Source organism: Clostridium moutaii (assembly GCF_041205085.1).
GTDB lineage: Bacteria > Bacillota > Clostridia > Clostridiales > Clostridiaceae > Clostridium_B > Clostridium_B moutaii.
Map to the genome: position 1 here is coordinate 344454 of NZ_JBGEWD010000001.1, position 115343 is coordinate 459796.

A 115343-nucleotide genomic window follows, 5' to 3' on the forward strand; every position below is an offset into this window, starting at 1 on the left:
AATGAGTTTTCTTCCTCATACAACGCATTTAGGCTGTCTTCTTCCAAACTTTTTATCTCATGTTCTTTTAGCTTAATGGATTTTTCCAATGTATTTATAAATTTCAAATCATATTTTAAATTTCCATAAAGCTTAGCTTCCTCTAGGTCCATTTCCTTTTTCAAATTATTCAGTCTTTTATCCAATTGTTCAATATTTTGCCTAACTTCTTTAAGTTTAGAGTCTATAATCTTATATTTTGCCTTTTCCTGTTCAAACTCTTTTTTCATTTTTCTCATAAAATTATTATTTGATTCTTCTTTTAGGGCTTCTTTTGTCTTTTTTATGGTCTCTTTATTTTGCTGAATTTTCAAAAGTAAATTTAACATTCATTTCCTCCCTATGTGTTTATTAGCACGACATTTTTAACAGTTCTTGCTGGTACACTCAAATCCTCTATATTAAAAAAGTAGAAATGAATTCAAATTCATTTCTACTTATATTTATACGGATCCATATTAACTTTTGACAAAACTACACTATTCTCAAATCCAAGAGATTTTATTTCATTTTCTAAAAAGACTGCCACCTTTTTCATTGCAGGCCATTCAGTTCCAAAGTGTCCACCATCAATTACAGCTATACCCTGCTCCTCAAAATCACTTACATAATGATAAGTAGTGTCCCCTGTAATTATACAATCAGCTCCTTGTAATACGGCTTCATTAATATAACTTTGACCGCTTCCATTTATAACCGCTATTTTTTTTATAAGCTTAAATTCATGTCCTACATATCTTAATGAAGATATTCCCAAACATCTCTTCACTCTATTACAGAGTTCACTCAAAATAATGGGTTCTTCAAGTTCGCTGATCCTTCCTATACCGTCTTTACATTCTCTTCCATCTTCATTTTTTAACGGTTCAATGATATTATTGCAGTTTAAATCAAGCAATTCCATGATTATATCATTTATTCCTCCCTCTGCAGAATCAAGATTAGTATGGCAGGAATACACATTTATATGATTTTCTATTAATTTTATTATTTTTTCACCAATCAAGGTATCCGCGGTTATGGTATCCGGTCTTTTAAATAACAGCGGATGATGGGTAAATATGAGATTGCAGTTATTTTGTCTTGCTTCTTCTATTACTTTCAATGTACAATCCAAAGACACCAGCACAGAAGTAACCTTGCACTCCATATCACCTACCATAAGACCTACATTGTCATAATTTTCTTTAAGTATGGAGGGTGCATGCCTTTCCACTATGTTATGTATATCTCTTATTTTTAGATACATGATATCAACTCCTGCAATCTCTTTATTCTCACTTCCAAATCCTTCTTCCTTTTATTTGCCGATTCTGTATTGTCTTTTATATTTAAAATTATCTTGTTGCAATTTTTTATCTTGTTTTCTATAAATTCAAAGAGATATTTGTGCCTCTTCTCTACTAGTATTTTTCCCACTTCATAAAATATACTATCTACCTTTTTTACAACAGTATCGTATTCTATCTTTATTATCTCATAAAATCTATTTTCGTCAATACATAATTCTTCATCTGCTATTTTAAATCCTCTTTTATAAATATACTCTCTCAGCACTTCCGAATTTTGCATAGGTTGAAGTATAAAAGATCTTGACTTTTTGAACACCTCCATGTGATTTTCTATTATATCACGTATGAGATTTCCACCCATGCCTGCAATTATTACTTCCTCAGCTTCACCTGGACTTATGGTAGAAAGTCCGCTTCCAAGCCTACAATCTATTTTATCTTCCAAATTTTCAAGTTTTACATTAAGCTTTGCTCTCTCTATAGGTCCCACATTTATATCAGATGCTATAGCCTTCTTGCAAATATTGTTTTTTATCAAATAAATGGGAATATACCCATGATCTGTACCTATATCCGCTGCACAGTCACAATTATCCACCATCTGTGCCACAATTTTAAGTCTTAAACTAATATCCATAAAATTCTCCATTCTAATATAAATATATAACTTTATCTAAAAGTATAGAGTATCTTTACCTGCATAATTAGATAAAATGCTGCTACTATTAAAGAGATGTATATAAATTTGTAAGAAGACTTTTTGTCATATTTTGAATAAATATATCCTGCATAATACATACAAAACAGTACTCCCATATTTAAAAGTCCATAAACCATCTGCTTAAACGCAAATTGCCTACCTGTCCCAAATTTCACGGCAATAAAGCCTGTATTAAAACTAATAGGCATTTTATCCGGTAATTTTCCACTAAGGTATATAGCTATTGGATTTAAAGTAAGTAGAATCACTATTATAGTTGTAACTATAAATGGAACGAAAAATTTTGGTTCCCTGTTTATTGGAATATTCTTATTTAATTTATTTTCCCACTTAAAACAATTTATTTTTCTTTTTTTTAATTCTCCCTCAAATTCCTGAAAATTTTCTGGAGACAATCCATAGCTTATAGTGTCCGTCTTTAAATATATTACATTTTTATTTGAAGTAACAAACATATAAGTATTGCCTATTTTATCAATAAATGATCTTCCTATAGCAAATTTGCTTTTACCATACCCTGCTAACTTTACTCCTTTTACATGACCCTGCGATTTTTGATACATCTGAATTTGGTGAAATGGAATTTTTTCATTTTTAAGTCCCAATGCACTGGTTATATACAAGTTATCCTCATCTATTGAGTATTTAAGCGTTCCGCAGATAATAATATAATAAAGTTGGTACGTATTCAGAGATATCAATGCTAATTTTAATAAATTATATATTTCATAAGAATTTGCAAAATTTATTAAAATTATCAATAGAGTATCATATAAAGCCATCAAGCCTATAATAAAATACACTCCTACTCCCCTTGCAGCCTTATAGATAATTTTCACTCTATCATCACCTTCTTTACTAATTATTATAGCATAAATCACATGCCAGCTTACCATATTCTCAATACATAATAGTTATGGGCAGTAAAAAGCACCTTCGGTGGGTGCTTTAATCTAAATAGTCCTTTAATTTTTTGCTCCTGCTTGGATGTCTCAGCTTTCTAAGGGCCTTAGCCTCTATTTGTCTTATTCTCTCCCTGGTTACATTGAACTCTTTTCCAACTTCCTCTAAAGTTCTGGCTCTTCCATCATCTAACCCAAACCTCAGTCTTAAGACCTTTTCCTCCCTTGGTGTTAAGGTATCCAGCACATTTATAAGTTGTTCCTTAAGCATTGTAAAAGCTGCTGCTTCTGCTGGGGCTGGTGCCTCATCGTCTGGTATAAAATCTCCAAGATGACTGTCTTCTTCTTCCCCAATAGGTGTTTCAAGCGACACAGGTTCCTGTGCTATTTTCATAATCTCCCTAACCTTATCTACAGGCATTTCCATTATTTCGGCTACCTCTTCAGGATGGGGATCTCTTCCTAATTCCTGAAGTAATTGTCTTGAAACCCTGATGAGCTTATTTATGGTTTCCACCATATGAACAGGTATTCTTATGGTTCTAGCTTGATCTGCAATTGCCCTTGTAATTGCCTGCCTTATCCACCAGGTAGCATATGTGCTGAATTTATAGCCTTTTCTATAATCAAACTTTTCTACTGCCTTTATAAGGCCTAGATTTCCTTCCTGGATTAAATCCAAAAATAACATTCCTCTACCCACATATCTTTTTGCTATGCTGACAACCAACCTTAAATTAGCCTCTGCCAGTTTCTTTTTAGCAATTTGATCTCCTTCCTCTATTCTCTTTGCAAGAGATACTTCCTCTTCTGGCAAAAGCAGAGGAACTTTACCTATTTCCTTTAAGTACATTCTAACCGGATCATCTATGGCCACACCTTCTGGAACTGATAGATCCAGGGTTTTCTCACTTACTTCCGCCTCACCCATATCCCCGGTTACTTCTACTCCTATTGATTCAAGTGTTTCATATATTTTTTCTATCTGCTCAGGACTTAAGTCCACCTCTTCCAATTCATCCATTATTTCCTTATAAGTTAAAGTACCATTTTTCTTTCCTTTTTCCATAAGTTTTCTAACCAGCTGTATCTTTGAACTTTTATCCTTCATTTTCTTGCCTCCTTTAACCATTACTGCATTCCACCAATCCTTTTCTGTATTTCAATTAACTTCTGTGCCAATTCTAAAGATTCTTTTAATTTTCCTCCAGATTCATATTCTTTTATTTTACTGATGATATAATCTTTAGATTCCTCTAATCTATGTTTTTTAATCTTATTTACGAAATTATCCAGTAAACTCTTGTAATCATAATTATCATATAAAATTTCAGTATCCATAATTTCAATCCATTCTTTAGACGTATCAAGGTCGTTACATCTTATCTCAATTTGTCTTTTTCTCTTTTCTATATCATATTCTATGTTTTCCACTATATATTGATATATTTTTTTATGGCTTTTCAATATAATATCATCATCTTTTATTTTATCCAATGAATACTTAAAAGCCATATCATCTTCCATGATTAATTTTAAAAGAGCTCTCTCTGCCTTTAAATAAGCTGGCTCTAAATATAATTTTTGTCCAAAACTTGTATCTATATTCATATTTTCATCTTTTTTTACATTTTTTTGAACATTGCTTGTATTTAACATGTCATAAAGCACCTGATCTCTTATACCTGTTTCTTCTGACAATCTTTTTAAATATATTTCTCTTTCTATAGGATCTACCTTAGCTAATACTTTAAGTACTTCCTCTACATACTTTATAGTACCTTCAGAATTATTAAAATTTATATTTCTTTTTACATTTTGAATTCTATATTCTATAAGAGGAAGAGCTTTATCCACAAGCCTTAAAAAGTTTGTTCTCCCATTATTTCTGATAAATTCATCCGGATCCTTCCCATTGGGTATCTGCAAAACTTCAACTTCTAATCCAGCATCTTTAAGTATATCCATTCCCCTCATTGTAGCCATCTGACCTGCTGTATCTGCATCATAAGATATTATTACTTTATCTGCATATCTTGCCATAAGCCTGGCTTGATTTACAGTAAGAGCTGTTCCCAAAGAAGCTACGGCATTTGTTATGCCACACTGATGCAGAGCTATACAATCCATGTATCCTTCTACAATTATAAGCACTCTTGAAAAATCACTTTTCATTACAAAATTCAGTCCATAAAGATTTATCCCTTTTTTAAAAAGAGGGGTCTCCGGTGAATTTAAATACTTAGGCTTTGAATCATCCAGTACTCTTCCTCCAAATCCTATTACTCTTCCTCTACTATCAAATACAGGAAAAATTATTCTGTTTCTAAATCTGTCATAATAATTTTCTTTTTGGCTTTTAACTATAAGTCCAACAGAAATCATATCCAGTTCCGTAAATCCCCTGTTCTTTAAAAATTTTAGCATATGATTCCAGCTGTCAACAGAATACCCAAGACCGAATCTTTTTATGGTATTTTCAGTTATGCCTCGATTCGACAAATAATCCTTAGCCCTTTTGTTTCTTCTTAAACAATTAAAAAAATATCTTGCAGCTTCTACATTTAATTTATAGAGTTTTTGAAATGTATTCTTTCTAATATTGTCTTTATCTTCGTCAAAATCTATATCTATATTTGCTCTATCTGCCAGTAACTTTACTGCTTCTGGAAAATTCAAATTTTTAGATTTCATTACAAAGGTGAACACATTGCCTGCCTCACCACATCCAAAACACTTATATATTTGCTTATCTCTAGATACGCTAAAAGAAGGAGTTTTTTCGTGGTGAAAAGGACATAATCCCAAGTAATTTCTGCCTGATTTTTTAAGCTTTACACTTTCAGATATCACGTCTACTATGTCATTTTCATCTTTTACTTTTTGAATGACATCTTCCGATATCACTAAATAATCCCACCTATCTTAAATTATTATGTTCAAGAATAAATATATTCGACATAAATTACTATATTCCTTCTTTAACAATAAATATTTTTATTTTTGAAGTAGAATATATTATATATATTCTTTACAAAAATTAAATATCCTTCAATAAGACAAATATTTAATTTTCACTCTATGCTATTATCTTCCTATATTGTTAATTGTATTTTACCCATATAATGATAAAAATTATTCTTTAATATATAACAAATTTAGGCACATATATATTATGAAACATTATAAGGCAATAATCATCGCTCATTCCAGATATATAATCTGCTACCCCCCTATAGAGTCCCTCTTTTTCCACAATGCTTAAATAGAATTGCGGCATTTTATCTGGATATTTGAAAAAGTGGTTAAACACCTGCTCGAGCACAAATTTAGCTTTGTTCCTCTCGGATTTTAGTATGTCTCCCTTATAAATCTTTTCAAACATAAAATTTCTTAAAATATAAAGTGCATTAAATACTTCATCACTTAGAGCTACTTGTTTTACTCCATTTTTAATATTTTCTATAGTAGTATAAATACAGTCTTTTACCAATGTATTTATTCTGTCACTGTTACTATCTCCCAGTAACTTTACCGAGATCTCAGGTATATCTTTTGGCTCCAATAATCCTGCTCTTATGGAATCATCTATATCATGATTCACATAAGCTATCTTATCACTATATCTAACCACCTGTCCTTCCAAGGTGGAAGCTTTTGATTTACTTGAAAATCCACTGTGATATAATATCCCATTCAACACTTCTTCTGTCAAATTGAGACCTCTTCCCTGCTTTTCTATTTTAGTAAGCACCCTTATACTATTTTCATTGTGTTTAAACCCTTCCGGTAAAAGTTTATCCAGCAACTCCTCACCACTATGGGCAAAAGCTACATGCCCGATATCATGACCCATTGCTATGGCCTCTATCAAGTCCTCATTCAGCCCTATTCCCTTACCTATTGTTTTTCCTATTTGATTTACCTCCAATGTATGAGTAAGCCTGGTTCTATAATGATCTCCCGGTGTCTTTATATACACCTGAGTTTTATGCTTAAGCCTTCTAAATGATTTGCTGTGTATTATCCTATCCCTGTCCACCATATAATCAGTTCTAATATCATCTTTTTTTTCTTTAACATTCCTTCCCACTGTTTTAACGGAAAGAGCGGCTTGAGGTATTAATATCAATTCTTCCTTTTTTTCTATTTTTTCTCTTACATTCATATAATTCACCTCATGAATTTATTCTATTTTATATTTAAAAACTCCTTTTTTTATGGAAAATGTATAATATGAAGAAACTTTTAATATTATTATAGAGAAAGAACTTTTAAGGAGTTTTATATGGATTTATTATCTGAGGAAAACGTAAAAAAATACGTCCTGCCTCATTATAATATGGTCAATGCAAATATAACTAGAATTAAATTTAAAGATACAGATAAACAAAGAGCTGTATATAAAATAGACTATTTAAATAAAAGTTATTGCTTAAAAAAAGTATATTTTGATGAAGGTAATTTGCTCTTTGTATATTCTGCCATAGAATGGCTTTTTCGAAATGAAATCAGAGTGCCCAGAATATTGCCTACAGCACATAGAGAACGATTTGTAAAATACAAGGAAATGCTCTTTATAATGACTCCCTGGATAATTGGCACGAAATGTAATTATGACAACAGTACGCATCTATTTCAGGCAGTTTCTAATTTATCCCAAATGCATAGTACAAGCAAAAACTTTACTCCAATTGAGGGGAGTTTTAAAAGAGTAAATTTCGAAAAAATATATATATCCTTTGAAAAGCACTTCAGTCAAATTTTAAACTGTTCGAATCTGGCTTTTAAATATGAGGATAAATTCTCCCTGTTATTTTTACAATATTTTGAGATCAATTCTATACTGGCTAAAATATCAACTAGAATATCTTCCACTATTGATTACAAAAACTTAAGCACCTGTCTGTGCCATCTGGATTATGTAAATAAAAATATAATATTTGATGAAAGTGATAACATCTGGGTAATTGATTTTGACAAGTGCAGCATGGCCTATTGTGCTCATGATATATCTTATTTTTTAAGGAGATTTTTAAAAAGAAATACTACCAACTGGAAACTGGATGCCACTATATCCTGTCTGGAATTATATGAAAAAAATTTTCTATTAAATTTAGATGACTATAAATATATTATCTCATACCTGGCTTTTCCTCAAAAATTTTGGAAGATATCCAGAGATTACTACAATAATATATTAAAGTGTAATCATAATTCCTTTTTTTACTTATTAAAAAAATCTTCTGTAAACTGCATAAATCAGCTTGAATTTACAATAGGACTTGGAAAATACGTAGAAAAAAAGTTCAACACTACTTTTTTATAATTTTTATAAACATCTATATGATTACAAAACCGACCTTTCCATAAAAATGGAAAGGTCGGTTAATTATTTTAGAACTATTTAATGACACAGTAAAACTTTGCCTATTATCTGTCTAGCTGTAAATTTTACACTATTGTCTTGGATTTTTTACCTGGGCCTGAGCTGCAGCCAACCTTGCCACTGGTACCCTAAACGGGGAACAAGAAACATAATGGAGTCCAACATTGTGGAAAAATTCTACTGATGAAGGATCTCCCCCATGTTCACCGCATATCCCAAGATGTATATCGGGTCTTGTTTTTTTACCTAACTTCACAGCCATTTCCACAAGTTTTCCCACTCCAATCTGATCTATCTTTTGGAATGGATCGAATTCATATATTTTTTTATCATAATATGCATTTAAAAACTTACTTGAGTCATCCCTTGAAAATCCAAAAGTCATTTGAGTCAAATCATTGGTTCCAAATGAGAAAAACTCGGCTTCAGTTGCTATCTCGTCAGCAGTAAGGGTAGCTCTCGGAATTTCTATCATAGTTCCAACCTGATATTTTAATTCTATTCCGCTATTTTTTATTATTTCATCTGCCACCTTCACAACTATATCCTTAACGTATTTCAATTCCTTTATCTCTCCTATAAGAGGTATCATTATCTCCGGTACTATATCATATCCCTTTCTCTTTTTAACATCTATAGCAGCTTCTATAATAGCTCTAGTTTGCATTTCAGCTATTTCCGGATATGAAACAGTCAATCTGCATCCTCTATGACCCATCATAGGGTTGAACTCATGAAGAGATTCTATAGTATCCTTTAATTCCTGGAAACTTATTCCCATTTCCTTCGCCAAGTCCTGTATATCACCTGTATTACTTGGCAAGAACTCATGTAATGGTGGATCAAGGAACCTAATTGTCACAGGCTTTCCTTCCATGGCTTCATATATGCCGATAAAATCTTCTCTTTGCCTTGGTAAAAGTTTATCCAATGCCCTTCTTCTCTGCCTCTCTGTTTTAGAAACTATCATTTCTCTCATTTCCGGTATTCTATCTTCATCAAAGAACATATGCTCTGTTCTGCAGAGCCCTATTCCCTCGGCTCCAAATTCTACTGCCTGTTTAGCATCCCTTGGAGTATCTGCATTGGTTCTGACTCCCAATTTTCTTATATTATCAGCCCATTTCATAAATGTACCGAAATATCCCGATATTTCAGGTGATACTGTCTTTATAGGTTCTCCATATACATTCCCAGTACTACCATCTAATGATATGTAATCCCCCTCTTTATATATCTTACCTGATCCATGAAAACTTTTTGTCTCTTCATTTATAACCAAATCACCGCATCCAGCTACACAACAAGTTCCCATTCCTCTGGCTACAACAGCTGCATGTGAAGTCATTCCACCTCTTATTGTAAGTATACCCTCTGAAGCTGCCATACCTTCTATATCCTCCGGAGATGTTTCTAATCTTACAAGTATTACTTTTTCTCCCTGATCATGATGTTTTTTAGCATCCTCTGCTGTAAAATATATTTTTCCACAAGCAGCTCCCGGAGATGCTGGAAGACCTTTTGCTATTACAGCTGCCTTTTTCAATTCATTGCTGTCAAAATTTGGGTGAAGTAGTGTATCCAATTGTTTAGGCTCAACTTTAAGTATTGCCTCTTCTTTATTTATAAGACCTTCTTCTACCATATCAACTGCTACTTTAAGTGCAGATTGTGCCGTTCTCTTTCCATTTCTGGTTTGCAGAAAATACAATTTTCCCTGTTCTATGGTAAACTCCATGTCCTGCATATCTTTGTAATGGTTTTCTAACTTCTGGGCTATATCCATAAACTGAGAATAACATTCTGGAAGATCTTCTTTTAATTTTGTTATAGGCTGAGGCGTTCTTATTCCCGCAACTACATCTTCCCCCTGTGCATTTATAAGATATTCACCAAATATGGATTTTTCTCCTGTAGCAGGATTTCTCGTAAATGCAACGCCAGTTCCTGAAGTTTCTCCCATGTTACCAAATACCATGGATTGTACGTTTACAGCTGTACCCCATTTGCCCGAAATATCATTTAATCTTCTATATATTATAGCCCTCGGATTTTCCCAGGATCCAAATACAGCAGTAACAGCTTTAATTAATTGTTCTTTGGGTTCCTGTGGAAAATCACTCCCTATTTCCTTACTATAAATTTTTTTAAATTTTTTGATTATTTCTTTTAAATCAGATGCCTCCAGTTCAGTATCATATTTAACACCCTTGGCATCCTTGGCATCATCCAGTACATCTTCAAATTTTCTCTTTTCAATTCCCATAACTACATCTGAAAACATTTGAATAAATCTTCTATAAGAATCATAGGCGAATCTTTCATTTTCTGTCAATTTACTTAATCCTTTAACAGTGTCATCGTTTAATCCTAAATTAAGTATGGTATCCATCATTCCCGGCATAGAAACTCTTGCCCCTGATCTTACAGAAACCAACAACGGATTTTCTATATTTCCAAATTTCTTGCCTGTTTTCTCTTCCATTTTTTTAAGTGCAGTATAGATTTCATCTACAATACTTTTTGATATTACTTTACCATCTTCATAATATTTGGTACAAGCTTCTGTAGATATGGTAAATCCATCAGGAACAGGTATTCCAAGGTTTGTCATCTCTGCCAAATTGGCTCCTTTTCCTCCCAGTAGATTTCTCATACCGGCATTTCCTTCATTGAAAAGATATACATACTTCTTATCTTCCATATAGAACACATCCCCTCTTTTAAAAAATTTTGCATATTTTTTATATATGTCAACGGATAATTATTCCGCTCACCAACTTATTTATTTTCCCCTATTTTTACAAAAAGCCTTGTTATATTTGTTTTTGAAACTTTGCCTATAATTTTAAGCACCTCATTATTTGATTCATCCCGAGATTTTTCTACAACCGGCAGGCTATCCACTTCATGCTCCATTATCTTTTTAGCTGCCACGTAAGCAACGTCATCCTTTTCAACAAATATTATATTTGGCATTCTAGTCATTATTATTCCAACAGGTATTTTATGCATATCAGTACTACCGATAGATATCTTCAGAAAATCCTTTCTGGAAACAGCACCTATAAGAAGCCCTTTATTCTCTATAAATAAAGTGCCAACATCATTTAAAAATAAATATACTATGGCATCATAAACAGTAGTATTTTCATCCACTACTACTGGTTTTGACATTATATCACTTACTTTTATATTCATTATATAATCATATATTAAACTATAGGAAGGTTTTCTAGAATATATGTATCCTACTTTAGGTTTTGCTTCCAATATGCCAGTCATTGTAAGTATAGCCAAATCCGGCCTCAGTGCTGCTCTTGTAACACTTAGCTTGGATGCAAGCTGTTCACTTGTTATTGGTGCATGATCCCTTACTAATTTTATTATTTTCTCTTGTCTCGGTGATAATTTAATGATGTCCACCCTCTCTCTTTGTAGTAAATCAATAAATTGTGCACATATTTACTAAGAGGAATTTAATATTAGTTTTCAAGTTATAATTCATAAAATTATTATACCACATATATATCCATGAATAGTACATAAATATTATTTTATTCAATATTATGAATAAATTTCAAATTATATACTATTCATATATGTGTTTTAAATGTGATTATATTATATAACTCTAATTTTTATCCTTATCAGTGCCTTCCTCATATCCTTTTTCATTGTCATCTATATCATCAAATTTTACAGTATACTTATATGTGTTTTTATTTTGTTCATCCTCTTTATGTTTAAATTTATCCTTAACTGAAGCTGCTGCATCAAACACCTTATCCTTCATATCACTTACAGTGCTCTTCACTCCGCCTTTTATTATCTTATTCACTACTTCTACAGTTCCATCATCTTTAGTTATCTCTATAGTCACCTGTGTAATCACAGCAGTAAGTATTCCTATAGCTATCAGCGGCGGCCATATAAGTGCTGTCAATGTTGCTGCAATGCCTGCATTCACAGGAATATCCACTACTACTCTCTCACCTTTTTTTATCTTTATTCTATTTACATTTCCCTTATTAACCAAATCCTTTAACCACTCTAAAAATTCATCCTTTGTAGTATACAAATTATCCTTAGTTGATTTTTTATTTTGCTCTATATATATGAGAGCATCAACTACATTTCCTTCACAAGCTTCCAATGCTTCCTTTGCCTCAGAATAATTTACTCCTGTTCTCTCTCTTATAATGTCGATTTTTTCCAATGTTATCTCACTCATATTTTTTTCTCCTTTTTAGATTTTATTTTTTTCAAAATTTATAAGATATTCCAGAGTATCAAGACTTTTAGGTCTTCTAAAATAATTTTGAGAAATAATCAATTTCAAAACCTTATACAACTCTTTCTTTACCTTATCGGACAATACAACTTTATACACATTTTCAAGGGAAGTTTTTGATAAATATTTCAATGCACTGCTTGTAGCATAATCTATATGTATGCCATTCACTTTTTTACATTTATCACAGACCCCTCCTAAATACTGAAGACTCAAATAATTAAATGAGGTTATCTTTTTTCTGCACATAATACAATAGTCAAAATTAAGCCCATACCCAGTAGCTTGTAAAATTTTTAATTCAAATGCCCTAGCTAAAGTTTCAATGTCAACTGCATGACTCCTCATAAGATAAAACGAAGTAACCAGACATCTAAACATCTCTTCACTATTTTCTCCATCATTCATGGCTATATCCACCAATTCACAAAAATAGGAGGCATAAGTTAAATCATTCAAATCATTCAGTAAATCTTGAAAGGAATCTATTAAGCTGCTTTCGTCTATCACATATAAACTTCTTCCCTTATACAACACATAATCACCATAGCAGAACTGAAGAGTAGTTGAAAATAATGAGTTTTTGCTCTTTTTTACTCCTCTGGCTATAGTAGATATTTTACCAAGTTTTTCAGTAAAAAGCCAAACTAATTTATCAGATTCCTTTATATCCTGTGTTTTTATTATTACAGCTCTAGTTTTAAATATAGTCAGAGAATCATCTCCTAATTATAATTATATCCTTTTTAAAATAAATTTTTCTTTAATATTATATTTTATATCCTAATTCTTTTAGCAGCCTGTCACTGTCTCTCCATTCTTTTCTAACTTTCACCCAAACTTGCAAGTAAACCTTGGAATTTAGAAATTTTTCAATATCCATTCTTGCATAAGTGGATATCTTTTTTAGCATGGAACCCTTTTTACCTATTATTATTCCCTTGTGTGATTCTTTTTCACAAAGTATATTTGCCTCTATATTATATATTCCCTTAGAATCCTTTCTCATAAAAACTATTTCAATGGCTATACCATGGGGGACCTCCTTTGAGAGAAGTCTAAGTGCCTTTTCTCTTATAATTTCAGCTACTATAAATTTTTCCTGTTTATCAGTAATAGCATCATCAGGGTAATATTTAGGTCCTTCTGGCATATACTTTACCATAAGGTCTATTAATTCTGCTATGTTCTTTTCCTTCAATGCAGATATAGGTATGATTTCCTTAAAATCAAAAAACTCAGAATAATTTTTTAAAGTTTGCGCCACTTTGGGGGCAGGATTTTCGTCTATTTTATTTAACACTAGAAATACAGGTACGTTACTTTTCTTAATATTCTCTAGAATATATCTGTCTCCACTTCCAATTTCTACTTCAGGAGTAGTTAAAAAAAGTACCAAATCTACATCCCTAATAGAATCTTCAGCAGATTTAACCATATAATTTCCAAGCTTATCTTTTGGTTTATGTATACCTGGAGTATCCATAAAAATCAACTGGGAATTATCCTGTGTTAAAATAGTATTTATATTATTTCTAGTGGTCTGGGGCTTACAGGAGACAATTGATAATTTTTCTCCCATAATGCTGTTGAGCAATGTGGACTTTCCCACATTAGGCCTTCCTATTATTGTAATAAATCCTGATTTAAACATAAATTTTCTCCTTATTTATCCAAATATTGTAAACAGAAACACTGTTATTAAAATACCAAATACTGCTCCAAAAACCACTTCCGTAATAGAATGGGCTTCTGAATCCACCCTGCTCTGAGCCACTATGAAAGCCATGAGATAACTTAAAATAACCACTGTCAGCTGCCCTGTTATTAAAGCTATAGTGGTAGCTATAGAAAAAGCTATTGCACTGTGTCCACTTGGCATTCCTCCTTTAAGAGGAGTACCTTCTCCAAAAATAGCTTTTATAATTATAGTAGTTATACATACAATGGCAAGTATTATAAATATTGTATAGGGATTTGTACTCTTAACCTTTTTTATAACCATAAAGTTTATATATTTTAATTTATCCCAAAATATTATATAACCTATTACTACAGCATTTATAGCTGCAATCAGCACTCCACCAGCTGCTACATTTTTAGCAATCTTAGCCAGAGGATGATAGTAATTGGTAGTGGCATCTATGGCAAATTCCACCGCTGTATTAAAAAGCTCTGCCATAATAACCATGCTTGTAGCTATTATAACAGCTAAAATTTCTATTTTACTTAAATCATAAAAGAAACACATAGTAAGTACCAAAACAGCTGCTATCATATGTATCTTCATGTTTCTCTGTGTTCTAACAGAATATATTATACCTTCAATGGCATAGTTGAAGCTATCTAACAATTTTTTAACTTTCATTGTACAATCACCATTTACAGAATTTAAGATCACATTTTTAAAGCTTAAACTTCTGTAATATTTCCTCTTCTCTCTTTCTCATAACCTTTTTATCATTTTCTTCCATATGATCATATCCCAAAAGATGAAGTACGGAATGCACTGTCAAATAACATACCTCTCTTAAAAATGAATGTTCAAATTCTTTGCTTTGTTCTTCTGCTTTTTCAAGGGAAACAGCTATATCACCCAATACTAAATTTCCATCATCCATATCACTGGGCTGAAACTCATGATGGATATAAACATCTTTAAATACCCTGCCCTTCGGATATTCCAGCATCGGAAAAGACAACACATCCGTTACCTTATCTATATTTCTATTTTCCCTGTTTATATCTTTTATATTATCATTATCTACAAAAATTACACTTACCTCACAGGGTAAATCCACCTTTTCATCCCTTAGGGCATATTCTATAATATTTTTGATAGCCTTTTCCAATTCCTCCGTGACTTCTATTTTATCCTGCCTATTATCCAAAAAAATCACTTTTTATCCTCCTGTTTTAACTTATTCATAAATTTATCAGATGGGTACTCTATCCTATGATGATATATTCCAACCAAAACCTTAAAAAATGCATTTTTAATTTTATTTATGTCTTTTAAAGTTAAATCACAATTATCAAGCTGACCCGTATCTAATCTGTCCTTTATTATATTGTTTACCATTCCTTGAATTTTACCCTTATCAGTTTCACCAATGGATCTTACAGCAGCTTCTACACCATCAGCCAGCATTATTATGCCTGCTTCTTTAGTTTCTGGTATAGGGCCTGGATATTTAAATTCCTCTTCATTTACATCTTCCGGATCCTTGCTTAAATTTTTCATAGTTAAATAAAAATATTTTACAAGGGACGTACCATGATGCTGTTCTATAATATCCTTTATTAATTTAGGCAGTTTATATTCATCTGCCATTTCAATTCCATCTTTAACATGGGATATTATTATCAAAGTACTCAGATTAGGAGTTAACTTATTGTGAGGGTTATCTTTCCCCAGCTGATTTTCCTTAAAAAAATAGGGTCTTTTTATTTTGCCAATATCATGGTAATAAGCAGCAACTCTAGCTAAAAGTGGATTTCCTCCAACCTTTTCTGCAGCTACTTCCGCCAAATTTCCAACTAATATACTATGGTGATATGTTCCCGGTGCTTCTATCAGAAGTCTTTTTAGTAGAGGATTGTTGGGATTTGAAAGCTCTAAAAGTTTTATAGTGGTAACTATACTAAATACCCCCTCGAATAAGGGAAGAAATCCTATAACCAGTATTCCTGAAATTATACTGGCAATTCCCGCAAAGGCTCCCTTTTTAGCTACATCTAATATATTATTGCTGAGTAAAAAGCCCATTGAAAAAGTAAGTATGACATTTATAATAAGCATATACAAGGAAGCAAACAATATATCGTTTCTCTGCTGCATCTTTTTAAGTATGGTAGCCCCCACTACTGTATTTAGAAGAGCCAATATAGTTATATCCGGACTGAATTCTACTGCTGCACTTATAAAAACACAATTTAACACATTTAAAGCTAGTGATACTTTATGATCTAAAAGCAGTGTCATTATCATGGGTCCAAATGCAAGGGGTATTAAAAAGGGTGAAGCCAGATCAATGGTTCTAGATAAAAGTATACTTAAAAAGCTAAGTGTATTTACCATTATAAGCATTTTATCATCTTCATAAATCTTCCTGTGATATCTATATAAATAAATCCACTGAATAGCCAGTATTAAAAGTGTCAATAAGGCTAAGGGAAAATAGATATGCCATTGAAAATACGGACTGTTATTTAAAAGTCCCAAATCTTTTAATATCTTTATCTGATATTTAGTTACAGGCTCCCCTTCTTTTACTATAGTCTGATCTTTTTTTATCATGATAGGTAAAACTTTTTTTTCTGCTTCTTTTCTCAGTTCATCAGTCTTGTCCTTGTCATAAAAAAAGTTAGGCGAAATTTGAGAAAATCCTATATCAGTGGCCAATTCCCTTAAATTCTTATTTAGATTTGAAGTACTTACTTTTAACAATATGCTTTGCTGAGCTTTCTTAATGTCCCCTTGATTATCTTTCTGGGTGTTATCGCTTATATTGTTGTCATCATACATACCCGCTATGGTTTTTTGTAAAAAATCCTGAAGCTGTTTTGCATCATCCTTGCCAAGTCCTAGTACAGCCAGGTAATCATCATCGCTTAAACCTATATTATTTTCACTCTTCAATTTTTGCAATTTTCCCTTTTCATCCAATTGAGAATCTCTTATCTGAGATACTTTAGAAAAAAAGTCATTTAGTTTATTTATGCTCTCTGTTTTAACCTCCGGATTTTTATTATATTGAATTGGAACAGCATCCACTGCTTGTTGTATCCTTGTTTCTGTAGACAATTCATCTTTAACTTCCCTAGGTGACTTTATATCAACTTTTGCAATATCACCTTCTGTTAAATTGTATTTTTGGGTTGTAAATCCTGATGCCAGCAAAGAATAAATAAATACAAAACTTATGATAAAAATAATTATTCTACTAGTCTTTTTCTTTAAAAAAATCTTCTTCAATGACAATTTTTTCAATTAAAATCACCCTTTGTTTTTACTACTCTATAAATTCACTTTAGTTCAACTGTTGCCCTTCACCTTTAACTTCATCTGAAACGGCTATATTTTCTTCTGCCATAACCTGAACTTTAACTTTATAAGATTCACCAGCTTCATAAGTAACCGTCTTATCTACAACCTTTATGGATTTATCCAAATTAGAGCATATATTTTTATAAAGTTTTTCCCCTGTATCCTTCACTACTGCCTGAGCATTTCCCTTCACTACAACTTTTTTAACTTCAAAATAAGTTTCCCTTCCAAAAATAAATTTACTTTCCTCTATTTTATCATACTTATTAAATTTATTATTATCTTTTTTAAAATATAGCTTTTTGCCTCCCAAATTAATATAATAATTATCTATTTTTTTACCTGTCCTGATGTTTTTTACATTATCTATTTTTACAACAGCGCTATCTTCATATATAGTCCTGCATATAACATATCCTGTAGCATGTACGCTGTAAATGGAGCTTTCCAGTCCCTGCTCCCCTTTCACAAGCATTTGACCTTTTTTTACCTCATCTCCAACTTTTACAATAGGTGTTCCTAGTGTAGTGTACACTCTCAACACTTTACCATCTCTTTTAGCCACTAAATTACAGGGCGTATTATCCGTAACTATGTTTGGTGGAGATTTTTTCTCTACTGCGCTTATGTTTAATTCAGAGCCCTGCAGCCTTACTTTCACCCACATTATGTCATCATTATTTTTCATAAGATCCTGTTCTATTTTATATACATTTATTTTGTCTTTACTAGTACCAGGCCTTATCCCGTAAGATTTAAGCTGCTGTCTTATTATATAAGGCGGCAGACCTTCATCAGAATCTATTTTTATACTCCATATAAATGTAGACAGATAATATATTGTTACAACAAATAAAATTACTCCTGCTGCTAAAGTTATTTTCCTTTTAAGTTTAATTATAAAAAAAGTAATACCCCTTCTTTTAATTATTTTTATCCTGGTTTCAGTTTTCTTAGCTATATTTTCTATCTTGCCATAATCTCTTAAATTTATCTCCATAGTCATAGTGGTAATACTTTTCTTTTTAATATTTTTTATATAAACATCATTTTTCCACATAAGATTGATAAACTTTTCAGGTATAAGTGATTGTATCTCAATTAAAATTATTCCATTCTTATAATTTTTAAATGTAAATTTATCAGTTCCCCTCATAAACTATAGATTTAAACCTTCCTCCTACAGTTATAGTGCTCCCACCTATAAAAAGCACTTCAAATTTACTTCCATATATGGATATCAATCCTATACCTGAATTAATTTTTATCTGACTATCCTCAAATAATATAATACCCTTATGATTTTCTATTATTATTTCATTGTTCCCCATGACTTTAATTTGAGGCATATTCAAAATTATATCTCTTGGCAAATCTAGTTTATCTGCAATGTTTTGTTTTGTGTTGTTCATTTTATTTTTCACAATATCACCTCTAAGAATTTATATACCGTTTTACAAATTCATATATTGAAAAATATATAGATATAATTATTAACCTACCTCTACTAATTTATGAAATACATATATGATAAATTACTTAAAGCCATGAACTATTTAAATTTTTGACATTAAAAAAAGGTTGAGATATAATCTCAACCTTTTTATTTATTTAAATATTGTTTTACTATTTGACTTACAAGTTTGCCATCTGCCCTGCCTCTGGTTTCAGGCATTACAATCGCCATAACTTTTTTCATGTCTTTTATACTCTGTGCGCCCACTTCATTAACTGCTTTCCGAACAACTTCGGAAATATCCTCTTTACTTAACTGCTGAGGAAGGTATTTTAACAAGATCTCTATTTCGGATTTTGTTTTATCTATTAAATCCTGCCTATTGCCTTTTTCAAATTCAAGTATAGATTCACGTCTCTGCTTTACTTCTTTGGATATTATATCTATAATCTTCTCATCATCGTCAAGTTTTTTCCCATCAGCTTTTTCCACTAATAAAATAGCAGCTTTGACCATACTTACAGTACTTGCCTTAAGCTTATCACCTGACTTTAAAGCATGCTTCCAGTCTTCTTGCAACTTTTCTTTAAGAGACATATTACTTAGTACCCTCTTTCAAAAAATTCTATTTAAACTTTCTCTTTCTTGCAGCTTCTGATTTTTTCTTTCTCTTTACACTTGGTTTTTCATAATGTTCTCTTTTTCTGACTTCTGAAAGAACACCAGCTCTAGCACATTTTCTTTTAAATCTTCTCAATGCACTTTCTATAGTTTCATTTTCTCCAACTTTTATTTCTGACATATTATCTCCCTCCCTCCGCTAGCTCAATCTAATTTTAAAAATTAAATACAGTTAACATGGGTCAAATAGCACATAGCATATTATACAATAGATCTTTGGACACTGTCAACAATTTCATTGGGCCTATATTTACTATTATCTTACTAAAACCATCATATATAAGATCTTTTGGGAAATTTTTAGCCTGGTGGCCATTTAAATATTCTACCGCCTAATAAATGGAAATGAATATGAGGCACTGTCTGCCCTGCTTCTTCACCACAGTTGGTTACAATCCTATATCCTCTCTCTGACAATCCCAATTTATCTGCAATTTGTTTTGCAACTAAATATATGTGAGCAATAATGCTGGAATCTTCTTCAGTAAGATCGTTTATACTCCTTATGTGCTTTTTTGGTATTATAAGCACATGTACCGGAGCACCTGGTTCTATATCCTTAAAGCTTAACACCATATCATCTTCATATACTTTTTCAGCTGGTATTTCACCTTTTATTATTTTGCAGAAAATGCATTCTTCCATAGTCATCACCTCCTTAACAGTAGTTATTCAATAATTAGTACAAAATATCCTTCTCAACTTAACTAAAACTTTTTATTTTTCCATAAATATATTCATCTTGTATACCTTCCAGTTGAGTACACAAAATTTTACCTTCTAAATCCTCATAACATTCTGACGTTGATACTACTTTTATATAATTGGGGGTATATCCTTCATAACGAGTATCATTTTCACCAAATTTTCCTTCATAAAACACATCCATATTCTTCCCTAAAAATTTATTCATAAACTGTTTTTCCAATTTTTTATCCAGCTCTATAATTTTATTGCTTCTCTCTTCTTTTATATTGCCATCTATTTGTCCCCTCATATTTGCAGCTTTGGTCCCCTTTCTGGGGCTGTATTTGAAAACATGAATTTTAGAAAGTCTTATTTTGTTTAAAAAATTATAAGTTTTGTTAAATTCTTCTTCTGTCTCTCCTGGAAATCCCACTATAACATCTGTAGTTATGGATACATCTTCTATTTCATTTCTAAGCTTTTCAACTATCTCTTCATATTCTGAAGTTGTATAATCCCTGTTCATTCTCTTTAAAGTTTCATTACATCCGCTTTGAAGAGAAAGATGAAAATGTGGGCACAATTTTTTTAATTTTTTTATTCTTTCTATAACATCTTCTGTAAAGAATTTAGGTTCTATGGATCCAATTCTAACTCTCTCAATACCTTCCACCCTATCTATCTCTTCTAATACTCTCACCAGATCCCAATCTTCCTCCATATCCATACCGTAAGAGGCAATATGTATACCTGAGAGTATTATTTCCTTGAAGTCATTATGTGCAAGTCTTTTTACTTCCTCCATAATTTTATGTGGTGATTTACTGCATACTGCTCCCCTTGCAAAAGGAATTAAGCAGTAAGAGCAAAATCTATTGCATCCGTCCTGTATTTTCAAGAAAGCTCTTGTTCTATGCTGATATTTATCTATATTTAAATCTTCGAATACTTTATTTTTAAGTACTTCATTGACTTCCATTATTTTATGCCGCTCACGGCATGCCTTTTTTACCCAATATACTATATCACCTTTATTTCTAGTACCTAAAACAACATTTACCCCTTCTATCTTAGACACCTTTCCCGGTGAAATTTGAGAATAACATCCTACTACAGCTATAAGTGCATTATTGTTTTTTCTCCTGGCCCTATGTATCATCTGTCTGGATTTTTTATCTCCCATATTGGTTACAGTGCAGGTATTTATTACATATAAATCCGCATAATCATCAAAGTTCACGATGTCATAGCCCTCAGCTATAAATTTTTCCGCCATAGCTTCAGTTTCATATTGATTCACCCTGCATCCAAGAGTAAACATCCCCACTGTTTTTTTATGACCGTAGGTGTGAAAAAACTCTTCATCGTCAAGAGATAGATCAACTTTTTCACTATCAATTATATTCACCTAATAAATACCTCCTAAATCTCCTAATTCATACATGAGAAGTGCTAAAGAAACAAATCCTGCAGTTTCAGTTCTAAATATTCTCGGACCCAATGTCACTATATGAGAATTTATGCCTTTCAGAAGTTCTATCTCTTCTTCTTCAAATCCGCCTTCAGGTCCAATTACTACAGCAACTTTTTTTATAAGATCCTTATTCTCTATGGAGTCAATTGTTTTCTTTATCCCCATGTTCTTTTCATTTTCATAAGGAACTATAATTAAATCCATGGAATTTAAACCCTGTAAAAGCTTTTCAAAATCAACAGGAGCATCTACTACGGGTATTTTACTTCTCTTACATTGCTTACAGGCTTCTCTTGCAATTTTATTCCATCTATCAACCTTTTTAAATTGGGTAAAATCACCTTTAACCACCACCCTTTTGGTAATGACAGGGGTTATTTCACAAGCTCCTATTTCAGTAGCTTTTTGTACAATTAAATCCATCTTGCTTGACTTGGGCAATCCTTGAAATAGATACATCTCAACTGGACTTTCATTGCACAACTTAAGTTCCTCTAAAATCTTTACAGTAACCTTTTCCTTTTCTATTTTATCTATTATTCCTAAAAATTCTCTACCATTACAGTTATTTATATTTACTTTATCTCCACATTGAAGTCTGAGGACTTTATTTATATGTTTTACATCATCGCCCTTAATAAAAACTGTATCAAAGTGCATATCCTGTTCTGGTACAAAAAACTTATTCATTTTATATCATCCTTTTTGCCACTATACATACCCATTCTCCATCTTCATTAACTTCTTTTATTTCAAATCCACTATTATTTAATTTTTCAATTACATCTTCTTTTCTATCTTTTATTATACCCGAGGATATAAATATTCCTTCAGGAACTAAAAAGCCTTTTACCTCTTCAGTTAAAGATATTATAACATCTGCAATTATATTGGCAACCACTATATCTGCTTTTCCATGAACTGCTTCCATAAGGTTTCCCTGAAGTATCTCTACATTTTTCACATTATTATATTCTCTGTTTTTTAAAGCTGATTCCACAGCTACGCTATTTAAGTCCACAGCTGTAACTTGTTTTGCTCCAAGTTTTGCTGCAGTTATAGCCAATATTCCAGAACCTGTACCTATGTCAAACACCGTGGAATTCAATTCAACATATTCCTCCAGGGCCTTTATACACATTCTAGTAGTTTCGTGAGTACCCGTTCCAAAAGCCATGCCTGGATCAAGCTGAACTACCACATCGTTCTCTTTGGCATCATATTCCTCCCATATGGGCTTTACCACAACTCTATTGCCAGCTCTATATGGTTTATAATATTGTTTCCAGTTGTTTTCCCAATCTTCTTCATTAATTTTAGCTACAGTAATAAGACCTTTTCCTTTATCTATTCCAAAATTATCCAAGTTATTTATTCCATCTTTTATATATTGTAAATATCTGTTAAGATTTTCATCCTGCTTGTAATACCCTTTTACCACTGCTCCATCTTTTATTTTCAACAAGCTTTCATCAAAATAATCCCAATCTTCAGGACGTTTCTTTTCAAATTCAATATCCTCTGGATCTTCTATAGATATACCCTGAACTCCAGTATTATATAATATTCCTGAAACTGCTTCTACCGCCTCACTGCTGGTGACAATGGCAACCTCTATCCATTCCTTGTTCATATGCTTCCTCCCATATCAAAATTTCAGATGATATATTAAATATTATAATTATACTGACAGCACCTATATTAGATACTGTCAGTATCAAGATCATTTAAATCCATGTTTAAATTTATCCATAAATGATTTTCTTCCGGTTCCGCCTGCAGGAATCTCTCCACTTGCCTCCATAAACGTGATGATAGCTTCCTTTTGCCTTTCATTCAGATTCTTAGGCACATCCACAATTATCTTTACATATTGATCCCCTCTGCCTCTGCCATTGACCTTAGGAACGCCCTTGCCCCTAAGTCTAAATACAGTTCCTGGCTGAGTCCCTGCTGGGACTTCATATTTTACATCTCCATCTATAGTTGGCACCTTTATACTTGTTCCAAGTGTAACTTTTCCAAAGCTAACATGGGCATCTAAATAGATATCAAATCCACTTCTTTTAAATTTAGAATGAGATGACACCCTTATATTTATATAAAGATCACCTGGATTGCCTCCATTTTTTCCCTGCTCGCCTTGTCCTCTTATAGGAATTATGTTACCATTATCAACACCCGCTGGGACTTTTACTTTTATATTCCTACGTTTTCTCACAGTTCCCCTGCCCTTACATTCCGGACATGGATCCGATATAATAGTACCTTTCCCACCACATTTGTCACAGGTACTCATAGTGACAAAATTTCCAAGAGGAGTGTTTCTTTGAGTCCTAATCTGTCCTGTTCCACCACATTTATCACAAGTATGTGGGTGTGTTCCCTTTTTGGCACCCGTTCCATTACAAGTACTACATTTTTCATTTCTAGTTATAGATATTTCTTTTTCCACACCAAAAACTGCCTGCTCAAAGGTTAAATTTAAAGTATATTCAAGATCAGCACCTTTTTCCGGGCCATTTCTTCTCTTTCTTCCTGAAGAAAATCCTCCTCCAAAGAAAGAATCAAATATATCTCCAAAGCCGCCCATATCAGAAAAATCAAAGCCGCCGAATCCTCCTTCAAATCCTGAACCTCCATTAAAATCAGCCGTACCAAACTGATCGTATTGAGATTTTTTTTGTGGATCTGATAATATCTGATAAGCTTCATTTATTTCCTTAAATTTCTCTTCAGCTTCTTTATTTCCTTGATTTCTATCAGGGTGATACTTCAGTGCTAATTTTCTAAATGCTTTTTTTATGTCATCATCACTGGCACCCTTTTTAAGGCCGAGTATTTCATAATAATCTTTTTTGGCCATTTTTCTATTTTTCACCACCTAAAACGAAAGTATTATTAATTCAAATCTGGTTTTTTACTTAAATTAAGGGAAGAGCAAAAACTCATCCCTTAACTATTACTATTATACACACTTATTATATAATCGTGAAGAGAAAATATTATTTATCATCGTCTACCTTATAGTCTGCATCAACTACATTATCATCTTTTTTATTTTCTGCTCCGCCTTCAGCTCCAGCACCTGTTCCCGGATTTTGTCCTGCTCCCGGGTTTTGCCCTGCTCCCGGATTCTGACCTGCTTGAGCATTCTGGCTGTATATTTTAGATGTAACTCCATACAGCGCCTGAGTTAAATCTTCAGTAGCTTTCTTTATTGCCTCCAAGTCATCACCGTCTTTTATTTTTTTAACAGCTTCTACTTTTTCCTCTACATTTTTCTTATCTTCACTTGAAACTTTATCACCCAGATCCTTTAATGTTTTTTCCGTTTGATATACGCTTTGATCTGCATTGTTTTTAATTTCTATGGATTCTTTTCTCTTTTTATCCTGTTCTTCAAATTTTTCTGCTTCTTTTACAGCCTTATCTATTTCATCATCGCTTAAATTAGTGGAAGCTGTAATTGTGATATTTGCTTCTTTTCCAGTTGCTCTATCTTTAGCTGATACATTTACTATACCATTGGCGTCTATATCAAATGTAACTTCAATTTGAGGAATTCCTCGTGGAGCCGGAGCTATACCTGAAAGAGTAAATCTTCCAAGAGTCTTATCATCAGCTGCCATCTGTCTTTCACCTTGAACTACATGAATCTCAACAGAAGTCTGATTATCTGCTGCAGTGGAAAATGTCTGGCTCTTTTTAGCTGGTATTGTAGTATTTCTATTGATAAGCGGAGTTGCGACCCCACCTAAAGTTTCAATTCCAAGAGTAAGTGGTGTTACATCAAGCAATAATACATCTTTTACATCTCCAGTCAATACTCCTGCCTGAATAGCTGCTCCTACTGCTACACATTCATCTGGGTTAACTCCTTTGGATGGCTCTTTACCTGTAAAGTCTTTAACTGCTTCTTGAACAGCTGGTATTCTTGTAGAACCTCCTACTAATATAATTTTATTTATATCATTTATGGTAATTCCTGCATCATTTAATGCCTTTCTCATAGGTTCTATAGTTCTCTTGACCAAGTCTTCAGTTAATTCATTGAATTTAGCCCTGGTTAAATTTATGTCTATGTGCTTTGGCCCATTGGCATCTGCTGTAATAAATGGTAAATTTATATTTGTCTGTGTAGAAGATGATAACTCGATTTTTGCTTTTTCAGCTGCTTCTTTTAATCTCTGAAGTGCCATTTTATCATTTCTCAAATCTATTCCATTTTGAGCCTTAAAAGTATCTGCTATATAATCTATTACCTTTTGGTCAAAATCATCTCCACCAAGGTGTGTATCTCCATTTGTGGCTTTAACCTCAAATACACCATCACCAAGTTCTAGTATGGATACATCAAAAGTACCTCCACCTAGATCATATACAAATATTTTTTGATTTGTGTTCATTTTATCCATTCCATAAGCAAGAGATGCAGCTGTAGGCTCATTTATTATCCTACGAACATTAAGTCCTGCTATTTTTCCTGCATCTTTAGTTGCCTGCCTTTGACTATCATTAAAATATGCTGGTACAGTTATAACTGCTTCAGTTACAGGTTCTCCTAAATAAGCTTCGGCATCCGCCTTTATTTTTTGAAGTATCATGGATGATATTTCCTGTGGTGTATATTTTTTTCCATCTATATCTACCTTATGGTCTGTTCCCATCTGTCTTTTTATTGACATTATAGTTCTATCTGGATTTGTTATTGACTGCCTTTTAGCTACTTGACCTACTAATCTTTCACCATTTGCCTGGAAGGACACTACTGATGGAGTGGTTCTTGAACCTTCAGAATTTGCTATAACTACTGGATCTCCACCTTCCATAACTGCAACGCAGGAATTTGTTGTTCCTAAATCAATACCTATTATTTTTGACATGTTAACTTACCTCCTAAATTTAACTCGGTTGAAATTATCTTAGTAACATTTTCTTTATTTAAACTTAATTTGCTACTTTCACCATGCTGTACCTTATTATTTTGTCATCTCTTTTGTATCCCTTTTGAAATACTTCTACTATGAAATTTTTATCATAACTATCATCTTCTATATGCATAACTGCATTATGAACATTAGGATTAAATTTCCCTTCAGAAGGGATTTCCTCCACATTCAATTTTTCAAGTGCAGTATTAAATTGTTTCACTGTCATTTCTACACCCTTTTTTAAATCCTCTGCATTTCCCTCTACTTTCACTGCCCTTTCCAAATTATCCAATACAGGTAAAACTTCCTTCAATATATCTTTACATGCATCAGAATAAATGCCTTCCTTTTCTTTCGATGTTCTTTTTCTAAAATTGTCATACTCTGCTTTGGTTCTGGAAAGTCTATCTTTAAGAGCTTTAATTTCATTCATAATTTTATTGTTTTCATCCTTCAACTTAAAATTCTCTTTTTTTAATTCTTTTTGGAGATTTATTCTTTTCTCTTTAAGTTCATCTTCTTTTTCATTATTTCCATCATCTTTTACTTCTGTTTCATCATCTGCTTTTTCTTCATAATCTACTTCTGTTTCATCTTTTACATTTTCCTTATCAGATTTTTGTAATTCTTCATCTAAATCAACTTTTTCATCTTTTACAGAGTTTTTATCTTCTCCACAACAACTATTTTCCTTTTCAGCACATTCTTTTTTAATATTCTGTGCATCCATATCCTCATCTTTTAACATTTAGACATTTCCTCCAATCCAACATTTTATTGCTATTTACATAAATTAAACTTTGCCAAACCATTGTCTGACTTTAAAACAATTTTTTCTATTTTCCATCAGAATAAGCATGACTTAAAATATAATTCATTTCTTTTACCACATTTGCCAATACGGATATGACCTTGGAATAAGGCATTCTTGTAGGTCCTATTACACCAATTTCTCCTATTGGTTTTTCATTTAAACTGTATACTGCAGATATTACACTGCAATCTTCTGCACCTTCTATATAATTCTCACTGCCTATTTTTACTGAAATACTTGAAGCACTGTTTAATAAACTACTTACCTTATCCTTATTATCCAACATGGATAAAAATTCTCTTGCCTTTTCTATATCCTTATATTCTGGATAATCAAATATATTTGTAGCTCCCTGCATATATATCTCTGAATTATCTACATCGTTCAATCTATCATATAAAACATAAATTATTTCATCGACTATATCCTCGTATCCCTTTAAAGCTAACTTAAGATTACTTATAATTTCTAAATCTATATCATCAGCACATAAATTTTTTAATCTGGAATTCAATATATTACTCAATTTAATAAGAATATTATCGGAAATAGTTTTCTTAATTTTTATAAAATTATTCTTTATAATCCCACTGTCGATTATAAGTACTAATAAAATATTGCTGTTAGATTCTATATTTACCAACTGTATATGCCTTATATGACCTTTTTTTACAGAAGGCGCTCTAACTATAGAAGTAAGTCTTGTAAGCTCTGACAAAAGGTAAATAGCTTGCTTTATTATTTTATCAACTTCAAATAAAGCGTTATTTATAATTTGGCTTTTTATTATATGCATTTCTTCTGGACTCAAATTTGGTATCTGCATCAATTTATCTACATACAACCTATACCCTTTATTGGAGGGTATCCTCCCTGAAGAACTATGAAGCTGCTCTAAATAACCCATTTCTTCAAGATCTGACATTTCATTTCTTATAGTTGCAGAACTTACCCCCAAGTCATATTTTTTAGCTATGGTTCTGGATCCAACAGGCTCGGCACTATTTATATAATTATTTACTATTGCCTGAAGTATTCTTATTTTTCTTTCATCCATTTCCATAATATCACCTCTTTATTAGCACTCATTACTGTTGAGTGCTAATGCTATGATTAAAAAATATCACTCATAATTTTTTTTGTCAACACCATATAAACTATATTATTTGAACAAACAGTATAGTTTATATGGTTTATACTCAAATTCATAATGTTTTCTCAAGTTTACTCAAAATATCTAATACAATTAATATTAGGTCAATATAAATTCACACATCACACTGTTAGATACTTCTATTCCCCTCTTATTTAAATACATTCTATCTCCATCCACTACCAATATTCCTTTTTTTATATATTTATTTATTATGCTGCCATACACTGAATAAATATCTCTATCAAATCTATATTTGAAGTTTCTCATGGAAATTCCATTTATCTTTCTAAGACCCATAAACATAAATTCCTCCATATCATCACAAATCGAATTCTTATGTTTATCCAATTTCATGAATTTTCCCTGGATGCCTTCTAAAATATATTCTTCTATATCCGATGTATTTCTATATCTATACCCATCTATATAAGAATGGGCACTGACTCCACAACCTATATAAGGCTCCAAATTCCAGTATACCAGGTTATGCCTACACTCACTGCTATTTTTAGAAAAGTTGGATATTTCATACTGATTGTATCCATTTTCAGAAAGAAACTCCAGTGCAAAATCATACATCTGTCTTTCTTCTTCTTCTCCTGGAAGTATTAATTCATTGTTTTTGTACATATTGTAAAAAGCAGTGCCTTTCTCTATTATAAGGCTGTAGCAGGATATATGCTCCGGCTCCAGTTTCACTACATTTTTCAAGGATTCCTTCCAATCTTTTAAAGTCTGACCTGGAAGTCCAAACATAAGATCTACATTTATATTTGAAAAGCCTAATTTTCTTGCCATTTTATATCCCTCTAAGAAATCACCTATAGTGTGGATTCTGCCTATTCTCTCAAGCATAAAATTCTGCCAGGCTTGAAGCCCTATACTCAATCTGTTGACTCCCATCCCTTTCAAAAAGCTTAATTTTGTTTCTGTAAATGTACCTGGATTCCCTTCTACTGTAAATTCCAAATTATCTTCTACATTTAATTTTTTCACAGCCTTATATATATTATTCCATGCTTTTAATGATAAATAGGTAGGAGTGCCCCCACCTATAAATATGGTCTTTATAGTTCTATCTCCTATAAGACCTATATCTTTAGCCAACGCTTTTGAATAGTTCCACATAAATTCTTCCTTGCCACTATAGGACGGGAAATCGCAATAAAGACATTTTTTTTTACAGAAAGGTATATGTATATATAGAGATGCTGATTCCTCTATAGTTGTCTTTTCAATGCTGTGCATAAAAACACTTCCTAAAAATATATAAATATTTCTCCCAACTAGTCTTCTGTTTTAAGTATGGTCATAAAAGCTTCCTGGGGAATTTCTACAGAACCTACCTGCCTCATTCTCTTCTTTCCTTCTTTTTGTTTTTCAAGAAGTTTTTTCTTTCTGGATATATCTCCTCCATAACATTTTGCAAGTACATCTTTTCTCATAGCCTTAACAGTTTCCCTGGCTATAATTTTCCCTCCCACAGCAGCCTGTATTGGTATTTCGAAAAGCTGCCTTGGTATTATTTCCTTCAGCCTTTCAGCTATACCTCTTCCCCTTTCATAGGCTCTCTCCTGAGGCACAACCATGGACAGGGCATCTACGGTTTCTCCATTTAAAAGTATATCCAATTTCACAAGTTCGGCAATTTTATAACCTTTTAATTCATAATCCAGAGAAGCGTATCCCCTTGTCCTTGATTTCAACACGTCAAAAAAATCATATATTATTTCATTTAACGGAATATCATAATTTAAAGATACCCTGGTAGTTTCTATATACTGCATATCCCTAAAATTTCCCCTTCTACTCTGTGCAAGTTCCATTACGGATCCCACATATTCTGAAGGGGTTATTATAGATGCTTTTACTATGGGTTCTTCCATATATTTTATCTCTGACACATCAGGCATATTAGTAGGATTTGTAAGTTCTATTAAGGTGCCATCTGTCTTATATATCTTGTATATAACGGAGGGGGCTGTGGTTATTATTTCTAAATTGAACTCTCTTTCCACTCTTTCCTGTATAACATCCATGTGCAGCAGTCCTAAAAATCCACATCTAAATCCAAATCCCAATGCTATAGATGTTTCCGGTTCAAAACACAATGCTGCATCATTAACTTGAAGTTTTTCTAAAGCTTCCTTCAATTCACCATATCTTGCCCCATCTACCGGATATATACCACTGTATACCATAGAAACTACAGGTCTGTATCCCGTTAAGGGCTCCGCAGCCTCCCTTTTAGCCTCAGTTACAGTGTCTCCTACACGGGCATCTCTTACATTTTTAATGGAGGCGGTAAAATATCCCACATCTCCTGCTTTCAATTCTTCCCTCGGCATAAAACCTGGAACAAATATTCCCGTTTCCACAACCTCATAGATTTTACCCGTAGCCATAAGCTTTATTTCTTCTCCTGGTTTAATGGACCCTTCCTTTACTCTTATATGACAAACTACACCTCTATAGCTGTCATAATTCGAATCAAATATAAGAGCTTTTAAAGGTGCCTTTTCATCTCCTTCTGGAGATGGTACCTTATTTACTATGGCTTCTAAAACCTGATCTATATTCAATCCTGTTTTTGCAGAAACCAATGGTGCATCTTCTGCATCTATTCCTATAACATCCTCTATTTCCTCTTTTACTTCTTCCGCTCTGGAACTGGGTAAATCTATTTTATTTATTACAGGTACAATTTCCAAATCATGATCCATGGCCAGATAACAGTTGGCCAAAGTCTGTGCCTGTATACCCTGAGTTGCATCCACTACTAAAATAGCTCCTTCACAGGCCGCCAAACTTCTTGAAACCTCATAATTAAAATCTACATGGCCTGGTGTATCTATAAGATTTAAAACATATTCCTCTCCATCAGCTCTTTTATATATAAGCCTTACTGCCTGAGATTTTATAGTTATTCCCCGTTCTCTTTCCAACTCCATATTGTCAAGTACCTGAGAATTCATCTCTCTTTCAGTAAGAGTTCCTGTTTTTTCAATCAGTCTATCTGCAAGAGTAGATTTACCATGATCTATATGGGCAACTATAGAAAAATTTCTTATATGTTTCTGTCTTTCACTCTGCATATTATTTCCTCCAATATTGATGAAATTTCTCCACAATAAACAACTACAGTAAATTATATCATAATCACCCTGCAGTTAAAAGCACATTATTTCTTAAATCGATTCTCTATATTTTGAAATGCACCTTGGGTTGTATCTATTATATAAGAAGTTCCAGAATATATTTTCCCACCTATCACATTTACAATTTTTTGAGATCCATTTTTAAAATTATCCCCTATCTTGTTGTTTAAAGATAGTGAATAATTCCCCATATCTACGCTGAAGTCAAAAGGTGATGGAGTATAATTAATTTTGAAGTCAGATTTATCCTTTATAAATTTAGGCAGTCCTACGGTTATAATTGTAAAACCAGAAAGGATTATTATACCACAAAATATTACTACAGTTATAACAGCTTTTCTATTCATAAAAAAGTCACCCCCAAATAATAACAAAATTCTTATTATAAAGGATGAACTTTTCTACAAATTTTATACATAATATTATGAAGTAAAGTTTACCGCCCCTATACTTATCAATTCAGGAAGGTGTTTATGTCATTTAAATCCAATGCAGGTTGCAAGGCAATATTTATGGCATTTGCAATGATTTTTGAAATTGAATCCACCACTAGGTCCACATCTTTAGGTGTAACCATTATATTTTCTTTATAAGGATCCAGCAGTTCTCTTATCATTTGCTGTTTTTCATTTTTATCTATGGATTTTAACATCTGATAAAATTTTTCTCCTTTTTTCGCCTGTACTATCATTTCATCCAAAACCATATCAATGGTATCGCTGGCCATAGTAGCCGCATCCACTACTGTAGGCACTCCTATGGCTATTACAGGTATTCCCAGAGTCTTCTCACTCAATTCCATTCTTCTATTGCCTACTCCAGAGCCTGGTGATATCCCCCTGTTTCCTATTTGCACTGTAGAATTTACTCTGTCCATTTTCCTTGATGCCAGAGAATCTATACAAATTATCAGATTGGGTTTTACTTTATCTACAACTCCCTTTATGATTTCACTGGTCTCAATACCAGTAAGTCCAAGTACTCCTGGAGATATGACACACACAGGCCTTATTCCTTCATCTATCTTATCAGGTACCAGCTGCTTTAAATGTCTGGTCACCATTAATTTTGATACCACTTTAGGTCCCAGTGAATCCGGAGTTATATTCCAATTCCCCAATCCCACAACCAATGCCGTCATACTCTTATCTATATCTATCATGCTGGATAATACCTTTCCAACCACCTTACTTACTTTATCTCTAATTTCTCCATCATAATGGGTAAGTCTTGGCATATCTACTGTTATGTATGATCCCTTGGGTTTTCCCATAATCTTTTCTCCAATATCTTCTACTATTTTTACACAAGTTATCTTTATGTCATCTTCTACAGTTTCCTCTACTTCTACTCCCGGTACCTCCCCTCCTCTTTCTTTCCGACACCTTTCCCTTGTCTCTACTGCTAAGTCTGTTCTTACATCAAACATTTTATCCATCACTCCTTGTATATTATTTCCTTATTTATTATTATTGGTTATTATCTTTTACAATATACTCTTAAATGAATATGTGAATTACATTATATGTTCATGTCCATGGGCTGTATAATTTGCACTTGATGTGGTTAAAATTTAATGCTATAATAGCATTTGTTAAATATAATGACTTAACAGCAAATTTCCCCAAAGCTATTGAAGTCTATAAAAACAATAAGGGGGTGAAAGCATGGCAAATATAAAATCTGCAAAAAAGAGAATAAAAGTTATTCAGACTAAAACTTTAAGGAATAGGATAATAAAATCTTCATTAAAGACCACCATAAAAAAATTCTCAGCATCCATTGACAATGGAAATGTAGAAGAAGCTAAGGTTAATTTTACTGCAGCTATAAGAGCTTTAGATATGGCCGCATCAAAAGGTGTAATTCACAAGAATAAAGCATCAAGAGATAAGTCTAAGTTGACTTTAAAGTTAAATGGATTAACTGCATAATAAATAACCGGTGATGACCGGTTATTTATTATGCAATGGTATTTATTATTAAAAGTTCCAATTCAGTTCTTTCATCTATAGATAGACTTTTCATATTCCTTTCTGTATTTAAACATAATTGTATAGATCTTTTAAGTTGCTTTAAAGTAAACTTCTTACTCTGCTGAACCATGATATTATATCCATATTCAGATCTTATATTCAATGTCTTCATGATTTCGACTTTTTGTTTTCCACCTTCTAATAGCAGTTTAATTTTAAACAGAATGTTAAATTGCCTCTCTATCATAGTCAAAATATAATTTATTTTAATACCACCATATATGAGTTCATTTAACAAATGAACTGCTTCTTTTAAATTCTTATTTGATATGGCATTTACAACATCAAAAATATCTTCTTCGTTGTTGCTCAAAAACATTTTTTGCATATCTTCTCTTTTTATATCTCTTCCATAAGTATAACAGCATAATTTTTCTACTTCATTTTCTATTATACTCAAGTTATTTCCATCCATAAGATTGCAAAACACCCTGAGATCCACCTTTTTTATATCCTTTCCCCTGGAGTGAAAAAATTCTTGAACTTTATTTTCCAGTTGATATCCTCTTATCTTATCGGCCTTGACTACACATATATCTTTATCCAGACTATATATCCTTTTACCAGGTTTATCCCTTTTACTTTTAAATAAACAATAAAATATTAAAACACAATGTTCAGGTACATTCTTTAAATAACTATGTATATTTTTAAATTCTCCAGAAAGTTTATTCTTGTAATCTCCCTCCACCATGAAAGAAGCTCTGTACACAAGTACAACTTTTTTATCACTCATAAAAGGAAGCGTTTCACAGGCATTTATTACAGTATTAAAGTCTTCCAGAGAACTTCCATCAAATTTTACATAATTTAAATCAATAAAATCCGGTTTTATAACTTTCCCAATCAATGTTTTTATATTTTCCTTTATAAGGAATTCATCACTGCCGCAAAATAAGTAACAATTTTCTATATGTCCATTTTTTAAATTTTTATTAAAAGTAACTATATCTACCAACCTTTACTCACTTCCACCTTGACATTAATAATTATTTAATTTTAAAAAGCATATTAAATATTATAACATAAGAATTACTATTTTTATCTGTAAAGAATTTAAACTTCCTATTTCCGGTATAAAGTGTAATAGCTCCACAGTTTTCTAAAGTTTCATTTACTTTTAGATAAGAACTGGTATTTAAATTATAGACAAAATTTTTATGAGGATTAGTTATAATTTTATTCACTGATTGCTGTACTTTTATATCCGATATCCAATTGACATCCAAGTAATTATAATTGCATATCATAACTTTATCTAAACCCTTTTTTACAACAACAGCTTCTCCACTATTTTTGCTTACAAAAGTTATACTTGTAAAAAGGGAATATCCTTGAAGTACCATTAAAATTACACATGCAGCCGGAATATATTTAAATTTTTTATATCCCTTCTTATACATAACGAAACTAATAAATACTGCAATAATCATCAATCCATCCCTATACCTTAAATATACTACTTCAGGGCATAATTTTAGTGCAATGATACTTGCCCCTTCTATTACAGTAAAGACCAGATTAATAATTGCGCATATATATTTAAATAATATTTCTATATGATATGAACACAAGGCTGCATTTCCAAGTACAATTATTATTGAAAACAATGGAATCAAAAATAAGTTTCCCAAAATAAATCCATAACTAAAATTTTGGATTGTAAAAGCTATATATGGCAATGAAAAAACTTGAGAACTAAAAGTTAGACTTATACTGCTGGCTAGCTTTTCAGGAAGTTTATACAGCTTTCTATATATTTTTTTATTATATAAAAGTATACCAAGGGTTGCCAAAAAAGAAAGATCAAATCCTAGATTTACTACATAATAAGGTTTAAATGCCATTAAAATAAGAGCTGACAAGCTTAAAGAAGATATACTATCATATTCTTTAAAAAATACTTTTGACAATTTAAATATGAGTATCATTATAAAGGATCTCATAGTTGCTGCTGCCATACCTGTAAAAAATACATAAAATAAAGATACAATTATGGCTATTTTTAATCCTGCCATATACTCCAGTACTTCATAAATTATAACCATATGGAATCCAGAAACGCTTACAGCATGAATTATTCCCAGCTTCTGGAACTCACTCATCTGCTCTTGACTAATATAATCAGTTTCTCCATAGCATAAGGCCATAACAAGGGCGGCTTTATCTTCTCCAATTATTTTCCTGAACTTTTCATAAATATTATTCTTGAGTTCATGTGAATAATATATAAAATCCTTTTTATAGTATTTATATTCAGTTAAATTATAACTTCCAATCACCCCGCTTCCTATATTAAATTCTTTTTGAAATTTTCCATATGCTTTTATTTTCTGCCCTTCTTGAAGTCCCTCTGTTTTACCCTTTAATATAATTTCCCTTCCTTTGAAATTTCCTATAAAATAATAGTTTTTTTTCTCTAAAATTCTAACCTGAACAGGACTTTGTACATTTATATTAAAATACAGATAAAAACTAAATACTCCAAAAAGAAAGAACAGGACATTCACCATAAAAAATTTAATTTCCAATGTAAAAAACAATATTATAAGAAAAAAAGCAGCTATCAATATAGCTGCCGCAATGTTGTCTAAAAATAACAAGGCAAATAAACATCCTAAAGATAGAGATATAGAATAAAACACCAATGGCCTTTTCATAGTCTATGGGTAATACCTCCTGGATAATCATAATTACACTCATTGCACATAAACCAGTCTGATATTATTTATATTTGCCCAAAAACACTATATTAAACATATTGATTTTTATGGAATTTATAAGATATACAAAAAACAAGCCACAATGCAATACACACAAAAAATATCTTCCAATAGCCTAAATTAAATAAAATCAGGAATTTGCTTGTAATAAAAATTGCAAGCAATTGTATAATAATATTTATAATTACAATTGTAGTTGAAAATTTGTTTTTAAAAAACTTTATATCAGAAAAACTATACACAAACAATGCAGCACAGATATTTAAGATTGAGATAGAAGTCAAAAATGGAAATTCACTTTTCCACAAATTTGATATATAAAGAGATATAAATGATAGAGTTCCCATTAAAAATCCACCAAATAAAACAAAACTCGAATTTTCCACTATTATGCTTTTATCAATTACAGATGATACATAATCTCCTTCTTCATCTTCACATTGGTACATTAGGGCCAGGGCTGACAAAAACATAATAACACTGTTAAACCAAATAGATTCTATAATAATATTGCCGGAAATATCTAAATCAAATAGAACATTCATCATTAAAAATACTGTTAACCCCACACAACAGCTTATAATATAGACAATTATCTTTTCAATCATATTCATAATTTTTCTGGAATTTTCTATGGTATTTAACAAGTTCATAAAATCCATATTTTTAACAAATATGTCACACAATTTCCTAACTATTTTACTCTTAGTGTTTGTTATTCCTACATTCGATATTTTAAGTGCAGGCAAATCTGTAAGTTTCCATCCTGTTATAGCTGTTATGTACCCATAACTTTTTAATGCTTTTATTATATTTACTTTATGCTGGGAGCTTATTCTAGAAAAAAAGCTGACCTTTTCTCCAATACGACTAAATTCCTCTTCTGTCATATTATCCATTTCCACACCGGAAACTATCTGCTGAAGCCTGGATATTATATTTATTTTCTTTCCTATTGCTAAAGCCGTAAGTTTATTGTCATCTGTAATAATAATAGGCTTAATTGAAAGAGCTAGAGCCTTTTTTATAGAATTTGATGCATTTTCCTTTAACATATTGTCAAAACCAATTAAGCCTACAAAAACCAGATTACTTTCGATATTTTCTTTAATGCTTGGCTCATAATTAAAATTTCTATAGGCAAACCCCACTACATATAGACATTCATTGGACATACTAATATCTGCATCTCTTATGGATTTTATATCTTCCTCTGTTATTTCCACTTCCAAACCATTTTTCAATATATGAGTACATCTATTTATAATGGAATCAGTTGCCCCTTTTACGTGAGCCCTATATTTCTTGTCTACCTTGTTTACAGTAGTCATTATACGTCTTTCACCGTCAAATAAGATTTTAAATATCCTATTATATTTTTTATCCAATTCCTTTTTATAAATTCCATTTTGGGCACCAAATCCTACCAAAGATGACTCCACCAAGTTTTTTACAGAATTCTCTTCATTCGTTTTTGCAGATTTTTCGTCACTACATAAAAGCCCTATATTCATCATTCTATACAAGCTTTCATTTATACCATCTTTTAAAGCTTCTTCATTTATATCAATAAGCCCGTTGCTCCCATAAGCTTTCATGACTTTCATTTTATTTTTAGAAAAGGCTCCCACTTTATCCGTACAAACAGCTGAAACTTTCGAAAATTTTTCTATACTGGACAAATCTTTAAAAGTTATATTTGCTTTCTTGAATTTTTTCAGTAAAATAGCTCCTATAAGCAAAATTATAATAATCATTGCCTGGGGAATAGTGCTCAAAAATATAACGGATCCTGTTTTTAAACTATAATAAAAACTTTTGTGAAAAGTAAATTTCAATATAAATCCAATAATTGAAAAACAACCAACCAAAAAAATGCTGAAGGCGTTGACAACCCTATGAATTCTGAACCCAAAAGACTCTCTTTTCCTTTCGCCTTTAAGTAGAAGTTTTACTATATTAGACACCTGAGTGTTCATCCCCACTGCTATAACTATACCTGTGCCATCACCTTCAGCCACCGAAGATGACTTGAAAAGTATATTTTTCATATCTGAAAGAGACAGCTCTCTATCGTCTATTTTGAATTCATATTTTTCCACTATAAAATTTTCCCCTGTAACAGAACATTCATCTATTTTTAAATCATTACTTTCAATAACCCTCATGTCCGCAGGTATTCCCTCACCCTGTCCAACTATAACTATGTCACCTACTACAAGTTCCTCAGATGGTATCCTCAAAGTTCGTCCATCTCTTATAACCCTTGCCATTCCCAAATTTAGCTTTCGTAATTCCTTTATATTTCTCTCCACTTTGTATTGCTCCAGAGCTATTAAAAAAATATTTAAAAGTGCAATAACCAAGGATATAATTCCATAACTATATATACCTAAATATATAAATAAAATTGTGCAAAAAATCAACAACAATATCCATGCTTCCTTAAACTGTATAAATGCAAGATAAAATAAACCCTTAGTATCTGGCATAACAATTTTATTTTCTCCATACTTTTCTCTAAGTGATTCTATTTGTTCTTCATCCAGTCCATAATATGTATTGCTATTCAGTTCCTTTACTATCTCACTCCATGGATGTTTATACCATTCAATCATACACCTATAACCCTCCCATAAAAAAGAACACTACTTAAATATCGTATTCAGCTAAATTAACTTTAAAAAATCATTAAAAAAGGCCTGTTTTTTTTATACATAAACAATAAATCTATAGAAATCTATAATTTAATATTATGTCTAAAACATGATATAATGCAAATATTATTAAATACTTTAAATCATTACATAAAATATGTCTCATAAGAAAGAAGGAACTTAAATTGGTAGTACAAATTATACTTGTCATGTTTATAACCGGAGTGCTATTGGGGTTTGTAGGGGCTGGTGGCTCTGGATTTATAATATCCATTTTAACTGTAATTTTTCATTACCCAATTCATACATCCCTTGGAACTGCTCTTGCAGCAATGATCTTCTCTTCTTTGTCAGGATCCATTAGCCATTATAGAGAGGGAAATATTATATTAAAAGTTGGAATTGTAGTAGGATTATTTGGTGCAATAGGTGCATGGACTAGCTCCAATTTCTCATATTTTATATCAGCAGGTGATTTAAAATGGCTGACTTCAGGAATGTTATACCTGTCTGCAATAGTTTTGTGGCTTCGTATGTTTATAATTGAACATCGGCATTCTAGCGGTATTCAATCTAACCCCCTACCTGTCGGAATAAAGTTCTGGTTATTATCTGGTGGAATAGGTTTGGTTACCGGTGTTATTTCAGGTATGTGCGGCATAGGTTCTGCTTCATTTATTCAAATTGGACTCATGTTCATACTTGGAATGTCAATACGTGAATCTGCCGGAACTACCATGATGGTGATTATTCCTATAGCCTTAGCCGGCGGAGCCGGATATTATCATTTGGGATATTTAAATATACATTTACTTATTGAAGTGGTAATGGGTACAATGATAGGCTCTTATATAGGTGCCAAATTTACTAGAAGAGTTCCAATGCCCATACTTAAAACTGCAATGATTTTAGTCCCTGTCACAGCTGCCACTTTACTATTATTTTAAATAGGAGAGATTATTTACCTCTCCTTGTTTTTTATGAAAATCAACATCTCAAATTATTAAAATACAGTGCCTGCTTCATCATTTCAAGTCCTTCCACATCAATTTTATCATATATCTTTATGGATCTTAAAAATTCCTTATATGCAAGACTCATATATCCATTTTTATAGTACAATTTTGCCAGATATAATAGCACATTATCATCCTCAATCAAATTTAAAAGCTGAAGCCCACTTTCGAATTCATCAAAATAATTTATCTTTAACAAAATAGATAATAAATTAAATATGGCGCCTGAAAATTTTCCAGATGATTCTATATCCTTTGCTAATGGTGTGCACTTTTTTCCTTCAATTAAATCTTTAAATTTCATATATACCAAATACTTTCTATTGTCAGGAATGTCTTTAGGATTGTCAATTAATATATTTTTAGTTGAAATATTATTATCAAAGGTACTGCAAAGCATGCTATAATAAAAGTTTTGATCAATAAAATTTTTTTCAGTAATCTTTTCAAAAAAACTGTATGCCTCATTAAATTTTTTTTGGTAAAATAAACAAATCCCTTTATAGTAGTATATTTTTGATATATTGGATCTATCTTTACATGTCTTTTCTGCTTTTTCTGCATAATCATAAGCAATATCAAATCTGTTTTGGCTATAAAATATATCTGATAAATATAAATACAAACCTTCATTTGCATTTTCATCGAGATATCTGTCAAATTTTTCTTTCATTTTATCTATTGAAAATTTTTTAGCACCCATTATCTGGACAAGTTTGGAATATGATTTAATATATTGAGGATTTGACTTTAATACCTTATCACAATAATATAGGGCCCTATCGTACTCCTTTAAATTAAAATATATATTAGATAAGACATAATAAGTTTTATAAGATCCTACACCAACTAATTCATTTATCTCAACAGGAGGCTCACCCATCTGAATACATTTTTCCAATGAATTTATGGCTGATAAATATTTACCTTCACCCATGAGAGTATTAGCTCTTATAAATTCCAAATCTGTAAAATTGGGATAATACTTTAATCCCTCATCAATAAATTTATATTCCATTTCATAATTTCTCAATATTTGATTACATGAAACCAATCTTAATACTAATTTAGAACTAAACCCCTCTTGTGGAACAAAGTTTTCATAACTTTTCATATAGTATTCCAATGCCTCTTTATATTGTGACATGGCATAATATTCGTTACCCATGTTAAACAACATAAATGAGTTATTGGAGTTTTTATCCAAATTTTTTTTAATTAAATCCATATTTCTTTTTCTTTTATTTTTAGCTTTTATAATTTCATTTAAATATCCATAATGATAAAATCTTATATTTTCAATTTTTATATTCTGTGAATTGTTACTATGATTCGGAGGGGGCACTATTTGTTCATGTACATTTCCTATAAATTTATACCCTTTTCCATTTCTTATAAGTCTTATATTTAAATTCATGGTAATATTCTCATAAGCAGGTTTATCGCCAGAATAACTCAAGGTTTGTAGAAAATATATATCGGTATGATTATCTTTATCATTAACCAATTTAAGCAATTTATCCCTATCTTTTTTTTCAAACTCATCATCTGCATCCATTATAAGAATCCAATCTTTAGTGGCTTTTTCTAAAGAACAATTTCTGGCATTGCTGAAGCTATTATCCCATTTATAATAAAAAATCCTTGCTCCATATTTTTCTGCAATTTTAACCGTAGAATCTGTAGAGCCTGTATCTACAATTATAATTTCATCTACAAGATATTTTACACTTTCAAGACATCTGCCTAATACATTTTCTTCATTTTTAGCTATCATACATAAACTTATTGACACATTATAACCTCCTTTTACAGAGCTATATTAATATGATGCCGTCCCAAAGGACAGCATCTTTATATTAAACACTTGCATTATAATATGCTTCAAAATCAGCAGTATTGGCTCCAGTATCATAATAAAGTCTTGTATATTGCAAATAATACTGTGCAGTTAGAACTGTCGCAGTATTTGTACCAACGGTAACAAGACCAGTAGCATCATTAATAAAATAACTTGGATTGCTAGTTGGGGAAATCTGAAGTGCAACTGTAAGAGTATTTGTAGTATCATTATTCTTAATATAATAAGAGTATACCTTTTGCTGTGAAGTATCTTCCTGCAGTACTGAATTTGCACCAGTACCCGTAGTTTGAGTAATATTATCCGTGGTAAACAAAACTCCCTCAGTTATTGAATTCACTGTTCCTGTTACAGTTACTGTGTTTCCTACATCTACTATTCCTGTTACAGTTACCGTATTTCCTACATCCACTGTCCCTGTTACAGTTACCGTATTTCCTACATCCACTGTTCCCGTTACAGTTACTGTATTTCCTACATCCACCGTCCCCGTTACAGTTACCGTATTTCCTACATCCACTGTTCCCGTTACAGTTACCGTGTTTCCTACATCCACTGTCCCCGTTACAGTTACCGTGTTTCCTACATCCACTGTCCCAGCTACCAATAAATTACCTGAATTATCTACTGTTAAAGCCTCAGCTTGATTTGCACTTGCATTATACGCATATAATTGGGTTTTTAATTGCTCAGCCACCCTATTAAATACTAAATTATTAGGCATAAATTTTCATCTCCATTTTAACTTTAGAATAATACAGTTAAATTTTTTTAGACCTAATAATATACTATTCCTTTATTGTTCAATTGTGATTTTATCTTGTTTTTCATCTATCTATAAACTTGATATATAAATTTTAGGTTCACAGAAGCATATTCTAAACACTCAAATCTTACTCTGTAATATTTTCCATAATATTTTGCTATTAAAATTTCAGAACTATTGGCATTAACTATCACTCCCTCGTCTTTAATCCAATTGCACAAATCACAACTCACCTCAACGATGGCTTTAACCTCAGTATTACCTATGTTATCAATAAAAAATGTTCCTTGAATAATACGTTCTACGCTTATTGGAGGAGAACTCTTAATTTTATAAAATTCCAACTTACAATGTTTTTCTATAATATCTACAATTCCTTGAAAATAATTATGATTTAATTCTGGAATACCAATCATCAACTTAGGAATAAATTCATAATCATAAATGAGACTTGAGGCAAAATTTCCAAGTGATTTTTTCTTTTCACCTGATTTTATAATTATGCCTTTATTTTTTATATGTCCGCTATTCCATTCATTAAATATGTGGGTCATATCTACGCGCATCAATGCATTAGAATTCCTATTCACTTCAAATTTAATCTGTCTATTACAATATTGTGGCTGATTTTCAAATGTAGTATATTTATCAAAATCCTCTTGAAGTGGTTGTATATAAAAAGTTGTTTTGGAATGTTCAGTATCAATTTTACTTAAATATACATATAAATAGACAAAATCTACAAATTGATTTTTAGGTATATTATCTATATTAAAATACATGTAACTTCTATAAATATTTTTTCCATCAAAACCAACTTTCAAAATATCATCTTCTATATTACCTTTAGATTTAAAATCTGTTACAGTAAGACTTTTCATACACATAATCTGTGTCTTCACATAAGACATGCTCAAAATCACCTCTTTATAGTTATCATATGTATAACATATAAAAATTCTTTTATAAAATACAGTTTTTTTACCCAACTTTTGGGAAATGACTATATCTTTATGTGAAAAGCAAAAATATGCTTATTCTTTATAAAATGCTTTACAATCTCCTATTACAACTGTAATAGGAGATGATTAATATGAAAATACCTAAAATATCGGATTCAGAGTGGCAGGTTATGAAAATAGTATGGGCAAATAAATACTGCACTGCAAATGATATAGTACAAAAAATATCAGAGGCAGCGGATTGGAAACCCAATACCACAACAACTTTGATAAACAGACTTTTAAAAAAAGGAATAATAGATTATGAAGTGGATGAAAATGATAATAAAACATATAACTATTTTGCAATTGTTCCTGAAAGTCAATGTGTAAAAGCAGAAAGTGAATCTTTTTTAAGACGAGTATTCAACGGTTCTTTAAATTTAATGCTGGAGAATTTTATAAATGAAAGCAAGTTATCTGAAGATGAAATTGACAAGTTAAAGCAAATTCTAGATAAAAAGAAAGGTTAAAGAGTAAATTTACAATGCTTATCTTATCTGTTTTTAAATTTATATTATACTCCTCAATAATTGGAAGTATGTTTGCTATTTTAATACTGATTCTAAGATTTTTATTTAAAAAGAAGCTTCAATGGTAAAATGCTGATTATAAAAGATCCATCCACCATTAAAGTAGGTTATACCAAAGAACTTTTAAAAAACAACAAAACCACAAGTGAACTTGCTGAAAAAAATAAAGCCCTTTGTGCTGTAAATTCCTCACTGCCACTTATTGAAAATGGTAAACCGCTATTATCCAAAAATACAATGTGGGAAATAAATCCGAGGACTGCCATTGCCCAGAAAAAAGATGGAACAGTGATTATGGTTGTAATAGACGGCAGAAATACCAATTCCATAGGTATCTCCTTGTTTAAGCTACAGCAGCTTTTGATTAAAGAGGGTGCTTATACTGCAGCTGCCCTGGATGGCGGCAGTTCCTCCACCATGTATTACAAAGACGGTATTATAAATAAGCCAGCTTATTCAAATGGACAGCAGCCTGTATCCTCAATATTTATGGTTGAGAAATAAAAAATACCAGCATGGATTTGATTCTTGTACAAATCCATGCTCATATTTTTCTATTTTAGTGCATCTTTTAATTCTTTAATAAATCTTTCCACGCTGTCTATTATATCCTCTTTATTTTTTCCCCTTGCGATTCTTTCAATTAATGCACTGCCTATAATTATCCCTTCACAATATGGTTTGAATTTTGCTACCATAGATGCTGAAGATATTCCAAATCCAAGTGCCTTGGGTACATCTGTATAACTTAAAACAACCTTCATATATTCTTTTATATCGGTATTTATAGCATTCCTTGCACCTGTAACCCCATTTACGGAAACACAATATACAAATCCTCTTCCTCCCCTGACTATCTTTTCTATTCTATCCTTTGATGTAGGCGCCACCAGTGGAATAAGATAAACTCCATATTTTTCTCCAATTATTATGATGTCTTTTCTCTCCTCAATGGGAAGATCCGGTATTATGAGGCCATCTATGCCACATCTGCTGCATTCTTTTATAAACTTCTCCATTCCATATCTGAATATGGAACTGTAATAGACAAGATATACCAATGGGACCTGAGTTTTTTTCCTTATTTTTTCTACTATATCCATTATTTTAAATATCTTAACTCCATTTTTAAGTGCCCTGTTTGAAGATGCCTGTATAGTAACACCATCTGCCAGTGGATCTGAATAAGGTATGCCCAGTTCTATTACATCCGCCCCTGCCTTTTCCATGGCAAGAACTATTTCCAGTGTAGTGTCCAGATCCGGATCTCCTGCTGTTATAAAAGGTATCAATGCCTTTTCCCTTTTTCCTTTTAATTCCGTAAATTTCAAATCTATTCTGTTCATTATAACTCCACCCCCATTATAGCTGCTATAGTATTTATATCTTTATCTCCTCTTCCTGACAAATTTACGATGATTATTTTGTCTTTGTCCAGTTCTGGAGCCAATTTCATGGTATAAGCCACTGCATGGGCACTTTCAAGGGCAGGAATTATCCCCTCCACTTTTGACAAATAATTAAATGCTTCTACTGCCTCCCCGTCTGTTGCAGATTTATAAGTTGCCCTTTTTACATCGTTGTAATAAGCATGTTCAGGTCCAACCCCAGGATAATCAAGTCCTGCAGATATGGAATAAGCTGGTAGTATCTGTCCATCTTCATCTTGAAGCACATAGGTCATCATCCCGTGAATTACTCCAACAGATCCTTTTTCTATGGTGGCTGCATGTTTCTCTGTATCAAGCCCTTTTCCTGCAGCTTCCACCCCCACCAAGTTTACAGAAGCATCTTCTACAAAAGGATAAAAAATACCCATGGAATTACTTCCACCACCTACACAGGCTATAATATAATCAGGCAGTCTTCCTTCTTTTTCTAAAATCTGTCTCCTGGCTTCATCTCCAATAACTCTTTGAAAGTCCCTCACCATCGTAGGATATGGATGGGGTCCCATCACGGATCCTATTACATAAAAAGTATCTTGTATATTTGAAACCCAGTTTCTCATGGCTTCATTTACTGCATCCTTTAGTGTCCCTGTTCCTGTAGTCACAGAAGTAACTTTAGCCCCCAGTATTTTCATCTTGAATACATTAAGAGCCTGTCTTCTTATATCCTCTTCGCCCATAAATATCTCGCATTTCATGCCAAATATGGCAGCAGCCGTTGCAGTTGCCACTCCATGCTGCCCCGCCCCTGTTTCAGCTATTACTCTTTTTTTACCCATTCTCCTGGCAAGAAGTACCTGTCCCAAGGCATTGTTTATTTTATGTGCTCCCGTATGATTTAAATCTTCTCTTTTAAGATATATTTTTGCCCCGCCCAGTTTTTTTGTCATATTTTCAGCAAAATATAGTGGATTTTCTCTTCCCACATATTCCTTGAGATAATATTTATATTCCTCCACAAATTTTTCATCTTTTATGGCCTCATTAAATTCTCTGTCCAATTCTATAACTGCATTCATTACAGTTTCAGGTACATACTGTCCTCCAAACTTTCCAAATCTTCCATCCATTATAAATTCCTCACTTTCTGTATGAAATTTTTCATTTTTTCAAAACTCTTAATCTCATTCTCCTCAACACCGCCTGATACATCCACCACATCAGGTGTTACAATTTTTATGGCTTCAATGATATTTTTTGAATTCAGCCCTCCTGCCAGAACAAGTTTTTTGTTTATGTCCAAATCCTTTAAAACATTCCAGTTGAAATTTATACCAGTGCCTCCACTTTTACCTTTTACACTGCTGTCCAAAAGTACAGCTTCAACATTCCAACTGCATATGTCATATATTTCATCCTGAATATTTATTTTTGAAACATGACTTACATCAACATTTACAGTTTTCCATATTTTAAACCTGTATAAATTTTTAACGTATTTTTCATCTTCACTGCCGTGAAGCTGAACTATGTCCAGTTTCAAATTTTCAGCTGTATGAACTACTTCCTCAAAATCATTATCATTAAAAACTCCCACCTTTTTAATTCTGCTGTCCAATCTTTTTATAAGATCTCCTGCCTCATTGGGGGTTACCTTTCTTTTACTTTTACAGAACACAAAACCTGCATAGTCCGGAAGCAATTTATTTAAAAATTCTATATCCTCAATTCTTCTTATTCCGCACACCTTTACTAAAGTCACAGAGCACCTCCTCTAAAATTTCATGCCTTTACACTTTCTACAAATTCATTTAACATGGACACATTTGTTATATTTCTCATAAATGTTTCTCCTATTAGAACTGCATTTACGCCAAGGCTTTCCAGATATTTTACATCTTCCGTATTTTTTATTGCGCTTTCAGATACTACAGTAATCTCCAAAGGTACATTTTTTATAAGTTTTTCCGTATTCTTCAGATTCTCTGTAAAATCCCTTAGGTTTCTATTATTTATGCCTAGAACATCACATCGAGCTTCCAGAGCAATTTCAAGTTCCTCCCTATTATGCACTTCCACCAGACATTGAAGCTCAATTTTTTTTGCCAGATCATAATATTGCTTCAATTTATTCTTTAAAATAGCAGTTATAAGCAGGACAGCATCTGCACCTATGGCTTTTGATTGATATATTTGGTATGGATCAACTATAAAATCTTTTCTCAAAACAGGTTTTGAATTTACTTTTTTAACTTCCTTTATATATGAATCCCTACCTTGGAAAAAATTTTTTTCAGTAAGCACGGATACCGCATCTACATTCATATTTTCATATATTTCTGCTATTTTTACAGCGTCAAAATCTTCTAATATAGTCCCTCTTGAAGGGGATGCTTTTTTTATTTCTGCAATAATTGATATTTTCTTTTTATCCAGTGATTTTTTAAAATCTCTTGTAGTTGCATCTCTGCAGCTTTCCATAAGTCTTTCAAAAGGTATGTTCTTCTTTTCCTGCTGAATCTGAGGTATCTTTTTTGCCACTATGTCTTCCAGTATCATTTATCTGTCATCTCCTCCGTACAGTTATTTTTAATTAATGCTCCTGCTGTAATCTACAAGTTCCTTCATCTTTTCATAAGCTTTTTTTGAATCTATAATTTCTTTTGCCATATCTATTCCCTCTGCCATGCTTTCGCAGGCCTTTCCCACATAAAGAGCCGCACCGCTGTTTATAAGCACAATATCCCTTTTTGGTCCTTTATTGCCTTGAAGGATTTCAAGTATGGACTGTGCATTTTCATAAACTGTACCACCTGCTATGTCAGAAATACTGGACAAATTCATTTCAAAGTCTTCCGGATTTATTGTATAATCCAATATTTCTCCATTTTTAAGTTCACTTACATAAGTTCTGGATGTAGTGCTTATCTCATCAAGCCCATCTTCTCCACAAACCACCATGGCTCTTTCACATTCTAAATTCATAAGCACTTCTGCCACCACATGCGTAAGATTTTTATCATATATTCCAAGTACCTGTCCCTTTACAAAGGCCGGATTTGTAAGTGGACCCAGCAGGTTGAACACTGTTCTTGTACCCAGTTCCTTCCTGGGGCCGGCTACATTTTTCATGGCACTATGATATCTCTGTGCAAATAAAAATGCCATTCCCTTTTCATCAATGCATTTTTTTGCATCTTCCGGTTTTAAGTTTATATTGAATCCCAGTTTTTCAAGTACATCCGCACTGCCGCTTTTACTTGACACAGCCCTATTGCCATGTTTCGCAACCTTCACTCCTGCAGCAGCTGCCACTATTGCAGCTGTGGTTGATATATTAAAAGTTCTTCCCCCATCTCCGCCGGTTCCACAGGTATCAATAACATAATGAGAATGAAGTTTTAAAGGCACTGCATTATCTCTCATGGCCTTTGCAAATCCCGCTATCTCCTCTGAAGTTTCACCCTTCATTCTAAGAGCTATCAAAAAACCACCTATTTGAGAATTGGCTGCCTTTCCAAGCATAATTTCATTCATGGCATTATAGGCCTCTTTCTCTTTTAAATCTTCCTCATTTATTAACTTTTCAATTATTTCCTGCAGCACAACAAATCCCCTCCACAAAATTTTTTACAATTGTCTTCCCATTTTCTGTAAGAATGGACTCCGGATGAAATTGAAGTCCGTAAACTTCATACTTTTTATGTTTTATCGCCATTATTTCCCCGTCATCAAGACTCTGGGCAGTTACCACAAGTTCTTCCGGCAAACTTTTCTTTTCTATTACAAGGGAATGATATCTCATGACATTTATAGGATATTTTAAATGTTCAAATATTTTATTTTGCTTTATATTTATTTTAGATGTCTTTCCATGCATTATGTTCCTGGCCCTTATCACCTTTCCACCATAAGCGCACCCTATCGCTTGATGTCCAAGGCATATACCAAGTATTGGAATCTGTCCTCCAAATTTCTTTACAGTATCTATGCATATACCTGAATTCTCAGGTATACCCGGTCCCGGTGACAGTATTATCCCTATAGGATTCAGATTTTCTATTTCTTCCAGAGATATTCCATCGTTTCTAATTACCTTTATATCTTCATATATCTCTCCTATATACTGGTAAAGGTTGTAGGTAAAAGAATCATAATTATCTATTAAAAGTATCACTATATCACCTCTATCATGGCCCTGGCCTTGTTTAATGTTTCTTCATATTCACTCTCGGCAACAGAATCATAGACAATGCCTGCACCGGATTGAACATAGGCATAATCTCCTTTAAACAATATGGTTCTTATGGCAATACAGGTATCCATATTTCCATTAAATGAAAAATATCCAATTGCCCCGGAATAAATGCCCCTCTTTGTACTTTCCAATTCATCAATTATCTCCATGGCCCTTATCTTGGGAGCACCTGATACAGTTCCCACGGGGATGCAGGATATTAAAGCATCCAGATAATTTAAATTGCTTTTTAACTGGCCTGATACTTTTGAAACTATATGCATTACATGTGAATAAAAGTCCACACCCATAAACTTATCTAACTTTACACTGCCAAATTCACTTATTTTGCCTATATCATTTCTCCCCAGATCAACCAGCATAACATGTTCTGCCCTTTCCTTTTCATCCTTTAGCAATTCCTCTTTAAGTTCTACATCTTCCTCTGCATTTTTACCCCTTGGCCTTGTACCTGCTATGGGATTGGTAACTACTTTTCTATCTTTTACCGATACAAGACTTTCCGGTGATGAACCGGCTATTTTAAATTCTCCAAAATCAATATAAAATAAATATGGGGATGGATTTTTTGTTCTGAGCCTTCTATATACATCAAATGGGTCTGAAGTATTTTTTGATTTAAGCCTTTGAGATAAAACCACCTGAAATATATCACCTGCCTTTATATATTCCCTTGCCTTTTCTACCATACTTTTGTACTTTCCTCTTGTTATATTGGAAGTAACATCTTTTTTATAATTTTTTTCTTCAAGTTGGTGCATCCCGTTACCTTTCATTATCACATTTTCCAGCTGCTCCAATTGCACCTGCACTTCATGATAATTTGTGTCATCATCTTCTGTAACATTGTAAATCAAATAGATTTCATGTTTGAAGTGATCATAGCAGATAAACTTTTTATAGAACATTATATAAGATTCTGGTGTTTCAAGCTCATCTTTATTTTCACAAGGTAATTTTTCATACTGCCTTATCACATCATAGCCTACATAGCCTACGCCCCCTCCTGTAAATGGTATTGAAAGTCCAAATGTTTCATATGGCATATTCAGATATTTTTTTATATAATCAAGTACTTTTCCATTTACATTTTTTAATCCATTCTTATCTTCTACAGATATGTTATTTCCATAACTTTTTATTTTCATATAAGGATCCACACCAGCAAAAGAATACCTTCCTATTTCATTTTCAGAATATATGCTCTCCAGCAAGAACTTGTTTTTTCCATTTAAATTATAGTAAATACCTATTGGAGTAATTTCATCTCCATTGATTTTCATAAATATAGGAAACTTCTTTTTTAAGTTCCTATAATTATAAAATTCTTTTTCAGACAAACTTATCATATTATCACCTCTTTTAATTTTGGTTCTAATTTAAAATTCAATACAAAAAAGGTCATTTCATCCTTAAATTGGGACGAAATGACCGCGGTGCCACCCATATTAGTTTATACCCGTAGAATTTTATAAAATAAAAAAACACTCCATCCTAAAGGACGAAATGCAAAATTTCGTTATACCACCTAAATATAAACTATCTCATCAAGGTACAGATTTTACTCGATACCCTGTCCTTTTAACGGTAGACCACCGACTGCTGCTACTATTAATTTCGCATGGCACTTCAAAGACCCATTCAATACAGGCTACAGTATCTGGCTCACACTATCCCAGGTTCGCTTAAACTAAATTCCTCTATTTACTCTTTCTTCTCATAAGCTTTAACAATTAACTTGTTTTATATATTATACTTCTTTTTTCACATTGTCAACATAAAGTTTTACTATAAGATCTTTAGTCCTTATACTTATATGTCCACACAATAAAAAACATAGATATGAATTTGATTTTTTATACAAATCCATGTCCATGTTTTTAAAATCTATATATATCCCAACATATTTATTATATTCTCAACTTTTGTATCAGAATTAAATCCCGATTTATCTATATAAAGTGTTATAATAGGATATTCAGATCTTTCATATTCAAATACAGAATCACTATCTTCATTGAAAACAAAAGGATTCCTTTTCCTGCACACCTCTTTATCTGCATCTATAAATATCTCAACATAACTTTTTTCTCCAATTATGCTTTTAGCATACTGCCTGTCTTCTTTAAATCTGCTTACAGAGGTTACTATAGTTATCATCCCACTATCTGCAAATAAATTTGCCACTTCTGCAATCCTCCTGGTTTGTTCATGGGCATCTTCAGATTTAAATGTAAGATCTGAGCTGAGTCCAAATCTTAAATGGGAGGAATCAAGATAATACACCTTTTTTCCCAAATCTATAAATCTTTTCTCAAGCTTAACTGCTATTTCATTCTTGCCACAGCCAGGAAGTCCTGTGAGCCATATAACCCTGCCGCTCTGTCCCAAATTTTTTTCTCTGTCTCTCCTCGATACAAGTCTTTTTCTTATGGATATATTCTTGCTTTTTACTCCTTTTATCTCCCTCTTAAGTGAATCTTCTACATCTGAAATAATTCCACCGCCGCTTATATCATAGCCGTCTATTATTACAAATCTTCCAGTGGATTGAAGTTCACTGAATTTATCGAAGCAGATCGATTTTGTTGTCTTTATTGTGACTTCAGCTACATCATTTTTCTTTATAAAATTACGATCATCGCTGTCCAGTGTGGCTGCATCAGTTATCTTATTTATTGATATTATCTTAAACTCCGCTTCCTGAGTTTCAATTTTTAGTTTATATATTTTATCTTTTACCAGATTATTATTTCCAAGCCAAAATACATTTGCATTAAAAACATTTCCAACAGTAACAGGAACATCTTTATGACATATAAACTCTCCTCTTTTATTATAAAATTCATTTTCCAAAGTAATACCTACAGACATTCCAGCAGTTACTGTGTCTACCATATCACGCTGCTGCCATGCTTCAACAGATCTTACTTTTGTTGTTTTTCCTGAAGGGTAAATTACAATTTCATCACCTTTTTTTAGGGTGCCGGATTCAATTCTACCTGCTATAATTCTTCTATTATCAAACTTATACACATCCTGAATTGGGAATCTAAGTTCTTTTTCTTCAATTCCCCTATCCTTTTCTATACTGTCCATACTCTCCAAAATATTTTGTCCATTATACCATGGCATTTTTTCTGATTTATTTGCTACGTTCTCCCCATTGGCAGCCGAGATTGGTATATACCCCTCTGGATATATATTTATATTATTTAAAAACTCATTGAATTCCCCTTGAACTTCATTAAATCTATCTTCTGAATAATCCACTAAATCCATTTTATTTATGGCTACAAATACTTTTTTAATTCCAAGAAGTGACAATATATACCCATGTCTCTTGGACTGCTCCTGAACTCCTTCTTTAGCATCTATAACCAAAATAGCAGCTTCTGCACTAGCTGCTCCTGATATCATGTTTTTCAAAAATTCCTTATGTCCTGGAGCATCTATAATAACATAATCCCTTTTCTTGGTAAAAAACTGAAGCATGGTTATATCTATAGTTATGCCCTGTTTTTGTTCTTCTTCAAAGGCATCAAGTAAATATGCATATTCAAACCTTTTTCCATTTTCCTCAGATATCCTTTTTACTTTCTCAATTTCACCTTCTGGAAGGGATCCAGTATCATAAAGCAACCTTCCTATTAAAGTTGATTTACCATGATCAACATGCCCAACAACAACTATATTTAAATTTTCTCTATCTTTAGCCATTTAATTTAAGACCTCCTCTTATTCAATCTGCGTCTCCATATAAATGTGAACTGCCAATTGTGAATTGCAAATTGCCTACATATATCCATCTTTTCTCAGTTTCTCAAGTGCATGGGCATCTTCCTTGTCCTGAGCCCTTCCAGATCTTTCAGTATCATTGGTATTTTTAAGTTCTTCTATTATATCATCTAATGTAACGGCATTTGATTCTATAGGGTTAGTGCATGGTTTACATCCAAGACTTCTATATCTTTTGCCATTTTTAGCAAAGTATAAACTTACTACAGGAATATTTTCTCTTCTTATATATTCCCAGATATCCAGCTCGGTCCAATTTATAATGGGGTGTACTCTTATATGATTGCCCTTTCTAAAATCAGTTTTAAATTGATCCCACAGTTCAGGTGGTTGATCTGTATAATTCCATTTTGACTCTGCATTCCTCTCACTAAATACTCTCTCTTTAGAACGGGAACCTTCTTCATCCCTTCTTATTCCTACGATAAGTCCATCAAATTTGTATTTATCAACTACCTGTTGAAGTCCTTCCGTCTTCAATGCCTTACAACAAACAAGCCTTCCTTTCTCAGGACCCATTCCTTCCCGTAATGCTTCAGTATTGGTATGAACTATTAAATTCAAATTATACTTTTTTGCTATTTCATCCCTGAATTTTATCATCTCCGGCATCTTGAATGTAGTATCAACGTGAATAAGCGGAAATGGACAATTGCCAAAAAATGCTTTTTGAGCCAGCCAGAGCATCACCGTAGAATCTTTTCCTATTGACCATAACATTCCAAGTTTTCCTAATTTCTTATATGCTTCTCTAAAAATATAAATACTTTCAGCTTCTAACCTGTCCAAATGATCCATTTAAAATATTCCTCCTTGTATACATAACACAATTTATTTAATAATTTCAAAGTCTGAAATTCTCAGACTTTAATATCCAGCCCGCATTTATATCTAATATTTTTTTCAAGTTTTCCAAACACAAGCTTATCAAAAAGTAACCCCAGCACAAGTATTACAATCATAACTGCCATTACCTGACTTATATCAGCTAAATCTCTTCCTACCATAAGTACCTGCCCCAATCCTTTTGTTGCAGACATCATCTCAGCTGACATAAGTGCCCTCCATGCAAAAGACCACCCCTGCTTCATACCTGAAATAACTGATGGCAATGCTGCCGGAAATATTACATTTGTGTACAAATTCCTACCTTTAGCCCCCATAGTCCTTGCAGCTTTTAAATAAAGGGGATTTATATTTTTAATACCGGACTCCGTAGCTATAGCTATGGCAAAAGTTGAGCCGATTATAACCACAAATAGTATGGCATTTTCATTTAATCCATACCAGAGAATTGCAAAAGGCACCCAGCATATACTTGGAAGAGTCTGCATTCCAAGTATTAAGGGACTAAAGTTCTCATCAAGATACTTGAATTTTACAACCAAAAGCCCCATAGTAACGCCTATAACCAATGATATAAAATATCCTATCACAAGCCTTCTTAGACTCACAGCAATTGCCACCGCAAGAGTATTATCACCAATAAGGGTAGCTAAAGTTTTGGCTACATCTACAGGAGATGGAAATGTATAGACTTTCCATATCTTAAGTATGTCCACCCCTAATTTATATACCATTTCCCATATTATTATCAGGATCATGTAAAATGCTATTTTCTTCAATACTCCAACCACTATCATATTCAGCTTTTGCAACTTTTTCCACCTCCTCTTTAAGTTCACTCATTACCTGTGCAACTATATAAGCCAGATCAGTATTCTCGATAGTTCTTGGCCTTGCAAGTTTTATATTAAATTCTCCTTTAATCTTTCCGGGATTTGCAGCCATAACTACAACTCTATCAGCTAAAAGTACAGCCTCCTCTACATTATGTGTTACAAAAACTATAGTTTTTTTAGTTTGCATCCATATCTTCTGAAGCTGAGTTTGAAGTATGCTTCTAGTTTGACTATCAAGTGCCGAAAAAGGTTCATCCATTAAAAGTACCTTAGAATCAAGTGTCAATGCCCTTGCAAGAGAAACTCTCTGTTTCATTCCACCAGACAACTCATGAATGTATGAATTTTGAAATTTAGTCAAGTGAACCATTCTAAGATATTTTACAGCTTTTTCTCTTCTTTCCTCTTTAGATATGCCAGCCATCTTCATTCCAAATTCTACATTGTCTATAACTTTAAGCCAGGGAAAAAGGGCAGAGTCCTGAAACATCATTGCCCTATCTACTCCTACACTATTTATCTCTTTATCATCTAAAATCACTTTACCTTGAGTTGGTTTTTCAAGACCGGCAATTATATTTAAAAGAGTGGATTTACCACATCCGGAGGGTCCTAGAAGACATACAAATTCTCCATCTTTAAAAGAGATATTTATATCATCTAGAGTTAAAGTTTCTTTTGTCTTTGTAATAAATCTTTTGCTCACACCTTTTATAATTAACGACAATTTTAATCCCCCTTTTACAGACACCCGTATTATAAATCAACAGTATATTACTGAATCTGTTTTTGCCCTTCTTCTTTTAATACCTTATTTAACGGCTCCAAATTAATAAGATTTTTTGTATCAGGTTTTTGTTTTATAAATCCTGTACTGACTGATAAATCAACCATTTCATTCACAGCATCTTTTTCAGGATCGTTTGTCGTAGTTATTCTCTTAAAAGCAGAAGTTAATACATCCTTTGAAAGTGATTTCTTAGTTAGATTGTATATTTGCTTATTTATTATGTCACTTGCCTGGCTGTTGTTTTTATTTATATAATCTGTCAATTCCACATGAGTTTTTAAAAATTTCTCTACTATATCAGGGTGATCTTTCAAGAATTCTTTTCTCACAATAACTACGGCTGTAGGGTATTTTCCATTTCTCCATATCTTGTCATAATCAAGAACCACATTAGCCCCTGCTTCAACTACAAGTCTTGAACCCCATGGTTCCGGTACAAGTGCTGCATCTATCTGATTGGTTGTCAAAAGCGTCTTTATATCCGGATTATCTGCCTGCACTATTTCCACATTCCCACCTTTAGTTTTATCCTTCAGCCCATTTTCATTTAATAGATTTCTCAAGGACAAATCCTGTGTATTTCCAAACTGTGGTACTGCTACTTTCTTATTGGCCAGTTCCTTAACACTTTTTATTGGTTCATCTTTTCTAGAAACAAGTATGGCGCCTGCATCTGTGGAACCTGCTATAATTTGGACATCACCTTTTGATTTGGTGTATCCATTAATAGCTGGTCCAGGTCCTATATATCCTATGTCTACGGCACCTGCCAAAACTGACTCTATTTCAGATGATCCTGCATTAAATTGCTTCCACTCTACTTTTGTCTTATTTCCAAATGCCTTTTCAAAGCTCTTATTTTGCTTGCCAACCAATGCCTGAGAATGAGTTATATTAGGAAAAAATCCTATATGGACGGTTATATTATCATCAGCCTGCTTACTACTGTTTCCACAACCTGAAAATGCCCCCAAGACTGATATTATGGTTAAAACTGATATTATCTTTTTAATTTTCATTTAAAATCCCCCTTATTTTAATATTTATTTGATTCTTTTCTATTAGTACTTATTATGATTTCAATATCATCTTTATTTATTACATGCCATTTCAAATGATCCCCTCTCTTACTAATGTACAAATAGGAACCACTTCCTCCTATATCTGCTCCTAAATAATATTTAATTGCACCATTGGCACATTCTTTAACACAAGCAGCACATCCCCAACAGTTTTTCTCATATTTTATATATGCTTTTCCCTCTTTATTTTTATATATCAGACTTCCGGGGCAGACTGTCATACATTTAAGACATCCTATACATTTGTCCTTTTCAATTCTTATGCTCATATATTTCGTCCCTTCTCACTATATCTCTAAATATGATATTCACCCTTCCATCTTTATACACGGAATTAACATATTTAATCCAATTTTCATCATCTTTGTCAGGAAAATCAGTATTCTCTTCATAACATTTCCATCTTGTCTCATGCCTTGCCTTTAGATGAGCTATAAGAACTTTGCATATATACAACCTGTCAATCAACTCATATATGAACAGGAGTTCATGACAGTCATCTGCTTTTAGGCTGATGCTTATTTTAAGCAATTCATCTATTCTATTTTCAGCTATACCCAGTTTTTTCGTATTGTATCTGTAATTTTGAGATATGCCTCCAGCATATTCATCCATAATTTTCTGCATGGCTTCTTCCAATTCATCAACACTGTAAAAGCTTTGATTATTTCTGAAAAATCCATTTACCCCATTCAATTTGTTTTTTATGCTCTCTTCATCTAGACATTCAATGTTAACATTTTTAATATAGCTTAACGCCGAATCTGCCGCTATCTGGCCTTCAGCAAAACATCCTGTTGCATATTTTTTGGGGCTTCCTCCACTTACATCACCTGCAGAATAAAGGCCCATCAAAGTCGTCGCTCTTTTAGTATCCACCCAATACCCACTAGCAGTATGTCCACCTACTACATACGGTTCAGTTCCCTCAATTTCCACATTTTCTGCTGATGGCATCTTACCGCTGTCTATCCACTTAAGTACTTGGGATGGTGCCATATTCAGATAAGCTTTGACCAGATCATCTTCTTTCTCTTTGGTAATATTTTTGGTTTTTAAAAAGCATGGACCGTTGCCCTTTTTATTTTCCATTACTGTAGCATAAAGTCTATTTATAGTTGTTGATTTTCCATACCTTTTTACATACTCCTCACTTTTCCCATTTATTTGGGGAGTTCCTATTCCCTGGGCTATAGTTCCTGTAGGAGCTATGGTATCTTTACATCTCAGAGCAATAAACCTCATTTCAAAAGTTGTCATTTCAGCTCCCGCCCTTATTCCCATTGCATATCCTGCTCCAGTGTTAAAAGGTGAATACCACATTTTATGTTTTGAAAAGTTAGGGTTATTGGGTTTATATATTCCTGATGTCCCTCCTGTGGCACATATGACAGCCTTTGCATAGATTACATAAAATCTTTTATCATGGACAGAAAACCCATAAGCGCCTATTATCCTTCTATCTTTCTGTATATAATCTATAATATTTATGCCATTTAGCACATTTATGTTATGTTGATTATTGACTTCTGCCGCAAGTATTGGCTTGATGTTTTCTCCATTTATCTTTATACTTCTTTTGCCTCTCTTTACATATCTTCCTCTTGAGTCTTTTAAAATTGGAAGTCCCATCTTCTCCATCTCATAAGTTACATTGTTGAGCCTTTTAGCTGTGGTATATACTAAATCTTCCCTTATGATTCCATTAAATTCTTTCTTTACATAGTCCACAAAGGATTCAGGAGTCTCACCTTCATTTATGTATGCATTTAAGGCATTTATCCCAGCTGCAAGACATCCACTCCTCTTTATATTTGCTTTTTCCGCAATTAAAACATCTATTTCTGGAGATGATTTAGCTGCTCTAAGTGCAGCAAAGCAACCTGCAGTGCCTCCCCCTATTATCAGAATATCAGCAGCTAGTTTTTGAATTATAAATTCCATTTAATCACTCCTGCCTTTTACAAGATAAAAAGTTCAATATTTTATTCACACATTGTTCAGTACTATTTGATTGAGTGTATATAACAATTTCAGGATTATCAGGTAACTCATAAGGAGAATCTATACCTGTAAAGTTCTTTATTTCACCCTTTCTGGCTTTTTTATAGATTCCCTTGGGATCTCTACTTTCACAAACTTCAAGAGGACAATCTACGTATACTTCTATAAAATCCTTACCCAGCAAATTTCTGATTTTATTTCTATCCGCCTTAAATGGTGATACAAAAGCTGCAATTGTAATAATCCCTGAATCCACAAACAATTTACATACTTCTGATATTCTTCTTATGTTTTCAACCCTATCCTCTTTGGTAAATCCAAGATTTGAATTTAAACCATACCTCACATTGTCGCCATCCAAAAGATAAGTAAGCCTGCCAATATCATGCAGCCTAGTTTCCAGTGCAGAAGCTATAGTGGATTTTCCTGAACCGGAAAGTCCTGTGAACCATATAAGCATTCCCTTTTGATGAAGCAATTTTTCCCTCATTTCTCTATTTACCAATGTTTTATGCCATTCTATATTGGTTGATTTTACATTCAATAAAAATTCCCCCTTATTATCCAGAACAAATAATTACAAGCATACATCTCTTAGTATTAATATTGTGCACTAAACTTTGTCATTCCTATACTTTTCACCATTTTAGTAAAAAGTGTGTTGAATATATCCCCCTTTTCAACTTTTATTTATTCTCTTAAATGCATAAATAAGAAAAAGCCAAGCATAGCCTATTAATAGAGATCATATATAATCTCATCTCTATACTAAGCTAGCTTGGCCTCTAGTTTTTCTAGTCAGTCAAACAAAAAACTTCCTATGGAGAAACCCATAGGAAGCTATATCCTCTCGTCTCTCATCTTTCAGATAAATTCACACCTGCTGGAATTGGCACCGTTAAATATACATATATTCAGGTTGCCGGGCATCATAAGGCCAGTCCCTCCGCCGCTCTTGATAAGAAGTTTCATATTTAATTTTGTATTGTAAAAAGTAAATTATATATAATATATAACCTTTTAAGTTTTTTGTCAATATAAAATTTAAAAACAATTAATAACTTTCTTTAAATATAAATTTGCTTATTATGAGAATTTAAAATAAAATATAAAATAATATATGCTACGTGGATATTGTGGATATTAATAAAAGGAAGTGCTTAATAATGGATAAAAATCAAATCACATGCATACAAAATGTTCGTTTTATTTTTAATTTTTTTGAGCTTTCTAAGGGAAAATCCATTTTAAAAAATATTGATGACAACACCAATATGACTGCTGAATCATTGAGAAATTTAGGACATTCACTGCAGCAGCGTTTTTCAAGGATTGCCTCCATGGTAGAAATTTTGCAATCTTCCCATGATAATTGGGAAATCGCCAGAAAAAAAGATAGGATCATCATGGAAACAGAATCTTTTGATTTTAACGATGCAATTAAAATATTATCGGCAAAAGGTTTCAAAGATGATGAATACATCTTGAAGGTGGAATATGAAAGAAAATGGGGAATGCTTTAAATTTTTCATTATAAGAAAAGAGACATCTTAAAAATTAAGATGTCCCCTTATTTTATAAACTAGACCAATAAGAACCTAAAATCAATATAGATACTATATATCCTAAAATAACATTGACAACTGCACCGGCAGAAAATGCAGCAAAGGGTTTCCAGCCAACAGCTGTTAATTGTTTAAACCGGGTAGTAAGTCCAATAGACAGGAAACAAAATGTAAATGCCCAGGTTCTGATTTCCTTAATTGGAGCAATTACATTGGAATTAATTGATGTGGCTGCAGCTGGTGAAACATTTGAAAGCAAAATAGTGAGAAATATTGAAGCTATAAAGAATCCAATGACAAATTTCGGAAACCTATGCCAGATATCAGAGGCATTGGCCTTTGTCCCACTTTCTTTATTCTCCCATTTCGTAATTGAGATTATAGCTAAAATAAAGCACCAGATTCCAATAAACATATCACGACCAACCACTTTCATGAGGGTGAATGTAGTAATAGCTTTATCGCCAAATGAACTGGCAGCCGTGACACCTGCAGCATCTGCAAATTCAGATGTGCCAATCCACGCACCTGCCGGCCCTGCTGGTATACCAGCCAGTTTTATAAACACTGACAGTGCGAAAATCATAACAACTGCCCAAGCTACCACAAGAGAAATAGCTACGGAAACTTCCTCCTTTTTTGTCTGTATAGCACTTCCTACAGCTATGGATGCTGAAACTCCGCAAATGGATCCGCCTGCTCCCAAAGTAGCAGCAAACCTTTTATCAAGTCCCAACCATTTTGTACCTACAAAATAAATTGTCAAAAATGTAGAAACAGCAATTACAGTTGCCTGTAAAAAAGCAACAGGCCCAGCTTTTACAATCAGTGTAAATGGAAGTGTGGCACCTAAAAGTACAATACCCACTTTTACATATAATTCTGTTCTAAGTGCTGTTTCAAACCATTTTGGAATAGAAAATAAATTACTGATTATCAATCCTATAAATAATGCAACAAGAGGTGCTTCCAAATTATATTGTTGTGCCCATCCCCAGGAGCTAAAGGAATTAATTATAACACTTAAAATAAACAGAACTAAAAATCCTATAAAAAAATCTGTAAACTTATAATGTAAAAATAGATTTGCAATAGAAAACAAAATTAAAAATACAATAAACAAAAGTGCAATGGAGCCGATGTTATTTCCCAATGCAGAAAATAGCACACTTATATCTGCCCATTTTGGGATCTTGGCAGTAATAAACTTAATTGAGCCTCCAGATGACCATAGAACAACTGCAGCAACTACTAAAATCAGGCCTATCCATACTGCCCACCAATCCTCTTTTTTTACCAAATCACTCCAGCCATTTTCCTTTGAATTAAATTTTTTTTCAGACATAAAAACAACTCCTTTAATAATTTAAATAGTATTCAGCCATAGAACTAACTTATGTCCAACTTTTAATGTATTCAATTAATAATGCTGCAGTTACTGTGCATAATTATCACGCCTCCAATTCCACCATATTCTATAAGTTCTAAAAAGAGATCAGGTTTTATTGATATGCCAATAAAACCTGATCTCTAGTTTTTCTAGTCAATCCAGTACAAATAAAAAACTCCCTATGGAGAAACCACAGGAAGCTATATCCTTATTGTTTCTCATCTTTCAGGTGAATATGCACCTGCTGGAATTAGCACCATTGAATAAAAAACATATTCAGGTTGCCGGATATCATAGGGCCAGTCCCTCCATCACTCTTGATAAGAAATTTTGCATTTATTCAATTTTAATTTACGTATGTGATATAACTTTTAAAATACTTTGTCAACAACAAATTTTTTATTATCTATATCATATTGATCATTAATACATTTTTCCAACAAAAAAGCTGCCGCACCTACTGAAACCGCATTTTTTTTAAAATATCCATGCTTTTTTATTGAAACACTTTTAGGAATATATTGTGTACATGTTTCATAAAATATTTGGAAATCAACCAAAGATCCGCTTAATATAATACATTCAAGATCCAACAAATTTATATAAGCTTCTATTCTTTTACTCAATTTTGATGCAGCATCCAAAAGAAGTTTTTCAGACAACACACTATTTTTTATATAACTAAAATACACTTTATCCAAACCAATACTGCCATTCATATTCTCAATCATATGTTCAAATGCATATTCATTGTCCCCTGCTGATCTTATAATTCTTCCCTGGACAATTGCTGCCTGTTTCAATCTAGCTCCACAATCAAAATAAGCTAAATTCTTGAATTGCCTTCCTGCTCCATACAAATACTCTGCAGTAACAGCAGAATCCGAGCAATTCTCACTAATTACACTGCACCCTAGTTTTTCTTCAAGTACCTTGCCTATATTTTCATCACTCCAAAGATTGGTCTCAATTGCAAGTCCAATTCCTACAAGCTGAAGAAACTCCAGATTTAATTCTTCATAAACATTTTTCATAATCTGGAGAATTTTTTCTATGACTTCACTGCAAGAACTGCAAAAATCAATATAAAAACTTTTTTTATAAAAAATCTCCATTCTCAGATTCACTATGGATACCTGTGCATAAGTACTGCATATACCTATGCCCACAATATAAAACCTGCACACATTTACATCATACAACACAGGTTTCCTTCCCCCTGTAGATTCTCCAACACATTTTTGCACCAGAATGGATTTTTGTTCAAGTGGATTCATTATGCGATTTAATGTGGTCAATTTCATTCCAGTTTTAAACAAAATTTCATTTTTACTCATAATTCCATTTTTTTGTATCAGATTGAATATTCTCTTTTCTTCAGGTCTTAAATCTCTAAACAATTCATAGCTGTTTATCATAGTTATCATACCTTTTACCATTATTATATATTTCATACTTACAATAAAATATAATCTTAAATTAAGGTATATGTCAATAGTACAATAACTTTTTAAATAACTTTTCAAATTTTTGTGATTGAAAAAAGAAAATTATTGACAAGATTATTTTAAGTGTGTTAGTATTTAATCAATTAAATATTCATTCTTATCAAGAGAGGCAGAGGGACTGGCCCTATGATGCCCGGCAACCTGATTATTTTCAAAGGTGCCAATTCCAGCGGGTTATATAATTTGCCTGAAAGATGAGAAACTTAAAAAAAGAGCTTTCTTGTAAATTGTACCAGGAAGTTTTTATTTTTGTTTAAATTTTTATACTGTGTGTAAATTCTTTTTTCCAAAATGGTTAAAAGATTAAATAAGGAGGGTATCATGAAAGTAACAATCAATGGAAAAGATAAAGACATAAAGGAGGGATTAACTGTAACAGAAATTTTAAAAATCGAAGATGTGGAAATGCCGGACATGGTTTCCGTACAGCTAAACGATGAATTCATAGACAGGGCCAAATTTGGCAGTACTATTTTAAAAGGAAACGACAAAATAGATTTTCTGTACTTTATGGGAGGTGGAAGCAGTGGATTTTAGTGAGGAGCAGATAGAAAGATATTCAAGGCACATAATTCTGTCCGAAGTAGGTGTGGAAGGTCAGGAAAAACTTTTAAACTCCAAAATCCTCATTATAGGTACAGGCGGTCTGGGAGCCCCTGCTGCCATGTATCTGGCTGCTGCAGGCATAGGAACCATAGGTCTTGTAGATGGAGACGTAGTGGATCTTTCAAATCTTCAAAGGCAGATAATCCATAAGACAAAGGATGTGGGAAAACCCAAAGTTCAGTCCGGAAAAGAAACCATAAATGAATTGAATCCAGACGTACATGTAATAACGTATAATGAGCTTGTAAATTCCAGCAATATTCTGGACATCATAAAAGATCAGGACTATGATTTTATAATAGATGGTACAGATAATTTTCCTGCCAAATTTCTAATAAACGATGCCTGTGTACTTTCCAAAAAACCATTTTCCCATGGAGGAATAATAAGATTTCAGGGACAGCTCACCACATATATACCTGACAACGGTACTCCCTGCTACAGGTGTATTTTTCAATCGCCACCTCCCGCAGGAGTTGTTCCAACCTGCAAGGAAGCAGGTGTTCTGGGTGTAATGGGCGGAATCATAGGATCACTTCAGGCAACAGAAGCACTCAAGTATATACTTAAAATCGGCAGCACTCTTGCAGGATATCTTTTGACTTATAATTCACTTACCATGGAATTTAGAAAAATAAAGGTATCCAAAAACAAAAACTGTGGAATATGCGGTAAGCACCCTACAATAAAAAAACTGATAGATTACGAACAGGCAGCTTGTGATCTCAAGACGGTAAATTGAGCAGGTGATAATTATGATATATATAGACAAATTGCAATATAAAAGAATTTTGAAACAGGCCAGGGATGAATTTCCCAATGAATGCTGCGGTTATCTTGGAGGACTGAATTCCGGAAAAGACATTTTTATTAAAAAAGTATACTCTTTGACAAATACAGATCACAGCAGCGAGCATTTTTCCATGGATCCCGCCCAACAGTTCAAAGCTGTAAAGCTCATGAGAAGTGAAAATTTCAACATGATTGGCAATTATCATTCTCATCCTTATTCACCTTCCAGGCCATCTGAAGAAGATAAAAGACTTGCTTTTGATGACAAAATATTGTACGGAATTTTATCTCTTGAAAAAGAGGATCCGGTATTTAATTTGTTTAGAGTTGACAAAGACAAAAATGTTGAAAAGCTTGAATATAAAATAATTTAACGAGGAGTGAGATATATGATAAATATAAGTGAAGATCATTATAAATCCATAGAAGACATAAAAGAAAAATCACACCAGTATTTAAATAATGCAATAGATCCTGTGAGATTTAAGGCTTTTAGAGTTTCCATGGGTGTATACGAGCAGCGAAAAAAGGAAACCTACATGGTGAGAACCAGAATACCTGGAGGAGTCATAACTTTAAAACAATTCAAACGTATAAGTGAACTTGCAGAAAAATATTCAAAAGGTAAATTGAAATTCACTTCCAGACAGGACATTCAATTTCAAAGTGTGGATTTAAAAGATGCCTATCCAATAATAAATTCGCTTATAGAAGTAGGTATAATAACAAAAGGTACCGGTGGAAATACTGTCCGAAATGTGGAGTGCTCTCCCCTTTCAGGTGTTTCAATAGATGACGTCTTTGATGTGACACCCTATGTAAAGGCAGCCACCAATTACCTCATAAAGGATCCCACTACTATGAACATGCCCAGGAAATACAAGATAGCTTTCTCTAATACCTCAAAAGATACAGGCAATGCAACCATATCGGATCTGGGATTTATTGCAAAAATAGTAGATGGTAAAAGGGGCTTTGAGGTGTATGGAGCGGGCGGATTTGGCGGAAGCCCGAGAGTTGCTTTAAAATTAAGTGATTTCATACCTGCGGATGAAATACTATACTATATACAGGGCCTTAAAAATGTGTTTGAAGCCGAAGGAGACAGGACCAATAAAAATAAGGCCAGAATAAGATTCATACTCATGAGACTGGGTGAAAAAAAATTTGTTGAAAAATTAGACGGGGAAATAAACAAACTAAAGGAAAAAGGCGGTCTCAACATCCAGGTGGATGAAAATGAATTTATACTGAACCCTGATGTCAAAATCGTTCGGGATGCAAAAGTGAATGAAAAATTTAAGAATATATTATTTCCACAAAAACAGGAGGGCTACTATTCCGTCTATGTTCATCCTCAAAGCGGAAATTTAAAAGTCGACCACTTAAATAAAGTACTTGATTTCATAGAAAAATTAGATTATGAAATATCCATCAGGGTCACAAATACTCAGGGATTTTTTATAAGAGATTTAAAGAAAAAAGATGCTGAAAATCTTATAGAAATAACAGGCTGCTTTACTTCCATATACAACATATATAACTCTGTAACCTGCGTGGGCGCTTCCACCTGCCAGCTTGGATTATGTCTTTCACAAAATCTGTTAAAAGCCATAAAGAAGAAATTTGAGGGTGCATCACCTGAAATAAAAGCTACACTTCCAAGATTATTTATATCAGGCTGCCCAAATTCCTGCGCTCAGCACGAAAAAGGAGCTCTGGGCCTTCACGGCAGAGCTAAACGAACAAAAAACGGCCTGATTCCAATGTACTCCATATCCTTTGGAGGAAAAGTGGGATCAAATATAGCCAGAATGGGAGATACTTACGGAGATGTACCTGCAAAGAAAGTTCCCCTGTTCATCCATGAACTTGCAGAACTAAAAGTGAATTCCGGATACGAAGATTTTTATGATTTTCTGGATAACAGATCATCGGATATAAAAGCTCTCATAAATAAGTACACCGATGTGGATAAATTTGTTGAGGAAGCGGATATTTACTTTGATTTTGGAGCTTGCGAAAAATTTTCATTAAAGGGTCGTGGACCTGGAGAATGCAGTTCCGGTGTAATGGATGTTATAAGACTGGATTTATCGAATGCTAAATCTTCCCTTGAAAGATATAAAGACACAAAACAAAATTCCGATTTGTATTCTTCTGCATTATCCTCAGCACGAACCCTTCTTGTACTCAAAGGAGTGGATTCCAACAAAGACAGAGAGATATTTGAGGAATTCAACAAGAATTTTATAGAGACAGGCTATGTTAAATCCTCAATTAAAAAGCTTTTTCAGGATCTCATAGACTACAAAATAGACGGTACAAACGATATATCAGGCAAAGCTTCGGAAGTGGAATATCTGTACAACAAAGTGGATGCCATGTATAGATCCTTAAATGGAAAACTGGAAATAACCCTTCCAAAAGAAGAGAATGTGCAGCTAAACTCCCATAATAACGAAACCAACGGCCATGATAAAATTGGAAATCTTAAAATTGTGGATTTAAGAGGAGTAAAATGTCCTATAAATTTTGTAAAGGTAAAAGTTGAACTTTCCAAAGTAAAATCTGGACAAAAGGTAGGATTTTATTTAGATGACGGAGATCCTATAAACAATGTTCCCCAAAGTGTAAAAAAGGAGGGCCACGAAGTAATTTTTACAGATACAAATTATGAGGGTCACAATTTATTGGTTATACAAAAAAAATAACATTAAGTCAATGAGGGGTGGTATGATCATTACACACCATCCTTCAAATAAATTATTGGGAGTGAAACAATGAAATTCAATACTAAACTCATACATGGAAATTTAAAAATTGATGAAACTGGAGCCACCAACACCCCCATATACCTTTCAAATGCCTATGCTCATAATAGTGCGGAAAAGCTTGAAGATATATTCAGCGGCAGGGCCGTTGGATATGCCTACACGAGAATATCCAATCCTACAGTTATTTCTTTTGAAAGAAGGATGACCAGCATAGAAGATGGCATGGTAGCAACATCTGCAGCATCCGGCATGAGTGCCATTTACCTTGCCATAATGAATACAGTTCAACCTGGGGATGAAATAGTTGCATCAAGCGCCCTTTATGGAGGTACATATACTTTAATAAGAAATTTAAAATCTTTTGGAATAAAAATAAAATTTTTAGATGAGATGAACGAAAAATCTTTAAATGAAGCAATAACTAAAGATACCAAGTTGGTATTTACAGAAACCATGGGAAATCCAAAACTGGATGTCCTTGATATAGAACCTGTTTCAAGGATTTGTAAAATCAACAACATTATCTTAATAATAGATTCCACCATGACAACTCCTTATCTCATAAAGCCTCTTCAATATGGAGCTGATATTGTAATACATTCTACTTCAAAATATATAAATGGAACATCAAACTCCATAGGTGGAATTATAATTGACGGAGGAAGCAGTAAATATTCCAATATAAAATACAATAATTTTAAACCTTATATTGAAAAATTCGGCAGCATGGCATTTACAGCTAAGCTAAAGGATACAGTAGGCAGAGATATTGGCTCCCCCCTATCACCTTTTAATGCATTTTTAAATCTCACAGGGCTAGAGACACTATCTCTAAGAATGAAGGAACATTGCAAAAATGCACTGGTTGTTGCTAAATATCTAGATGACAATAAAAAAGTGTCCCAGGTAAATTACGCTGGTCTTAAAAGTTCCAGATATTATAATTTAATTGAAAAATACTACAAAAATGGAGCAGGTGGTATTTTGACCTTTAGACTAGGTAGCAAAGAAAAAGCCTTTAAGTTTTTAAATAATTTAAAACTCATATTAAACCTTACAAATATAGGTGATACTAAATCAATAATAATTCATCCTTCCTCTACCATATGTTCTAATAATACTGAAGAAGAAAAAATACAAATGGGTGTATATGATGATTTACTCAGATTATCTGTAGGGATAGAAGATTCAGAGGATATAATAGAAGATATAGAACAAGCTCTAAAAGCTGTTTAACATTGCATAATATTATATATAAAAAAGTATAGCTGCAAATTTTTATTCCCAGTTATACCTTTTTTTATTTCTACTTATAATCCACTATCTCTACACCCACATCATAAATCCACTTTTTTACCTTTTTTATTTCTTCTTGTGAAGGTGTATCAAATGTATGTTTAAATCTATCCCATCCAATTGTTTCATACTTACTTTCTCCAAGATTGTGGTAGGGAAGTATTTCCATTTTTCCACAGGGCACATGTTTCTTTACATATTTCGCTGCTGATACAATATTTTCTTCAGTATCATTTATCCCTTTTACAAGTGGAATTCTGACTACCACAGGTTTGTTGAGTTCACCTATTTTCTTTATATTTTCAAGTATTATACTGTTATCCACTCCTGTCAGCTCTCTGTGCCTTTTTCCATCCATGTGTTTTATATCCACAAAAATAAAATCAAGTTCTTCAAATATATGCTTCAGTTCATCCCATGTAAAATAACCACTGGTTTCAATGGCCATATCAATGCCATATTTTTTAAATTCACTTGTAAGTGCGCGTAAAAAATCCTGCTGAAAGGTTGCCTCTCCTCCTGAGAAAGTTACTCCTCCATTGGATTCCCTGAAAAAAATCATGTCTTTTTTAACCACATCAACAACTTCTTTTACAGACATCTTTGTCCCCATAATTTTTCTTGCTCCCACAGGACATACCTCGGTGCACCTGCCACAGGCACTGCATTTCTTCTGTGCTGTAGGACATATTTCAACACATCTGCCGCAACCTATGCATTTTTCCTTAAATAGGGCCAATTGGGGATCAATGGTCCAGGTTTCCGGATTGCAGCACCATTTGCATCTTAGAGGACATCCTGATAAAAAAATAGTAGTACGTATGCCCTCTCCATCATTGACGGAAAAGCCCTGTATCTGGGACACATATCCCTTTTCCTCTGAATTTCTCATGTTAATACCTCTTTACACACTTTCATGCTCAGTTCTTGCAATAATTGCTTCCTGAACTTCTTTTGACAGATTTACAAATTGAGTGCTGTATCCTGCAACACGAACCAGTAGATCTTTGTATTCTTCAGGTGATTTCTGGGCCTTACGCAATATTTCATTGGACACAGTATTGAACTGAACATGAAATGCTCCCAATGAAAAGTATGCCCGAATCATCGATGCCAGATTTCTAAGTCCTCTATCCGATTTCAAAAAATCAGGTGACAATCTCAGATTCAGCAATGTACCACCAGTATGTACATCATGATTGACTTTTGCAGCTGATTTCATTGCACCCAGCGGAGTGCTCACATCACTGCCTGCAAATGGAGATACCCCCTCTGTCAGAGGTGTTGTTGCCTTTCTTCCGCAGGGTGTTGCACCTATTACCTTTCCTGTAGGTATGTAGTTGGAAATTCCCATAAACGCAGAATTAAATCTTGATCCGAAAATATCCTTATATTTTCTTATCTCATTATAGTAAAAGTCAGAAATTTCTACAGCAATGAAATCTACATAATTATTATCATTGCCATATTTAGGTACACCCAATGCCTTCTTTCTGAGAGTTTCATATCCGTCCCAATTTGCATCCATGGCTCTATTCAATTCTTCAAGAGTTGTAATTTTTTCTTGAAAAACCAGTTTACGTATAACTGCCAGGGAATTAGACACAACCCCTAATCCTATTCCAGTCAAAACCGGCCCTATGTTGTATTTGGCCCCGCCTTTACTCAAATCCATTCCTTTTTCCATACAGCCATCGACACAAGTAGACAAAAATGGTCTCGGCACCATCTCTTTGTGCAGCTCTTGTGCTGTAATTGTACCAATTACAGTGTGCTTGATTAAATTTGCAAGCTGCTTTAAAAATGCATTTTTTACTTTTTCATAACTTGTAAAACTGGATACATTTTTCTCCTCTAATCCCATGCTCTCACCGGTAAGTCTGCTTTTGCCCTTATTCAAAGCATATTCAAGTGCTGCTGCAAAATTGATATTTGCTGCAGATGTCCACTGACCTGTTTTTCTAAAATGAGGCACTACACACCCACAATTGCTCCAATCCCTTGCATCTTCAGGTTCATATCCTGCCTGAAGAAGCATTTGTGAACCGGTCTGATCATTATGGATTGCGGGAAATCCTGTGCCTCCCTTCACTAATTTGCATACTTCCATGAGAAACTCTTCCGTACAATTTGGATGTATTCTCACACTTAAACCTGGTTGATGGGTTTTTACACTTTGTGTTGCATGGAGGCATATATATGACAAATCATTTACAGCATCACTGCCATCTCTTTTTCTTCCACCAACTGTCAGGTTCTGAAACTGGTTGTATCCTGCAAAATAACTTGCTGTGTTAGAGGAGATTGTCCACACCCATTCTGATAATTTAATCCACAGTGCCTCCACTAATTCCTGGACATTGTCTTTTGTTGTTCTACCTGCTTTAATATCATCTTCATAATAAGGGTACATATACTGATCAAATCTTCCCAGATTAAGTGCCAGTGGATTTTCAGAAATTATGCTTCCAAGTTGCACAAACCATACAAACTGAATTGCTTCATAAAATGTTTCAGGTGGATTTTCAGGTACTTTTCTACATATTCTTGCTATTTCCAATAATTCTTGTTTTCTAACTGTATTGATTTCATTTTTCGACATATTTTCGGCTCTGTCACCATAACGATTTGCAAATCTTATAATACCTTCAGCTGCAATTTTTACAGATCTGTAGAAATCTATTTTTTCACTATTTTCAAGAGAAGTTGCTTCTAAATTTTTCAAGTTTTCTTCAGCTTCTCTTTTAATTTTTCCATATCCTTTCACGAACAATACATCTTGATAATCTGGAGTAATTTCTCCCGCTGCCTGTCTCCATTTTGAATCATTGTCAATTATACCCGTATCAATTAATATTTTTCCAGTATCTTCAGGCACTCTCTTCAAAAAGTTCTCTTCCAGTGATTTCCCTTTCCAGTAAGGGAAAATTTCCTTACGTATGAATTGTTTTTGCTCCTCTGTAATAACATATGGATCCTGTGGTCTCTTATCAAAAGTATCCATTTCCCTGTCTACCCACTGCCATGAAAACTCCGGAGTCAATATACCTGTTCTTCTAAACTTTCCTGCAGTACCAACAATCAGTTCATCCTTGAATATATTTACGGGAAGATTTTCACATGCATCTCGGAAGGCCTTTGCCCTTCTAATTGATATTGCTTCGCCTTCAGTAGTTTTATGGGATTCAGTCCAGATTCTTGCCCTTTCATAACAAATAGACGGTTTTGAATTTATATAATCCTGTCTAAATTCTTCAATTCTTTTACTGATACTCACCTCACACTGCCTCCTTTTATTTTTAAAATATTTATGTATATTATATATTGTATACAATATACATGTCAATAAAATATAAAATTAAGAACTGTTTGGAAATAACATTTGAAAGAGTTGGTCAAGTTTTGGTTACATGCGTAGTATTAATATCTAATGATTTCAATATTAATACAATTTCTTTATGGTCCCTATGGTTACTTGTCTCTTTTATTCTAATGTTAATTTATGAGATTTCTTGGATTAGATATTTTTCAGGTGAACACACAGTAAAGGATTTCTATTGCAGTTTTTGTGGCATTCCTGTACCTGGTGCGAGTCTGCCTGTCATAGCTTTTTTGCTATTGAACATTTATGGAAAGGTTATCTGGCTTATAATATCAATCATCATATTAAGTATAGGTCATATTGGGATACATTTGCAACATTACCTGTACTCCAATTTATAAACACATATAGTTAGAAATAATAAATATCAGGTAATGGTAAAAGATATAATGATGAACTTGAACGACAGTTCAGAGAAAAACAGAAAAGGATAGGCGATCTGGAAGAATCAGTTGATATATTAAAAAGCTGCAGCTATCTTTGCCTGTGAAGCGGAATCACTTCTCAATCTTATCTAAAAGCGAATCAAAGGAAGTCATTTATGAACTTCCCTTAAAAATTTATATATTATCAATATTTATTTAAAACAAAGCCTTATATTTAAAATACCTTCCGTATTGCTGTATTGCTATTCATTCCTTTTGTTTAAATAAGATACAAGCGTAGCGGATGCATTTTCCAGATGCTGTTTTATAAACTCAACAGCCTTTTCTGTATTTCTTTCTTTACAGGCATTGAATATGTTATAGTGTTCTTGCTGTGATTTTTTTTCAAAATTCATAAGATCCAGATATATGCGAATATACCTTGCTACATTAACATGCAAATTATTTATGATGGATAAAAGTCTTGGACGGTTCGCCGGCAGATACAAGCATGAATGAAATTCCCAGTTAAGTTCAAGCCACTTGTTGGCATCTGGAGCACTGTCAATTTCCATTAATATTTTTTCAGCACGTTTCAAGTCCTCCTCATTTAAATTTATAATGGAAAGTCTTATGGCACCAATTTCTAAAAATGATCTGATCTCATATATTTCCTGAACTTCACTGGCACTTAATTCAGAAATAATAGCCCCCTTATTGGGATACTGTTTTACGAGCCCTTCTGCTTCAAGTTGTTTCAAGGCTTCACGCACAGGAATCCTACTCATTCCAAATTGTTTTGCAATATCAGCCTGTATAAGCTGTTCGCCTGCCTTCAGCTGTCCCTTTAAAATAGATGTGCGCAGTACATCTGCTACAACCGCCGCAGTAGTTCTTCTATGCTTTAATTGTTCCGATAAGTTTTCATTAATATTAATAATCATATTAAAATTGTATATTTTATACTATTCAAAGTCAAGAGCATGTTCAGTTAAAGGGACGTACTTTTTGAATATTTAAGAAATCCATTATCCATATTTAGCTTTATAATTCCTGTTTCATTCAAATATTCAACATAGGACTTCAACATTCTCTCTATAAAAGTATATTTATATTTGTCATTTACTCGAATCTTAAAATTTTTTATAACAGACTTCATGATGTCTTCCATTGTCATAGAGCCTTCTATGGCATCACATACTTTTTCTGCTCTATTTTTATAGAAATTCATATTATCGGATATAAGTTTTGTAATATCATCATACATTCCTTTGTGTGCCACTATATATTTGCTGTATTTTAAATCATAAAGCTTCCTCTTACTTTTTAGATCCTCTGTAAGTATATAGGCATATGGCATTTTAGCACCTTCCATAACCTCATAACTTATAAGACAATCTCCCAAATATGCAACATCATCGGGAGTAATAATACATATATGTGCCGGGCTATGTCCAGGTGTATGAAGAATTTTAAATTCAACATCACACACACATACTGCATTCTGGTCATTTAAAATCATAATGTCTGTTTCGCAAACCATATGTCCAAAATGCTCCTTGACATCTGACAGTGTTTGACTGTTGTAATAAAGCTTCAGATTGATTGCAGAACTGCAAATAAGAGATTCATAAGCTGACATAGCAATAGTACACCCATATTTTTTCTTCAAATACGCATTATTTCCCACATGATCTATATGGGCATGGGTACATATTATACCTGCTACTTTAAAATTGTTTCTTTCCAATAGCTCACTTATTCCTTCTCTCTCTCCCTTTGCCCATCCTGAATCCAACATGATAATTTCTTCATCATTGATTTTATAAAAAGGTATGTATGTCATTCCAGTATCAATACAAAATGTATTTCTCCTTACTTTTTTTATTTCCATATATTATCTTTAGTAACAAAGTGCATACCAAGTTCACAAAGCCACTAAATACTCACTTCCCTTCTTTTATGCTCTTTTATATGTACTAAATGTTCATAGCTGTACATATAAGCTTGCAATTTTTAAGCAATATAAAAATTATAACATCAATACTTTCAATTTCAATAGTTAAATCTTATTTTCCTTACTAATCTACTTTTTTCTCATTATAAAAAATTTCAAAAAACAAAACAAAACTCCAGCTTATTTTTAAGTTGGAGTTTTTATATTTATACAAGTAGAATAATACTAATTTAACAAAGGATCTATATTTCCTTTATTTTATTATATAAGATTTTCTTTCTAGTGGTTACAAAGTAGAACCCAAAAGAATACCAGCTTCATTTATCGGTCAAAATTAGTAATTATTGCAAAATAAGATTCTAATATAAAAACAGAAGCTCCGGTTTGTGCTGGAGTTTTTACTTATTAATTCTCGTAGATAATCTGAGAATTCATTAAATAAAAATTTTTATAAATACAGAATATACAAAATTCCAAACACGGCTGTAAATGCCCACAATACCCAATATAAAATCATTCCTTCAAATCTACAATATCTACATTAAGATGTTTATTTGTATTTAGATCTTTCACTTGTATCCTACCATCTTTATTCGTACCTATACCTTCAAGCCATACAGGATTATTTTTATATTTTACTTCTATAGTTCCTGTAGATTGAAGTATCTCTTCTAATCTTATCTTATCCAAATTTATCATCTCCTAATATATAGTTTTTTTAAATTATATTTTTTTATACCTCCTTAATGCAAAACTTGAAGATTTGTGGTAAGCGATATTCGGGATGCATAAACTGTGGTCAGTATTGAACAATATATTTAAATAAAAACTCATGTCGTCAAATGCAAAATTCTTCAAAATAAAAAAGCCTTAAAAGAATTTCATAAATTCTTCTAAAGCTTGTGATATCAATTGGCGGGAATATGTGGGAATCGAACCCACCCGTCGTGGTCTTAGCACGGCAACACGGTTTTGAAGACCGGCAGGCACACCAGCACCTATCTACCCCCATTGAATTACATGTAATATTATAAGTTAAATGTGCTTATAATGTCAATGAATTAATATAATGCCCCATATAACATAAATTTATATCACTTATTAGTATTTTGTATACATGCTTTTAACTAGCAATATGAGCTTAATATGACAATATATACAATATGCCTTTAATAAAGCACTCTTTTATCCTCAAGCCTTTTTGTAAGTCTTATTCCATCAAAATGTTCCATGAGCATCATGGCATATTTTCTGCTGGTGTTTAATTCATCTCTAAACTGTCCAAGAGATATGCTGCCATTGCTCTTTATAAAATCTATTACAATCTTTTTGGCTCTTTCATAATCTTCAGCTAAAAACCAGCAATCTTCCGCAACTTTTACTATATCCCCTTTATCCACAACAGACTCAAACACCATTTCAAAATTCTTTTTATCATTACAGTTATTTTCTAATTCTAAATATTTAGGTGGGATAAATCCACTGTTGCTAAATTTTCTTAGTATATTGTCCTTAATTTTAATTTGAGCTTCACTATATTTTACCTTAAAGTCCCTTAGGAAAATAAAGCTTCCATAAAGATCTATCTTGTTTTCATCTTTTAAAAGCTCTATTATACAATCATATATTTTTTGCTTTATTTTGCTCCCGAATACTTTATTTTTAATTTCCTCTTTAGACATTCCCATTTTCAGAGGATTTTTACGATGAAATTCTTTTAAAATATTTTCCAAAGTTTTAATTTTATCATTTAAAAAATCCTGGTGAATATATACAGGTTTATCTCCTTTATTCAATAATATTATAGATTTATTTTTTATTAGCTTTTCCAGCTCATTTTGTATATTATCATCATTTTTGCCCATTGCCTTCAATATTTCTTCTTTTTGAGGATACTTGCCACTCAAATTTTTAATGGTATTTTCAATTATACCTTCTGTTTTTCCGCTTTCTTTTAATCTCAACTCCTTTATATATTGTTCATTGAACCTTTTTGCCTTTTGGGCGGCAGGTTCTATTATTGTTCCTCCACCTAGGGTATGCATGGGGGAATAACTTCTTATAACAAATCTATCCTTTCTCTGAGCCGTAAGTTGCTTTTCCAGCCTAAGTTGAATATAAGCTTCTTCCCCAGGATTTACCTTTTCTTTATCAAGTATTACCACCCTGCATATAATTTCATTTGTACCATGATATAACCTTACTCTCTGCCTATTTTCCAAGGGCTTGGATGCACTTTTTAAATAATATAATTTACAATCTACCATAAGAGACGGTTCCATAAAATTTTCTACAGATATAACATCCCCTCTTTTTACATTGTTAGTTTTTACATTGGATATATTTATTGCACATCTTTCACCAGCTTCAGCTTCCACTACCTGCTGTTCGTGTACCTGTATACCTCTAACCTTACAGGTCGTTTTAGAAGGATATATCTGTACATTTTGTCCTTCTTTAATTTTTCCACTAATTACAGTCCCAGTTACAACAGTCCCAAATCCACTTACTGAAAACACTCTGTCCACAGGCAGTCTGAAATGTCCCTCTATATCCCTGGCAGATACATCTTCAGTAAGCCTATCTACATCTTTTACTAAATCATCCAGTCCAATCCTTGTTTTAGAAGAAACTTGATGAATAGGAACATCTTCTAAAAAGGTTCCTTTAAATTCCTTTCTTACATCCTCCACTACCATTTCCAGCCAATCTCTATCTACTAAATCTATTTTTGTAATGACAATAATGCCCTTGTTCACATTTAATAATTGGAGTATCTCAAAATGCTCTCTTGTTTGAGGCATTATTCCCTCATCAGCTGCAATTACCATAAGCACCAGATCTATTCCGCTTACTCCTGCCAACATATTTTTTATAAATTTTTCATGTCCTGGTACATCTATAATCCCTGCTCTTTTTCCCGACGGTAAATCAAAAAATGTAAATCCAAGATCTATGGATATTCCCCTTTCCTTTTCCTCTTTTAAATTATCTGTTTCTCTTCCCGTTAAAGCTTTTATAAGTGTAGTTTTCCCATGATCTATGTGTCCCGCCGTTCCTATTACAACGTGCTGCATATAAAATCCCCTCCAAATTTAACCATATAAATAAGTTATCACTAATACTATCAAATGATTCTCAGGTGCGGTGGAGTCTGTTCATTCGGATAAATTCACAAACGCATCTACTAAAGTATTAAAATCCCTGTCAAATATAGTTCTTAAATCCATTATAACTTCATCCTTAGCTATACGTACAATTATGGGTAAAGGTGCTTCTCTAAATTTTTTATCAATTTCTTCCGGTGATATTTTATTATTCTTAACTTTAATTACATAAGTAGGTATTTCTTCCCCCGGCATAGATCCGCCTCCCACCATGGAATAATCTTTTTCTACAGTAAATTTAAAGGTGTGGATTTTACTTTCCAGCTTTTCTTTTAAAATCTGTGCTCTATTCTTCTGTCGGTTGCTGCTGCTGAGCAACATATGAAGAGTTGGTATATTTTTTACCGCTTCTTTTTCATCCAGATAATATCTAAGTGTTCCCTCAAGAGCCGCAAGAGTCATTTTATCCACCCTCAAGGCCCTTGTAAGTTGATTTTTCTTCATTTCATCTATATACTTTTTTTTACCTACAATTATACCTGCCTGAGGTCCCCCAAGCATTTTATCTCCGCTAAAAGTCACCACATCTATTCCGCTTTTTACACTCTCTTGTACAGTTGGTTCATGGGTGAATCCATATTTAGAAAAATCTATTAAAGTTCCGCTTCCTATATCTTCAATCACAGGGACTCTTTTTTCTACTGAAAGTTTACACAGCTCTTCTAAAGACACTTCTTGTGAAAAGCCAATTATCTTAAAATTTGAAGTATGTACTTTGAGAAATACTCCTGTATTTTCATTTACTGCACTTTCATAATCTTCAATATGTGTTCTGTTAGTGGAGCCAACCTCTACAAGGTTGGCTCCACTAAACTTCATAACTTCAGGTATTCTAAAAGAACCCCCGATTTCCACAAGTTGCCCACGGGATACTATAGCTTCCCTTCCATTGCAGAGTGTATTTAAAGCCAACATCACTGCAGCGGCATTGTTATTTACAACCAGTGAGGCTTCTGCCCCCGTAATCCTTTTAAGTATTTCCTCCACATGTTTATACCTAGAACCCCTGCTGCCATTTTCTAAATTATATTCCAAATTACTATAGTTATTAGCTACAGTAATTACATTGTCCAGAGCATTTTCACTTAAAATGGATCTTCCCAAATTAGTATGTATAATAACTCCTGTAGCATTTATTACATTTTTAAAATTTGATTGTTTTTTTATTTCAACCCTGCGCTTAAAATCCTCAAGTATTTCTCTTTCTGAAAAATCTTTTATTTCTCCCTTTAGAATAACGTCTCTATAAAAATTTATTGATTCTCTAAGTGATTCAATTACAATTATTCTCATGGTTTTAGCTAATTCCAGTTTTACAATTTGTTCATTTAAAAGTTCATCCATTTTAGGAAGTTTTCTCAGCAACTGATTTTTCTCCATATTATATCCCTCCTCTACAATTTAATTAATTACTGAACTACTACATATTTTTCTCCCTTTAAAGGTACAATTTCACCTATTACAGAAGGTGTAATTTGAAGCTGTGACAGCTCACTCATAGCTTTTTCAGTTTCTTCTTTAGAACAGGTCAATAAAAGTCCTCCAGAAGTTTGAGGATCAAATAATATATCTTCCATCCATTCCGGAATACCTTTTATACTGTATTTACCTTCAATATATTTTCTATTTTTATATGCCCCTGCTGGAATAATGCCCATCTTTGCATATTCTTCTGCTTCCCTTATATATGGAATTTTATCTCCATATAATTTTATTGTTACATTGGATGCAGATGCCATTTCATACCCATGCCCCATAATTCCAAAACCAGTTACATCTGTACAAGCAGTTATATTATACTTAGTTATTATTTCCCCTGCGTATTTATTTAGAGTTGACATAATCTTAACTGCTTTGCCATAGGCCTCTTTAGATGCAATGCCGCCTTTTATGGCAGTGCTTATTATGCCTGTTCCCAGAGGCTTAGTCAATATAACCCTATCCCCTACTTTACAGCCGTAATTTCTAAGCACCTTATCAGGATGCACTATTCCCATAACAGACAATCCATATTTGGGCTCATTGTCATCAACTGTATGACCACCTACCACCACTGCACCAGCTTCAATAACCTTGTCAGCTCCACCTTTTAGTATTTCTCCGAGTACCTCTATTGGAAGACAGGAAGGAAAACAAACTATATTAAGTGCCACCGTAGGCTTTCCCCCCATGGCATATATATCACTGAGAGAATTTGCTGCAGCTATCTGTCCAAAAGTATAGGGATCATCTACTACCGGAGTAAAAAAGTCTAGAGTTTGAATTACTGCTGTTTCGTTATTCAATTTATAAACCGCTGCATCATCTGAAGTTTCTATTCCAACCATTAAATTTTTATTTTCCATCTTAGGCAATTTATCTAATATTTTTGAAAGAGTCCCCGGCTCTATTTTTGCAGCTCACCCAGAAGTCCTTGTAAGTTCCGTTAATTTTTTATATGTCATAATACCACCCCCGTTCTTTCTCTATAATTATATAATATCTTACACCATTTTTGAATAAACAATCTATCTTATATCTATTTTATCTCTAATCTTATCCAAAGTCTTATCTCCTATTCTATCTACTTTTTTTAAATCTTCAACAGAGGAAAAATCTCCATTTTGTTCTCTATAATCTATTATTTTTTGCGCTGTTACATCCCCTACACCAGGTATAGTTTTCAGTTCTTCTTTAGACCCCCTGTTTATGTTTACTTTCCCATTTCCTTCTGTTTGACTGCCTGAAGAACCTGACATTGACTGAGTATTCACTTCATCTTTTGATATTTTGCTATCCACATATATATAATCTTCATCTTTTAATTTCTTAGCTAAATTTAATTTATAGCTGTCAGCTCCATCTGTAAATCCACCCGCTGCTTTTACTAAATTTTCCACCCTGCTGCTATCCTTCAATCTATACACTCCTGGATTTTTGACCTGGCCATTTATATAGACAGTTATTTCCTTGGCATAATTACTATCTTCAGCATTCTTATGAGTTTCAGCAGTATCTTGTTCACTGAATATATCCTTACTATTTTCATTGATTTCTACTGGCCTGGAATTGATATATCCCACTATTAAAAACAGAGAGAACACGGCAAGAATTATAATTGACCCTATTATCTTTTTCTTATTTTTCATTTTATCTCCTCTTTCAATATAAACTGTAATTTGCAATGAAATATATTTAAGTTTATAATTTAAATTATTGACAGATTTTAAAAAATTTTGTCACTTATATTATTTTTTGATATAATATTTAAAGATAACCTCAAAGGAGGAAAAAATGAAAAAAACAATTACATTTATATTACTGCTTTTGCTTATTTGTTCAGGCAACTCATATAATGTTTATGCTAAAGAAACACCTCCTTCTGTTTCAGCTGACAGCGCAGTTGTATTAGATGCGGCTACCGGACAATTACTATATTCCAAAAATCCTGATTCCGCTTATCCACCGGCATCCACCACTAAAATAATGACTGCCCTTTTAACACTGGAAAATACAAATTTAAATGACAAAGTAGTGATTGGCAAAAATCCACCAGCTGTAGAGGGAACTCGCTTGGGTCTTTACCCCGGTGAAGAAATGACTGTAAGGGATCTATTATATGGGCTATTACTGGCTTCTGATAACGATTGTGCAGAAGCATTGGCGGAACACATCAGTGGTTCAATGGATAAATTCGCAGTAAAAATGAATATCAGGGCAAAAAAACTGGGCGCAGAAAATACAAATTTCATCAATCCCACCGGATTGTTCAATGAAAATCATAAAACTTCTGCAAGGGATTTATCCCTTATAATGAGGGCACTATCCAAAATTCCTGAATATTCAAAAATTGCCACTACCTTGTCTTATACAATTCCGCCTACTAATAAATCTACGCAGCCAAGAACTGTATGGAATGAAAATAAGCTTGTACAAAAACAATCCATGTATTACTATAGTGGATGTGAAGGTGGTAAGACGGGTTATACTATTCAATCTCTTCACTCATATGTGGCAACAGCCACGAGAAATGGTGAAACACTGATTGTAGCTTTAGTTCATGATAAAAATAAAACTTTTTTCCCGGATTCAATATCTTTATTTAACTTCGGATTTAACAACTTTCAATTGGTAAAACTATATTCAAAGGGAGATGTAGTTACAACCTACAATAAAAATAAGCTTTCCGTTCCATTAATTGCAGCTTCTGACTTTTATTATGTAAAGGAAAAAGATGATAAATCCATTCCCAATTTAAAGTTAAAAAATGAAAATCTGTCCTTTAAACTTTTTAAAGCTGGAGATGTAGTAAATAAGGCCACTATATATTTTAAAGGAACGAATATAGGAGCATTAAACCTCTTAAGCGGAGTTAGTCACGATGAAAAACAAATATTGAATTCAGATATCATTGAGAACATGGTAATAAAAAATAAATATATAATTCCAGCTGCAATATTGTTTTTAGCTGCAATAGCTGTTTTTACTATAAAAAAATATATATTCTAAGTAAGAGAATTTTCCCAAGGACATAAATACCATACATAAGGTGAAGTTTTAAATATTTTAAATATCTAAAACTTCACCTTATATTTCTTATTAGCTCAATAATATCCTGAGGAATATCAGATTCCAGTTCCATTATCTTATCTCCTCTGGGATGTGGGAATTTAAGTCTATAGGCATGAAGTGCCTGTCTTTTTATATACTGGTTATCATCCCCTAATCCATATAGGGTATCTCCATACAGCGGGTGGCCCAAATAACTCAGGTGAACCCTTATTTGATGGGTCCTTCCGGTTTCCAGAGTAAGATTTAACAATTGATCATTCTTAAAATCATCTATTACCTTGTAATGGGTTATACTTCTCTGTCCCCTTTCATCTACAACTCTTTTTATTCCAGCTTCCTCATTTCTGTATATGGGTAAATCTATGATTCCCTCACGAGCATCCATTTTCCCATGGATAACAGCTATATAACTTTTTTCAAAATTTTCACTTTTCATATCTCTTGCCAGGCACATATGGGCAAATTGATTTTTCCCCACTATTATAAGACCTGAGGTATCCATATCCAGCCTGCTCACCAATCTAACTATGCAATTTTCCCCTCTTTCCCTGAAATAATAAAGAAGACCATTGGCTAAAGTGCCATTGGGATAACTTCTGGTAGGATGAACTACTACACCAGGTTTTTTATTTACAACTATTATATCCTTATCTTCATATACCACTTGTATATCCATTTCTTCAGGTTCTATATTTTGAGATTCTTCTTTTATAAGATTTAAAGATATACTTTCTCCTGCCTTTACTATATGATTTAATTTCACCCTTTTATGGTCTATTTCCAGTCTTCCGCTTAAAGCCGCCCCTTTTATAAGTCTGCTGGAAAGTCTTTGAACCTTTTTTAAATATGCCCTTAACTTTAATCCTTCTTCTTCATGTGTTACTTTAAATATTATTTTATTTTCTTCCATCCAATATTCCTCTCTCCAGGCACCTATGTTAATATTCCCATAAGACAAAAATCACTTTTAATAGCTAAAGAGTGAACTTTTAAAAGTTCACTCTTGCATATGTTTTATTTAGTCTACTACTGCTATTACTTCTACTTCAACCAATGCATCTTTTGGAAGTTTCACTTCTACACAGGATCTTGCCGGCATATCTTTTTGAAAATATTTTGCATAAACTTCGTTAACAGCTGCAAAATCTGACATATTCTTTACATATACAGTGGTCTTAACAACTTTATCAAAAGATGTCCCTGCTTCTTCAAGTAATGCCTTTATATTTTCAAGTGATCTTGCAGTCGCTTTTTTAACATCACCTGAAACCAATTCTCCAGTTGCTGGATCCAGTGGAATTTGTCCTGACGTGAATAAAAAGTTCCCAGCCCTAACAGCCTGTGAATACGGTCCCACAGCCCCAGGTGCCTTTTTTGTACTTATTATATTTTTTTCCATAATAAAGACCTCCTAAAATCTAATAAATGATACTCCTTAGTATACAACAACACTATTATACCAAATTTTTACCCTTTATGTTCAATATTTTTATAAAAAGATATATTACTGAATTTATTCCTGCATGCTTCTGTAAATTAAATAATTTCTACCTTGGATTGTATTTACATGAAGCAATTGATTTCTTATTATGACAACCTTTATGGTATTGTTAAAGGCATCCAGCATAGCACCATCTAAATCCGTAAAAGCCTTTTTTCTAAGATCTTCTACTCCTGGAAAGTCTCTTAGAGGCTCTATATAATCCGAAATATATACTATTTTCTCCAAACTGCTCATATTTTTCTTTCCTGTAGTGTGGTATTTTACAGCATTCAATATTTCTTCATCATAAATTCCCATAATATTTTTTGCTATTACAGCAGCAATACTACCGTGCAAAAGCTGAGGATTTACTCTGGACACTTCATCTATATAGATATCATTTTGCTCTGCTATAGACAATATTTCTTCATTTGACATATATTTGGCACAATCGTGAACAAGTCCTGCTGCCCTGGCCTTTTTAACATCAACATTATAAATCTCTGCCAACTTTATAGCTGTATCCCTTACACCTAAGCTGTGCTCATATCTATTCTTTTTTAACTTTTCTTTTAAATACTCTATAATCTGTTCCTCATTCCACATCACTTATCACTCCAAAATAAAAATTATAAATTTCATTTGTAAAGGCCAAATTGCTTAATAATATGGGAAACATTTCCGGGCAAAAGATAATCCACATTTTTTCCTTCACTTATACTGTTTCTTATAGTAGTAGATGAGATATCCAAAAGTGGTGCATCCAAATATATAATTTTAGTAGAATATCTTTCTTCAATTTTTTTCTTTTGCTCTTTTATATTTTTTATTGTAAATGTAGGAAATCCCGGTCTGTTAAACACTATAAATTGGCACAATTTAAAGATATCTTCTATTCTATTCCAGTTTTCAACATCCATTAAACAATCCATTCCAGTGAGAAAATACCACTGAGTTTGTTTTTCCAACTTATTAAAATATTCTAAAGTATTATAGGTGTAACTTAGATTGGGTCTATTTATTTCATAATCACTTACAGTAAATTTACTTTCTGATTTAATAGCATTCCGTACCATATCATATCTTAATAAAGCATCTGTTACATGCTCTTTTAATTTATGAGGCGGATTACCTGTTGGCATAAACACTATACTATCCAACTTCAAATCATATAGTGCTCCATAAGCTATGTGTATATGTCCAATGTGTATTGGATCAAAAGTTCCTCCAAAAATAGCTTTTTTAATCATCTGTTTCTCCCCATTTATTTATAAATTACATAACATAGTCAAATTCAAAATCATTCAGTCTAACTATATCTCCATCTTTAATTCCACTATCCATTAATTCCTTAATAACTCCTTTATTTTTTAACACCTTGTAAAAATATCTCAATTCATCAGGATCATTTATATTTACACTGTCAAGCAACCTGTCAACAAAACTTCCTTCAACTATATAAACATTTTCCTCTTTTCTTATACTATAGGTGAATTTCTTTTCCTCTGGTATAAATCTATCTTCTTCATTTATTTCAATATCTGTCACAGGTATTGAAGCAAGCATCTTTGCAGCTTCCTGCATAAGTTCTTTTATTCCTTTTTTTGTAGCTGCAGATATTTTAAAAACTTTGTTGTATCCTAATTTCCCCACTTTATTTTTAAAACTCTCGAATAATTTGTCATCATACAACATATCTGATTTATTCGCCGCAATTATCTGAGGCCTATCCCAAAGTTTTACGTCATATTTCTTCAATTCTTCATTTATTTTAACAAAATCCTCAAAAGGATTCCTACCCTCTATACCTGATATATCCACTACATGTATTAAAACCCTGGTTCTCTCAATATGCCTCAAAAACTCTGTTCCAAGACCTATGCCTTCTGCTGCACCTTCAATTATACCCGGTATATCTGCCATTACAAAACTCTGCATTCCCGGTACATTAACCACTCCCAGATTAGGTGATAACGTTGTAAAATGATAATTTGCTATTTTGGGTGTTGCTTTGGTGACCACCGACAAAAGAGTAGATTTACCTACATTTGGAAAACCTACGAGGCCTACATCCGCCAATACTTTTAATTCAAGGCTTATATATCTTTCTTCTCCCGGCATTCCAGGTTCAGCAAAATCCGGTGCCTGCCTTACAGAAGTGGTAAACCTCACATTTCCTCTCCCACCTTTTCCACCCTTTGCTATTAAACATTTATCACCTGGATGAGACAAGTCCGCCATTATCTTGTTACTGCTTACATCTCTTATAACTGTACCAAGAGGCACCTTTATATAAAGATCTTCTCCATTTTTTCCGAAACATTTGGATCCGGAACCATTTCCACCTTTTTCAGAGGCATATTTCTTTTTATATGCAAAATCCAACAGCGTGGTCATATTGTTATCTACTATAAGTACAACATCTCCACCTTTTCCGCCATCTCCGCCATCCGGTCCTCCCAGTGGCACATATTTTTCTCTTCTAAATGAAACAGCTCCATCACCGCCATCTCCTGATCTTACAAATATCTTAGCAGTATCTACAAACATCTCAAATCACTTCCCTTCCATTGTATAGTATATATCTTTTCCGATGGCTAGCATTTCTAAACCTGCCTGTTTTACAAACATGGCAGCTCAAGAACTGCTATGCCCCTGGACTGGCTCTTCTAAGATTCTGTTAACAATTCTTTTCTCAACAGGTTATTTTCAGCGAATCTAAGAATCACCTTATCCGATGGCTAGCATTTCTAAACCTGTCAATTTTACAATATGACAGCTCAAGAACTGCTATGCCCCCGAATAAGTTCTTCATTATAAAAGCATAGAAACTTTAAAAAAGCACCCTTTGTCAGGGTGCCTTAATAACACTATTCAGCTACTAATTCTTCTACCTCTAAAGGGTATACACTTGCTTTCTTTTTAGCCTTTCCCATTCTCTCATACTTAACCACGCCATCAATTTTTGAAAATAAAGTATCATCAGATCCTCTACCCACATTATTTCCCGGATGGATTTTAGTTCCTCTTTGTCTTACCAATATGTTTCCAGCTAAGACGAATTGTCCATCTGCAGATTTAACTCCAAGTCTCTTGGATTCACTATCTCTACCGTTTCTTGAGCTACCTACTCCTTTTTTATGAGCAAACAACTGAAGGTTCATAATCAACATACAACTACACCTCCTCAATTTTTACATTTATATATTTACTATAGTTAATTTCCATACTCTTCAAAGCAAATAACATAGTTTCCACAAGTACCTGACATTTTAAAATATCTTCCTCTTTCATATCTTCCAATGAAAAATTTAAGAATCCATTTTTTATGGAATAATCAAGATTTAATTTTAATACTTCCGTTATCCCAATTACAGTACTTTGAGATACAGCTGAAACTGCACTGCAAACTAAATCATATCCTTGTTTTGACCACTCCGCATGACCCTGAAGTGAAACTGAAACTAAATTACAACATCTCTTTTTAAACACTGCTCTAATCATAATTATGCATTAATTTTTTCAATTTGTAATTTTGTATAAGGCTGTCTATGTCCTTGTTTTCTTCTGTAATCCTTCTTAGCTTTATACTTAAATACTATAATCTTCTTAGATTTTCCCTGGGCCAGAACCTTAGCATCCACTTTAGCTCCTTCAACCACAGGTTTCCCAATAACCAATCCTGCATCGTCCTTACTTACCATAAGTACTCTATCAAGCTCAACTGTTGAATCCACTTCAGCTTCTAATCTTTCAACGTAAATAACGTCTCCTTCTGAAACCTTATATTGTTTTCCTCCAGTTGCTACAACTGCATACATTCAAAACACCTCCTCAATCCAGTCTCGCCTAAAAGGTATATGTAAAATACTTTCCACATAATTTATAAAACCTTTTTTGAGCGGTCTACAGGTGTCATTTTAGCACATATATTTTCCTTTGTAAAGTTTTTTCAATTCACTTTAAACATTTTAAAGTCCTCAAGCTGACTGTCAAATACAAGAGGTTCTAACTTATATGATAATTTTTCATCATAGGTAATATATACTCCCATACTTTCAGCGCCTATACTTTTTACAAATTCCTTCACATCTTTATCTACATCTTTTTTATAAGATAGACCCATCTGAATATGAATATTTTTTATATTTACCTCTCTATTTATATTTAAAATCTCATTTCCAATAAGTAATTCCATATAGGACAGCTTTATTTTTTTACCTGTTCCACCGCAATATGTACAATTTTCTTCTATATAATCATATATGGGTTTTCCCTTTCTCTTTCTAGCTATCTGCACCAAATTCAATTCTGTAAAATCATATACTATAGTTTTATTTTTGTCATTTAAAAATCCGTTTTTTAATTTACTTAACACCTTTTCTTTATTTCCTTCTTCGTCCATATCTATAAAATCTATCAAAATTATACCGTTTAAATTTCTAAGTATTATTTGTCTTGCAATTTCTTCTGCGGCCTGTAAATTAGTAGTAAGCACCGTTTTATCCATGGTACTGTTTTTTACATTTTTACCTGAATTCACATCTATTACAAACATGGCTTCCGTTCTATTTATAATTATGTATCCACCACAATTTAATTCCACTCTGCTATTCCTCAATCTCAATACTTTTTTTTCCAAATCATAGTGTGAAAACAGATTTACACTCTCCCTATACAAAACCAGTTCTACGTCCACATTACTTATATACTTTAGGAACTCCTCTATATATACATAATCTTTTTTATTATTTACATATATCTTAAAATCATCATGATTTAACTTGTCTCTAAGAGTTTCTCCAAGTATTCCGCCGCTTTCAAATATCAATCCCGGTTTTAATAAATACTGTGCTTTCTTTTTTATATTGATATAACATTCATATAATTTACTTATCTCATTAGCTATTACATCTGAATCCACATTTTGAGCATCGGTTCTCATCATCAATCCCACACCTGAAGGTACTTTTATATCATCAGTTATATGCTTTTTAAAATTCATGTCATTTATTTTTTTTGAAAATCGTATATTCCTGATAAAATCATCTAAAACACAGTATTTTCCCGGTATACTTATATTTTTTACAACTTTGGCTCCTTTTTTCCCATAACTTTCCTTAGCCACTTGAACCAGAACTTTCTCTCCTTTTTTTAAATTAAGATTCCTAAATTTGTTGTCCATATACATATAGGCATTTTTATTACATCCTATATCTATAAAAGCACATTTTATAGCAGGAACTATATTTCTTACTGTGCCGCTATATATCTCTCCAGGATAGGCACTGCCATTTTGTTCTTCCATAAGACATTCTTTCAGGACTTCTCCATCTTTTATAGCAATTCGTAATAGCCCTGTATCTCTTTCAACAAATATTTCTTTCAAGAATAGATCTCCTTTCCCTAAAAAATTATTTCTGTCATATATAATTTACATATTCACTAAGTGGAATCAACTTGTCTTTTATTCTTCCGTACATTTCTTTCCTCATTATGTCAACAAAGCGTTCTTTATCTGCATTTTCAGTTTTATATTGTATGAAGTGAACTAAAAGCTGAGGAGATAGATTTTCTACACTTCCACAGGAAATCAGGGTATTTAAAACCAATTTATTATCATGGACAGTATATTCAATATTTTTTACCAATCTTTTGACATCCACTTCACCCTCTCCTCTTTTAGTCTTTTTTAAATCATACCAATGATCCATTTTCATTAAGTCATTCATATTTTCTTTTAATTTACTAATATCAGTATACTCCATACTTATTAAATATTCAGCTGCACTTATTTCTGCCATGGATTTAAATACTTTTCTATTTTCAGCATTTCTTACCTTATTCACCTTTAATATTCTTATTTCCTCCGGCGCACTGCCATTTAATTTATCCATTATCTCTTCTTCTGGAACCTTTTGCTCCAAATACAAATCCATATATTCTCCACAGGAATAAACTCCTACTGAAAGAGGCTGTGCTATAGACATATTTATATGGGGGTTAAATCCTTTAGAATACTCTGCAGGGATTTTTGATCTTTTTATCATTCTCTGTACAGTTCTCATTAAATCCAAATGTCCTATAAATTTTATATTCTCACCCTTACTGAACTTTATTAAATACTGCTCCCTCAAAGCATTTCCCCCCTAAATTAATATTAACACCGCAATTTTTACATCCCAATCTGCAATCCGGAGTTACTTGAATATTTTTGGCTTTTTCATTTTCCTCTATTAAAAAGCTTTTATTGACTCCCGTATCTATAAAGTCCCATGGAAGCAACTCATCATAACTTCTATTTCTAAGGGCATAAAAATCTCCGTCCACACCACATTCTTTAAAGGAGCTTTCCCATATTTCAAAGTTAAAATATTCTGACCAGCTGTCAAATTTAGCTCCTTTTTCATAAGCCTTAATTAACACATCACATACTTTTCTATCCCCTCTTGCAAATACGGCTTCCAAATAACTAAGTGGGGTCTCGTGCCAATTGTACACTATATTCCTGCTCTTTATGGACTCCCTTATTGTTTTGATTTCCTCTTTAACATCTTCCATTTTTATTTGAGCAGTCCATTGGAAGGGGGTAAAGGGCTTAGGTACAAATATGGATGTACTGACATTTACTTTCAATCCCTTTTTTCTTATTTCCCTGGGGACCTTATAATATTCTTTTACCACCTTCTCGGATAAATCCGCTATTCCTCTTATATCATCCATAGTTTCATAAGGAAGTCCTATCATAAAATACAGCTTTATAGTAGACCACCCTGATTTAAAGGCGCTGTTTACAGAATCCATTAAATTTTTCTCTGTAACACCCTTATTTATTACATCCCTCATTCTTTGACTCCCTGCTTCTGGTGCAAAGGTAAGCCCGGTTTTTCTAACTTTTTGTATTTCATTTATAAGTTCTACAGAAAAAGAATCTATTCTGAGAGATGGAAGAGATACTCCCACCTTATCCTTCTCATATTTTTTTATAAAACCATGTACTAGATTTTTCAAATCTGAATAGTCGCATATACTGAGAGAAGTAAGAGATACCTCCGAATACCCTGTACTTTTTATAAGTTTATCTGCCTGTGTCAATAATTTAGATGTACTTTTTTCTCTCACAGGCCTGTATATTATGCCGGCCTGACAAAATCTACAGCCTCTTGTACATCCTCTGAAGGTTTCCAAAACTATTCTATCATGTACTATATCAGTAAATGGCACCACAAGTTTATCCGGATATGCCACTTCATTAAAATTTTTTATTATTCTCTTAGTAACCTTAACCGGCACATCTTCATAAGAAGGTTCAAACTTTTCTATAGTACCATCTTCATTGTAACTTACATTATAAAGGGATGGCACATAAACCCCTTTTATATGACATACCTTTCTCAAAAATTCTCTTTTTCTACCTTTATACATTTTATAAAGATCCATAATTTCATTTATCTGTTCTTCTGCTTCCCCTATAGTAAACAAATCCGCTATATCCCAAAGAGGTTCAGGGTTATAGGCACAGGGCCCTCCACATATAACTATGGGATCACCTTCTCTTCTTTCAGATGCTCTAATAGACAATCCCGCTAAATTCAGCATATTTAAAATATTAGTGTAACTCATCTCGTATTGAAGAGTAAACCCTATAAAGTCAAAATCTGTTATAGGATCTCTGCTTTCCAACCCGTAAAGTGCTATACTATTTTTTCTCATAAGTTCTTCCATATCGGGCCAGGGTGCAAAAACTCTTTCACAATAAGTATCTTTTCTTTCGTTTAATATGTAATATAGTATCTTCATGCCAAGATGAGACATACCTACCTCGTAAACATCGGGAAAACAAAATGCAATTCGAATATCTATTTTATGTTTATCTTTTATATAAGAATTCATTTCTCCTCCAATATAACGTGCAGGTTTTTCCACCTTAAATAATATATTGTCAGAAATTCTATTCATTAAAAATCCTCCTCTTAGATATCATCCCTATATTTTAGCATAACCATAAATAATTTGAAACACATGGATTAATTTATTTAAACAGCAGCTGCCGCTAAATAAAGTGCAGCAATAATCCTATTTTAAAGATCATTGCTGCACTTTATCTGTTTATGTTCATAAATCTCTCTATAGTTATATTCCCATATAGCTTTAATGCATCTATTACCTCCTCTTCATAAATTATATCCATTACCTTCATTTCCTCATCTAACACCGTAAATATATTATATTTGCTCTTATCAAACAGCCCCATAGCTGTAAGTAAATCCTGTTTGTAGTATATAGATAAATTCCTGTTTTCAATATAACCCCTCTTTATAAATTTGCCCTTTTTCTTTATAATATCTCCCATAATTATATATGATGCCCTTTCATTTTCTTTTAAAGATGACATTACTACAAGTATTCCTATTATTCCAATATTAAAGCTGCTATTTCCATTGAGAAATAAAAACAGGTAAAAAAACATAAGTATTATTCCTATAAATATACTTACAATAATCATTATCCTATTAGCTTTTTTGTAAGTTATTTTTAAATTTAAAATGCTCCTCAGTATTCTTCCTCCATCCAGTGGAAATGCCGGAATCAAATTAAACAACCCTATGACTAAATTTACAGAAAAAAGCATATACCAGAGATTTGAGCTGAAACTTCTATATATATAATAAAAAAATATACTGAGAATCAAATTGGCAGCCGGCCCGGAAACTGAAATTACCAAATCCTCTTTTGGAAATGCCTCATCTATATCCTTAAGCCTTATAGTGGCACCAACTGCTATAAACTCTATATCAAATCCAGAAAACTTATAATGCCTAGCCACTAGATAATGAACCACTTCATGAAAAAAGACTACTATAAATGTACAAATAAGCTGCCCTTTATAACCTATGACAATTAAAAATATTACATAGGGAATAAAATATTTACTCATTCTAATCACAAAAATACCTCTTGAAACTTAATTCTTCCCATCTACTCTAAGTTGCTCAATTACATTTTTAGCCCTATCTCCAATATATTTTATATTTATACTTTTTAGCTGAGTTTTTAATTTACTATAATCATAATTTTCACTTACAACTTTTTTGGAATAATTATATACATTTTTACTTTCAGTAGTTGAAACTAATTTACAAGCTGCAATAAATGCAAATAAAATTAGAGCTCCAGTTAAATCTCTTATAATTCTTCTGCTTAAATAACTTGCCTTTTTATCATGGAGATTATTTCTATCATAGAATTTATTATAATAAGGTGAATAATTTACTTTTCCCTTTAGGGAATTATAATATTTTTCATACTCTGAATCATAATGCCCCACCTTAATAAAACCTCCTTTTTATAATATACATATTTAATATATATTTAAAAATCACCTCATTTATGACTATGTCCATTTTACCCACCTATGAATTCATCTGTAATTTTTAATAAAACAAGGGACTTAATACTGAAATTAAAACATTTCAGTATTAAGTCCCTTGTTTAGCCAATTAACCTTCACTGTACTCTTTCAAAGCTTTTGCAAATACTTCTGCCGATCCCAGATTAGTAGCCAGCGGCACACAATGTACATCGCAAATTCTAAGTAGAGCAGAAACATCAGGTTCATGAGGTTGGGCTGTCAGTGGATCCCTTAAAAATATAACTAAATCTATATCCCCCTGTGCCACTCTTGCCCCTATTTGTTGATCTCCTCCCAGTGGACCTGAGAGAAACCTGTGTATCTTTATGCCGGTCATATCACTTATTAATTTTCCAGTAGTTCCTGTAGCAAATATTTCATGATTTTTAAATACATCCTTATATCTTTTTACAAAATCCACAATATCATCTTTCTTTTTATCATGTGCTATAAAAGCAATCCTCATAATATCTATCCCCTTAAAAATTAATCTTCTTTCTTCTCATACCTATATTCAAAATCAAAGATAATTCTATAAAAGCTGAAAGTATAGAACTTCCCCCATAACTCATAAAAGGTAATGTAATACCCGTTATAGGCAACAACCCTACAGTCATACCTATATTTTGAAAAATAGAAAATAACATGGTGGATATTATACCAACACATACCATGGTCCCAAAAATATCTTTAGCCTCTTTAGCTATTTTTATAGACCTGTACACTATAACTATATAAAATATTACCAATGCGGAACACCCTATGAGTCCCCATTCTTCCCCTACCACCGCAAATATAAAATCAGTATGGGATTCTGGAATATAACCTCCTGAAATCTGAGTACCCTTTAAAAAGCCTTTTCCCAAAATTCCTCCTGAACCAATTCCTATCTTTGACTGAGTAACCTGCAGTGAATAAGATGCTTCATATTGGTCCGGATTGAATAAGGATACAATTCTCATCTTTTGATAATATTCTATAAATGAAGATTTCCAGGCAATTGTTCCCAGTGCCGTAATTCCCAAAAATCCTCCCAGTATAACTTTAAAATTCAACCCTGCTATAAAATATATTCCAAGAACCGCAAAAAAACACACCATAGTCATTCCCATATCAGGCTGTTTCACAATTAAAGCCATGGGAATAAGAGCGTATACTGTAAGTTTAACAATATTCTTTACATTGTTAATATGCCCTTCCATGTCGTCCAGCTGCTTTGCCAGCATTAAAATAATTCCCACCTTGGCAAATTCAGAAGGCTGCATGGAAATACCACCTATTTTAATCCATGAAGAAGCTCCATTTACCGTGTATTTAAAAGCTGGAATACAATTAAGTACAAGTAAAAATACGCCAAACCAATAGACTATTGGAGCATAGTCTTTTATAACAGAATAATCTATTAAAAGTATCAAATACACCAAAACAAGCCCTACAGCTATCCAAATAAGCTGTGCTTTCAAATAATAGAAACCATAGCTCATATGAGATGCACTATAAATATTTAAACTGCCAAATAAACATATAATTATAACAGTAACAATTATGGGAAAATCAAACTCTTTTAAAAGCTTTCTGCTTATAGTAAATTTTTCAAGCATTCTATATATCCCTCCAATATAACTATAATGATTATACCACAGAGAAATAAAAAAACTATGTATAAATTATCAATAGTTATTTGTTGTTTTTAACTTTTTTTATAGGTATACTGGCTACAAGAGCAGCTGAGTTTCCCTTTATTTCCTCTGGTGTTGTCATCTTTACATCTATTTCTGAGCAATCTATCTCCATATACTTTGAGAGCACCCTAAGTATATCTTCTTTTATATTTTCAAGTAACTCCTCAGACATATCGCATCTATCATGTATTAGTATTAACCTTAACCTTTCCTTAGCTACATCCTTAGAAGATGATCTGGAGAATATCTTGAACAAGTCCATTCTCTTACCCCCTTATTTAATACCAAATAATTTTTTTATTGATGAAAAAAGTCCTTCTTGACCAGCACTTAAATCCATTATAGGTATTTTCTCTCCTGTAATTCTTCTGGATATATTTCTAAAAGCTTGTCCTGCCATAGCTTTATCATTTAGTACTATTGGTTCTCCTCTATTAGTGGAAATTGTTATATTCTTGTCATCCGGTACTACACCTATAAGTTCTATAGCCAGGCTATCCAATATATCATTTACATCCAGCATATCCCCATTTTTAGTCATCTTATAGTTTAATCTATTTATTACAAGCTGATGATTTTCCAATCCAACAGCATCAAGCTTACCTATGACCCTATCAGAATCCCTTACGGAAGTTACTTCAGGATTTACCACAATGAGCGCTCTATCTGCTCCTGCTATGGCGTTTTCAAAGCCATGTTCAATTCCCGCAGGACAATCTATTATTACATAATCATATTCCTTTTTTAATTCATAGATCAGATCCATCATCTGCTGAGGGCTTACATCCTCTTTATCCCTAGTCTGTGCTGTAGGCAAAAGGTATAAGCTGGCAAGTCTCTTATCTTTTATAAGAGCTTGTTTTAACTTACATTTATTCTCAACTACATCCAATAGAGTAAATACTATTCTATTTTCAAGACCCATGAGTACATCTAAATTTCTAAGGCCCGTATCTCCATCCACTACAACCACACTTTTGCCTAAAGCAGCTAATCCAGTACCTATATTAGCCGTAGTAGTAGTTTTTCCTACCCCACCTTTACCTGATGTTACTACAATTGCTTCTCCCATTGCACTGCCTCCTTTAAATACTTGATTGCATAAATATTTTCTTTATATAAACAATACAGCCTTCTGTAAACAACTAAATAATAAAAACCACCTATAAGATATTATACTAAACATGGTAAAAATAATCCATAATATTATTAAACTTTACATATTCTAAAGAAATAAGCACTTATTTACCATGAACAGTATTTATTAGCAATTATATGGCTAATTTAATATGAACATGTATATGGGAATAACCAACAGACTGGAAATAGTTGTTATAACCGTATTTATTGTAGCGTACTTATAATCCGCATCATAACTTTTTGAGACTATGGACGTATTAGTCATAACCGGCATAGCGGCTTGGATTACAAATACTTTTTTCATAAGCAGGGGGACAGCTGAACCATGGCATAATAGAAAAATTATCATTGGTGAGATAAGAAATCTTCCTAAAAGTATTGCCAATATATCCACACCGAACTTCAGCTCTTTTAAATTCACAGAATAAATAGTTATTCCTATGAATATCATAGCCAGGGGAGTAGTCAAATTTCCGAAATATTTACATGTATCCATAATGAATTTTGGCAGATGAACATTTAACAATACCAATACAACTGCTAATATAAAGCTTATCAATGGTGCCGACATAATTCTTTTTAATGTATTCAGAGAAAATATATTGGCATCCTCAGATTGTCCATCTCTGCTTATTTCATATGCGCCAATAGTCCAAAAAAATATGGTATTGGCTATATAATACAGTAAAACATCAGGTATACTCTTTGTACCAAACAAGGCCATATTTACCGGCAGTCCGATAAATATAGAATTAGATACAAAAAACATGGATCTGAAGGTACCAATTCGCCCCTTCTTAACTTTAATAACTTTGGAAACCACTACGGCGATTACATAACAAATCGCCATGGATGTAAATGGAATAAACAATCCCCTGGCCATGCTAATTAACTTGTCTTTATCAAAGCTTTCTTCAAACTGAGATATCATAAGACATGGAATAGCCAAATTACACACTAGTTTTGAAAAGGTCTTTGAAACCTTTTCATCAAACCATCCTTTACGGGATAGAATATATCCTGCAGAAATCATTAGAACAATACTCAATACACTCTCTAACGCATTTAAAATTATCATTTTATATTCTCCTCGCCTAATCCATATTCATCTTCAAAATATTTTTTAGATGTTTTAAGTCACTAGCTATATGCTCATCCATAACCCGGGCGGCCTTTTCTGCATCTCTTTGTTTAATAAAGTGAAATATTTTAAGATGATGTTCAAAAATGTCTCTATTTCGTTTATTTTCATACACATCTATGGACCTGTAAAAATAAGTAAGCAGTTTTAAATCATTGCTCTGCTTTTGAAGTCTATCATTTTGGCTAAAGTGTAGAATTAAATTGTGAAACTGGGAATTAAGCAGAATTATAGCTTTTGTAACATTATCATCAAAATGTTCTATGTTTTCTTTAACTTCCAGCAGTACATTTTCAATTTTCTTTAACTCATCACCACTAGCTCTAATTGTGGTCAATCTGGCGGCCATTGATTCTAATGCCCGGCGACATTCGTATATATCTTCAATATCTTTTATAGTTGGCTTATATACTGTAGTTCTTGATTTATCATCAATGCATAAAAGTCCATCCTTTTCCAGGGAACGTATGGCTTCTCTTATGGGACTCCTGCTAACCTGAAATTGTTCGGCAAGTTTTGATTCATAAATTCTGTCTCCTGGTTTAAAAATGCCATTAAAAATCATTTCTTTTATAGAATTATAAGCTTGGTTATAATATGAAATGGGTTTTTTAATTTTATAATTATTCATTTTTCTCCTTTTACAATGTTCTGTATACTGTCGACATTTTTTATTTTTAGTATAACATGCAGAAATAAGCAAATCAAGTTACTACAAAAAATCCTTGGCTCAAAAATAATCAACAATACTTTCATCAATAATTAAAATTCAACTTTGAAATGATTTAAAGTCAAAACTCTGATATTTCTAAACATATTTATTTAGGAGGTATGGCTCCACTATTATTATATTCCCTCTTATCCTAGCTATCTCTGGATATTCAGGTTTAATATTATCCTCAGGTGATCTGGTAACTATATCTGCAATTTGAAGCATCTCCGGCTGAAGGCAAATTGACGCAACTATGGCTTTGGAGTTACCCCCGAATCCAGCGTGGGCATATCCTCTAAGTGATCCGAAGACTATTATGTTACCACCTGCATATATTTCAGAACCGGCATTTACATCTCCAATTACAACTATATTTCCCGAATAATTTATAATTTGTCCACTTCTCACTGTTTTTCTTAAAAATTTTGTTCTTCCTTCATAAATTCCAGAAAATACTTTGTTGGGTTTTTCATTGCTGTCTTCAAATATACAATCTTTTACTAAAAATTTTTCAAACAATATATCTTTAAGTTTAGCAAACTGTTTTTCATTTATGTATTTTAATTCTGTAGTTATCCTAATGGTACATCCCTTGTAAAACATCTTTCCAGCTGAAAGCCTTTTAACTAAAATCTCCAGCATTTCCTCAAAATCCTTGAACTTATTCATATTTATAATTAAATTTATTCCATCTCTATTGCCTTTAATTATTATATTATTATCTATCATATTCGCCTCCATAAGTCACCTCCTAATAATATTTCAACATTTTTCGTATAAATCCTTCTTGAATTTTATCTTTATTTTTGAAATAAAATGTTTATGCTGAATTATTATTGACATAAAATTTGCGAATAGAATACTCTATCCGCAAATTGCATTCATTAATTATTTTGCCCGGCGCTGGTAGTAGTAGTAGAGCTGCTTATAGTACCATTAGATGTAAAATATGCTGTATAAATATCCCTGGCTACAGTGGCTGCACCAATTCCTCCCTGACCACCATCAAACAAGACCACACATACAGCTATCTGAGGTTTATCAAGGGGAGCAAATCCAACATATTCGGAATAGTCGGTCCTTCCTACCTGCTCCTGATTGCCCAGGCTTTGGGCAGTACCTGTTTTACCTGCGGTACTTATTGGAAACCCGCTGAATACAGCTGCTGCCGTACCTTTTTCATTAACAGCACCCATTCCCGCTTTAACAGCCTCTATATTTTCAGGTTTAATTCCGGTTTTTTCTATAATCTCAGGGTTAACCTTCTCAATAAGTTTTCCATCCGCATCCAGATATTTATCTACCAAATGTAATTTATATCTGGTTCCACCATTTGCAATAGTGGAAATATAATTGACTATTTGCAGAGGCGTAAATTGATTTAACCCCTGGCCTATGGCAGCATTTTCTATATTTGCAGGTACCTTCAGCTGGGCATTGGCATCTGAAATAGTTATGCTGTATATTACATTGATTAAATTGCTCATCTGACTGTCACTGATGTCTTTTTTATTATTTGGATCCTCTTTTACAAGCTCCGAAAACAATTCCTTATATTTTGCCTTGTCAAAAGCACTGCTTCCATCTTTTATGGAATTTTTTATCAATGTTTTGATATTATTTTTAGTCCCCTTAACTTGACTTGAATCATTATTATTATCATATAAATCTATGGTAACTACCTTATGCCCGTAATCATCCTGACCGCTTTTAAGTACGGACATGGTTTTCCAAAGATAGGTACTTGCATAGGTATTTTTATTGGATACAGTATTATATACTTGTCCAAACTTTTCCGGTATCTCTATACCAGTAGCGGGCTTGACACTGCTGTTTGAAGCTATCCCCAACCCAAACTTCCATGCATATTTGGCCAGAATATCATCTCCAAAGGCGTTCCTGAGTTTTTCCGCCACCGTCATGAAATAGGGGTTACTGGACTTCTCTATGGCAGTTGTCAAATTTACAACTCCATTTGGTCCATCCAAATTAAACTTTAGAGTTTTTCCTCCCTGATCAAAGGTTCCATTATCATACAAAGAGAAATCAGGAGTTATCACTCCAGTTTCAAGTCCTGCAATGGCTGTCATTGGCTTGAAAGTAGAACCAGGAGGTATTAGAGACTGAGTTGCATAATTATAAAATGGCTTTGGATATATGTCGTATACATCCTGTCTTATTGTGGTATTGTTCTTTATACTTTTGTCAATGGGGAAAAGAGTATTTAATACATCATCTTCACTTTCCCCCGGGTAATTAGCTGTAATTCCCCGCGACTCGATATAATTTTTTCCAAATTGTCCCATATCTGGGCTGAAATACTCATTATACATTTCTGAACTAAGCCTTCCCGGTACAGCAAACAAATTTGGATCATACCGCGGTACCTGGGCAAGTGCCACTATTGCTCCAGTATTGACATTCACTACCACTGCAGTACCTCTTGTAGCATTTGTAGTATTGGATCCTCTCTGATACGGATTGGCTCTAAGACCTGCCAGAGTAGTATCAAGAGAAGTTTCCGCTGCTTTTTGCACATCCTTATCTATTGTAAGCTGTACTGTCTGTCCAGGATAAGGATCTCTTTGGCCAAGATTTTCAGTTATTCTTCCATTATTATTGAGTTTTACTATTTTACCACCCTTTGATCCCTTAAGCCTATCCTCAAGAGCGCCTTCAATTCCAGCCTGACCTACATAGTCACTGCTTACATCATATCCCTTTTCCGTATACTTTTCATAATCAGAGGATATCTTTGATATATACCCTATAAAATTAGACCCCAAATCTCCATTGGGATAAGATCTTATAGGCTGGGTGGTCACATCTATTCCTGGAAGCACATTTAACATCTGCAAAAATTTGAAGGCAGTTTCCTTTTTTATATTACTGGCTACTGTTACAGGTTTATATCCTGAAAAGCTCTGCATCTTTAAAGTATCCTTCACAATCATAAATCTTCTCTGCTGTTCCAGTGAATAGGCACTGCTGATATTATATTGCTTTACAAGTTTTTTAAAAGTATCCTCTGCAGATATTGTCAAAAGCTTCTTATTTACTAAACTTTTCAGTTCATCATCGGATATATTTTTATTCTTGCTTTTAATATCCTTTTCTATTTCATCATTTAAACCTCTGTCCCTTTTAAATTTAATCTCAAGTGCCTTTCTGGTAGCTTCATCATCACTTCTGAATTCAAATCTAAAGGGATTTATCTTAAGCTCAAAATCATCCTGCTGACTTTCACCACTTTGGTCAAGGATTTTGAATACCTTGCTCATGGTAGTGAAAAAAACCTTGTCACTTTCATCTGTCTTGTTATACACCAGCATATATCCTTGGGTACTTGTAGCCAAAATGCTGCCCTTGCTGTCCAAAATTTTCCCCCTTGGAGCTATATCCGGAATTTCTCTTATGGATTTATTGTTTGACTGTTCCTTATAATCCTGGCCTTTTACCACCTGGAGAAATAAAAGCCTTCCAGCAATAGTAGCAAATATAGTCAGCATAACTATTATGAGCGCAGTGTATCTTGTAATATTAGGATACCTTTTTTCCCTCACAAGGTGCCACCTCCACTTTTATAAATTTCTCTTTCCCTTTAAAATTTCCACTCCACCTGCATATAATTTTTATTACAGAAATTATAAACTGGTTTATATATAAAAATGCACAAAACCATATCGTAAATGCCAGGGAAAAATACATTTGCCATATTTATGTATACTCCACTTAAATAGAGGATACACCATATTAAAATTCCCTTAAATAAAATCAGCAAAAAACAAGAAACAATGGGAATAATCCTTTTTTCCTTAAATATACTATTTCCTATAACCCCTGCCATAATACATACTATCATATTGGTAAAAGAATTTATTCCAAATCCCTGTGAAAAGTATATATCCTGAAGTATTCCTGCAAATATCCCCAGCCATAGTCCTTCCCATTTTCCATTTACAATAGAGTAACAAATCATAAAAATCAGCAGTAAACTTGGATAAAATGTTTTTACAGCAAAAAAAGGCATGAATACATTATCCAAAATAAATAACAAAATTGACAAGAGAATCAGTACCAATATTTTTTTCATTTTACCTCACCCTAGTATTTAATATCTACTTTATTTTGAGGAACCACTATAAGCAATTCCTGAATTTTATCAAAATTCACATAAGGTTTTATTGTGGCATTTTTCATTACCTTTCCCTTATCATCTTCTACACTTACCACAGAGCCAATTCTTATTCCCTGAGGATATGAATTGTCAATTCCTGAAGTCAAAATCACATCACCTTTTTTAACAGTGGATTCCTGAGGAAGATAGTAAAGCTTAGCTAAAAATTTACTGTCGCTGCCTTTATAGCCTTTTACAATACCGCTGTTTATTACTCCACTTGTATCCGTTGATCCCTCAACAGTACCTCCCACTGCCAGATTCTCATTGGTCAGGCATTGAACTATAGACCAATTGTTTTCCACTTGAATAACCTGACCTACAAGACCTTCCGCAGTAACAGCCACCATCTGTTTTCCTATGCCATCTGCACTTCCCCTGTTTATTGCAAATTCATCCAAAATTCCATCGCTGCTTTTTCCAATTATATCACAACCTATGTAGTTATACTCAGCCCTTTGTTTTTTAAAATCAAGTTCTTTTCTAAGTTGTGAATTGTCATTTTTTAAGGTATTATATTCTACCAGCTTATTCTTCAGTGAACTGTTCTCCTTTTTCAATTCCTCATTTTCACTTTTTACTCCAGAAAAATTTATCATAAAACCCAGGAAATCCTTCAGTCTACCATTGAACCTGTACAGACCTCCCTGAACCGAATTAAAAGTAACACCTATGCCATTTCTTAAAAATGATCCACTACCACCCTTGATACTAAAAGGAATTAAAATTAAAAATATAATTGAAAGTATTATTATTGTCACTATCAACTTATTTTTTAAAAATCTCATAATCCGCCACTATTTTCTACTAGCTACTATCTTGTCAATAGTGTCTAGAGCTTTTCCCGCACCTAAGGCAACACAATCAAGGGGTGCTTCAGCTATATGAACAGGCATATGTGTTTCCTGATTTATCAATAGATCCAATCCTTTTAGCATAGCTCCTCCACCTGCCAGCATAATTCCTTTGTCCATTATGTCTGATGCAAGTTCTGGTGGTGTTTTTTCAAGTGTAGTCTTTATAGCTTCAATTATGGAAACTATAGGTTCTTTTAAAGCTTCCCTAACTTCACTTTCAGTTATATTTATGACTTTAGGTAATCCTGAAATCAAATCTCTTCCCCTTATTTCCATTGATTTGTCTTCATCCATATCAAAAGCTGAACCCAATTCAATTTTTACATTTTCTGATGTTCTCTCTCCTATCATCAGATTATATTCCTTCTTTATATAGCTTACTATGGCTTGATCTAATTCATCTCCGGCAATTCTTAAGGACTTGCTTGTTACAATTCCTCCTAATGATATTATTGCAACCTCTGTAGTTCCTCCACCTATATCTACAATCATACTTCCTGTGGGCTCATTTACAGGAAGTCCAGCTCCAATTGCAGCTGCCATAGGTTCTTCCATAAGAAGTACATCTCTAGCCCCCGCGTGTTTTGTGGCCTCTTCTATGGCTCTTTTTTCCACTTCAGTAACTCCAGATGGAAAACATACAAATATTCTAGGACTTGTAAATGCTGATTTAGGGCTTACCTTTTCTATAAACTTTCTAAGCATGGTATGTGTTACATCAAAATCAGCAATAACCCCATCTTTAAGTGGTCTTATAGCTACTATATTTCCCGGTGTCCTTCCTATCATATCTTTAGCTTCATTACCTATTGCCATTACTTTTTTAACATCACTATTTATAGCCACCACGGAAGGTTCCCTAAGTACTATTCCCTTCCCTTTAACATATATCAATGTATTAGCTGTTCCTAAGTCAATTCCCATGTCTCTTGATATTCCAAAAAATCCCATTTATATTTCTCCTTTCAATCACTTAAAATTCCTTTTTCTCTCAAACTAACATATATTCCACTGCCTATTATCAAATGGTCAATTAATTGTATTCCTAAAAGTTCACCGCATCTTTTCAATCTGGAAGTTACATTTATATCTTCACTGCTGGGTGATGGATCTCCCGACGGATGATTGTGACACACTATTATAGAAGCGCTATTCTTTTTTATGGCATAAAAGAACACCTCTCTTGGATGAACTATGGAAGAATCTAAACCTCCAATAAATACATTTTTAATTCCTACAACTACATTTTTTGTATTCAACATGATCACCTTGAGATATTCCTGTTTTAATTCTTTCATTTCTTCCATCACCAGCATTGCTGCATCTTCAGGGCTGCATATTTTACAATCATTGCCATTCTTATAAGATCTAAATCTCTTTGACAATTCTGCCACCGCCATTACCTTTGCAGCCTTTGCCTTTCCAATACCGGAAATACCCATGAAATCTTCCAATGTAGAATTGAGGATTCCATTCAGACCTCCATTATGCTTTATAATTCTACTGCTCAAAGATATTATATTTTCATTTTTACTGCCAGTTCCAAGTATTATAGCCAAAAGTTCCGAATTAGACAGGGCTTCTGATCCATATCTAAATAACCTTTCTCTGGGTCTTTCATTTTCTGGTAAATCCATAATTTTCAACATGTTGTTCATTTAAAAACTCCCTGTTATAAATTTACCCCCATCTTACCTAACATATTATACAACTTATTTAAAGGTAATCCTACCACATTATAATAGCATCCATGAATTTCTTCTACAAAAATTCCTCCACTGCCTTGTATACCATAAGCTCCTGCTTTATCTTTATATTCTCCAATTTTTAAATATTCTTCTATCCGTCTATCATCTATTTCAGAAAACTTTACAGTAGTGCATACAAAATCACTATTAATTCTATCTGAAATCCTATCTATAATTGATATACCTGAATAGACCTGATGTTTATTTCCACTTAAAGATTTCAACATGTAAAAAGCTTCTTTGCTATTATTGGGTTTTCCCATTATTTTTCCATTAAAGAATACTACCGTATCACATCCTATTACAATTGAATTTTTATCTGAAAGCTTACTGCATACGTTTTTTGCCTTACCTTCAGCTAGTCTCATAACATAGGATGCACAATCTTTATGAAATACAACAGAACTTTCATCAAAATCACTTACTATTACTTGAAAGTTTTCCACCAATCTTCTTAAAAGCTCTTTCCTTCTACTGGAGGCTGAGGCCAATATAATTTTCAAGTCATCACTTCCTAATACCTTCTATATAATATTATAGCCATAATTATTCCTATTATAGTCATAATATTTATTCTAAAATTTATACCTAAAGTCAATACCATAACTTTAAGATTTAATACTATGGGTTGAGACATTCCAACTGAATAAGAATTTTTAAAAAGGCTTAAAAAACTTAAACTATTTCCAATAGCATCTCCAAGAAGACTTCCACATATGGCTCCTAAAAGTATAAAAAACCATAAAAACCCTATTCTTTTTTCCGCCCCTTTCACATAAAATCCCCTACCTTAATAATATATCTTATATAGTTTATCATTTAATAAATACATAAACAAGTATATATATTATTGTTAAAAAAAATTTTTAAATTTCATATAAAAATGGCAAGTATCGGTATAATATATACCTTTACTAACCATTTTTTAATAATTATTACATTTACAATCACTGGATATTTAACTAAGACTCATCTTTTTTAATATATTAAATAAATATATATAATTTTCCTCGCTATTTTCTTTTGCCATTTCTTTAGGAAGTTTATTTATATATTCCTTTAATTCTTTTAGAATTAATTTATTTTTATTATTTTCCTCTTCTTTATTTTCCAAAGAAGAACACCATTTTTTTAACTCTTCCGTTTGTATGGATTTTACATCTTGTGCTGAAAGTTTAGTTAGTATTTCCAAATTTGCATTTATTATCTCTGCTATTTCAGTATTGCATGTACTATCTTTATTTATTGTAAATACCATCTTTGAATTTTCTACTTTTTGTTCTGTAAGAGATTTTATAACCTTGTTTGCATTATCTTCTGAGAAAATTCCTAAAAACACTCTTGTCTTATCTGCTTCTGACGTGCAAAATGGAAGTCCATATTTAGCTAAAAGTTTTTTTTCCTCATCTGCGTTATTTTTATCCTTATACATGCCACCTTGAACAGCTATAAATTTTATATAATTATTTTTTAAAGCTGAATCACCCTGAGATGCATCTGCTGTTTTATTTTGAGAGTTACTACTGCTGGAACCATAATTTAAATTACTTGAATCCTTTATTATAACCTGAAATATAAAAGTTCCCAATATAAAAGCTGACAAAAGTATTATAAATATTAAAATCATGAAAGTCATAGTGCTTTTATCTCTTTTTAAATCATATCGTGTGTACTTCATTTTTTCACCCCTAATTTATAATGTTTATATATACTATTAGGGTGTAAAAAAAAATATTACTTTTAGTCACCAACTTTTCTCATAATTATCATATCTACATATTTATTATTAATATTGTAAAAATTTTTTACTCTTCTAACCACACTAAATCCCATCTGCTTCCAAAAGTCTAAATTTTGAATTTCATTTTTAATTATTCTTGTAAAAAAAACTGCTGCATCGTATTCCTTTGAAAAATAACTCATCAATTTTTTTATTATGACATTTCCTAAATCCGAATCCTTGTATATTTTATCCAAATAGAAAAACCATATCCACAGCTCATTTTGACTTTTAAACTCAAGTCTTCCCTTTAATATGCCTATCAGTTCTTGACTTTTTTTTATTTTTAAAAAGAACTCACATTCACTTATATAGCTTTCCAAAAACCTCTCTGTCAGCTTATCTAAATTCGTTTCCTCCTCTGCAAAAGTTTTTTTCATCTCCATCCATTTTTTTATACCAATTAAGTCTTGCTGATATACATTAGAAATTTCTACATCTCTAAGTTTTATTTCAACATCCAGCATAACTTCACCTCTTTTGTATATTAAAATTACTAATTTTAGAATTCTATACAAGCACCTAAAATTCCTTTATTTAATCTCATGTTTGGCACTATTTCTTCCATAAGACCAGTATAAATAATATACAAAAAGGTAATTTGTCCATTTGATTTTCAGTGAAATCATCAGCTGGCAATTTTAACTCCTTCCAAATCCGGTTCAAGCAATATTATATTCCAATTGTCTTCAAGTTTATCTAAAAACTTTTTCATTGATTTCATAAACTCATCTGCATTTTTATCCAGTACAGCCATAAGTGTAGAGCCAGAACCACTTATAAATTCACCTATTGATCCAAGTTCTCTTGATTCTTTAAATACAGCATCAGAATTCTTTATCAAATTTTTTCTATATGGCTGGTGGACCTTATCTCCAAAACATATCCTTAATTTATCAAATTCACCGTTATAAAGGGCACTTATAAGCATGGCCGACCTTGATATATTAAATATACAGTCCTCCTTTAAATAGGTATCCGGTAAAACTTTTCTGGAAAGAGCCGTATTCACCTGAAAAGATGGTATCATGGCGACAAATTTTAATTTGTTGGGAACAGTTACTTTAGAGTATTTTATTTCTTCCCCTACTTTCAAAGATATTACCATTCCCCCCAGTGTGGCCGGTACTACATTGTCTGGATGTCCCTCTATTTTTGTGGCTAGATCAATTATATCTTCCAAATTCATCTTGCTTCCCATAATTTCATTTGCCGCTGCTATTCCTCCAACTATACAGGCCGAACTGCTTCCAAGCCCTCTGGAAATAGGTATATCACATTTAATTACATTTATTTTGAACCCTCTATGGGGATATTTTTGTTTATCCATGGTCTCAGTTATGCTTTTATATATAAGATTGTCTTTAAAATTCTCTTCTGATTTCAAATTATTGTTGTATATTTCTGTCTGTGTATCTATCTCCTCAACTTCAATTTCATTATATAATTTTAGAGCCATACCTAAAGTATCAAATCCAGGTCCCATATTTGCAGTAGTTGCAGGTATTCTAACTTTTACCTTAGCCATCTCTAATATCCCTCCCATTATACAAATTTTATCCTTTTTAATAAAAAAATAATTTTTTATTTATCTAAGACCAATAATTTTTTTACTGACTCAGCATATTTTTTTTGCTTTATTTTCTCAATATAATCATTCACAGCATTTTCATTATCTGAACTTACGAAAGCTGCCACTTCATTTTTATTGCCTGAAAAATCATTTGATAAAATATAGCAACTTTTGAAGTTAAGAGGTATGCTTTCTATAACTTTTATCCTGTCATCTGTTTTTATTCTCATAAACCACTTGCTTTTTAAGCTCCAGTTTCCATTTATCCTTGCTTTTTCCTTACTAAAAACAATAGATTTTTCTTTTTTGTGTTCAATTATATCTGCTATGTCTCCAAAAACTGCACTGGCTGTTGGAAACATTCCTGCTCCTTTTCCTGAAAACATCACATCTCCTACAGCGTCACCTTCTACTAAAATTGCATTGTACTCATTTTCAATTTTTCCAAGCACCGAATCCTCTTTCACCATAACCGGCATAACAGATGCATATATATCATCATTACAAATCTTGCTCATGCCCAAAAGCTTTATATTGCATTTTTTAAGCTTTGCATATCTAAAATCATCACTATCGATTTCCATAATTCCCTCAATGTTTATATCCTTCCAATTTACTCTTCTGTTATAGGCTATAGTAGATAAAATAGAAAGTTTTCTAGCTGCGTCATACCCCTTAACATCTGAATCAGGGTTTGCTTCTGCAAAGCCTAAGTCTTGTGCAAGCTTTAATGCATTTCCATAACTCATTCCATTACGGTTCATTTTGGACAATATAAAATTTGTAGTTCCGTTTAATATTGATTTTATACTTTTTATTTGATTTCCTACAAGGCATTCATTTATCGATTTTAATATGGGTATTCCTCCTCCCACACTTGCCTCAAAATGAATAGTAACTCCATTTTTTCTGGCCAGCCGCAGGAGTTCATATCCATATTCTGCAATTAAATCCTTATTGGCAGTAACTACATGCTTCTTCATATTTAAAGCCATTTTCACATATTCATAGGATGGATCAAGTCCTCCCATGGCTTCTACTATAATATCCACTCTTTCCTCGAAAATATCATCTATATCTTCTGTTAAAAGTCCACTGTTTTTATTATTTGCATGTCTTCCAATGTTTTTCACCAAAATTTTTGACAATACAAGCTCCTCATTTAATTCATCTTTAAACCTATATTTATTTCTCAATATCAATTCAGCTACACCACTGCCCACTACTCCATATCCTAACATTGCTATATTTACCATTTAATAGCCCTCCTTTTTATTTAATGTTCTAAATTGCTAAAGTGTAAAATTTTGAATTGATGCTAACAAAAAAACTCATCCCTCATATGGGACGAGTTTTATCGCGTTTCCACCCAAATTAACAGTAATATTAAAATAACATTGAACATATATTACCCCATATATGTCACAATAACAGCTGCAAATATAATTAATACATCAACTTAATTTATACCGCACTGTTAAATTACTGTCATCTTCATGTCCTTAACGCAGACCTGCGGAAATACCTACTAAACTTCAATATACAACTCAAAGGTGGTTTTCAACAATTCTTGCCTGGGAAATATTTCAGCCTGTGAATTCCCCTCTCTAAAAGCAGTTTATTATCTACTCTTCCCTATCATAGTTTTTTATCTGAACCCAGAATAACTTTCGCTATCCCGATATATATGTGAAACAGTAAAACACTTTTATTCCACTGTCACCAAATTGACTTTTATAACATTTTTTAAATTCCTTATGCCTTCCAATAATTCATTAACTTCTACTTCTAATTTGGAGGCATCGAAAGTTATGGATACAGTAGCAGCATTATTTATAGGTATATCTTGATTTATAGTAAGTATATTACCTTTTTTTTGAGCTATTGTATCAAGTATCTTGGACAAAGTGCCTGCCCTATGGGCTAAAACCAATCCCATAGTTATTTTATGACCAATTATACCTTCAGATAGTGTAAAAACCGAATCCTTATATTTATAATAAGTGCTTCTACTTATACCAACCTGTTTTACTCCTTCTGATATATCTTTTACTTCTTTAGTTCTGAGAAGCTCTTTTACCTTTACAACCTTGGTAAACACATCAGGAAGTATTCTAGTATCAATTATAAGAAACTTAGTGTTCATAAAATCCCGTCCTTGTTCGCATATAGAATACACATGTATTTCATTTGAATATACCAATTATATTATCACAATTAATATAAATAATCAACAACTTTTATAAAAATTTTTTATAAAATATAAAAGTGACAAATTGTCACTTTTGTGTTTAATCTTCAAATATTATATATGGAACTGTAACTATAGCTATATTTCTCCTTCTAAGCAGCATGGTCTTAATAAATAAGGCAGTTTGATTGTGAAGTATATTTCCCCACCATTTTGTAACTACAAGTTGAGCCAAAACCACAGTCACGCTATCCTTAGGCCCTGCAGCATATTCCTCTGATTCTATAAATTTAACCAGTGGTCCTAATATACTTCTATAAGGAGATTTTTTTACCACTATGGGTATGTCAACTTTATATTCATGCCATTTTTTTAAAAGTTTTTTCGTAGCTTCATCGTCCACTGAAACATGAAAAATTATTATATTGTCTGATATTGTCCTGGCATAATTTAGTGCCTTCAGGAAAGATTTGTTCAAGGTATCTATAGGTACTATTACATATCTTTTCTGTATTGAAAAATCCACTTCCTTTGGTCTTTCATTCACTGTAAGCTTCAATTGTTTAGCTACCTCGCAATAATGGCTCTTAATCCTCACCATGACACACACAATGGCAGGTATAAGTATAAATACAATCCATGCTCCACTTAAGAATTTGGTGATTCCCAATATAACAGCTGTAGCAAAAGTAACCAGTGCACCTATGCCATTTACAAAGGCTTTATGTCTCCAACCTTTATTTTTAAGCTTTATCCATCTTATAAGCATTCCTGATTGAGATAATGTAAAGGATATAAACACTCCCACTGCATATAAGGGCATTAGATAGTGAGTATCTCCTTCAAATATAATAACAAGTAAAGCTGATACCAATCCTAAAGTTATTATTCCATTTGAATATCCAAGCCTTTTTCCTCTCTTTGAAAACTGCCTTGGGGCAAATCCGTCTTTAGCTATGAAAGCCAATAATAACGGCAATCCTGCAAAGGCAGTATTACTAGCCATTATAAGTATAATAGCAGTAGTTATTTGAACCAAATAAAACATAATATTCTTGCCAAACACCTGATAGGCAATTTGAGCAACTACAGTTACTTCCGGATTGGGTACTGCATGATAGAGAGTCGCAAGATAAGACACTCCTCCAAATATTATGAGCACTACCAGTGCCAGAAGTTCCAAAACTATCTTGGCATTTTTTTGTGAGGGTTCCTTAAAACTGGGAATACCATTGCTTACTGCTTCTATGCCGGTTAATGCCGTACACCCTGAAGAAAAAGCTCTGAGAAATAAAAATATAGTTATATCAGAAACAGCTGTTGGTATTTTATACATTGGCCTAGGTACATATCCCAGCACCTTTACTTTAAATATTCCAAAAAAAATCATAGTCAATATGATAATCATGAATAAATAAGTAGGCGTACCAAACACCTTGGATGACTCTCTTAACCCCCTTAGATTGCCTATGGTGATAATAAATATAAACAATAAGGTTATAACCACCCTATAGGATAATAATGCAGGTATTGCAGAAATTATAGCTGCAGTACCTGCAGATGTACTTACCGCTACAGTCAGCACATAACCAATAGTTAAAGATGCTCCTGCCACAAGGCCAGGGATTGTCCCTAAATTATCTTTTGCAACAATATAGGAACCCCCTCCTTGAGGATAAGCATCTATAGTTTGTCTATATGAAAGGGTAACTAAAATCATTAAAAATACAATGCATAGAGCTGAATAGAACATATATTTATATGACATAACACCTAAAACAGGTATGAGCACCCAAAGTATCTCCTCACCTGCATAGGCCACTGATGATATTGCATCACTGGATAGTACTGGTAGCCCCCAAAACACATTGAATTTTTCTGACTTCAATTCATTTGTTTTTAAGCTTTTACCAATTAGTAATCTTCCTAATTTAGATACCATTTTTTGCACCTCTAAAAGTAAATTTTCTTTTAACTTTAGTATGGAATGATTATATATTATTATCCACTTTTATGACAGCTTTCTTTTTAATATTTTAAGACTATTTTAAATGAAATCGGACAGTTTAGCTGTGAATATTTCATGTGTTATCTGTTTTTTTAATACATACTTCATCTTATTTAGTTATACGAATATTTAAATAATTCAGATTAATATATACGTAAAAAAACATCTTTATATGCCTGAATACCTATATTAGATAATTAAATTCCAGTAAAACAAAGCACACTTTGTTTTACTGGAATTTACAGTATACTAAATCATTATATTTTATAACAAATATTGCAGCAGTTCTTTACTTGGTCCTGATATAACCGCCTTATTTACCAACATACCACTTTTAAGGGCAGTGTTGGTGCCAACTGTAACAGCATTTTTAACTGCACTTACATCTCCTGTTAAAGTGACAAAGGATTTTCCTCCTATTCCCATTCCAAGCCTGACTTCTATAAGTTGTACATCTGCAGATTTAGCAGCTGCATCTGCTGCAACAACAGCTGCCGTTACGCTAAAAAATTCCATGACTCCAAGATCCTTTAATTTTGTAATGCCCGAAGATTGATTTATTGCAGGAATTACCTGCTCCTCAACATTAGGTAATAACAATGTATCTACAACATATTCTTCTCCAATCTGTCTGCCACTTTCAACCGCAGCCTTTACTGCCCCTACATTACCTGTAATTAAGACAATATATTTACCGGGACAAATAGTTTTTGCTAAAATCAAATCAACTTCCGCAGCTTTTATCATTACATCCGCGGTCTGAATTCCTCTAGCTATACTATTCAACTCTATCATTCCTATAGTTCTTATCATGGTATCACCTCGACTTGTATAGCCCTTATGACTATATTTTGGTTTATTTCAACAACTTCGCCGTTGATACTAGCATGTATATTTGAGCCCATTTTCCCCTCTTCTATTTGAGCAATCATCTGTCCCTTTTCAATTTTATCTCCTACTTTTACAATGGGGTCAGCCGGTGCTCCTATTCCCTGCCTTAAGGGAATACTTATTTTTTGGGGATTTATTTCCTGTCCCTCCTCAAATTTCTGTGACATATACTTGTTTAATGCCAATCTAGATATTAATCTGCCTGTAGGAATTTTTCTGTAATCCCTCAGAACGTGGCCTTGAAATATATCAGCAGTGTTGTTCCACTTTACACCTTTTTGTCTCAACTTTCCCTTTAGATATACATTTATACGCTTAGGTGATAATCCCATAGGGCAGGCATATAATTCACATATACCGCACTCACAGCATATAAGTGCCTCTTTAAATACTTCATCATTGTCTTCGCTCAAAGCAATGCCCCTCATTATTTTATGGGGATGCAGCGGGTGTCCAATCAAAAACCTGGGACACATATCAGTACAGTAATGACATTGGATACAAGCCGATTTAGCTTGATTTTTCATATGCTGTACAGTCATTTTTTCTTTTTGCGCTAAATAGTGATCCGCTGGAAGTACAAGAATCGCACCATCTGTTTTAGTAATAACCCTATCCACTGCCATTTCTTTTGAAATTAATTTTCCCATCATAGGGCCGCCCATTATCACAACATAATCCTCTACATTGGTTCCACCGCACTTTTCAATGCACTCTTCCACTGAAGTACCTATAGGCACTTTAATAATTGAAGGTTTAGCTATTTCTCCTATAACAGTTACAAATTTATATATAACGGGTTTATCCTGTATAGCCTCGAATATATTAAATACCGTACCCACATTTGATACCACTGCACCTACATTTAAGGGAATACCTCCAGGAGGTATTGTGCGGCCTGTTATTTCATAAACAAGTATCTGCTCATCTCCTGCCGGGTAAAAGGTCTTGCTCAAATGAAGTTCCACTTTAGAATTCAGCTTTTTTATGGATTCTTTAAGAGCAAGTACTTCATCGTAGTACTCCTCTTTCAAGCCTATTACAATATGTTCAGCCTCAATTGCATTGCCTATTTTCTCTGCTGTACTCACTATCTCATCACTTTTATTTCTCATTAAATATTTATCAGATTGCAATAATGGCTCGCATTCCAAACCATTTATTATAAAATATTCAACTTTACAATTTAGTTTTATATGAGCTGGAAATCCTGCTCCTCCAGCTCCTATAACACCTGCTTCTTTAATCTTATTTAATAAATCCAACATTACACCTCTCTTCCCCCAAAGATTGTAATATTACCTCTCTAAACTATTCTAAATGAATCAACCATAGTACATCTTCTAATTCTGGTAAAGGAAACAGCATTTGTAAGACCTTCTCCGGTAGGCCCTGCTATGGTATATGTGGTATAACCTTCTCCTCCAAAACCTATACCTGCATAAGAAGGCGCATTTTTAACGAATATAGTAGTATCTATTTTTCTTGCCATTTCAGTTAAGTTATCTATATTTTTTGAATGCATTATAGCCGTATGCCTATTACCG

111 protein-coding genes, 1 tRNA gene, 1 pseudogene and 3 riboswitches (2 of these 116 cut by a window edge) are annotated in these 115343 nt (G+C 32.8%); of the genes and pseudogenes, 13 read left to right on the forward strand and 100 right to left on the reverse strand.

The genetic code is table 11. From position 1 onward, the window contains the following. The 7 genes from AB8U03_RS01825 to AB8U03_RS01855 form a co-directional block, all read right to left on the reverse strand. On the reverse strand, window positions 1-368 hold the 5' portion of the coding sequence (locus AB8U03_RS01825; protein ID WP_369702821.1) for a zinc ribbon domain-containing protein. The gene continues 340 nt to the left of window position 1, outside the view; the window shows 368 of its 708 coding nt (coding positions 1-368); the start codon lies at window positions 366-368; its stop codon lies beyond the left edge, outside the window. 104 nt (window positions 369-472) lie between these two features. Beyond that, window positions 473-1288 (reverse strand): Nif3-like dinuclear metal center hexameric protein, encoded by an 816-nt coding sequence (locus tag AB8U03_RS01830; RefSeq protein WP_369702822.1) that lies wholly within the window; start codon window positions 1286-1288, stop codon window positions 473-475. Further along, window positions 1279-1968, reverse strand: coding sequence for a tRNA (adenine(22)-N(1))-methyltransferase (locus AB8U03_RS01835; protein ID WP_369702823.1), 690 nt, complete (start codon window positions 1966-1968; stop codon window positions 1279-1281). The genes AB8U03_RS01830 and AB8U03_RS01835 overlap by 10 nt, the downstream gene beginning before the upstream one ends. A 32-nt stretch (window positions 1969-2000) precedes the next feature. Next, window positions 2001-2891: a PH domain-containing protein gene (locus tag AB8U03_RS01840; protein ID WP_369702824.1), complete on the reverse strand. Its 891-nt coding sequence runs from the start codon at window positions 2889-2891 to the stop codon at window positions 2001-2003. Between the two features lie 109 nt (window positions 2892-3000). Then, window positions 3001-4086 (reverse strand): RNA polymerase sigma factor RpoD, encoded by a 1086-nt coding sequence (rpoD, locus tag AB8U03_RS01845; RefSeq protein WP_369702825.1) that lies wholly within the window; start codon window positions 4084-4086, stop codon window positions 3001-3003. Further along, complete coding sequence (gene dnaG / locus AB8U03_RS01850; protein WP_369702826.1) at window positions 4086-5861, reverse strand: DNA primase; 1776 nt, start codon at window positions 5859-5861, stop codon at window positions 4086-4088. Before dnaG ends, rpoD begins: the two co-directional genes overlap by 1 nt. A 235-nt stretch (window positions 5862-6096) precedes the next feature. Next, window positions 6097-7122, reverse strand: a complete 1026-nt coding sequence (locus AB8U03_RS01855; protein WP_369702827.1) for a deoxyguanosinetriphosphate triphosphohydrolase — start codon at window positions 7120-7122, stop codon at window positions 6097-6099. Between the two features lie 120 nt (window positions 7123-7242). Between AB8U03_RS01855 and AB8U03_RS01860 the strand changes: the two genes are divergently transcribed. Next, window positions 7243-8283 (forward strand): CotS family spore coat protein, encoded by a 1041-nt coding sequence (locus AB8U03_RS01860; RefSeq protein ID WP_369702828.1) that lies wholly within the window; start codon window positions 7243-7245, stop codon window positions 8281-8283. Between the two features lie 130 nt (window positions 8284-8413). Here the strand turns inward: AB8U03_RS01860 and ppdK are convergent, their stop codons facing one another. From ppdK to gpr, 24 genes are all read right to left on the reverse strand, one after another. Beyond that, window positions 8414-11047 carry a pyruvate, phosphate dikinase gene (gene ppdK / locus AB8U03_RS01865; protein WP_369702829.1) on the reverse strand — a complete coding sequence of 878 codons (2634 nt, stop codon included), beginning with the start codon at window positions 11045-11047 and terminating at the stop codon, window positions 8414-8416. Window positions 11048-11124: 77 nt separating this feature from the next. Beyond that, window positions 11125-11769, reverse strand: coding sequence for a helix-turn-helix transcriptional regulator (locus AB8U03_RS01870; protein ID WP_369702830.1), 645 nt, complete (start codon window positions 11767-11769; stop codon window positions 11125-11127). A 208-nt stretch (window positions 11770-11977) separates the two neighbouring features. Then, window positions 11978-12577, reverse strand: a complete 600-nt coding sequence (locus AB8U03_RS01875; protein WP_369702831.1) for a DUF4342 domain-containing protein — start codon at window positions 12575-12577, stop codon at window positions 11978-11980. A 15-nt stretch (window positions 12578-12592) separates the two neighbouring features. After that, on the reverse strand, window positions 12593-13351 hold the full coding sequence (recO, locus tag AB8U03_RS01880; RefSeq protein WP_369703019.1) for a DNA repair protein RecO: 759 nt from the start codon (window positions 13349-13351) through the stop codon (window positions 12593-12595). Between the two features lie 55 nt (window positions 13352-13406). Continuing rightward, on the reverse strand, window positions 13407-14291 hold the full coding sequence (era, locus tag AB8U03_RS01885; protein WP_369702832.1) for a GTPase Era: 885 nt from the start codon (window positions 14289-14291) through the stop codon (window positions 13407-13409). Between the two features lie 15 nt (window positions 14292-14306). Then, window positions 14307-15005, reverse strand: coding sequence for a diacylglycerol kinase (locus tag AB8U03_RS01890; RefSeq protein ID WP_369702833.1), 699 nt, complete (start codon window positions 15003-15005; stop codon window positions 14307-14309). 37 nt (window positions 15006-15042) lie between these two features. Beyond that, window positions 15043-15537: an rRNA maturation RNase YbeY gene (gene ybeY, locus AB8U03_RS01895; RefSeq protein WP_369702834.1), complete on the reverse strand. Its 495-nt coding sequence runs from the start codon at window positions 15535-15537 to the stop codon at window positions 15043-15045. After that, a complete protein-coding gene (locus tag AB8U03_RS01900) occupies window positions 15534-17630 on the reverse strand; it encodes an HD family phosphohydrolase (protein ID WP_369702835.1) in 2097 nt (698 codons plus the stop codon). Before AB8U03_RS01900 ends, ybeY begins: the two co-directional genes overlap by 4 nt. A gap of 40 nt (window positions 17631-17670) precedes the next feature. Continuing rightward, on the reverse strand, window positions 17671-18843 hold the full coding sequence (gene yqfD / locus AB8U03_RS01905; RefSeq protein ID WP_369702836.1) for a sporulation protein YqfD: 1173 nt from the start codon (window positions 18841-18843) through the stop codon (window positions 17671-17673). Beyond that, window positions 18830-19099: a sporulation protein YqfC gene (gene yqfC / locus AB8U03_RS01910; RefSeq protein ID WP_369703020.1), complete on the reverse strand. Its 270-nt coding sequence runs from the start codon at window positions 19097-19099 to the stop codon at window positions 18830-18832. The genes yqfD and yqfC overlap by 14 nt, the downstream gene beginning before the upstream one ends. 191 nt (window positions 19100-19290) lie before the next feature. After that, window positions 19291-19740, reverse strand: a complete 450-nt coding sequence (locus tag AB8U03_RS01915; protein ID WP_369702837.1) for a GatB/YqeY domain-containing protein — start codon at window positions 19738-19740, stop codon at window positions 19291-19293. A gap of 28 nt (window positions 19741-19768) precedes the next feature. Continuing rightward, a complete protein-coding gene (gene rpsU / locus AB8U03_RS01920) occupies window positions 19769-19945 on the reverse strand; it encodes a 30S ribosomal protein S21 (RefSeq protein WP_007061146.1) in 177 nt (58 codons plus the stop codon). A gap of 179 nt (window positions 19946-20124) precedes the next feature. Further along, on the reverse strand, window positions 20125-20469 hold the full coding sequence (locus AB8U03_RS01925) for a histidine triad nucleotide-binding protein (RefSeq protein ID WP_369702838.1): 345 nt from the start codon (window positions 20467-20469) through the stop codon (window positions 20125-20127). Between the two features lie 58 nt (window positions 20470-20527). Next, window positions 20528-21832, reverse strand: coding sequence for a tRNA (N(6)-L-threonylcarbamoyladenosine(37)-C(2))-methylthiotransferase MtaB (mtaB, locus tag AB8U03_RS01930; protein WP_369703021.1), 1305 nt, complete (start codon window positions 21830-21832; stop codon window positions 20528-20530). An 87-nt stretch (window positions 21833-21919) separates the two neighbouring features. Next, the gene (locus tag AB8U03_RS01935; protein ID WP_369702839.1) at window positions 21920-22675 is read right to left on the reverse strand and encodes a 16S rRNA (uracil(1498)-N(3))-methyltransferase; all 756 of its coding nucleotides are present in this window, start codon (window positions 22673-22675) and stop codon (window positions 21920-21922) included. Window position 22676: 1 nt separating this feature from the next. Beyond that, window positions 22677-23618, reverse strand: a complete 942-nt coding sequence (prmA, locus tag AB8U03_RS01940) for a 50S ribosomal protein L11 methyltransferase (RefSeq protein WP_369702840.1) — start codon at window positions 23616-23618, stop codon at window positions 22677-22679. A gap of 90 nt (window positions 23619-23708) precedes the next feature. After that, window positions 23709-24851, reverse strand: coding sequence for a molecular chaperone DnaJ (gene dnaJ / locus AB8U03_RS01945; RefSeq protein ID WP_369702841.1), 1143 nt, complete (start codon window positions 24849-24851; stop codon window positions 23709-23711). Between the two features lie 139 nt (window positions 24852-24990). Next, window positions 24991-26871, reverse strand: coding sequence for a molecular chaperone DnaK (gene dnaK, locus AB8U03_RS01950; protein ID WP_369702842.1), 1881 nt, complete (start codon window positions 26869-26871; stop codon window positions 24991-24993). Window positions 26872-26935: 64 nt separating this feature from the next. Continuing rightward, a complete protein-coding gene (gene grpE, locus AB8U03_RS01955) occupies window positions 26936-27667 on the reverse strand; it encodes a nucleotide exchange factor GrpE (RefSeq protein WP_369702843.1) in 732 nt (243 codons plus the stop codon). An 88-nt stretch (window positions 27668-27755) separates the two neighbouring features. Then, on the reverse strand, window positions 27756-28796 hold the full coding sequence (hrcA, locus tag AB8U03_RS01960) for a heat-inducible transcriptional repressor HrcA (protein WP_369702844.1): 1041 nt from the start codon (window positions 28794-28796) through the stop codon (window positions 27756-27758). Window positions 28797-28985: 189 nt separating this feature from the next. Beyond that, on the reverse strand, window positions 28986-30137 hold the full coding sequence (gene hemW / locus AB8U03_RS01965; protein WP_369702845.1) for a radical SAM family heme chaperone HemW: 1152 nt from the start codon (window positions 30135-30137) through the stop codon (window positions 28986-28988). Window positions 30138-30175: 38 nt separating this feature from the next. Beyond that, the gene (lepA, locus tag AB8U03_RS01970) at window positions 30176-31984 is read right to left on the reverse strand and encodes a translation elongation factor 4 (protein WP_369702846.1); all 1809 of its coding nucleotides are present in this window, start codon (window positions 31982-31984) and stop codon (window positions 30176-30178) included. Between the two features lie 86 nt (window positions 31985-32070). Continuing rightward, window positions 32071-32394: a hypothetical protein gene (locus AB8U03_RS01975; RefSeq protein ID WP_369702847.1), complete on the reverse strand. Its 324-nt coding sequence runs from the start codon at window positions 32392-32394 to the stop codon at window positions 32071-32073. A gap of 107 nt (window positions 32395-32501) precedes the next feature. Then, window positions 32502-33476, reverse strand: a complete 975-nt coding sequence (gpr, locus tag AB8U03_RS01980; protein ID WP_369702848.1) for a GPR endopeptidase — start codon at window positions 33474-33476, stop codon at window positions 32502-32504. A 238-nt stretch (window positions 33477-33714) separates the two neighbouring features. On the opposite strand from gpr, the gene rpsT reads away from it, so the two are divergent. Beyond that, on the forward strand, window positions 33715-33981 hold the full coding sequence (gene rpsT, locus AB8U03_RS01985) for a 30S ribosomal protein S20 (RefSeq protein ID WP_369702849.1): 267 nt from the start codon (window positions 33715-33717) through the stop codon (window positions 33979-33981). A gap of 28 nt (window positions 33982-34009) precedes the next feature. On the opposite strand, the gene holA is transcribed toward rpsT, so the two are convergent. From holA to AB8U03_RS02000, 3 genes are all read right to left on the reverse strand, one after another. Then, entirely contained in the window at window positions 34010-35041 is a 1032-nt protein-coding gene (gene holA, locus AB8U03_RS01990) for a DNA polymerase III subunit delta (protein ID WP_369702850.1), read from the reverse strand. A 31-nt stretch (window positions 35042-35072) separates the two neighbouring features. Further along, window positions 35073-36743 (reverse strand): ComEC/Rec2 family competence protein, encoded by a 1671-nt coding sequence (locus tag AB8U03_RS01995; RefSeq protein ID WP_369702851.1) that lies wholly within the window; start codon window positions 36741-36743, stop codon window positions 35073-35075. Window positions 36744-36835: 92 nt separating this feature from the next. Further along, window positions 36836-39424, reverse strand: a complete 2589-nt coding sequence (locus tag AB8U03_RS02000) for a P-type ATPase (protein ID WP_369702852.1) — start codon at window positions 39422-39424, stop codon at window positions 36836-36838. Window positions 39425-39648: 224 nt separating this feature from the next. Here AB8U03_RS02000 and AB8U03_RS02005 point away from each other — a divergent pair, with 224 nt between their 5' ends. Beyond that, complete coding sequence (locus AB8U03_RS02005; protein ID WP_369702853.1) at window positions 39649-40410, forward strand: sulfite exporter TauE/SafE family protein; 762 nt, start codon at window positions 39649-39651, stop codon at window positions 40408-40410. Window positions 40411-40450: 40 nt separating this feature from the next. Here AB8U03_RS02005 and AB8U03_RS02010 read toward each other — a convergent pair whose 3' ends face one another. The 3 genes from AB8U03_RS02010 to AB8U03_RS02020 form a co-directional block, all read right to left on the reverse strand. After that, window positions 40451-42274: a tetratricopeptide repeat-containing glycosyltransferase family 2 protein gene (locus AB8U03_RS02010; RefSeq protein WP_369702854.1), complete on the reverse strand. Its 1824-nt coding sequence runs from the start codon at window positions 42272-42274 to the stop codon at window positions 40451-40453. 64 nt (window positions 42275-42338) lie between these two features. Then, window positions 42339-43064 carry a DUF6385 domain-containing protein gene (locus tag AB8U03_RS02015; protein WP_369702855.1) on the reverse strand — a complete coding sequence of 242 codons (726 nt, stop codon included), beginning with the start codon at window positions 43062-43064 and terminating at the stop codon, window positions 42339-42341. Window positions 43065-43171: 107 nt separating this feature from the next. Next, window positions 43172-44017, reverse strand: coding sequence for a DNRLRE domain-containing protein (locus AB8U03_RS02020; RefSeq protein ID WP_369702856.1), 846 nt, complete (start codon window positions 44015-44017; stop codon window positions 43172-43174). A 182-nt stretch (window positions 44018-44199) separates the two neighbouring features. Between AB8U03_RS02020 and AB8U03_RS02025 the strand changes: the two genes are divergently transcribed. Then, window positions 44200-44580, forward strand: a complete 381-nt coding sequence (locus AB8U03_RS02025) for a BlaI/MecI/CopY family transcriptional regulator (RefSeq protein WP_369702857.1) — start codon at window positions 44200-44202, stop codon at window positions 44578-44580. 129 nt (window positions 44581-44709) lie between these two features. Beyond that, on the forward strand, window positions 44710-45144 hold the full coding sequence (locus AB8U03_RS02030; protein ID WP_369702858.1) for a phosphodiester glycosidase family protein: 435 nt from the start codon (window positions 44710-44712) through the stop codon (window positions 45142-45144). A gap of 50 nt (window positions 45145-45194) precedes the next feature. On the opposite strand, the gene trpA is transcribed toward AB8U03_RS02030, so the two are convergent. The 15 genes from trpA to cysC all read right to left on the reverse strand — a co-directional run bounded on the left by trpA (window position 45195) and on the right by cysC (window position 60189). Further along, a complete protein-coding gene (trpA, locus tag AB8U03_RS02035; protein ID WP_369702859.1) occupies window positions 45195-45986 on the reverse strand; it encodes a tryptophan synthase subunit alpha in 792 nt (263 codons plus the stop codon). Next, the gene (trpB, locus tag AB8U03_RS02040) at window positions 45986-47161 is read right to left on the reverse strand and encodes a tryptophan synthase subunit beta (protein WP_369702860.1); all 1176 of its coding nucleotides are present in this window, start codon (window positions 47159-47161) and stop codon (window positions 45986-45988) included. Before trpB ends, trpA begins: the two co-directional genes overlap by 1 nt. Beyond that, window positions 47161-47793, reverse strand: coding sequence for a phosphoribosylanthranilate isomerase (locus AB8U03_RS02045; RefSeq protein ID WP_369702861.1), 633 nt, complete (start codon window positions 47791-47793; stop codon window positions 47161-47163). The genes trpB and AB8U03_RS02045 overlap by 1 nt, the downstream gene beginning before the upstream one ends. A 20-nt stretch (window positions 47794-47813) precedes the next feature. Beyond that, the gene (gene trpC, locus AB8U03_RS02050) at window positions 47814-48590 is read right to left on the reverse strand and encodes an indole-3-glycerol phosphate synthase TrpC (RefSeq protein WP_369702862.1); all 777 of its coding nucleotides are present in this window, start codon (window positions 48588-48590) and stop codon (window positions 47814-47816) included. Window positions 48591-48620: 30 nt separating this feature from the next. Next, window positions 48621-49637 (reverse strand): anthranilate phosphoribosyltransferase, encoded by a 1017-nt coding sequence (gene trpD / locus AB8U03_RS02055; RefSeq protein WP_369702863.1) that lies wholly within the window; start codon window positions 49635-49637, stop codon window positions 48621-48623. Then, complete coding sequence (locus AB8U03_RS02060; protein WP_369702864.1) at window positions 49618-50208, reverse strand: anthranilate synthase component II; 591 nt, start codon at window positions 50206-50208, stop codon at window positions 49618-49620. The genes trpD and AB8U03_RS02060 overlap by 20 nt, the downstream gene beginning before the upstream one ends. Then, entirely contained in the window at window positions 50208-51638 is a 1431-nt protein-coding gene (gene trpE / locus AB8U03_RS02065; protein WP_369702865.1) for an anthranilate synthase component I, read from the reverse strand. The genes AB8U03_RS02060 and trpE overlap by 1 nt, the downstream gene beginning before the upstream one ends. 538 nt (window positions 51639-52176) lie before the next feature. Next, entirely contained in the window at window positions 52177-54009 is a 1833-nt protein-coding gene (locus tag AB8U03_RS02070) for a GTP-binding protein (protein ID WP_369702866.1), read from the reverse strand. 75 nt (window positions 54010-54084) lie between these two features. Beyond that, a complete protein-coding gene (cysD, locus tag AB8U03_RS02075; RefSeq protein WP_369702867.1) occupies window positions 54085-54885 on the reverse strand; it encodes a sulfate adenylyltransferase subunit CysD in 801 nt (266 codons plus the stop codon). A 62-nt stretch (window positions 54886-54947) separates the two neighbouring features. Then, window positions 54948-55691, reverse strand: a complete 744-nt coding sequence (locus AB8U03_RS02080; RefSeq protein ID WP_369703022.1) for an ABC transporter permease — start codon at window positions 55689-55691, stop codon at window positions 54948-54950. Continuing rightward, complete coding sequence (locus AB8U03_RS02085) at window positions 55657-56496, reverse strand: ABC transporter ATP-binding protein (RefSeq protein WP_369702868.1); 840 nt, start codon at window positions 56494-56496, stop codon at window positions 55657-55659. The genes AB8U03_RS02080 and AB8U03_RS02085 overlap by 35 nt, the downstream gene beginning before the upstream one ends. A gap of 47 nt (window positions 56497-56543) precedes the next feature. Beyond that, a complete protein-coding gene (locus AB8U03_RS02090; protein WP_369702869.1) occupies window positions 56544-57578 on the reverse strand; it encodes an aliphatic sulfonate ABC transporter substrate-binding protein in 1035 nt (344 codons plus the stop codon). 17 nt (window positions 57579-57595) lie between these two features. Further along, a complete protein-coding gene (locus AB8U03_RS02095; protein ID WP_369702870.1) occupies window positions 57596-57910 on the reverse strand; it encodes a 4Fe-4S dicluster domain-containing protein in 315 nt (104 codons plus the stop codon). Then, a complete protein-coding gene (locus AB8U03_RS02100; RefSeq protein WP_369702871.1) occupies window positions 57894-59585 on the reverse strand; it encodes an adenylyl-sulfate reductase subunit alpha in 1692 nt (563 codons plus the stop codon). The genes AB8U03_RS02095 and AB8U03_RS02100 overlap by 17 nt, the downstream gene beginning before the upstream one ends. A gap of 4 nt (window positions 59586-59589) precedes the next feature. Further along, window positions 59590-60189 carry an adenylyl-sulfate kinase gene (gene cysC, locus AB8U03_RS02105; protein ID WP_369702872.1) on the reverse strand — a complete coding sequence of 200 codons (600 nt, stop codon included), beginning with the start codon at window positions 60187-60189 and terminating at the stop codon, window positions 59590-59592. 310 nt (window positions 60190-60499) lie between these two features. Further along, a riboswitch (SAM riboswitch) is annotated at window positions 60500-60610 on the reverse strand. Window positions 60611-60811: 201 nt separating this feature from the next. On the opposite strand from cysC, the gene AB8U03_RS02110 reads away from it, so the two are divergent. Further along, window positions 60812-61168 carry a hypothetical protein gene (locus AB8U03_RS02110; RefSeq protein ID WP_369702873.1) on the forward strand — a complete coding sequence of 119 codons (357 nt, stop codon included), beginning with the start codon at window positions 60812-60814 and terminating at the stop codon, window positions 61166-61168. A 52-nt stretch (window positions 61169-61220) separates the two neighbouring features. Here AB8U03_RS02110 and AB8U03_RS02115 read toward each other — a convergent pair whose 3' ends face one another. Beyond that, on the reverse strand, window positions 61221-62555 hold the full coding sequence (locus tag AB8U03_RS02115) for a YeiH family protein (RefSeq protein ID WP_369702874.1): 1335 nt from the start codon (window positions 62553-62555) through the stop codon (window positions 61221-61223). A gap of 260 nt (window positions 62556-62815) precedes the next feature. Then, window positions 62816-62927, reverse strand: a riboswitch (SAM riboswitch). Between the two features lie 44 nt (window positions 62928-62971). Beyond that, window positions 62972-64054, reverse strand: a complete 1083-nt coding sequence (locus AB8U03_RS02120; protein ID WP_369702875.1) for an ROK family transcriptional regulator — start codon at window positions 64052-64054, stop codon at window positions 62972-62974. A 148-nt stretch (window positions 64055-64202) separates the two neighbouring features. Beyond that, a riboswitch (SAM riboswitch) is annotated at window positions 64203-64309 on the forward strand. A 120-nt stretch (window positions 64310-64429) separates the two neighbouring features. Here AB8U03_RS02120 and thiS point away from each other — a divergent pair. From thiS to AB8U03_RS02145, 5 genes are all read left to right on the forward strand, one after another. Next, window positions 64430-64645: a sulfur carrier protein ThiS gene (thiS, locus tag AB8U03_RS02125; RefSeq protein WP_369702876.1), complete on the forward strand. Its 216-nt coding sequence runs from the start codon at window positions 64430-64432 to the stop codon at window positions 64643-64645. Continuing rightward, window positions 64635-65456: a HesA/MoeB/ThiF family protein gene (locus AB8U03_RS02130; protein ID WP_369702877.1), complete on the forward strand. Its 822-nt coding sequence runs from the start codon at window positions 64635-64637 to the stop codon at window positions 65454-65456. Before thiS ends, AB8U03_RS02130 begins: the two co-directional genes overlap by 11 nt. A 13-nt stretch (window positions 65457-65469) precedes the next feature. Next, window positions 65470-65880: a M67 family metallopeptidase gene (locus AB8U03_RS02135; protein ID WP_369702878.1), complete on the forward strand. Its 411-nt coding sequence runs from the start codon at window positions 65470-65472 to the stop codon at window positions 65878-65880. A 15-nt stretch (window positions 65881-65895) separates the two neighbouring features. Then, window positions 65896-68220 carry a sulfurtransferase TusA family protein gene (locus AB8U03_RS02140; RefSeq protein ID WP_369702879.1) on the forward strand — a complete coding sequence of 775 codons (2325 nt, stop codon included), beginning with the start codon at window positions 65896-65898 and terminating at the stop codon, window positions 68218-68220. Window positions 68221-68289: 69 nt separating this feature from the next. Continuing rightward, complete coding sequence (locus AB8U03_RS02145; protein WP_369702880.1) at window positions 68290-69519, forward strand: O-acetylhomoserine aminocarboxypropyltransferase/cysteine synthase family protein; 1230 nt, start codon at window positions 68290-68292, stop codon at window positions 69517-69519. 70 nt (window positions 69520-69589) lie between these two features. Here the strand turns inward: AB8U03_RS02145 and AB8U03_RS02150 are convergent, their stop codons facing one another. Both AB8U03_RS02150 and AB8U03_RS02155 read right to left on the reverse strand, forming a co-directional pair. Continuing rightward, the gene (locus AB8U03_RS02150; RefSeq protein WP_369702881.1) at window positions 69590-70471 is read right to left on the reverse strand and encodes a glycyl-radical enzyme activating protein; all 882 of its coding nucleotides are present in this window, start codon (window positions 70469-70471) and stop codon (window positions 69590-69592) included. 12 nt (window positions 70472-70483) lie between these two features. Beyond that, complete coding sequence (locus AB8U03_RS02155) at window positions 70484-72856, reverse strand: glycyl radical protein (RefSeq protein WP_369702882.1); 2373 nt, start codon at window positions 72854-72856, stop codon at window positions 70484-70486. 101 nt (window positions 72857-72957) lie between these two features. On the opposite strand from AB8U03_RS02155, the pseudogene AB8U03_RS02160 reads away from it, so the two are divergent. Then, window positions 72958-73302: pseudogene (locus AB8U03_RS02160) on the forward strand (hypothetical protein); the annotation flags it as partial. Window positions 73303-73589: 287 nt separating this feature from the next. Here the strand turns inward: AB8U03_RS02160 and AB8U03_RS02165 are convergent. The 8 genes from AB8U03_RS02165 to AB8U03_RS02200 form a co-directional block, all read right to left on the reverse strand. Beyond that, the gene (locus AB8U03_RS02165) at window positions 73590-74270 is read right to left on the reverse strand and encodes a GntR family transcriptional regulator (RefSeq protein WP_369702883.1); all 681 of its coding nucleotides are present in this window, start codon (window positions 74268-74270) and stop codon (window positions 73590-73592) included. Window positions 74271-74317: 47 nt separating this feature from the next. Beyond that, the gene (locus tag AB8U03_RS02170) at window positions 74318-75220 is read right to left on the reverse strand and encodes an MBL fold metallo-hydrolase (RefSeq protein WP_369702884.1); all 903 of its coding nucleotides are present in this window, start codon (window positions 75218-75220) and stop codon (window positions 74318-74320) included. Between the two features lie 576 nt (window positions 75221-75796). Next, window positions 75797-75982 carry an H-type small acid-soluble spore protein gene (locus tag AB8U03_RS02175; protein WP_369702885.1) on the reverse strand — a complete coding sequence of 62 codons (186 nt, stop codon included), beginning with the start codon at window positions 75980-75982 and terminating at the stop codon, window positions 75797-75799. A 214-nt stretch (window positions 75983-76196) separates the two neighbouring features. Next, a tRNA-Sec gene (locus AB8U03_RS02180) sits at window positions 76197-76293 on the reverse strand. A 159-nt stretch (window positions 76294-76452) separates the two neighbouring features. Then, window positions 76453-78360 carry a selenocysteine-specific translation elongation factor gene (gene selB / locus AB8U03_RS02185; RefSeq protein ID WP_369702886.1) on the reverse strand — a complete coding sequence of 636 codons (1908 nt, stop codon included), beginning with the start codon at window positions 78358-78360 and terminating at the stop codon, window positions 76453-76455. 81 nt (window positions 78361-78441) lie between these two features. Next, complete coding sequence (selA, locus tag AB8U03_RS02190; RefSeq protein ID WP_369702887.1) at window positions 78442-79830, reverse strand: L-seryl-tRNA(Sec) selenium transferase; 1389 nt, start codon at window positions 79828-79830, stop codon at window positions 78442-78444. 29 nt (window positions 79831-79859) lie between these two features. Further along, window positions 79860-80894 carry a selenide, water dikinase SelD gene (gene selD / locus AB8U03_RS02195; RefSeq protein ID WP_369702888.1) on the reverse strand — a complete coding sequence of 345 codons (1035 nt, stop codon included), beginning with the start codon at window positions 80892-80894 and terminating at the stop codon, window positions 79860-79862. A gap of 63 nt (window positions 80895-80957) precedes the next feature. Beyond that, the gene (locus AB8U03_RS02200) at window positions 80958-81578 is read right to left on the reverse strand and encodes a helix-hairpin-helix domain-containing protein (RefSeq protein ID WP_369702889.1); all 621 of its coding nucleotides are present in this window, start codon (window positions 81576-81578) and stop codon (window positions 80958-80960) included. A 145-nt stretch (window positions 81579-81723) separates the two neighbouring features. Here AB8U03_RS02200 and AB8U03_RS02205 point away from each other — a divergent pair, with 145 nt between their 5' ends. Further along, window positions 81724-82938, forward strand: coding sequence for a serine hydrolase (locus AB8U03_RS02205; RefSeq protein ID WP_369702890.1), 1215 nt, complete (start codon window positions 81724-81726; stop codon window positions 82936-82938). 73 nt (window positions 82939-83011) lie between these two features. On the opposite strand, the gene AB8U03_RS02210 is transcribed toward AB8U03_RS02205, so the two are convergent. The 36 genes from AB8U03_RS02210 to AB8U03_RS02385 all read right to left on the reverse strand — a co-directional run. Beyond that, on the reverse strand, window positions 83012-83911 hold the full coding sequence (locus tag AB8U03_RS02210) for an RluA family pseudouridine synthase (RefSeq protein ID WP_369702891.1): 900 nt from the start codon (window positions 83909-83911) through the stop codon (window positions 83012-83014). A 108-nt stretch (window positions 83912-84019) separates the two neighbouring features. Beyond that, window positions 84020-84400, reverse strand: a complete 381-nt coding sequence (locus AB8U03_RS02215; protein WP_369702892.1) for a RidA family protein — start codon at window positions 84398-84400, stop codon at window positions 84020-84022. Window positions 84401-84514: 114 nt separating this feature from the next. Continuing rightward, window positions 84515-85090 (reverse strand): bis(5'-nucleosyl)-tetraphosphatase (symmetrical) YqeK, encoded by a 576-nt coding sequence (gene yqeK / locus AB8U03_RS02220; protein WP_369702893.1) that lies wholly within the window; start codon window positions 85088-85090, stop codon window positions 84515-84517. 32 nt (window positions 85091-85122) lie between these two features. Further along, entirely contained in the window at window positions 85123-85734 is a 612-nt protein-coding gene (gene nadD / locus AB8U03_RS02225) for a nicotinate-nucleotide adenylyltransferase (RefSeq protein ID WP_369702894.1), read from the reverse strand. 25 nt (window positions 85735-85759) lie between these two features. Further along, window positions 85760-87034, reverse strand: a complete 1275-nt coding sequence (obgE, locus tag AB8U03_RS02230; RefSeq protein WP_369702895.1) for a GTPase ObgE — start codon at window positions 87032-87034, stop codon at window positions 85760-85762. A gap of 320 nt (window positions 87035-87354) precedes the next feature. Continuing rightward, window positions 87355-87657, reverse strand: a complete 303-nt coding sequence (rpmA, locus tag AB8U03_RS02235) for a 50S ribosomal protein L27 (protein WP_369702896.1) — start codon at window positions 87655-87657, stop codon at window positions 87355-87357. A 4-nt stretch (window positions 87658-87661) separates the two neighbouring features. Continuing rightward, entirely contained in the window at window positions 87662-87988 is a 327-nt protein-coding gene (locus AB8U03_RS02240; protein WP_369702897.1) for a ribosomal-processing cysteine protease Prp, read from the reverse strand. Window positions 87989-87990: 2 nt separating this feature from the next. Then, a complete protein-coding gene (rplU, locus tag AB8U03_RS02245) occupies window positions 87991-88305 on the reverse strand; it encodes a 50S ribosomal protein L21 (protein ID WP_369702898.1) in 315 nt (104 codons plus the stop codon). 131 nt (window positions 88306-88436) lie between these two features. Next, window positions 88437-89873: a ribonuclease E/G gene (locus AB8U03_RS02250; RefSeq protein ID WP_369702899.1), complete on the reverse strand. Its 1437-nt coding sequence runs from the start codon at window positions 89871-89873 to the stop codon at window positions 88437-88439. A 34-nt stretch (window positions 89874-89907) separates the two neighbouring features. Next, the gene (locus tag AB8U03_RS02255; protein ID WP_369702900.1) at window positions 89908-90621 is read right to left on the reverse strand and encodes a TIGR03936 family radical SAM-associated protein; all 714 of its coding nucleotides are present in this window, start codon (window positions 90619-90621) and stop codon (window positions 89908-89910) included. After that, the gene (locus tag AB8U03_RS02260; protein WP_369702901.1) at window positions 90590-92443 is read right to left on the reverse strand and encodes a TIGR03960 family B12-binding radical SAM protein; all 1854 of its coding nucleotides are present in this window, start codon (window positions 92441-92443) and stop codon (window positions 90590-90592) included. The genes AB8U03_RS02255 and AB8U03_RS02260 overlap by 32 nt, the downstream gene beginning before the upstream one ends. A gap of 142 nt (window positions 92444-92585) precedes the next feature. Next, a complete protein-coding gene (locus tag AB8U03_RS02265) occupies window positions 92586-93431 on the reverse strand; it encodes a M50 family metallopeptidase (RefSeq protein WP_369702902.1) in 846 nt (281 codons plus the stop codon). Between the two features lie 18 nt (window positions 93432-93449). Further along, window positions 93450-93812 carry an endopeptidase gene (locus AB8U03_RS02270; RefSeq protein WP_369702903.1) on the reverse strand — a complete coding sequence of 121 codons (363 nt, stop codon included), beginning with the start codon at window positions 93810-93812 and terminating at the stop codon, window positions 93450-93452. A 172-nt stretch (window positions 93813-93984) separates the two neighbouring features. Then, on the reverse strand, window positions 93985-94362 hold the full coding sequence (gene mgsA / locus AB8U03_RS02275) for a methylglyoxal synthase (protein ID WP_369702904.1): 378 nt from the start codon (window positions 94360-94362) through the stop codon (window positions 93985-93987). Window positions 94363-94375: 13 nt separating this feature from the next. After that, on the reverse strand, window positions 94376-95497 hold the full coding sequence (gene rodA / locus AB8U03_RS02280; protein WP_369702905.1) for a rod shape-determining protein RodA: 1122 nt from the start codon (window positions 95495-95497) through the stop codon (window positions 94376-94378). Window positions 95498-95573: 76 nt separating this feature from the next. Further along, entirely contained in the window at window positions 95574-95840 is a 267-nt protein-coding gene (minE, locus tag AB8U03_RS02285; protein ID WP_369702906.1) for a cell division topological specificity factor MinE, read from the reverse strand. Between the two features lie 12 nt (window positions 95841-95852). Further along, window positions 95853-96650 (reverse strand): septum site-determining protein MinD, encoded by a 798-nt coding sequence (gene minD, locus AB8U03_RS02290; protein ID WP_369702907.1) that lies wholly within the window; start codon window positions 96648-96650, stop codon window positions 95853-95855. 207 nt (window positions 96651-96857) lie between these two features. Continuing rightward, entirely contained in the window at window positions 96858-97796 is a 939-nt protein-coding gene (locus AB8U03_RS02295; protein WP_369702908.1) for an AEC family transporter, read from the reverse strand. Between the two features lie 16 nt (window positions 97797-97812). After that, window positions 97813-98490, reverse strand: a complete 678-nt coding sequence (locus AB8U03_RS02300) for a GntR family transcriptional regulator (RefSeq protein ID WP_369702909.1) — start codon at window positions 98488-98490, stop codon at window positions 97813-97815. Between the two features lie 177 nt (window positions 98491-98667). Further along, window positions 98668-99300, reverse strand: a complete 633-nt coding sequence (gene minC, locus AB8U03_RS02305; RefSeq protein ID WP_369703023.1) for a septum site-determining protein MinC — start codon at window positions 99298-99300, stop codon at window positions 98668-98670. Window positions 99301-99455: 155 nt separating this feature from the next. Beyond that, window positions 99456-102080: a penicillin-binding transpeptidase domain-containing protein gene (locus AB8U03_RS02310; RefSeq protein ID WP_369703024.1), complete on the reverse strand. Its 2625-nt coding sequence runs from the start codon at window positions 102078-102080 to the stop codon at window positions 99456-99458. Window positions 102081-102172: 92 nt separating this feature from the next. After that, entirely contained in the window at window positions 102173-102664 is a 492-nt protein-coding gene (gene mreD, locus AB8U03_RS02315) for a rod shape-determining protein MreD (protein ID WP_369702910.1), read from the reverse strand. An 11-nt stretch (window positions 102665-102675) separates the two neighbouring features. Continuing rightward, window positions 102676-103536 carry a rod shape-determining protein MreC gene (mreC, locus tag AB8U03_RS02320; protein WP_369702911.1) on the reverse strand — a complete coding sequence of 287 codons (861 nt, stop codon included), beginning with the start codon at window positions 103534-103536 and terminating at the stop codon, window positions 102676-102678. Window positions 103537-103545: 9 nt separating this feature from the next. Then, on the reverse strand, window positions 103546-104556 hold the full coding sequence (locus tag AB8U03_RS02325) for a rod shape-determining protein (protein ID WP_369702912.1): 1011 nt from the start codon (window positions 104554-104556) through the stop codon (window positions 103546-103548). 14 nt (window positions 104557-104570) lie between these two features. Next, window positions 104571-105263: a RadC family protein gene (radC, locus tag AB8U03_RS02330; protein ID WP_369702913.1), complete on the reverse strand. Its 693-nt coding sequence runs from the start codon at window positions 105261-105263 to the stop codon at window positions 104571-104573. A 14-nt stretch (window positions 105264-105277) separates the two neighbouring features. After that, entirely contained in the window at window positions 105278-105856 is a 579-nt protein-coding gene (locus tag AB8U03_RS02335; protein WP_369702914.1) for a Maf-like protein, read from the reverse strand. A gap of 11 nt (window positions 105857-105867) precedes the next feature. Then, a complete protein-coding gene (locus AB8U03_RS02340) occupies window positions 105868-106128 on the reverse strand; it encodes a DUF4321 domain-containing protein (RefSeq protein ID WP_369702915.1) in 261 nt (86 codons plus the stop codon). Window positions 106129-106311: 183 nt separating this feature from the next. Beyond that, a complete protein-coding gene (locus tag AB8U03_RS02345) occupies window positions 106312-107031 on the reverse strand; it encodes a hypothetical protein (protein WP_369702916.1) in 720 nt (239 codons plus the stop codon). Window positions 107032-107093: 62 nt separating this feature from the next. Next, window positions 107094-107600, reverse strand: a complete 507-nt coding sequence (locus AB8U03_RS02350) for a GNAT family N-acetyltransferase (protein ID WP_369702917.1) — start codon at window positions 107598-107600, stop codon at window positions 107094-107096. Window positions 107601-107761: 161 nt separating this feature from the next. Continuing rightward, window positions 107762-108661, reverse strand: coding sequence for a homoserine kinase (thrB, locus tag AB8U03_RS02355; RefSeq protein WP_369702918.1), 900 nt, complete (start codon window positions 108659-108661; stop codon window positions 107762-107764). A gap of 56 nt (window positions 108662-108717) precedes the next feature. Next, on the reverse strand, window positions 108718-109962 hold the full coding sequence (locus AB8U03_RS02360; protein ID WP_369702919.1) for a homoserine dehydrogenase: 1245 nt from the start codon (window positions 109960-109962) through the stop codon (window positions 108718-108720). A gap of 452 nt (window positions 109963-110414) precedes the next feature. Beyond that, window positions 110415-110852: an ACT domain-containing protein gene (locus AB8U03_RS02365; protein ID WP_369702920.1), complete on the reverse strand. Its 438-nt coding sequence runs from the start codon at window positions 110850-110852 to the stop codon at window positions 110415-110417. A 145-nt stretch (window positions 110853-110997) separates the two neighbouring features. Then, window positions 110998-112839, reverse strand: a complete 1842-nt coding sequence (locus tag AB8U03_RS02370) for an APC family permease (protein ID WP_369702921.1) — start codon at window positions 112837-112839, stop codon at window positions 110998-111000. A 330-nt stretch (window positions 112840-113169) separates the two neighbouring features. Beyond that, on the reverse strand, window positions 113170-113718 hold the full coding sequence (locus AB8U03_RS02375; RefSeq protein WP_369702922.1) for a BMC domain-containing protein: 549 nt from the start codon (window positions 113716-113718) through the stop codon (window positions 113170-113172). Further along, a complete protein-coding gene (locus AB8U03_RS02380) occupies window positions 113715-115061 on the reverse strand; it encodes a 4Fe-4S dicluster domain-containing protein (protein WP_369703025.1) in 1347 nt (448 codons plus the stop codon). The genes AB8U03_RS02375 and AB8U03_RS02380 overlap by 4 nt, the downstream gene beginning before the upstream one ends. Before the next feature lie 41 nt (window positions 115062-115102). After that, window positions 115103-115343: the final stretch of an aldehyde dehydrogenase family protein gene (locus AB8U03_RS02385; RefSeq protein ID WP_369702923.1), read on the reverse strand. The gene runs 1169 nt beyond the window's last position; 241 of the gene's 1410 nt are visible here — the last part of the coding sequence; its start codon lies off the right edge, out of view; it ends in the stop codon at window positions 115103-115105.

Excerpts from the sequence above, each read along its gene's own strand:
- AB8U03_RS02145 (WP_369702880.1), top strand. The coding sequence starts at position 68,290 with ATGAAATTCAATACTAAACTCATACATGGAAATTTAAAAATTGATGAA.
- AB8U03_RS02300 (WP_369702909.1), bottom strand. The coding sequence starts at position 98,490 with ATGAATAATTATAAAATTAAAAAACCCATTTCATATTATAACCAAGCT.
- trpC (WP_369702862.1), bottom strand. The coding sequence starts at position 48,590 with ATGATACTGGAAGACATAGTGGCAAAAAAGATACCTCAGATTCAGCAG.
- thrB (WP_369702918.1), bottom strand. The coding sequence starts at position 108,661 with ATGGCTAAGGTAAAAGTTAGAATACCTGCAACTACTGCAAATATGGGA.
- mgsA (WP_369702904.1), bottom strand. The coding sequence starts at position 94,362 with ATGAGGATTGCTTTTATAGCACATGATAAAAAGAAAGATGATATTGTG.
- selB (WP_369702886.1), bottom strand. The coding sequence starts at position 78,360 with ATGCAGCACGTTGTAATAGGAACGGCGGGACACATAGATCATGGGAAA.
- AB8U03_RS01855 (WP_369702827.1), bottom strand. The coding sequence starts at position 7,122 with ATGAATGTAAGAGAAAAAATAGAAAAAAAGGAAGAATTGATATTAATA.
- AB8U03_RS02360 (WP_369702919.1), bottom strand. The coding sequence starts at position 109,962 with ATGGTAAATATAGCAATGTTAGGATATGGAGTAGTGGGCAGTGGTGTA.
- AB8U03_RS02165 (WP_369702883.1), bottom strand. The coding sequence starts at position 74,270 with ATGATTATTAATATTAATGAAAACTTATCGGAACAATTAAAGCATAGA.
- selA (WP_369702887.1), bottom strand. The coding sequence starts at position 79,830 with ATGGAGAAAAATCAGTTGCTGAGAAAACTTCCTAAAATGGATGAACTT.
- AB8U03_RS02325 (WP_369702912.1), bottom strand. The coding sequence starts at position 104,556 with ATGGGATTTTTTGGAATATCAAGAGACATGGGAATTGACTTAGGAACA.
- AB8U03_RS02215 (WP_369702892.1), bottom strand. The coding sequence starts at position 84,400 with ATGGAAAAAAATATAATAAGTACAAAAAAGGCACCTGGGGCTGTGGGA.
- AB8U03_RS02020 (WP_369702856.1), bottom strand. The coding sequence starts at position 44,017 with ATGTCTTATGTGAAGACACAGATTATGTGTATGAAAAGTCTTACTGTA.
- yqeK (WP_369702893.1), bottom strand. The coding sequence starts at position 85,090 with ATGTGGAATGAGGAACAGATTATAGAGTATTTAAAAGAAAAGTTAAAA.
- AB8U03_RS02030 (WP_369702858.1), top strand. The coding sequence starts at position 44,710 with ATGCTGATTATAAAAGATCCATCCACCATTAAAGTAGGTTATACCAAA.
- trpB (WP_369702860.1), bottom strand. The coding sequence starts at position 47,161 with ATGGATGGAAGATTTGGAAAGTTTGGAGGACAGTATGTACCTGAAACT.
- AB8U03_RS02070 (WP_369702866.1), bottom strand. The coding sequence starts at position 54,009 with ATGGCTAAAGATAGAGAAAATTTAAATATAGTTGTTGTTGGGCATGTT.
- yqfD (WP_369702836.1), bottom strand. The coding sequence starts at position 18,843 with ATGAGGGGAACTGATAAATTTACATTTAAAAATTATAAGAATGGAATA.
- AB8U03_RS02115 (WP_369702874.1), bottom strand. The coding sequence starts at position 62,555 with ATGTCTGAAAAAAAATTTAATTCAAAGGAAAATGGCTGGAGTGATTTG.
- AB8U03_RS02205 (WP_369702890.1), top strand. The coding sequence starts at position 81,724 with ATGAAAAAAACAATTACATTTATATTACTGCTTTTGCTTATTTGTTCA.
- AB8U03_RS01915 (WP_369702837.1), bottom strand. The coding sequence starts at position 19,740 with ATGTCTCTTAAAGAAAAGTTGCAAGAAGACTGGAAGCATGCTTTAAAG.
- AB8U03_RS01890 (WP_369702833.1), bottom strand. The coding sequence starts at position 15,005 with ATGAAAGTTAAAAAATTGTTAGATAGCTTCAACTATGCCATTGAAGGT.
- AB8U03_RS02175 (WP_369702885.1), bottom strand. The coding sequence starts at position 75,982 with ATGATAAATTTGGATAAGATAAGATTAGAAGAGATACTTCAATCTACA.
- lepA (WP_369702846.1), bottom strand. The coding sequence starts at position 31,984 with ATGCAGAGTGAAAGACAGAAACATATAAGAAATTTTTCTATAGTTGCC.
- AB8U03_RS02375 (WP_369702922.1), bottom strand. The coding sequence starts at position 113,718 with ATGATAAGAACTATAGGAATGATAGAGTTGAATAGTATAGCTAGAGGA.
- AB8U03_RS01925 (WP_369702838.1), bottom strand. The coding sequence starts at position 20,469 with ATGGAAGAATGCATTTTCTGCAAAATAATAAAAGGTGAAATACCAGCT.
- AB8U03_RS02000 (WP_369702852.1), bottom strand. The coding sequence starts at position 39,424 with ATGATTGAATGGTATAAACATCCATGGAGTGAGATAGTAAAGGAACTG.
- minC (WP_369703023.1), bottom strand. The coding sequence starts at position 99,300 with ATGATAGATAATAATATAATAATTAAAGGCAATAGAGATGGAATAAAT.
- radC (WP_369702913.1), bottom strand. The coding sequence starts at position 105,263 with ATGAACAACATGTTGAAAATTATGGATTTACCAGAAAATGAAAGACCC.
- mtaB (WP_369703021.1), bottom strand. The coding sequence starts at position 21,832 with ATGTTTACTCTTGGATGCAGGGTGAATCAATATGAAACTGAAGCTATG.
- hrcA (WP_369702844.1), bottom strand. The coding sequence starts at position 28,796 with ATGGAAATGGATGAAAGAAAAATAAGAATACTTCAGGCAATAGTAAAT.
- AB8U03_RS02240 (WP_369702897.1), bottom strand. The coding sequence starts at position 87,988 with ATGATTAGAGCAGTGTTTAAAAAGAGATGTTGTAATTTAGTTTCAGTT.
- rpsU (WP_007061146.1), bottom strand. The coding sequence starts at position 19,945 with ATGTCAGAAATAAAAGTTGGAGAAAATGAAACTATAGAAAGTGCATTG.
- AB8U03_RS02370 (WP_369702921.1), bottom strand. The coding sequence starts at position 112,839 with ATGGTATCTAAATTAGGAAGATTACTAATTGGTAAAAGCTTAAAAACA.
- dnaK (WP_369702842.1), bottom strand. The coding sequence starts at position 26,871 with ATGTCAAAAATAATAGGTATTGATTTAGGAACAACAAATTCCTGCGTT.
- dnaJ (WP_369702841.1), bottom strand. The coding sequence starts at position 24,851 with ATGGCCAAAAAAGATTATTATGAAATACTCGGCCTTAAAAAGGGTGCC.
- AB8U03_RS02140 (WP_369702879.1), top strand. The coding sequence starts at position 65,896 with ATGATAAATATAAGTGAAGATCATTATAAATCCATAGAAGACATAAAA.
- rpoD (WP_369702825.1), bottom strand. The coding sequence starts at position 4,086 with ATGGTTAAAGGAGGCAAGAAAATGAAGGATAAAAGTTCAAAGATACAG.
- minE (WP_369702906.1), bottom strand. The coding sequence starts at position 95,840 with ATGGACTTGTTCAAGATATTCTCCAGATCATCTTCTAAGGATGTAGCT.
- prmA (WP_369702840.1), bottom strand. The coding sequence starts at position 23,618 with ATGAACAAGGAATGGATAGAGGTTGCCATTGTCACCAGCAGTGAGGCG.
- AB8U03_RS02025 (WP_369702857.1), top strand. The coding sequence starts at position 44,200 with ATGAAAATACCTAAAATATCGGATTCAGAGTGGCAGGTTATGAAAATA.
- mreC (WP_369702911.1), bottom strand. The coding sequence starts at position 103,536 with ATGAGATTTTTAAAAAATAAGTTGATAGTGACAATAATAATACTTTCA.
- AB8U03_RS02350 (WP_369702917.1), bottom strand. The coding sequence starts at position 107,600 with ATGCTGGATGTTGAAATAAAACTTAGAGATGTAGAAATTTCTAATGTA.
- trpE (WP_369702865.1), bottom strand. The coding sequence starts at position 51,638 with ATGATAAGTTTGTCTGAAAAAGAATTTTATAATTATAGGAACTTAAAA.
- AB8U03_RS01830 (WP_369702822.1), bottom strand. The coding sequence starts at position 1,288 with ATGTATCTAAAAATAAGAGATATACATAACATAGTGGAAAGGCATGCA.
- AB8U03_RS02080 (WP_369703022.1), bottom strand. The coding sequence starts at position 55,691 with ATGATCCTGATAATAATATGGGAAATGGTATATAAATTAGGGGTGGAC.
- grpE (WP_369702843.1), bottom strand. The coding sequence starts at position 27,667 with ATGTTAAAAGATGAGGATATGGATGCACAGAATATTAAAAAAGAATGT.
- AB8U03_RS01975 (WP_369702847.1), bottom strand. The coding sequence starts at position 32,394 with ATGAATAGAAAAGCTGTTATAACTGTAGTAATATTTTGTGGTATAATA.
- era (WP_369702832.1), bottom strand. The coding sequence starts at position 14,291 with ATGTTTAAATCAGGATTTATTACAATAATAGGAAGGCCTAATGTGGGA.
- minD (WP_369702907.1), bottom strand. The coding sequence starts at position 96,650 with ATGGGAGAAGCAATTGTAGTAACATCAGGTAAAGGTGGGGTAGGAAAA.
- AB8U03_RS02135 (WP_369702878.1), top strand. The coding sequence starts at position 65,470 with ATGATATATATAGACAAATTGCAATATAAAAGAATTTTGAAACAGGCC.
- rpsT (WP_369702849.1), top strand. The coding sequence starts at position 33,715 with ATGGCAAATATAAAATCTGCAAAAAAGAGAATAAAAGTTATTCAGACT.
- AB8U03_RS02170 (WP_369702884.1), bottom strand. The coding sequence starts at position 75,220 with ATGGAAATAAAAAAAGTAAGGAGAAATACATTTTGTATTGATACTGGA.
- obgE (WP_369702895.1), bottom strand. The coding sequence starts at position 87,034 with ATGTTTGTAGATACTGCTAAGATATTTGTAAGATCAGGAGATGGCGGT.
- rodA (WP_369702905.1), bottom strand. The coding sequence starts at position 95,497 with ATGCTTGAAAAATTTACTATAAGCAGAAAGCTTTTAAAAGAGTTTGAT.
- rplU (WP_369702898.1), bottom strand. The coding sequence starts at position 88,305 with ATGTATGCAGTTGTAGCAACTGGAGGAAAACAATATAAGGTTTCAGAA.
- AB8U03_RS02345 (WP_369702916.1), bottom strand. The coding sequence starts at position 107,031 with ATGAAGTACACACGATATGATTTAAAAAGAGATAAAAGCACTATGACT.
- AB8U03_RS02200 (WP_369702889.1), bottom strand. The coding sequence starts at position 81,578 with ATGAAAAATAAGAAAAAGATAATAGGGTCAATTATAATTCTTGCCGTG.
- cysD (WP_369702867.1), bottom strand. The coding sequence starts at position 54,885 with ATGGATCATTTGGACAGGTTAGAAGCTGAAAGTATTTATATTTTTAGA.
- trpA (WP_369702859.1), bottom strand. The coding sequence starts at position 45,986 with ATGAACAGAATAGATTTGAAATTTACGGAATTAAAAGGAAAAAGGGAA.
- yqfC (WP_369703020.1), bottom strand. The coding sequence starts at position 19,099 with ATGAACAACACAAAACAAAACATTGCAGATAAACTAGATTTGCCAAGA.
- AB8U03_RS02310 (WP_369703024.1), bottom strand. The coding sequence starts at position 102,080 with ATGCTGACTATATTTGCTACTATTGCTGGAAGGCTTTTATTTCTCCAG.
- AB8U03_RS02090 (WP_369702869.1), bottom strand. The coding sequence starts at position 57,578 with ATGAAAATTAAAAAGATAATATCAGTTTTAACCATAATATCAGTCTTG.
- AB8U03_RS02100 (WP_369702871.1), bottom strand. The coding sequence starts at position 59,585 with ATGGAATTTATAATTCAAAAACTAGCTGCTGATATTCTGATAATAGGG.
- AB8U03_RS02120 (WP_369702875.1), bottom strand. The coding sequence starts at position 64,054 with ATGAAATATATAATAATGGTAAAAGGTATGATAACTATGATAAACAGC.
- AB8U03_RS01835 (WP_369702823.1), bottom strand. The coding sequence starts at position 1,968 with ATGGATATTAGTTTAAGACTTAAAATTGTGGCACAGATGGTGGATAAT.
- AB8U03_RS01935 (WP_369702839.1), bottom strand. The coding sequence starts at position 22,675 with ATGAATAAGTTTTTTGTACCAGAACAGGATATGCACTTTGATACAGTT.
- AB8U03_RS02150 (WP_369702881.1), bottom strand. The coding sequence starts at position 70,471 with ATGAGAAATTCAGAGGAAAAGGGATATGTGTCCCAGATACAGGGCTTT.
- hemW (WP_369702845.1), bottom strand. The coding sequence starts at position 30,137 with ATGCACAGCATTGAAAAGACAACTATAGAGGAATCAGCATCTCTATAT.
- rpmA (WP_369702896.1), bottom strand. The coding sequence starts at position 87,657 with ATGTTGATTATGAACCTTCAGTTGTTTGCTCATAAAAAAGGAGTAGGT.
- mreD (WP_369702910.1), bottom strand. The coding sequence starts at position 102,664 with ATGAAAAAAATATTGGTACTGATTCTCTTGTCAATTTTGTTATTTATT.
- AB8U03_RS02095 (WP_369702870.1), bottom strand. The coding sequence starts at position 57,910 with ATGAGCATAAGAATTGAAAAGGACAAATGTATAGGATGTCTTAAATGT.
- AB8U03_RS02365 (WP_369702920.1), bottom strand. The coding sequence starts at position 110,852 with ATGAACACTAAGTTTCTTATAATTGATACTAGAATACTTCCTGATGTG.
- AB8U03_RS02260 (WP_369702901.1), bottom strand. The coding sequence starts at position 92,443 with ATGAATAGAATTTCTGACAATATATTATTTAAGGTGGAAAAACCTGCA.
- AB8U03_RS02295 (WP_369702908.1), bottom strand. The coding sequence starts at position 97,796 with ATGATAATTTTAAATGCGTTAGAGAGTGTATTGAGTATTGTTCTAATG.
- ppdK (WP_369702829.1), bottom strand. The coding sequence starts at position 11,047 with ATGGAAGATAAGAAGTATGTATATCTTTTCAATGAAGGAAATGCCGGT.
- AB8U03_RS02015 (WP_369702855.1), bottom strand. The coding sequence starts at position 43,064 with ATGCCTAATAATTTAGTATTTAATAGGGTGGCTGAGCAATTAAAAACC.
- AB8U03_RS02210 (WP_369702891.1), bottom strand. The coding sequence starts at position 83,911 with ATGGAAGAAAATAAAATAATATTTAAAGTAACACATGAAGAAGAAGGA.
- AB8U03_RS02110 (WP_369702873.1), top strand. The coding sequence starts at position 60,812 with ATGGATAAAAATCAAATCACATGCATACAAAATGTTCGTTTTATTTTT.
- gpr (WP_369702848.1), bottom strand. The coding sequence starts at position 33,476 with ATGTTTGATGTAAGAACAGACTTAGCAGTAGAGACAAGGGAAAGGTGT.
- AB8U03_RS01995 (WP_369702851.1), bottom strand. The coding sequence starts at position 36,743 with ATGAAAAGGCCATTGGTGTTTTATTCTATATCTCTATCTTTAGGATGT.
- AB8U03_RS01860 (WP_369702828.1), top strand. The coding sequence starts at position 7,243 with ATGGATTTATTATCTGAGGAAAACGTAAAAAAATACGTCCTGCCTCAT.
- AB8U03_RS01875 (WP_369702831.1), bottom strand. The coding sequence starts at position 12,577 with ATGAGTGAGATAACATTGGAAAAAATCGACATTATAAGAGAGAGAACA.
- thiS (WP_369702876.1), top strand. The coding sequence starts at position 64,430 with ATGAAAGTAACAATCAATGGAAAAGATAAAGACATAAAGGAGGGATTA.
- nadD (WP_369702894.1), bottom strand. The coding sequence starts at position 85,734 with ATGATTAAAAAAGCTATTTTTGGAGGAACTTTTGATCCAATACACATT.